Here is a 114,230-nt window from a genome sequence, read left to right on the forward strand (position 1 = left end):
TGATCTACAGCCCGCTGCTTCCCAACCCGTCGGAGGTTGCGGCATTGCTCGCCTCGAAGAAGAACGTCGTCACCCCGGTCGGCTGGTTCTACCCCGATAGTTCCGGCCGCGACCTGGACGCCGACGCCCGTCAGGCCGGGGTGACCTTGCACGGCACGGGAATTGACCCCGGAGGCATCACCGACCTGTATCCGCTGATCTTCTCGTCCATGACCTCCGCCGTCACCTACGTACGGGCCGAGGAGTACTCGGACATCCGCACCTATGGCGCACCGGACGTCATCCGGCACATCATGAAGTTTGGCGGCACTCCGGAGGAAGCCGTGAGCGGCCCGATGCCCAAACTGTTGGGCGGCGGATTCAAACAGTCTCTGCGGATGATCCTGGACGGCATGGGCTTCGCGGACGTTCAGATCCGGCCGGACCTCAAGGTCGCCGTCGCCACCGCGGACATCGAATCTCCGATCGGCACCATCCGGCCCGGATCGGTGGCCGGTCAACAGTTCTCCTGGGAAGCGTTCGTCGGCGACGAAGCCGTGGCGCGGATCGCCGTGAACTGGTTGATGGGTGAGGAGCACCTGGACCCCGCCTGGTCCTTCGGCCCGAGCGGTCCGCGCTACGAGGTCGAGGTGCGGGGCACGCCCTCGTCATCGTGCACCATTACCGGCTTTCATCCCCACAGCGTTCAGGCCGGACTGGTCGCCAACGAGGGCGTCGTCGCAACGGCCGCCCACTGCGTCAACTCTGTGCCCTATGTCTGCGAGGCCGAGCCGGGACTCAGGTCGTACCTGGACCTTCCACTCATCGCGGGCAGGGCACATCCTCGGCTCCACCGCTGACCGGCGGAGCCGAGACTAGCGCGAGCCCGCCTTCTCTCCCTCTTCGAAAATCGCGGAGGCGGGGCCGACAATCAGCGGATCGGGGGTACCCACGACGTCCACGTCCTTGTTGTCGTAGTCGAATTGCGAGAGCACATGGCGCATTGCCTCCAACCGGGCGCGCTTCTTGTCGTTGCTCTTGACCACCGTCCACGGTGCAAAGTCGGTGTCGGTGTAGAAGAACATGGCCTCTTTGGCTTCGGTATAGGCGTCCCACTTATCGAGAGACGCGAGGTCGGTGGGCGAGAGTTTCCAGTGCCGAACAGGATCGGTACGCCGGGCCGCGAACCGGGCCAGCTGCTCCTTGCGGCTCACCGAGAACCACAACTTGATCAGGTGCGTCCCCGAATTCACCAGCATGCGTTCGTATTCCGGAGCCTCACGCAAGAATTCGGCACATTGTGCTGGTGTGCAGTAGCCCATCACACGCTCCACACCCGCGCGGTTGTACCAGGAGCGGTCCATCAAGACGATCTCACCACCACTGGGTAGGTGGGCCGTGTATCGCTGGAAATACCACTGACTCTGTTCCACCGGTGTCGGCTTCTCCAGCGCCACCACGCGGGCACCACGGGGATTGAGATGTTCGGTGAATCTCTTGATGGATCCACCCTTACCGGCGGCGTCGCGGCCTTCGAAGATGATGCAGATCTTCTCGCCGTTCTCCTTGACCCACAGCTGCAGCTTGAGGAGCTCGATCTGCAGCTTGCGCTTGGCCTTGTCGTATTCCTTGCGGGTGAGTTTCTCGTCGTAGGGATAGCCCTGTTTCCAGGCGTCCTTGGCCTCTTTATTACGTTTGATCCCGCCGCGCAGACTCGCGAGTTCATCGAGTTCGGCGGCATAGTCCACCGTGACGGAAGCGTTGTGTTTCTTTTCCTCGCCCATATATGCAGCATCCCACGTGGGCACAAAGTCCCACGTGGGAAACCCATAGCCGACTAGGCGAGGCGTCCGGCCAGTCGGGGCGGCAGCAGCCGCATGACCGCCATCACCGGTTCCCACGGCCAACGCGGCACCGCCGCCCGTCCGGGCTCCTTCTCGATGGCATCCACCATTGCCGTCACACCGGTCAATGTGTCCACCATCATCGGGGTGGTCGGCGACTTGGCGCTCAGATCGGTCTGGATGTAGCCGGGCTCGATGGTGCTGACTTTGATTGGGCCGCGGGCGTATTCGGCGCGCAGCGACTCACCCAACGAGGAAAGTCCGGCCTTGCTGGCCGCATAGGCGGCCTTGGTGCCGGGCAGCCCCTTGGCCGCCGTCACCGAGGAGATGAGCACCAGGTGCCCGTAGCCCTGCTCTTTGAACAGCGCCAGTGCGGCCTCGATCTGCACCAGGGCACCGATGAGATTGGTTTCGATGGTCTGGATGTTGGCCCAGGATTTACCGCCGCCCAGATGCCAGCCCTTGGCGATACCGGCGTTCACGACCACGCGATCCAGGCCACCGAGCTCGTCGCGCAGCTCACCGAAGACCACCGGCACGGACTCGTGGTTGGTGACGTCCAGGGGTCGCACGGCGACCTTGATTCCGGGGTTGGCAGCCAGCAGCTCAACCTTGAGCTCTTCCAGCGCCTCGGTGCGCCGGGCACACAGCGCCAGGTCACGTCCCTTCGCGGCGAACTGACGGGCCATCTCGGCGCCCAGGCCGGAGCTCGCCCCGGTGATGAGGATCTTCTGTCGCGTCACGTGGTCACTTTATTTGAGGAGCCGCGAGAGCCGACGGTCGGCCAGCACCTTGCCGCCGGTCTGGCACGTCGGACAGTACTGGAACGATTTGTCGGCGAACGACACCTCCCGCACCACATCACCGCACACCGGGCAGGGCATCCCGGTGCGGGCATGCACCCGCAATCCGGATCGCTTCTCCCCCTTGAGAGTTGCCGCCTGCTGCCCCACGCTGCGCTCGACCGCGTCGGCGAGAACCGACTGCATGGCCTCGTATAGCGCGGCCCGCTGGCCCTCGGAAAGCGTCTTTCCGCTGGCGAAGGGAGACAGCTTGGCCACATGCAGAATCTCGTCGCTGTAGGCGTTGCCGATTCCGGCAATCACCCGTTGATCCGTGATCACGTTCTTGAGCCGGGCCGTGGTTCCGGACAAGATCTCAGATAGCCCGGCGGCCGTCAGCGATAGGGCATCGGGTCCCAGGGACGCGATCTGTGGCACGGACGCCGGGTCCGTCACCACCCACACGGCCAACCGTTTCTGGGTGCCTGCCTCGGTGAGATCGAATCCTGCAGCGTCGCCGGGCGTTCCGAGATGCACCCGCAGTGCGATGGGCCCCTTGCCCGGTTTGAGCGGTGCCGCGGCCAACTTGTCCGACCAGCGCAACCACCCGGCGCGCGAGAGATGCGCGATGAGATAAAGGTCCCCCGCTTGCAGGCCCAGGTACTTACCCCAGCGGGTCGCCCCCGTCACCGTCCGACCGTGCAGGGCGGTGATGGGCGGATCGAAAGTCTTGAGCACGGAAAACGCCGCGACATCGACTCTGCCGACGGCCGACCCCACGGCGTGGCGGCGCAGGTGATCGGCGAGCGCCTCGACTTCCGGTAGTTCGGGCATGGGCTCAGTCTGCCTCTACGCGCCGACACTCCGCAGCAGGTAGGTATCCATGATCCAGCCGTGCTCGGCACGCGCCGAGGCACGTACCTCAGCGATCCTGTCGCCCACCTCCCCCACGGTGCCCGACACCAGCAGTTCGTGTTCGGTGCCCAGATACGCGCCCCACCAAATCTGGGTCGACGGATCCAGCTGCCGGAACGCGCAATCGCCGTCGAGCATCACCACGACCGTCCCGGCCCGGGGCCACTCCGCCAACAGCCGCCGGCCCGTCGTGATGAGCACCGGCTCCCCGATACCGTTCAGCACGATCCGGTGCCGGGCGGTCAGCGCGGAGATCGCGGTGATACCCGGCAGCACGTCGTATTCGAACGCATGGGGATCCTCGGCGAGAATCGCATCCAGGATGCGCAGAGTGCTGTCGTACAGGGACGGGTCCCCCCACGCAAGGAAAGCGCCAGTGCCGCCGTCGGGCAGCTCGGAGGCAATTGCTTTGCCCCACAATGCCGCCCGTTCGGCATGCCACTGCTTCACCGCGCCGCGGTACTCGCCCTTCCCCCGCACCGGATCGGGTAGTTCGACAAAGCGGTAGTCGGGTTCGGTGATGTACCGCTCGCAGATGTGCCGGCGCAGCTCGACCAGATCGTCCTTCGTGTCGCCCTTATCGGCGACGAAGAACGCGTCGACCTCATTGAGCGCCGCGATGGCCTGCACGGTCAGGTACTCGGGATGGCCGGCACCGATACCGATGACGCGAATCCGTCGCATCGCGACTTACGAAGCAGCCGAATCGGAAGTCAGCACCGCGGAGATCTCCTCGGTGATCGCCGAGACGGTGAGCAGGTTGCCGATGAAGTCGCCCAATTGCTCGTCGGTCTGAGTCTCCACGACACCGGGAGTCACCAACAGCGAGGCAGCGATCCGGAAGCTCCATTCGGCGGCGGCCTTGACATTGATGGAGGCCAGCTGCGCCTCGGTGAGCAGTTGGCGGAAGTACGGCGTCAGCAAGATCGTCGTCTGGTCGATGAACGGGCGGGCCTTCACCGTCAGATACGGCAGCACCTGCTCGGGGTTCTCCTTCAGGCCCTTTTGCAGCAACGGGTGGTGACGGCCATGCTGCACGATGCGCACAATGGCGTCGATGAACCCGGTACGGGGGTTCTTGGCGGTCGCGAAGACGGGCTCCAGCATCTCCCCGAATCGGAGAAACTCGCGGTGGAACAGTGCCTCGATGATCGCCGCCTGGTCACCCACATGTTTGTAGACGGTGGGCCGGGACAGGCCGGCCTTCTTCGCGATCAGCGCATGCAACCGCGCCTCGTAGCCGTGCTCCAGCAAGCACTCTTCAGCGGCATCGAGGATGCGGCGGCGAATCTCGCCGTGGTCGCGGGTACGGCCGCGGTGGCTTGACCGGCTCACTTTCATCGGTGCCCACTTTCATTCGCCACGAAACTACGTGGCACTTCGCGTCTCACTTGACGCCTCAACCTGCAACGTTTACGTTTGACATCTTAACGGAAAGGACTGTCAACGGTGACGGCTACCCTGAACAACGGCCCCGCTCGCACCCCAAATCGGGAGGAATACTCCGACCGACTCCTCAAGGGCACGGTGCGACGCTCCTACCAGCCGATCGTGGACCTGGACTGGGACGCGCCGTTGGATCCGGACAAGTACTACCTACCGCCCAAGGTCGTCTCCCTGTACGGCACCGATGTGTGGAACAACATGTCGCGCGCCGAACAGATCGAACTGTCGCGGCACGAGATGGTCAACCTGCTCTCCACCGGCATCTGGTTCGAGAACATGCTCAACCAGGGCCTGTTGCGCGTGATGATGCACGCCAATCCCATCAGCAGCGAAACGCTGTACTCCCTCGCCGAAATCGGTGATGAGACACGGCACATGACAATGTTCGCCAAGGCCATCGAGAAGACCGGCCTGCCCGCGTATCGGATGCCGTGGCACCAACGCGCGTTGGCCAATCTGCTGCCGTTGGCGCTCAAGGGCCCGGTGCTGTGGGTGGCCGCGCTCATCGGCGAGGAAATCTTCGACGCGCTGCAGCGCGAGATCATGGATGACCCGGAACTACAGCCACTTGTGCAGCGGCTCATGCGGATTCATGTCACCGAAGAAGCCCGGCACATTCAGTTCGCACGTGACGGTATTCGGCAGCGACTGGACCGCACCCCCAGGCGCGTCAAGGTCATCCTGCGGCTCACCAACGGCCTGGGCGGACCCATCTTCCGGTACCTACTGACCAACAAGAAGATGTACGAAGCGGTCGGCCTTCCCGGCCGCGCGACCACGCGGCTGGCCCGCAACAATCCGGCCTTCCAGGAGGCCTCGCAGACCGGTTTCGCGCCGCTGTACAAATTCCTGGAAGACACCGGTCTCATGGGCCGACTGTCCCGCCGCATGTGGCGCAGAACAGGTTTCGTCGCGTGAGCGATCCCGGCAGGAACAACGCAGAAGACGACGACGTCTTCGACGGCACCGCCGTCATCACCGCGGGCGAGTTCTCCGTCGAGTCCCGGATACGTCTCATCGGTTTCTTCAACCCACTGGACGGCAAGTTCCACTGGCAGGGAACGATTTACGCCAAGCCAGAGGGCGGGGAGCTCAAGGGCGGCACCCAGGTCACCATTGCCGTGGGCGATACCAGCGCACAGGGACGCATCACCGAGCAGACTCCGTGGGGCCACTTTTCGGTCGCGGGCGTCGGTGCGCCGCCGTACCCGCTACCCGAGATCGAGCTCGACGTCGCTAACTGACTTGTCGGGGCGCAGACCACGCCAGCTGGAGTGCTTGAGAATTCCACCCGGTGTGCGGTCACCGTAGCGGACCTCGCCGACCAGAACCGGCTCGACAAACTGCACGTCCTTGGCCTCGACCGCGGATAACGGTGCATTAAAAGGTGACTCCTCGCGGTGCAGCGGTTCTAGTCGCTCCTTGAGCGAGGCGAGTTCCTTCTCGGTGAACCCGGTACCCACCCGGCCCGCGTAACGCAGCCCACTCTCGTCCGGTATCCCCATGAGCAGGGCGCCGATCCCACTGCTACGCCCACCCTGGCCCTTACGCCAGCCGCCGATGACAACCTCTTGACCGCTCCAGTTCTTTGCCTTGATCCAGGACTGCGTTCGGCCCGGAATGTATGGGGAATCCCTCCTCTTCGCGACCACCCCCTCCCAACCTTGATCGTGCGAATGGGCGAGAGCCGCGACCCCATCGCCGCTCAGCTGATCCGGGACGGTCATCGATTCGGTGCCGGATCCCAGTACCTCGAGTAAGCGGCGTCGGTCACGATACTTAGTGCGCAGCAATGATTTTCCGTCCAGGTACAACAGATCGAATGCCCAGAATCGGATATCGGCGCTCGGCGTTCTGTTCTGCAGCAGCGAAAAGCTGGGCACGCCCTGCGGATCCAGCACCACCACCTCGCCGTCGAGCACCACGCGGTGCTCGGCCAATTCGTGGGCAAGCCGCTGCAAGGCCGGGAATTCGGCGGTCACGTCGCGCCCGCTGCGCGCCAGCGCTCTCAGCTGTCCGCGGTCGCACTCCAGAATGAGCCGGTAGCCGTCCCACTTACCTTCGAATGCCCACGCATCGGCATCCAGGCCCGTCACCGAGCCGGTGGTCGGCAGCATCGGTGCGAGGCCGGCGGGCATCCGGCACTCGGCTACGGGAGACCGCTGATCCTTCATCCGGTGCGCCAGCCATTGCTTGCCATTGGTTCGAATCAGCGCGTATCGTCCCGTGATTCGTCCGCCATGCAGCGTAACGATGACCTCACCCTTGGCATCGTCGTCGTCACGCGGATCGATGAACTTCTCGGTGTCGTAGGTACCCGAGTCCCAGATGGTCACCTCCCCCGCCCCGTACTCACCCTTCGGGATGACGCCCTCGAAGCCCCCGTACTCCAGCGGGTGATCCTCGGTGTGCACCGCGAGGTGATTGACCGACGGTTCCATCGGCAGATTCTTGGGCACCGCCCAAGAGACCAGCACACCATCACGCTCCAACCGGAAGTCATAGTGCAGCGCGGTGGCGTGATGCTCCTGGATCACGAACGAATTATTTTGCCCGGCTTCCGGTTTGACGGCAGGCACGGGTTCCGGGGTACGTGCGGGATCGCGCATGCTGCGGTATGTGGACAACCTGTCCTCGATGATCGCCACGCCGTCGAGACCTGCCAGCAGATCGCCGTCACGCTCGGCCCGCGCCAGCACCTCGGTGTACCGCAGCTGACGCAGCCCGGGATCGTCAAGCTCCTCCCAGGTACGCGGCGCGGCAACGGTCGGCGTTTCACGGCCGCGTAGCGAGTATGGAGCTACGGTCGTCTTGGAACCGCTGTTCTGACTCCAGTCCACGAACACCTTGCCCGCGCGCAACTGTCGGGTCATCGTCGCGGTCACCAAGTCCGGCATCGCCTGCTCCAGCTGAACAGCGACCTTCTTCGCCACCGCCACCGCGCCGGATGAGCTGACCGGTTGCGCCAGCGGCACATACAGGTGCAGCCCCTTGCTCCCACTGGTCAAGGGAAACGTCGTCAGACCTATATCGGCGAGCACATCGCGCACGGCACGGGCGACCTGAGCCAATTGCGGCATGGTCACGCCCTCACCGGGATCCAGGTCGAAAACCAATCGAGTTGCCGGGCCGGGGTTTTCGCCCACGAATCGCCACTGCGGCACATGCACCTCGAGTGCCGCCTGCTGCGCGATCCATGCCAGCGCGACAGAGGTATCGATCAGCGGGTAGGTGACATAGCGGGACTTGTGTTCGATGCGTCGCCGCGGGAGCCAGTCCGGAGCCGACGAAGCCAGGTCCTTCTCGAAGAAGGACGGTTGGTCAACGCCATTGGGCCACCGCTTGCGGGTGACCGGCCGGCCCGCGACATGCGGCAACATGTACGGCGCGATTGCGGTGTAGTAGCCGAAGACGTCCGCTTTGGTAGTGGCCGAAGCGTTCCCCGTAGCCGGGTACAGCACCTTTTCCGCATTGGATAAGCGGACAACCGCAGTCGACCCCGGGCCGGATGTCGCCGACTCCGCGGCTCCGGTGGGCCATACTGGGGATATGCGTTCCATCTGGAAGGGCTCCCTCGCCTTCGGGCTGGTGAACGTCCCTGTCAAGGTATACAGCGCGACCGAGGACCACGACCTCAAGTTCCATCAGGTCCATAACAAGGACAACGGCCGGATCCGCTACAAACGCACCTGCGAGGAATGCGGCGAGGTCGTCGAATTCCGGGATATCAACAAGGCCTACGAGGCCGAGGACGGCCGCACGGTCGTCATCACCGACGAGGATCTGGCGAGTCTGCCCGCCGAGTCCAGCCGTGAGATCGAGGTATTGGAATTCATTCCCGCCGCCGAGCTCGACCCGCTGATGTACGACAAGAGCTACTACCTGGAGCCTGACAGCAAGTCCTCGAAATCGTATGTGCTGCTGGCACAAACACTCGCACAGACCGATCGGGTCGCGATCGTGCATTTCGCGTTGCGCAGCAAGACACGGCTCGCGGCACTGCGGGTCAAGGACTTTGGCTCCCGCCAGGTGATGATCATCCACACCCTGCTGTGGCCCGACGAGATTCGTGAACCCGACTTCCCGGTGCTGGATCAGGAAGTGAAGATCAAACCGGCGGAACTGTCGATGGCCGGACAAGTCGTGGAGTCGATGGCCGACGATTTCGATCCGAGCCGATACAACGACACCTATCAGTCGCAGCTGCTGGAGATGGTGGAGGCCAAGCTCGAAGGGGGCGAGGCGTTCACCAAGGAAGAGGCACCCACCGAGCTCGACGCCACCGATGTGTCTGATCTGCTGGCCAAACTCGAGGCCAGCGTCAAGAAACGCCAGGCGGAGAAGGCCAGCACCAACTAGTCATCGAACGCCGCCGCCTGCGGTAGGCCTCGCCTCGCCATAAAGTTTCGGGTACTCTAACTTTTCTATTCGGAGTACTTGAAATAGGAGGTCTGCGTGCTGGAGCGGCAGAAGCAGACGCGATCATCACGCGGGCTCTATCTCCTCGGGCCCGCCTTCGTCGCAGCCATCGCCTATGTCGACCCCGGAAACGTCGCCTCGAACGTCAGCGCCGGCGCCAAGTACGGCTTCCTGCTGGTGTGGGTCATCATCACCGCCAACGCGATGGCCGGACTCGTGCAGTACCTCTCGGCGAAATTGGGCCTCGTCACGGGGCAATCGCTACCAGAGGCGATCGGCGATCGGATGTCACGCCCGGCCCGGCTGGCATTTTGGCTACAGGCCGAATTGGTGGCTATTGCAACGGATCTGGCTGAAGTCGTCGGCGGCGCCATCGCACTGAACCTGCTGTTCAACTTGCCGCTGCTCCTCGGCGGTGTCATCACCGGAATCGTCTCGATGGTGCTGCTGACCGTGCAGGATCGCCGTGGCCAGCGCTCCTTCGAGTATGTGATCTCCGGCCTGCTGGCCATCATCGCGATCGGCTTCCTGGCCAGTGTCGTGGTGGAACCTCCGCCGCTGGCCGAGACCGTCGGCGGCCTCATCCCACGCTTCCAGGGCGCCGAGAGCCTGTTATTGGCGACGGCAATGCTGGGCGCGACCGTCATGCCGCACGCGGTATATCTGCACTCGGGCCTGGCCCTGGACCGGCACGGGCGACCCGAAGAGGGCGAACCACGCCGCAAGCTGCTGCGTATCACCCGCTGGGACGTGAGCCTGGCGATGGTGTTCGCCGGAGCCGTCAACATGGCAATGCTGCTGGTGGCCGCCACAAATCTGCGGGGGCGCGACGGCGTCGACACCATCGAGGGCGCACACGCCGCGGTCCGCGACAGCCTCGGGCCCACCGTGGCACTGTTGTTCGCGATCGGACTGCTGGCATCCGGACTCGCATCCTCGTCGGTTGGCGCCTATGCCGGCGCGATGATCATGCAGGGGCTGCTGCGCCGGTCCGTCCCGATCATCACGCGACGGCTGATCACACTGCTGCCCGCGCTGGCAATCCTCGCGGCCGGCATCGACCCCACCTGGGCACTCGTGATGTCGCAGGTGGTGCTCTCCTTCGGCATCCCGTTCGCCCTCGTACCGCTGATCCGATTGACCAGCGACCGTCAACTGATGGGTACTGACGTCAACCATCGGATAACGGCGTTGCTGGGCTGGATCATCGCCGCGCTGATTTCGGCACTGAACGTGGTTCTGATTGTCCTTACCCTTGCGAACTAAATTCACCTGGGAGTACGCTGTGAGTCATGAAACGAATCCTGCCCTCGGCCAGTCGATTTGGGCTGACGATTGGAGTCGTTGCTAGTGGCTTGTACATGGGCGGTATCGCCTCCGCAACCCCGGCAAAGGCCGATCCCGACATTTGCGGCTCGGTAGATACCTACCCCCGAGTTACCGTGTGCGCCGACTCCGGCTGGGACCGCGGCTGGCATGGCAACAACGGCTGGCGCGGTAAGGGCCACTGGAAGCACTGGGACTAATAACCCGGCGTTGCCGACTCTCACCGCCCGGATGAACTCCGAGGCGGCGGTACTCGGCGACTTTTGATCACCAGAGCAATTACTCAGCGCACCAGCATGTTCGAAGTGCCGCGCCTTTAGATGGGGCCACTACTGGAATGGCCGTCACCGCTGCGCGGCCCGAACCTCCGTGCGTAATCCTCGTGGATCCACGCGTCCTTCTGGCGCTTGAGCACATCCACCAGGCCGGGATCCAGATCATGTTGCACGAGCCGGTGACGCCGCCACACCTTGTTGAGGGCATGCGCCATGATCAGCACCCACACGTAGATGGGCACGGTCATTTCCATGTGCACATAGAGCGAGGCCGGCAGTAGCCAGAACGGCGCGAGGATGAACAGAGGCGGAATCGCGCAGCGCAAGATGTGCCGCCGCACAGCCCCCTTGCCCGCCAAATCCTTGGCGACCCAGTCCTTCATCGAATCAGGAAGACGCCGCCCGTAGCAGTAGGCGATGTACTGGAACGGATTCGGACGGTCGGCGGCCATAACTAGATTGTAGACTAATAATTAGTGCACTAACTAATAGCAAGGACAGTGAGAATGACCGCAGTCTCGCCCGAGGTGGACCCGTTGGCCCTGGAACGGCAGGTGTGCTTCGCGTTGGCCGTGACCAATCGCGCGGTACTGGCGGTGTACCGACCGCTGCTCGCACCCCTCGGGATCACCCACCCGCAGTATCTCGTGATGCTCGCACTCTGGGATCACGCCAAGAGCGGTAGCGAGGAATGCCGAGAAGCCTTGTCCGTCAAGCAAATAGCCGCGCTGCTGCAAACCGATTCGGCAACCATCTCGCCCATGCTCAAGCGACTCGAGATGCTGGGGCTCATCACTCGCCCACGCAGTACCGCCGACGAGCGCACCACGCATGTCACCCTGACCAAACAGGGCGCCGCACTGCGCCGAAAGGCGCTCAAGGTCCCCGCCGCGGTGGTGGAACGCCTGGGCGTGAGCCTCGCCGAACTCGAGAACCTCCACAAGGTGTTGACCAGGGTAAACAGCGCCGCACTGGCCGCCGGAGCACTGGACACGGAGTAACGGCCTACGCCGTTTGTGACGTCCGACACATATCCCTGTACACCGATCGGTCTACATGCTGCAATGCTTGTAGACCGATCGATATACCAAGGAGGTCATCATGTGGACAGACTCAGGCGTACTCATCGCGATAGTCCTCGTCACCGTGGCCATGCTCTGGACAGCCAGTGGTGAGAACTCGATGAACTATTACCAGCGCGATGCACAGAAGGGCTTGTGGCAGCGCTAATTAGCGCTTGATTTGCGGCCAAGGTAGGCGTCTGTTTGTCTGACGACATGACCAAGGAAGAAGCCGCCGAACTGATCACCGCGCGCCGCGTCGAGAAGAACCTGACGTGGCAGGAAATCGCGGAAGCGATTGATTCACCGCTGATTTGGACCATCGCCGCACTGTTGGGCCAGCATCCGGTGCCCGAGGCCAAAGCCGCAAAGGTGGCCGAGCTTCTCGATCTGGGGCCGCAAGTGACCAGCACACTGCGCGCGCAGCCGTACCGCGGCACACTCGACGGCGGCGCACCCTCCGACCCGACGATCTACCGGCTTTACGAGGCATTGAGCGTCTACGGGCCCGCGATCAAGGAAGCCATCCATGAGGAGTTCGGCGACGGCATCATGAGCGCGATCAACTTCAAGATCGACGTCACGCGCCGCCCGGACCCCGACGGCGACCGGGTGGTCCTGACCTTCGACGGGAAGTTTCTCGACTACCGCTGGTGATCGCTCACAGCAGCCCGCGGATGTTACGGCCTGTGATGGCACCCCATTTGGTGTCGAGCGCATTCATCAGCAGCTGCCAGTACGGCGCCCACAGCGTGCGCTGCGCCGTGGCCGGCGGCATCGTCTTGTAGGTGGCCGCCTGCTGCGTCCACCGCCACGCCAATCCCCTGGCCACGTCGTCGATGCACCAATAGATCAGCTCGTTCGGGTTGGTCGTGGTCTTCCATACGAAACCTGTTTTCGGGTCACGTGTGTGGTACCAGAACTGGGCTCCGTCGAGCACGTACTGCGGCGCCGTGTTGGAGTGCCGCTCGCCCTTGGCCAGCTCGGTCGGTACGGGTACCTCTGAGATCGCCACTTCTCCCGCGAGTCGGCTCAGCACCGCGATGCGCACATCGACCTGCTCACGGATCCACTCCGAGCTGCCCGGGCTCCCTGGCTCCGGTGCTGCCGCAGACACGACGGCGGGAGGCGCGGGCGCTGCAACTGCCGGCTGATCCACCGGCCCCGGGGCTGCTTGCTCGACAGCGGCCTGCCCCGCAACATCGACGATCGCCCCGCCCGCCCAGTCGACCTTGGCCGGGTTGAGCACTCCGTCCTCTTCGAGCGACAGATCGACGACATAGGCGACGTCGACGAGGACGTCACGGGCACCGGGCGCAAGGGACACCCCGGGGCGCCGGGGACCCAGCAGCGCGACATGCACCATGAAAAACTCACCGTCGTCGTCCCGATCGCAGTACTCACGTTCATATCGGGCGGCATCAGCGGCGTCGAATCGGTGTTTGACCGGAGGTTCCAACAGCACGCTGCAGAATTGCACCGGATGGTTGGCATCACCGTCCAACATGCCGAGTTCTGTTGCGGTAATGGGCAGTTCGGCAGCCAAGCTAGACGCCGCATCGTCCGCCGCAGCACGGATGGTGAACATGCGTGCGTCGGGCGGCCAATCGTCTGGCTCCGGCGCGGCCCCCTGGTGACCGGTGGAATCAACCGTCATGGTCTTAACCGTATGGCAATCGTGTACTTCGGGCGACGATGGTGCACCCAGACCTGTTATTTTTACCGACAGACCGTCCCCGCTGGGGGGAGCAATTCGGACGTCAAGGAGAACCACATCGTGAAGATCAATGTGCCTATCACCGCCGCGGTGGTGGCCGCCGCGGCAGCCGCGGGACTGGCCCTCATGCCCACCGCCGGCGCCGACACCACGCTCGGCCAGCAGGGTCGCCTGACCAATGGCGATGTCGTGCAGGCGTGGACCATCAGTGACCTCAAGGTCAGCGCGGACCAGTTGCCGTACCAGCCCAAGGGCACGCTGTGGGAAGCCACCGCCACCGACGAAGCGGTTCAGGGCAGCGTCATCCCGATCGTCGCCAACTTCAACGCCAAGGCCAAGGACGGCGAGACCTACCGCGTGCTGTACGGCGTGGCCACCGAGCAGGGCGTCAACCCGGGCACCCTCTCACAAGGTGAGAAGACCACCGGCAAGATCTACTTCGACGTGACCGGCGCCAACCCGGAGACGGTGACCTACACCTCCGGCGACGAGGACCTGCTCACCTGGAAGGCCGCTCCGCCCGCCGCCCCCGCGCAGCGTTCAGGTGGTTCCGGCCAGTCGCACGGCACCAACCCCGCGCCGGCCACCAGCACCGCACCCACCCCGACTCCGGCCGCCGTTCCCGCCGGCAGCCAGGGCACCCCGCTGCCCGCCGGCAGCCAGGGCACCCCGGTGGACGAGCAGCAGCCCGCGACGACCTCGACCCCGACGGTGGCACCGGTGACCGCGACCCCGACACCGGCCACCCCGGTACCGGGCGCCGAGGGTACGCCGCTGAACAACACCGCGGTGCCCGCTTCGCCTGCCCCCGCAACGCCGGCTCCCGCCTCCCCGGCTCCCGCATCGCCGGCGCCGGGAGTTCCCGCTGTCGAGGGTGCCGCCCCGCAGACCGTCACTCCGCCGGTGGCGGCTGTACCGGGCGTGCCCGCCGTGCCCGCATCCGACAGCACCCCGCACGGACAGCGCGCAGCAGGCAGCCAGGGAACTCCTGTTCCCACCGAGGGCTAGACAGTCGTTTTTCGGCAATGACCGCCGGCCGCCTCGTGCGGCCGGCGGTTTTTGTTATGAGTGCGACGACCACCAGGCGTACAGCTGGTCCAGAGTCGGACCACTGGCACCCGAGCGCGTCTCGCTGAGTAGAAGTCGGTCCTCGTCGGTCCACGCGACCACCGGGTGGCCCTGGTTGGAGCCACAGAACACCGTGCCGCTGACCTGATCGGGCGTGGCGTTGCGACGCCATGGTCCCGGCGACTGGATCCGGCCGGGGCACACCACCACCGCATTACGTTTCGTCAGGCGGCTCAATCCGGCGGCGAGCGCGGACTTGTCTTTGACCAGTGAGTAGCTCGCCTCTAGGGGCCCGTCCGGGTCTTCACTTCGTCCGCATTTTATTTGCGCGACTGCCTCATTGGCGGGTTCAACGGCCTTGCACGCGGCGGCCGTGTATCCCGTCGGGAGCATGGAAAGCAAGCGGGTCTCCGCATCGGCGTCCCTACTGGACACCGTGGTCGTCGGCGGGGCCGCTGTGGGCTCCGCGGGAGTGTCATCGCCGCCCCGGCTCGCAAAGACTGCGACAACGCCGCCGACAACCACCACCGCGGCAAGTACAGCACCGCCAATCATCAAGGGCCGCTTGCTTCTTTCGGGCTTGTCTTCCCACGATGAGAAGTCGACCGTGGGCGGCGACTTCACCGGCTGCGAGATCGGCGCGGCGCTCGCGGGCGCGGTATCGCCGAAAAGATCGTGGCTGGGCCACTGCATGTACGGCGCGGACGGCGGTGCCCCGTGGCTGCCCGCGTATGGATCGGGAGTTACCTGCTGCTCGAGGAACGGAGGCTGGCCGAAGTCCTGCTCCGACGGAGCGAACGGGCCAGGGTCGGACAACATGCCGGGAAGCGCGTTGAGAACTGGTAGCGGCGCGGTATCCGCGGCATCAGACGAGTCCTCGGACGCCGGCGAGCCCGCTCCGATATCCGGATCCATCCACTACCCCCAATGTCTAGTCGCATCTCCCCGACCATGGTCAATGCACAAGATTACTTGGCCTGGTCCCCCACCGGCCAAAAGCACGCATAGTGGACCCGCGTGCCGCTAATGGACCGCCGTGCTGGGCTCCGGGACCAGTGCCCGCGCGATGGGCAAGATGTACTGGCGAGCGTACTGCTCGGCGTCTTCCCTGGTGGCGAGCTCTCGCCGCGGGCTAGGCGCAAGGATCAGCGAATGTGTCAGGCGCACAAACACTTCGGCAACCCCGTACGAATCATCAACAAGATCACCGGCGCTGCGACTCACGTGACCCGCCAGGTACGTTGTCGCCATATCCAAGGCTGGGCCCGCTCCGGTCGTCATGATCGGTAGCACCGACTCTGGATCCGTCTCCACCGCGCGCTGCATCAGGGGATGGGTGTGCACGTACCAATAGATCCCGGTGAAGCCCGCCACGAGCTTGTCCTCGGGGCTGTCTAGCGCGGAGATTTCCCGGTCGATGGCAGAGAACATCGTCTGCGCCTCACGCATGAGGACCGCGAGGACAAGTTCCGTCTTGTTGGACCAGCGGCGATACACCGTCATATGCGACACACCCGCGCGCCGCGCGATCTCGTCGACCGTCGCGCGACGAATACCGAAGCTGAGCATGGTCTGCAGCGCCGCATCCAGGATGCGCTCGCCGGTCGGATCCGGATCTGCAGACACAGCTCAGTCTCTCACGCAGCGGTACTTCCCAACCCGATGTTGCAATGTTAGATTCAAACTCAGTTCCTAACATTGACGGAGGATGCAATGACGCATGTACTGCCGCTCGACGCCGAACACGACGGTGAATTGGATACAGATCCCCCGGAGGACGGCCTTGCCCTCCTACGCGTAGACGGGGCCCGCCCGCGCGTCATGGCCGAGTTCCGCAAGCACCTGGGCAGCCCCCTCGTCGGCGTCTTCGGCGGGGTGTTGTTCGACGAGGTGGCCTTGGTGCCGGTGGCCGCTTCCGTGGACCGGTCGGGGCGGTTTCGGGAGAACTTCACCGACCGCGGCATCCGAAGCGCGCTAAGCGCGATATCGGTCTTCGCCGGCGACCGAGAGCAACGAGCCGACACCGCGCGGTGGCTCAAAGAGCAACACCGCGCGGTGCGAGGTACCGGAGTCGGCGAGTATGAGGGAATTCGTTACAGCGCATTGGATCCCGAGCTCTGGATATGGATCGCCGCCAGCGCCGTCAACGCCACTATGGAGTCCTTTCCGCACTGCACGGGATACACCTTGACCCCGATCGAGAAGGAGGCCGCATATCAGTATCAGCGGTACCTGCTCAGGGACCTCGAATTGCCTAGCGCCAAAGGTAAATTCCCGCCAACATATTCCGCATTCGTCGACTACTACGACGACATGGTGGAAAACAGGTTGCAGTCCAATGGTTTTCTACGTGACCAGTTCGCCGGTTTGATGCGGCTGCCACTGCCCACACTGCTACTGCCCGCCGCGGTTCGCCCGGCCCTGTTGCCCCTTTGGCTGGCGATTCGCCCGATCGCCGGCCGGGTGATTCAGGTCTGCTCGGCCAAGGCGATGCACCCGGAGATACGCGAGATGATCGGGTTCGAGCTCAAGCCCCGGCACCAGCTGGAGTTCGCGTTGTATACGCGGCTACTGCAGTTGGTATGGCGCGTCGCGCCGGAACGACTACTCGTAGAACCCATGCTGTACAACAATATTCGCCTCGCCGAGGCCCGCTCGGGACTCGACGGGTCACGCACCGCGCAGCGCAGGTTCGACAAACTTGCCCGCTCGTTGACGCGACGCAACGAGCGCCTGGCCAACTTCTATCACGGCTATCGTCTCGACAGCTTTGCCGCTCCAGAGCGGCCCACCGGTACCTGCCCGTTTGGGTGATCGGGCACTACCTACCCGCTGCCCGGACGGCGGTCGCTGCGGGCGTGCTCAGCTCCGGCGTCAAGCCGGGCAATGGAATCCGTGGCGTCTGGGGCACACCAAGACGGCCTGCCAACCAGGGCAATGCGGCATCGAAGGCCTGTGCGGCGAACGGCCAGTCATGTCGCCCGGGCTGCGACGAGACCGCGCAGCGAATACCGTGTGCGCTGGCTAGCCCACAGAGCGAATTGGCCGCGACATCCTGCCCTTCGGGGTTCGCAAGACCGTCGTGCGGACTGTCGCTCACCGACCCGATCCCGGCGGCCGTCAGCAGCCGGTGCCCCCTACCGCCGGGGATGTCGAACCATCCGGCGACCGAGCCGTACTGCCCGTGGTGGCTGATCACCGTCGCCGGATCAAATCGCGACCACGCGTCGGCGTCACCACCGAACAAGGTGGCAATCGTGTGTGTGCGATCGCCGGTATTGGGGCTGGCATCTCCGGCGATGTCGACGAAGGCGCTGAAGGTCTCCGGATGCATGACCGTCAAGTCCAGGGCGCAGGTACCTCCCATCGACCAGCCCGCGACACCCCAGTGGCTCCGGTCATCGCTCACCCGGAAGTTGGACACCATGTAGGGCACAACATCTTTGACGAGATGATCGGCGGCATTCCCACGTTTACCGTTGACGCATTCGGTGTCATTATTGAAAGCCCCTGTGGCATCGGCGAATACCAGCACCGGCGCGAACCCATCGTGCTGTGCGGCGAAGTCATCGGCGGCCTGGGCGGCATGACCGGCCCACACCCAGTCCGCCGGGGTATTCAGTGCCGATCCGATCATCAACACGGCGGGAAGTCGCGGTGCGGGGTTGCGGCCAAACCATGCGGGCGGCAGATACACCAGTTCGGTCCGGTGCCGGAAACCGGACGCATCGGCCGGAATCGCCACCGGCGTAATGACACCCGCGGGCGGCTGCACACCGGCGATCTGCATGGCCAAGATGGTGCCGCGATCGACCTGCCCCGGTACCGGAGCCTGCGTGAGCCGCGCCCAGGCCGAATGCACCGTGGGCAGGTACCCAATCCACGCATTCATGGACAGTCCGGCACACACCACACACAGTGGCACCGCGACGACGTTCAACACTCGCCGCCACCACCGAGCGCTAGGCCAGTCCACCAACGTCAGCCCGGCGGCCAGCCCGATACCCGCGATCCACAGCCACAACCAGGGCGGTGCCGGATCGCCCGCGACGCCGAGCGAGTCCAGATACCAATACGCCGCGCATGTCAGTACCGCACCGAGGGCAAGTCCAGGAAGGATGAGAATCCGCCGGCGCGGCCCACACACCGCGTAGAACAGCACCGCTGCCGTGCCGAGCTGGACGATGATCGGCATCCAGCCGTGAATCAACGACAGCTGTCCAAAGTAATGACGCATCGGGTTCCTACAGGTCTGCGGGCCCGGCGGACTCGCCGCCGGCCGTGGTGAACGCGTCCAAGGCGCGTACCAGGCCACGACGTTCCCGTGCCGGCATCCGAGCAGCGATCCGGGCGATCTCGGCGCGGCGCTGCGCCATGACCTCCCGAACCACGCCCTCACCATGAGCGGTCAGTTCGGCAACCAATTCCCGGCGTGACCGCGGATGTGGATGACGATTGATCAAGCCCGCGCCCACCAATCGATCCACCATCCGCCCAGTGGTCGACGGTTGTACTCCCAGTAACTGCGCCAGCGTTGCCAAGTTGACGGGCCCCTCGTTGAACAAGATCACCAACGTGCGGAACTGAGGAAACGTGATGGTCTCGTCAACCTGGGCGATCGACCTCGCGGAGACCGCCAAGAGCAACCGCGAAGCCACCAGCAGTGAATCCGCGAGCGCATCAAGCGATTCGTCACGATCGACGTCGTCAACGGTCACACTGACTTCCCTTCCGAATCTACGGCGACCACAGCGGGCATTACCCTACCTCCTAGCAACTGTTGCATAGCGCTATGATTTGCGCGCGCCGCGCAGGTAGCGACCACGGCCTGCACAGTCACCGTGGAACGCAGGCGGAGTTACGTGCCGACGAAGAGAACCGTTAGCAACGGACCTTATGATCCATGACTATCTTCTTCGCAAATCGAAGGAATGCTCGCGCGAGCCGCTCGCCCTCCCCGTGCCGACCGAAGCGCTGGGTCGGCCCGCGCCCCGTGGACCGCGGCCGAAAATGGACCGAAATCCTCATGCCAGGTGCACCCCGTCGCGCAACGAACTCATTCGTACCGGATCCGCGATATCGACTGTTCCGATGTCGTTACGTAAAAGAAAATCCTTAATAACTCATGCGCCGTAACCTCTGAATGTATGCGAATTCGTGACGTAAATTCAGCGTACTACCAGCTTCTCTTCAGATCTCCTCAAGGTGATACAGATAGCCGCCTGAGAAACGCATTAAAATTGCGCCGATTAAAAGCATCTCCATTGCCCGGCACTAGATGGACTACCTAGACTTCGTTTTATGCCAACTTTCAACGTAAACGCAGTGGATTGGGACGAGTTGTACCGCGGTGAGGCTTCGTATGCCCCCGGGGACCCGGGCTGGAACATCGGGGAGATGCAGCCAGAATTTGCAGCTCTACAACGTCAAGGAAGGTTCGACGGGCCGATCCTTGATTCCGGCTGCGGCGTGGGGGTCACCGCATTGGCCCTGGCAAGTTTGGGCTATGAGGTGGTGGGTCTCGATCTATCCGCCAGCGCAATCGACAAAGCGAAAAAAACTGCGGAAAAACTCGAATTAGAGATTGAATTCGCGACGGCCGATCTCACCGCCGATACCGGATACTCCAACTATTTCAATACCGTCATCGACGGGCTTGTTTTTCACAGTCTGCCGCGAGAGTCGCGCGATGGTTATATTCGAACTGCGACACGTGCACTGGCACCGGGAGGAAAATTCTTTGCGCTCGTCTTCGCAACTGAAGCGTTTCCTCCGGAAATCGGTTTCGGACCGCGCGCCTTCACCGAAGAGGAACTCCGCGAGATCATCGGGGCACATCTCGTCGTCGACGAGGTGCGACGAGCGCGCGCCTGGGTCAATGTGCCACGCATCCTCCCCGACGGGTTCGAGTACCGCAATGTCACGATTGGTTCCGATGGTCGTGCCCAGTTACCCGCATGGCTCACGTCCGCGCATCGTGCACCGTAAGTCCAGAAGCAGCTCCATAACCAGAATGGCATAGTACAACTATTGCATAGTGCCACTGTTATAGATGCCGCGCCGGCCCATTACGGGGCAGACGGGCACCAATCACCGCATCGAGAGGGTGAGCTAGATCCACACTCACAGCACCGTTGACCACAGTCCCCGCCAGTAGTTTCCTGAATTTTTCCCAGCTTCGAGTGCTCGCGCATCGCGCTAGCTCACCCTCTCGATGCTCCGAGCTGGAAACTCGCAGTACCCGCTAAATCCCTTGCGGCATCGGCATTCACAGCTACCGCGCAGGGAATCACCCAGGAAACCCCATCATTCCGGTCATATCTTTAGGTAGTAAAACTTACTGAGAGAGGACCGTCGATGACGAAGCCACAATCAGTGCGCGGTCGAGTTATGTTGGCGGCCGTGGCCGCCGCTTGTGCCGGCACACTGGCATTTCCCGGAGTCGCCTCCGCGGCGACCAATAATCAAGAAACACAATCCATTTCCAGTGCAACTGCTGTCACTGCCCTAGGCAACGACAGGGTGCCGGTCTCTGACGGGTTCACTGCCGTACCCACCCGCTGGGGTCACGGCGGCTGGGGCGGCCATGGCGGCGGCTGGGGCGGTCGCGGTGGCGGCTGGGGCGGCCCCGGTTGGCGTGGACCGGGATGGCGTGACGGCGGCTGGGGCCCCTGTGGTGGCCCGGTCCGCGACCTGCTCCATCCGTGGCGTTGCCTATAGCGCACCAACGTTAGTAGCGGACACGCACTGCGCCTGATCAAGTCCCGAAGGCGCAGTGCTTCTCCGGGTCCGACACAGTACGGCGTGATCCGACATCCCCGGACGGCGTGCGGCGCAGGGGATGTCGGATCTGGCGCTAACATCGGGCGGTGAGCTGCACACTCTTCGTCGCAGCCGATTTCGGAGCACAGCCGACAACGCTGTCGAAGTAGCTCCGGCGGGGCTTCCTAGGCGACGCCCGTGCCATCAACGGATGAGATACCTGCGGAAAGGTGCCATATGTCGACGCCTACGATCGGTTCGTTGCGCCTGCCGAGCGTGCCCAGACTGGTTGGTTTGGGGATACTCGTGGTGGTAGTTACGTGCATGAGCGTTTCGTTGTATTGGTGGGAACGTGACCGGGGCGACCGCGCGACTGTTCTTGGAGAGACAAGCAATCCGGACCGCGTCAACATCTCCGTGCTGATCCAGAAGGTGGATCCGGCCACAGCACGGATCAGCGCGCAGCTGGAGGTGCGCGGCGAGGGGGCATTGGTGGACGAGCACCACAACCTGAAGGAAGACGCAACCTTAGTCAGCAACGCTGTCACGAACCCGACAGTTGTGGCCAAGGCGAACGAACGTCCGGAGTATGTGTCGGTCCAATTCGCCTTGCGCGACGGCATGTTCACCGACTATCCCTTTGACAGTTACACGTCGAACTTCGTCTTCCGTGTACACATCGGTGACGGCCCCACTCGGCGCGAGGTTCCCGTCCGGGTCGTGTTCAACAACATCGACGCCTTCTTCAAGGTAGCCCCGAAGCAAGAAGAATCGATTCAGGTTCATCATCAAAATGGCGAGACCAAGACCATCACCCCGCCCCAATCCGTGTTCGTCTCTACCGCCACGGTTGCGCGCTCGACGAGCACCCTCGTGTTCGCGGTCTTCATCATGGCGTTCATGTGGTGCCTGACTGTCGCGGCCCTCATCGCCGCCTGGTACGTCGGCAGCGGCAAGCTCGGGTTGTTCTGGTCCGGGCTTGGTTTCCTCGGTACATTGCTCTTCGCGCTCATCCCACTGCGCAATGCGGTGCCCGGCGATCCACCGATCGGCTCGCTGATCGATTTCGCGGCGTTTTTCATTGCCGAAGGCGTGGTGTCGATTTCGATGATCATCACCGTGCTCCACGGTTACCACATCGAGGTCTCCAAGAGGGCCGCGGCCGAGGAATCAATCGATTAGCCAGGCCTCACAGATCTATTCAGCACCTTTGATCATCGCAGTTCTCATCGCCCCTCCCCCGATCTCAGATGGGAAAGCATCGCACTCAGGCAGGAGGACTTGCCGCGCGGACGCTTAAGGCCAGCGACTGTTTCCGCCGCCCGGAGCCGAGAGGTTTGGAGCCGGAGCGGGCCGTGGCGCCGGAGCCGGCCGCGGCTCGGGAGCAGGCCGTGGTGCCGGCGCAGGTCGCGGTTCAGGTGCAGGTCGTGGCGCCGGAGCCGGCCGCGGTTCAGGAGCGGGCCGTGGTGCCGGTGCAGGTCGCGGTTCAGGTGCAGGTCGTGGTGCCGGAGCGGCCCGTTGTTGCGGAGCCTCGTGTACCGGCGGCGTCTGCTGAGCCGGCGCCTGCGGTGCCGGTGCCTCGCGCGCTCGAACCTGAGGTTCCGGAGCGGGCCGTTGTTGCGGAGCCTCGTGTACCGGCGGTGTCTGCTGAGCCGGCGCCTGCGGTGCCGGTGCCTCGCGCGCTGGAACTTGAGGAGGCTGAGCATCCTGCGCAGGTGGTGCCGCCACGGCACGCCCGGGCGGCGCATCCTGCCGAGCCGGAGGATCTACCACGGAATTAGGCGGAGCGACTGGCCGCGGTTTGTCCTCCGGCGCCAAGGAACCGGGTGGGATCACCTCCTTGCCCGGGGATGGGTTCAGGTTTACTCCCGGCCTGACGTTGCGCGGCACCAACCCCGACTTTTGTCCGGGTTTGTCGACCGTGGGCGCAGGCGCGACTTTGGGCACGGTGAAACTCGGTGACACCTTGGATGGAGGCTCAGCAGGTGCTGTTGCCACCAAAGCCGGTGGTGCAAAGTCGTTTTGGCGGTTCGTAAGCACAGCCGGTTGCTGCCCACGCGTCGGGGTCAGCGCCTTGATAGGAGTGGTGGTCTGGGCCGTCAGTTCCTTGGTGAAGTTCCGAGTGGACTTGCTGGCGAGGTCTTTCATCAGTGGCCCGGAGGTGCTCGCGGCCTTGTCGTTGGAGATGAACTGTGCCAGCGATGTTTTCGGATTCACTACCGGGGCGGAATTCCTCGCATTAACATCATTGATCACTGTGGTGTTGTTCACCGTGGTGGCCGAGGGCGCCCAGTCGCGGTTGCGCGGATTGTGCCAATCCCGGTTCATGTTCCAGTCTCGGTACTGGTCTGGGTTGACTCCGTGCGCCTGGTTCCACTGGGTGCGGTGGTACACCGGATCGTCGTTCTGGAACTTCCACTGGTAGTACTGCTCGTACCGATGATGGTCGTTGTACCAATCTTGATTGCGTGGGTCGCCCGGCCAGCCTCGGCGCTGACCCCATTCGTTGCGGCCGTCACGATCCCAGCCGTCGCGGTCGTAGCCAGCCCAATTGCGGCCGCCCCAGTTGTAGCCCCAATGGTCGTAACCCCAGCGGTCGTAACCCCACCGGTCATAGCCCCAGCGGTCATAGCCGAGGAAGTCGAAACCATAGATATTGAAGCCGCCGAGATCGAAGTTGTACCAGTTGCCGGGGTCGTAACCATAGAGCTGTCCCCAGGAGGAGTCGTAGTAACCGAGGTCTTCCAGGTTCGGCGTAAGCGGAGGGTCATACGGTTGTGGCCAGCCGGCTTCGGGGTCGACGGGAACGTCGGGCGGCGGCGGAACGACGTCGTCGGGCACCACGCCCGCAACACTTTCGGCATCACCGGAGTCGTCATATCCCCACGTGGGGGCCGATGCACTCGCCAGGGCGACGGGGTCGGGCGCCGGCGGCGTGTCGGGAAGGCCGGGCAGTGGCGGTAGTTGCTGGACCGAGTCCGGTGTGTATTGCAGAAGTTGTTGTGTCAGTTGCAGATAGAGGTTTTGCAAGCTGTCGCGTTGCGGCGAGTCCGATAGATAGTCCAGGTCCTGCTTCGCCTGGTTGAGCTGAGTGCGTGCGTCGGTCAGCTGATCCGCCGTCGGCTGCTGTCCAGTGTCGAGGACGTCCTGCGCCTGTTTCAGATCATTGACCACGGCGTCCAGGGCAACCTCTTGCGCATGCCCAGGAAACACCGACTTCTCGACGCCCCACAGGGTGCCGCCGGGCGAGGTCTCGTACGAGGCGCCCAGCAGACCCGCCACGAGCAGTCCGGCCAATCCACCGGCGATAGCGGCCTTGCGCCGCCGTTCACCGGGAAACACTCTGCGCCAACGCGATGGCGGCTTCCCCTGGTGCTGGCCCGGAAACCCGACCGGATGCATCATGTCGTTGCCAACAGGCGGGGAACTGAGAGTCGTCATGTCGACCTCCTCAACTATGACCGGCGTCGCGATGTCGACGCTCCCGACCGCTGCATTTGGGTATTGGGTGACTATCCGATGCGTCGCGCACGGCATGCCCGGTATCACTACTGAGCACAACTAAATATTAGATATTGTGTTGTGGCGCAGTCCATCATCCACATCGGATTCCCAGAAACCTGGCAGCACGCTTGAGGAGACGCACAGGAAGAGAGTCCGTATGTGCATATGCCTACGCGGTGGGCGCGGATAACACGCACAGAGCGACGACAATCTGCGCGTTTTCGCCGATGTATTGCGCTCCGCCGCAGACGGATGCTGGTTAGCATGAGCCAGATCGATTCGCACGTGAATGCGCCACTATTGGTGGACTGGAGCGAGTTGGGCGTGAGTGGGCTTTTGCCGACGGGCACGGTGACGCTGCTATTGGCCGACGTCGAGGGCTCGACGCGGCAGTGGGAAACGGATCCCGAAGCGATGGCGGTGGCGATCGCGCGTCTCAACCACATCGCCTCCGACCTCATTGCCGCCCACCACGGCGTCCGCCCCGTCGAACAGGGCGAGGGCGACAGTTTTGTCGCCGCGTTCGCCCGTGCGTCGGACGCGGTGGCCTGTGCCTTGCAGTTGCAGCTGGCACCCCTGCTGCCGATCAGGCTTCGGATCGGCGTACACACCGGCGAGGTGCAGCTGCGCGACGAGGGCAACTACGCGGGCCCGACCATCAACCGAACCGCGCGGCTGCGAGACCTGGGTCATGGTGGCCAAACCGTGCTGTCGGGAGCGACCGAAGACATCGTGGTCGACTGGCTGCCGACGAACGCCTGGCTGCTGGACCTGGGGACTCATCAGCTGCGTGATCTACCTCGTGCCGAACGGGTGGTGCAGCTGTGCCACCCGGATCTGTCCAATGATTTCCCACCGTTGCGCACATCTAATGTGATTGTCTCCCATAATCTTCCACCCCAGCTGACGAGTTTCGTCGGACGCGCAACCGAGTTGCGCGACGTGGAACAGCTACTGGCCGACAATCGGCTGGTGACCCTGACCGGTGCCGGCGGTGCTGGCAAAACCCGTCTGGCCATTGAGATCTCGGCTCGTATCGCACCGAAGTTCCGTGACGGGGTGTGGTATGTGGATCTGGCACCGGTCACGGACCCCGCACTGGTGGCGGTCACCACGGCCCGCGCGATGCGCCTACCTGATCAGCCCGGTCGTTCGACGATGGATACGCTGTTGGAGTTCGTTCGCGACCGCCGGCTGCTGGTCGTGCTCGACAACTGCGAGCATCTGCTCGACGCGAGCGCCGAGCTGATTGTGGCTGTACTCGCTGCGGCGCCCCAGCTGACACTGCTGGTCACCAGTCGCGAACCCATCGGTGTCACAGGCGAAGCGACGCGGCGGGTGCCCTCGCTCTCACTGACCGACGAGGCGATCGACTTGTTTGTCGACCGCGCCCGGCTGGCCCAAAACGGCTTTGCCTTGACCGATGACAACACCACGAGCGTGGCTGAGATCTGCCGCCGTCTAGACGGGATTCCGCTGGCGATCGAGCTGGCCGCCGCACGGGTGCGCGCGTTGTCACCGGCCGAGATCCTCGACGGGCTGCATGACCGTTTTCGGCTGTTGACCGGTGGTGCGCGCACCGCCGTACGCCGCCAGCAGACCTTGCGCGCCTCGGTGGATTGGTCGTACGGGTTGCTGAGCGAGCTGGAACGCGTCGTGTTCTACCGCCTGGCTCCCTTTTTGGGAGGGTTCGAGCTCACGGCCGCCTACGCCGTCAACGGCGGCGGCGAGATAGAGCGCTACCAGGTTCTCGACCTGCTCACCCTGCTCGTCGACAAGTCCCTCGTTGTCGCCGAAAATGCCACGGGGACAACACGATACCGACTGCCAGAGACAGTGCGGCAATACGCTCTGGAGAAGCTCGGTGAATCCGGAGAGGCGGAGACGGTGCGTTCGCGCCACCGGGACCACTACACCGCGGTGGCCACTCTGCTCGACGCGTTGGAGGGTAGCGATCACGAGGCCCGTCTCGCACAGTGCGACATCGAGATCGACAATCTGCGCGCGGCGTTCCGATGGGGCCTCGAGAAGGGAGATGCCGAGTTCGCATTGGGGCTCAGCTCGGCATTACAACCGTTATGGCAAGCGCGCGGTCGGGTGCGGGAGGGGCTCGCCTGGTTCGACGCGGCTCTCGGTGACGACAGCGCGCCGCACGCCGAAGTGACAGCAGCCGTGCAGGCACGAGCGCTGGCGGACAGCGCTTTTCTCGCCACCTGGTTGGGAGAGCCCGACACCTTGAATCGAGCTCGACGTGCCCTGACGATTGCGCGCGCTGTCGACGACCCCGCCTTGTTGGCCCGCGTACTCGCCGCCTGCGGCTACATCGCGGCCTACAAAGACGGCCCGGCCGAAACGTACTTCGCCGAGGCGATCGGTCCCGCCCGGACCTCCGGCGACCGGCGGACGCTGAGCCAAATCCTCGCCTCGATCGCGGCGGGAGCAGCAATGGCGGGAGATCCGAGCGCGGCACAGGCACCCGCCGAAGAGGGGCGGGACCTCGCCGATGCGATCGGCGACCGATTCACCTCGCGCCGATGCCGCACCATCCTCGGAATAGCACAGCTCAATCACGGTGATCTGGCCGAAGCCATCGCAGAGTTTCGCGGTGTCGCGGCCGAAGCCGAGGCAGCCCACGACGAGTTCGTGCGGGTGGACACCCTGGCGTTCCTTGGCATCGCATTCAGCTGGCGCGGTGACACCGATGCAGCCCGGACCTACGCGGACATGGCCGTCACGGCAAGTGCCGGGTTGGGTGGATTCAAACCCGGATACGCCTACGTTTCGTTGGCCACTGCGGCCCTGGCCGCCGGCGATACCGCAACAGCGCGGACCGCTACTGAGGCGGCCCACGAGCACCTGGGCGTCTCGCCCGTGAACGCGGCATTGGGGGGCACGACCGGTGCGCAGGCCGCACTGGCGGCCGGCGACCTGGCCGCAGCGCGCCGGCAGGCAGATGATGCGGTCGCGGCGGCGGCCGGCTTCCGGCTGATGCTGGCGCTGACCGCCCGCGCCCTGGTCGCGATCGCAGAGGGTGACCCCGAGCGGGCCGAGCGCGATGGGCACGACGCACTCGCGGCCGCCACCGCCGTCCATGCGTATCTCGGTGTGCCCGACATCTTGGAGTGTCTGGCCGTCCTAGCCACGGACGCCGGCAGCCTTCGCGAAGCGGCCCGGCTGTTCGGCGCGGCGGAAGGCATCCGCCAACACATGGGCACGGTGCGGTTCAAAGTGTGGGACGCAGACCACCGAGCCTGGGTGCGTGAGCTGCGTAACGCAATGGATGACAACGATTTTGAAACCTGCTGGGCCGAGGGAACGCAGCTGTCCGCCAAGGAGGCGATCGCGTACGCGCACCGTGGCCGCGGTCACCGCAAGCGGCCCTCCAGCGGCTGGGACTCGCTCACGCCCACCGAACACTCCGTCACTCGCCTGGTGAGCGAGGGAATGAGCAACAAGGACATCGCCGCGCGGCTCTTCGTCTCACCGCGCACCGTACAAACTCACCTCACCCACGTGTACACGAAGCTCGGCCTAAGCTCGCGAGTCCAACTCGTCCAGGAAGCGGCCCGCCATACTAGCCGTCGTTGAATTATCGGCATCTTGCACCGAAAATTGTTGCGCGGCAGCTGTTGTCGTCGCAGCACGGGCTGATTGATCGGCGTGGGCGCTGGCAAGGAACAGTACTACGCTGTATGCGGCGGCGCCGGCAAGAACGATCCAGATCAGGGGCATGGTGTTCAGGTTTTTCCAGAGACCTAGCGATAGGGCGATGGCGCACAATATGAGGATCGTGACCCCGCCGAAAAGCATCCAGGTGAATCCTGTGCGTTGCGCGGCGTTCCATGCTTCGACGCTTCGCAGGGCGTCGGCGGATCGGAAGCCGAAGGCGAAATTCGGTTGAAGACTGTTGGTTTGAGACTTGGCGTAGCCATACACGGTGGCACCGACCAAGATCAGGGCGACGGGGATAAGGAATCCGAATTGGAGCCATTTGGAGACCGGCAATGCCGGGATGCTTTCGTTAGATCTGGATGCTTGCTGATCATCGTTCGACATCGGTGAGGCTCCTGTTTAGGGGGTGGATAGGGCGGCCGAGGGCGGGGCATCGGCCGGCGCGGTAGACGCTGATTCCCGGCGGATCCAGGTGCTTTGTGAGCGCGGACGGTGCGCAGGCTGCGAGGAAGACTGGCCGGCGATCACGAGCGCTACGCCGATCATGACAGCGGAGAAGCTGAATAATCCGGTCGAAAAGAAAATGGCGATGTGCAGGAACGCGGTCATGTAGAGGGCCAGTTTTCTCCATAGCGGTCCCAGCAGCGTGAACAGGGCGATCAGTATTTCTAATAGGATCGTCCCCCAGGTTATGGAGAGGGTGCCGATGGGATTTTGAGACACCCAGAGCCAGAAGCCCTGCAGAATTCCTTGGGCGCCAAACATTTTGTCGCGGAATATGTAGTACATCGCGGTTCCGTCGGCCCACTCTTTGACGCCCATCTTGGCAATGGCGCTATCGAGGTAAATGTAAGCGAATTGCAGCCGCAGTGCCCACATGGCGACGTAGCACAGCGCCTTGTTTTCCAGTCGGATGTGGCCTCGATGACGCGACCACATCCATGTCCGGCCGTCCACCAGCAGGACGGGGAACAATATGATGACGGATATGAGGGCGATCGCATCGCCGCCGTCGGGCAACTCAAAGGAGTCCGCCATGGAGAATACCGCCCACAGATACGGAGCGGCGCAATAGCGTGGTCGGTATCCGATGGCGGCGACGATCAGAATCGCCACGATGACAATTCGTTTGAATTCGAGGTGGTTGTCGGGGCCCGAAATACAGAAGATGCTGATCGCACGTATTGCTTCGCAGCGAGGCCCGGTGGTCGCTCCGACCGGGTGAAAGAGCGCCGCCAAAGGCGCGAACAGCAACTCGGAAAGCAGCGCGATCGCGATGAGTGCGTGCCCGGCGGCGAACAGCCTGGTACGGAACTCGAATCGTGCGATCGTGAACAGAAGCCGGTGGTGGAATGTGGCCGCGGTCATCTATGTGGCCTTGCATTCTGCGGTGACATGGATCGTACGGGTTACGTGATACGTGGTGGGCACGAGATCTCGAAAGGACCATTTGACGGTCTTTTCCGTGGTGAATACCAGGTCGCCGCACATAGTAGGTATAGGGCTATTGTTTTTTCGCAACAATGGCGAGGTGTGTAGAACTTGCAGGATGCAGTCTTTTCCGCCGCTGTCACATGGGGTCCAACGGTCCGGGGTAATCGAATTGACGATGGTCGCGATCTCTGGCCCTTGTGCGCGCTGGCGGCGACTGAGCCCATACATGTTGGATTGTCTGGATTGTGGGGTGATGAGCAGTGATGTGGCGGTGTCGCCAGACACGCGGTACACGTCAAGCTGCTCAAGCTGTGCTGAGCGCGTGAAAAAACCGAAGTTCTGTGCGGCGACGCTCTGCAGGAGGTTGCGCATCGGTACGGTTCGTTCGCCATCGATCAGCACGTTCGGCGGCAGTGTCGCCAGCAGAAAGCACGTGAACAGAAACAGCAGAGTCGCCGAGTACAGATAGAATACCTTGAGGGTGCTGGCCGCTTTGTTGCGCCCAATCCTGTTGTGCGCCGCCTTTTCTTGTGGCTCAGTCATCGGCGCTAGTTCAGGCGTAGTTCGCGAGTGATTTTCGCGATCTGTTCATCGGCCGCCAGCTGTGACACCGAGCCCGGGTCGTCGTAGACGAACTCAACAGCGGGGACAAACGTTGTGAACGCGACGGCGGTCTGGATGAGAAGCGCCGCAACCCAGAGGGCGAAAACCGCGCCGGCGGCTTCGGCCGCGGCCACCGCCGCCTGCGCCCCCACCGACACTTGGAACGCGGCGAAACTGTAGTTCCAGACCGTAGGTTCGGTGTGATACCAGGCTTGGTCTGCGCCCGGATTGGCTGGCGGCGGGGATGGTTGCGTGCAGGCACCGGTTTGGGGCATCGGCCGCTGCTGGGTCGCGACTTGCCCGATTCGCTGGATGGCGGATTCCACCCGATACGGGTCACCGCTTTGGAAGTTGGTTGGGATCACCTGCGCGAAATCGCGGTCCTGCTCTTCCATGCACGACGTCAAATGCTCTGCGCCGTGCTGGATTTGCAGGATCTGAAGGTCTGTGAGGTGTCGACCCGGTACGGACAAGGCGGGATGCTCCTGGGGGATCTTGCCGGTACTGAAAACGGTGTACTCGACGACATCCAGGGCAGAGTATTTGCTGGCGGGTCGGCTGTTTTCGTCGTGGCCCTCGACTGCCACGTAGTGGCGGGCCACAAGAGCCAGCACAAGTGTGACGGCCAAAGCGAGGCTGACACTGAGTCTTTTGCTCATTGATTGTCCCGTTTCGTCGAATTGGCTGCCTGATTCGCTTTCACGGTCGCGTATCCCATTACGCAGAGAAAGGCAACTGCCCAAATGCCGTTTATCAGGAATGATGATTTCGAAAACACAAGGATCCTGACGATCATGGCCGCGACGGTGATGACAGCGAGCGGAACACACAGCAGGAAAACTTTGATGCCTGCCCTGTTTCCCTTATCCCAGGCCTCATCGCTACGCAGCGTGGCCTTGGTGCGGAAACCGACTGTGGTGTTGCGGGGAAGGCTATTGGTCTGAACCTTCCTCCACGCACTCAGTGATACTCCCGCAATCACTGTAGACGGCAAGCACGAGACAACAATATTGATGTAGTCCGCTGGATTCACGCCATCTCCCTTGTGCCGCTTGAGCTATCGATATTGGTCACTTTTCCCTCTACGTGTACTTGGTACAAACAGTGAACTTACGAACGGGATGTGGGAATCCGCCTACCGCGCAATACGACACGTCCACCACTCCGGTGATCACCGAAACCGGCTTGACTAGCCGGGGCTTACCGTCACAGGGCTGGCTCGTCGCATAATCTTTTGCGACCTCGATACACGAACCCGTTGACCAGTCGTAGTCCAAACACAGGGTGTTGTGCTGCCCGTTTTCGGTGTAGGAGTACTTCTCGTCGACATCGGCGACGCAATCACTGGGATAACTTGCTCGCTGCACGATCCGATAGGTGCTGCTGGACGTTCCGCAAGTTGCCGGGCTGACTACAGGACCCCCTAACTCTGAGGGCGATACGGCCACGCACTCGGGGCTCTGCGGATTTTGCACCCCCCGGGCGCCGCGCTCAAATTCGTTGCTGATGGTGTTGAACTGCGTATTCGAGGCGACCGCCGGCGCATCCGGCGAGGAGAGGATGTAGATCGCGGCAGCGATCGTCGCCACAAGGACCACCACAACACTTGCAATGATCGCGGCGACCATCGTGTTGGTGCGCAAACCGGTGCGCGCCAGCTCGGGGCCTGCCTGCACGGGAATAGGTCCCGTGATCTCGTCTCGATGCTTCATTTAGCACGCCGCGCTTTGGTTGGCCAGCATCTGCGCAGGCTGAGACGCAGTAGCGTCCTGCGGGGGCGACTGCACAGGTTGCGTGGGAGCGTGTGGGGCAGGGCTGGGCGGCGGGTTACTAACCGGCGGCTTACTGGCCGGACTCTGCTGCGGCTGCGGGGTCGGCTGCACAGGGTTCTGCTGCTGCGGCGGTTGCGGAGCTTGGTAGTCCGGGTTCGGCTTGCCAGGTCCCTGCGTGTACGGGGTGGCGGTTTGGTAATCGGGGGGCTGGGTGCCGTGCGCAGGCTGCTGTGCCTGCTGGGGCTGCTGTGCGCCTTGCTGGCCGGAAACCTGTTGCGGTGCTTGCGGATTGCCGCTGTTATAGATGGAGATTCCGTTGCTTTGGTCCAGCGGTGGCTGATTATTACCGCCCTGATAGTCCGGCATAGAACTGGGCATTTGAGGCGGCTGGAACTGTGAGCCGTTCATGCCGCCGTCCATACCGCCGGATCCGCCGGTGGGGCCTGGAGGACCAGTGGGATCTGCGGTGGCACCCGGAAGGAGACCGACAGAACCCATGAGGTCGAACTGCTCCCCCGAAACCACGTACGTGGCGATCAGCACCGCAACCGCTGCCACCCCCACCAAGCCTCGCCGCCAATAGACAGGCATGGCGTGGCGACGAAACTTCATCGGCGTCATGACTTAGGCCTTCCTTCTCACAAGGTCAGGTACGGCAGTAGCGGCTGTTGTTGGAGGGCAACCGCGATTGGTCCACGCCCGCCACCACGAGTTGGCATAACGGATCGGTGGGCAGATTCTCTTCGGGCCAGGCCGCGTGGCCGTTGGCCGCGCCCGGGTCGGCGTGGGCGCGCGAGGCGGTATCAATCATGATCGCCGAGGAATAACCAGCACAGCTAGCACGAGCGCCGTCCAGATCCTGCGGGGCTGGACGGAATCTACTGGGCTGTATGTGCTGGAGACTGCCTGATCCGTGAGACGGCGGCCGTTCATCATCCGTGCCATCTCCCCAAAAGCCCCCTGCCGTCGATCGGACCCAATCGCCACCGCCATCTTGCGGAGAAAACTTTCGATAATGAAACTGGGCTGTTCAACAGCACCATAAGTCTACTCAGCTAACTTGTCAATCGCTAACGCAGCAGGCTCTTCGTCGGCCGTCTCGGCATGGGCCGTGAGATCGATCGCCACCGTTTTTCGGACTTGCTGGGTCATTTGCCTAGCGGTCTTTCGGCTCGCCGTAGATAGTCTGGATGTCGTTGCCGTTCTCGGTGCGGATCCGGAATGTCGCAAAGGACTGGACCTTCACCGCTGCGGCAGAGCGGGCCGCCGACAAAGCTCGCGGCCGGCTGGAGCAGATCAGGCAAGCCAGGGCGGACTCGGCCAGCAGACCCTCAACAACCGGCGCATGATCGCCCACTGACATCCCGCCAATTCCTCGTCTTACTCAAGGTTCCCTCCCCTTCCGCACGTCGCACCCCACCACGCCGGGGCGCTAAGCTGTCCCCGCACGCCCGCACCCCCAAGTGGGACGTGTAGAACCACCAAGGACCACCTGAATCAGCCGATCGAAGACCTCTCCTTGGTTTTCATCCACGATTCCATTCGGTCCCCGCCCTCGTAGCTCAGGGGATAGAGCACGGCTCTCCTAAAGCCGGTGTCGCAGGTTCGAATCCTGCCGAGGGCACATTTAACGTGCATGCCGCCGGCAGCACTGTTTCCAAATCCGGAAGACTCCAAGCCTCTAGAACCCAGAAACACGCACCCGGTGATGTCCCATACTCAGCCCGTGTCCAGCAACCGACGACTCAGGCCACGACGTCGACGGACCCCGGACCAGGAGTATCGGTTCGTCACCGGCGCACTCGGCCCCCAAAATCTGCGGCATTTGAAGATCACCATCGGGTTGCTGTGCATGTCAATTCTCCCCCTGGGAACGATCGTCAACATGCATCCGCTAGGTCCGCAGGGCGCCGGACGCACAATCCACCAATCGCTCATCGCGGTCTCATTCCTCATAGGCGCGTGTTGGATGGTCCGGCCGTGGCCGAGCAGACGCTGGGCGATTCTCTTCGTCATCTGGGCAGACCTCTCATTCGCGGTCTCCGGCTGGTCGTATGCCGGCCCGATGATGCGGCTCGCCCCGGTCCTTTACATGAGCATGATCGGCGTGTTCGCCGCATTCCTGCTGGGCTGGCGCGTGCTGGCCGCGCACTGCATCTTCGCTTTGGCTGTGCTCAGCTCGATCACGCTGTGGAACGTGCACACCGGCGCGGCGACCTTCCTCGATCAATTCCTCTACAACGCACCGGTTTTCACCACTGTGGTGATGCTGCCGATCTTCATCCAGGCGGTGATCGAAGGAGGTAGACGCTCGATTCGAGCCGCCGTTTCTGCCGCCAACCGAGATCCGCTCACCGGTCTGCTGAACCGCAGGGGCGTGCAAGCCACCTTCGAATACCTGCTCAACAAGCGGGCGAATCCCACGACCGTTGTCGTGATGGTCGCCGATGTCGACAGATTCAAAGAACTCAATGACGCCTACGGCCATGAAGCCGGAGATAGGACGCTACAAGCCATCGCGGACAATCTGTTCGCCCACACCCACCGCGACGACATCGCCGCGCGCATCGGCGGTGACGAGTTCATGGTCGTCGCGTTCGTGGACAATCCCGACGATATCTCCGAGGTCAACGCACGGATTCGCAATGCGCCGCTGGACGCAAGCGCGCACGGCGTCGCACTCAGCGTGGGCATCGCCTGGTCATCCACCGACGCGGTGGATTTCGGCTTCGAATCCCTCACCCGGCAAGCCGATTTCAAGCTTTACGAAGTCAAACGCGCCCGTACACCACGCGGGTCCACGGCCTGATCTGAAACCGGCCGAACGTCAGTACGCGCCCTCGCTGCGTACCACCGCACCCACGGTCCGCGAAATGATGCGGATATCAAGCCCCATCGACCAGTTGTCGACGTAGGAGATGTCGTGCCGAATGGACTCGTCGACCGACAAATCGTTGCGTCCGCTGACCTGCCATTGGCCGGTGACACCCGGCTTCACCAGAAGACGCCGCCGCATGGTGTCGTCGTAGGCGTCTACCTCGCGCTGCACCTGAGGCCGCGGCCCGACGACACTCATGTCACCGAACAGCACGTTGAAGAATTGAGGCAGCTCGTCGAGGCTGTACTTCCGCAGGAACGCCCCCACCGGCGTGATCCGCGGGTCGTCCTTCGCCTTGAAGAAGACGGGCGTGCTCCCGGCCGAGTCGATCATTCCCGCGGTCTGAAGATCGGCGCCCGTGAACATGCTGCGGAACTTGATCATCCGAAATGGCACACCGTCCAACCCAATTCGTTCGGACACGTAGAACACCGGGCCCGTGCTGGTGAGTTTGATGGCTGCGGCAATCGCGATCATCACCGGCGCTACGGCCAGGATGGCAAGAGTGGCGAACACCATATCGAAGGCTTCTTTCGACATGGACCGCGCACGCCGGTATCCCGGGGCCAGCATCTCCAGCATGTGAACCCGCTCCAGGCCCCGATCCGCAGTGGCGACAACGTTCTCGTCCACGTGTCCCGGGGAGACGGCGAGCTCGATTCCCAGAGCTCCGAGATCGGAGGCGAGAACGGCAAGTTCCTTGCGTCCAAGGTCGTCAGTCATCGCGACGGCGACGATCTGCGCCGAGGTGCGCTGCGCCGCCTCGATCACGTTCCGGTCATCGCCGACGACGGGAACGTGATGATCCCCCACCTCGATCGCTGTTGCACCCAGCCGTGCGTCGATCGCCGGCGTGCATGCGCCGACAACCTCGAATCCGCTGTCCCTGTGACGACGGAACGCGGTGACCATCTCCCGGACGGCGTCGTGATCACCGGCCAACAGCACCGAGGTGCGAGCCTCCGAGCCCCATAGACGGCGTAGCACGTGCCGGGCAGCGATGATGCCGAGCAGTCCGAGCGGTATCTCGATGACGAGGTGCCGGATGTCGATCAGCTCGATGCGCGAAATCAGGTAGGTGAGTAGAACGATGGTGAAGAGCTGGAACGTGACGCCCACAACCGTCTGCCATTCCTGGAGCACCGCCCGTAACGCCTTGCCCGGCCCCACGGTGTGCAGCGACAACGCCGCAAACCACACGACGGCAATAATCAGGTCAGTCGCCATGTACCAACGACCGAGATCCTGGCGCCCGGACAGCAGATGATGCGCAAGCTGGTAGGACACCAGCGACGTGAGGCCGATGGCCACCAAATCAGCCGCAGGCGCCCACCGTCGATGCAAGTAGAAGAGCCCACCTGGGCGCTTTTCTACTCTCCGTTGAATTCCGTCGCTAACCACGCTCTTAATAACCATGAGTGCACTTCACCTGTTCGTTCATATCGGTGATTCGTATGGACGATTTCGGCAATAGAACCCGACCTATTTACGTGCTTACGTTTCCATAGGGATTCAAATATTGCCACGTGATGGGGATCACGTCCATTCGGGGAAACCATGAAAATTTCATTGGAGGTAAATAAGAATCATCTAATAAACATCGGTTCCCGCAGCGGTTTGCTAATAACCGAGCCAATCACGTATCGCTCACTGGCTAATAACATTAAGGTAACATTACCAGCTGAGCTTGATCGGTGGCAAACCATGATCCACCCACGGCGGTCATCCATAGCGTCGTTGCAGGTGGATCATGGTCGTCGTTGCGGGCAAAAGCTGTGTCAGCGGAAACCGGTTTGTTCATAGCCAGGACCACACCTGCTCCGGTTGCGGATGCCCGCTAGGTGCTGCACTCTGAGTACGGGTCGGCTTGCGGGCGGCATGATCTGGCGTGCATAAAACAGAATAACGCCCCGTATTTCGCCCCCTGAGTAGCATTGCGTTACTCGTAATATGGAATACGACCCAGCTTTGGCGCATATGAGTACACACCGGCCGACACCAAGCCCTCGGCCGCTCATCCAGGCGGGGTGGGTTGAACAATGAACAAACATCAGACGCGGGGCCAAGACCCCAGAGCAGACACCACAGCGCGGCGAACGGAGCCGCGACGGGGGTTGACGCTCAACGTCGGGACGGTGCACCACATGCCGCTATCAGCAAAAGACGTCAGCAACAGGGCGGGAGCCTGACATGGCACCCATCAGAGTGCATATGACAGGGGCAGAGTGGTTCTCTTCGCTGCCCGGAGGCCTGAACAGGTACTTCACTGATCTGTTCGCGGCGTTGCGGCACCAGGACGACATCGAACTATCGGCCGCGGCATTCGGGGTCCCGTCCGACGGGGGATGGTCCTGGGGCTCCCCCGGTGGATCCACCCGGTCGCGAGTCCTCACCGCATTCAACGACCGATCGGGCCTACAGCGACCCGCCATCCTCGACCGGCACTTCTGCCTGTACGGACCATCGGCCGCCGGCTGGCGCACCCGCAGCCGGTTGGTCGTGCACTTCCACGGACCGTGGGCGGCCGAGAGCAGATTCGCCGGAGCCGGAGCCCTGCGCTCACGCGCCAAGTACGTCGTCGAGCGTCTTCGGTACGCAGGGGCCGAGCGGATGATCGTGCTCTCGGATCGGTTCCGAGACGTCCTGATCGAGGACTACCGCATCTCAGCCGACCGCATCGAGGTCATCCCACCCGGCGTCGACCTGGACAGATTCGGCCTACTTCCGCGGTTGGACGCCCCCACCGGAAGACGAACGGTGCTGTGCGTACGCAGGCTCGAGCACCGCATGGGCATTCACCGTCTCATCGAGTCGTGGCCGTCGGTCGTTTCCGCGCATCCGGATGCCTGCCTGATGATCGTCGGCACCGGCACCGCCGAGAAAGACCTGAGGGCGCAGGTGTCGTCCGCCGGTTTGGACGACAGCATCCAGTTCACCGGGCGTGTCGACGACCTGACCCTCACCCAGCTCTACACACTCGCGGATTTCACCGTGGTGCCGTCGGTGGCTCTTGAAGGCTTCGGATTGATCGCACTCGAATCCCTGGCCACCGGCCGACCTGCCGTCGTCACCGACTGCGGAGGGCTCCCCGATGCGGTGCGCGGCCTGGACTCCTCCCTGATAGTGCCCGCCGACAATGCCGAAGCGCTTGCCGCACGACTCATCTCGGCGCTTGACGGCGCGCTCCCCGATCCGCGGCAATGCCGCCAACATGCCGAATCGTTCTCCTGGGCCGCGGCCGCGCAGCGTCACCACGCCGTGTACTCGGAGCTGAGCGCATGATCCAGGCGATGTTCGTTGCCCATACCGCGGCGCCCTCCGGTGCGGAGCTGGCGACCTTGCGACTGGTGTCCGCGCTGCGTACCGCGCCCACCGGCCTCGCGCTCGAACCGTCGGTGATCTACACCGAAGACGGTCCGATGGTGGGCGCCATGAAGTCCCAGGGCATACCAACGTCGGTGTTGGCCAACAGCTTCGATAGCAGGAGCGTCACCATCCGAAGCTCCGGATGGTTGCGCCGGCTGGTCGGCGCTCTCGCGCTGATTCGCGTCGGGTGGGCCCTCGGCGCCGCGGTACGCGAGCACGGAGCCGATGTACTCGTCGCGGGCAGCACAAAGGCGCTCATCATGTCCGCAGTCGCGGCACAACGAGCACGAATCCCCGTGATTTGGCATGTGCACGACCGGATATCGGCCGAATACTTCGGTGCCACACTGGCATTCCTTCTCCGTATGCTCGGAAAGTTCGTCGCCGACGGATACATCGCCAACAGCAGGTCCACCGAGAGCTCGCTTCGACCTGGCCGCCTACCGGGCGTGGTCGCCTACCCGGGACTCGATTTCCAACAGACCCCCGATACGCAGCACGCACCGCAGCGGCCCGCCACGGAGACCGTCATCGCCGTCGTCGGCAGGCTCACACAGTGGAAGGGACAGGATGTGTTCCTTCGCGCCCTGGCCAACACCAAGGTCCGGCCCCAGCGCACGTATCTGGTCGGTGGCACATTCTTCGGCGAGGAGCCGTTCCGAACCGAACTGGAAGACCTGGCGAGCGAGCTGCAGCTGCCCGTGACCTTCACCGGACATCTCGACGACCCCACGGACATCCTGTCCATCTCCGACATCCTCGTGCACTGCTCCGTGATCGCCGAACCCTTCGGCCAGGTCGTCGTGGAAGGGCTGCGTGCGGGCTGCGCCGTCATCGCGACCCGACCCGGCGGCCCCGCCGAGACCATCGAATCGGGTGTGCACGGGCTGCTGGTCGATGCCGGCGACACCGACCAACTGACCGCTGCCCTCGATCGTCTCATCGCAGACCGTGACCTTCGAATCCGCTTGGCACAAGCGGGACAGATACGGGCCCGCCGCTTCGATATCGCCGACTCGGCGCGGACCGTGGCGTCATTCCTTTCCGATGTCCTGGCCCGGCGCTCCACCACATCCCTGGCGGAGCGCAGTGTCTAAGGAACCTCGAAGTAGCACGACGCTGCCCCGGGCAATGCGATTGGCCAGAGATTTCGGGGCAGTCGTCTTCGGAAAGTACGGGCAGTACCTGGTCACCTTCGCGACGGTGCCACTGCTCGCGCGGGTGCTGGGCCCGGCGGGAATGGGGTTGTTGGCGGTCGGAATGGCCGCGTACTTCTTCGGCTCCATCGTCGTGGACCTGGGCATGACGCCATTTCTCGCCGCACGGGTGCCCGAGCTACGCAACACGCCTGCCGAATTTCAGCAGGTTCGCACCGACTACCTGACCTTGAGGTTGATGACTCTCGGAGCGCTCGGTGCCGCGTTCGGTGTCGGCTGGATCGCCGGGATGCCTCCGTACGTTCACATGATTCTGTTGGGGCTCTTCGCCGGTGGGCTTTGGGCCACCTCCGATGACTGGCTCCTGATCGGGCAGGGCCGGTTTGTCGCCTCGGCGGTATACCAGGGTTCGGGACGCATCACCTACCTGGTTCTGCTCATCGTGCTGCTCCCACACTCGCCCCACGCGTCCACGGCAATCCTGTGCCTGCTGGGCTCCTCGATCTTGACGGTGGCGGGAACCTGGTGGGACAGCCTGCGAACATTCGGGCCACTGTGTCGTCCGTACGCACCCGGCCAGATCCTGCGCACCAGCTGGCCGATTGTCACGTCCCGGCTCCTCACCACCGGGTACGGCCAAGGGGCGCCGGCCATCTACTCCGCCATGCTCGACGCCGTATCGCTGGGTCTTTTCTCCGCGAGCGATCGTCTGGTCAGAGCGATGCAGTCACTACTGGACATGATCGGATTGGTGCTGCTGCCCCGAATGGCGAAGCGCAGCGGACATGAGCACTTCTGGCGCAGCGGTTTTCAAGGATTGCGGGGCGCCGTCGCGGTGGCCGTCCTTGCCGCAGCGCTGTTGTGGCTGCTGGCCGCGCCCATTGTGCACATCATCTTCGGCAGCGAGTTCCTCGGAGCCGTCGGCCTCCTGCGTGCCGAACTTCTCATCCTGCCGGCGAGCACGATCAGCTCCTACATCAGTACCGCGCTCCTCCCCGTGCGCCAGGACACGCATGGCGTTCTCATCGCCTCGGTGGTGGGCACCACGGCATCGGTGGCAGGGTTGATCACCGCCTCGTGGACCCATTCGGTGTGGGCCCTGATCGGCGGAGTCATTGCGGCCGAATTCTGTGTGGCGCTGTGGTATTTGGCACGGGTACGGCACTTGTCCGGACGCGAGCAGGGTGAGGTGCCGGAGGCCGATACCGCGCACGAAGGAGTTCCGCGATGAAGATCCTTTTTGTGGGAGACGACTGGGTAGGCAGCAACGCACGGTCGATGGCCGACGGATTCCGGCAGGCCGGTCATGAGGTCGTCGTCGTCGACACCACCCGAGTCACCTTGCCCACCAGGTTGTCACCGGCGTGGTTGTACTCGAAGGGAATGCGCCGGCGCGCACCTTGGCTGCAGGACTCGGCGCATGACCAGATCGAACGCATCGCACGAGACTTTGCCCCCGACATGCTGTTTGGGTTCAAGTCGATCCACCTGAACCAGGCTCGCCTGCTCCAGGTGCCGGCAGCGGTCCGCGTGCACTACAGCCCGGATGATGTCGGGAACCCGTATAACACCACACCCGAGTACCTGGCCCACGAGAGCGGGTGGGATCTGGTGGTCACCACCAAACGCCACAATGTGCCCGAGCTGCTGAACCGCGGCGCACGCCGGGTGAAGTTCGTACTGAGCGCCTACGACCCGGCCTGGCATCGCCCGTGCGCCAAACGAGTTGCGCAGCAATACCTGGTGGGATTCATCGGAGCCCGACGTCCGGACCGATCGGCCTTGATCACCCGGTTGGGTAGCGAGCACGGCGAGAACCTGTTGGTGCGCGGTCCGGGCTGGCGGCGCATGCCCGCGCTACGGACCACCGGCGCCACGATCGGTGGCGCCGTATACGGCGACCACTTCGCCACCACCGTCGCATCGGTGACCGCGAACCTGGTCCTGCTCAACTCCGACAACCGGGATACCCACACCTGTCGGACCTTCGAAATACCCGCGTGCGGAGGGCTGTTCGTCGGTGAACGCACCGATGAACACGGTGAACTTCTCCATGAGGGGACCGAATGCCTGCTCTTCTCCGACGAGGCCGAGCTTCGCGAGATTCTGGATTGGTGTGCGTGCCATCCCGCACAGGCGGCCAAGATCGCCGAGGCGGGCCATACACGGGTGACACGGGAATCGCACCGATACGTCGACCGGGCCAGGGAGATCATCGATGAACTTCAGTGATGCGAAGGAGACACCGGTCGACGATATCGAGGCACCCACACCGGATCGCGCACCACGGCGACGCCGGCGAATCCTCCTGGCCTGTATCACCGTTACCGTGTTGCTGGCGGGTTTCATAACCGTCGGGTGGCGGGTGTACATGCATCCGCAGACCGACCCACTACGCCCGGCCGATGCCATCGTTGTGCTGGGCGGCACTCCCTACGAGCGTTTCGATGTCGGGTTGGACCTGGCCAAGCGCGGGTACGCACCGTATCTGTTGATCTCACAGTCGACCGGCGCGAACGACCGCAACATGGACAAGTACTGCAAGGGGCATTTCACGTTCACGGTCAGCTGCTTTATCCCGGACCCCTGGACCACCCAGGGTGAGGCGCAAGAAATACGCGCCAAGGCACAGGAACTCGGCTGGCACCACATCATCGTCATCACCTTCACACCGCATGTTTCGCGGTCCCGCTACATCGTCGGAAAATGCTTCGACGGGGAGCTCACCATGGTCGCCAGTCCCGCGCCTTCCGGCGTTGCCTTCTGGACGTGGATGTTCATCCGCCAGTCGGGCAGCTACGTGAAGGCCTTCCTGACCCCCGGATGCTGAGGAGCGCACATTGAACGCCTCGCGTATCGCGATTGTCCACGAACGCTTCACCGAGTTCGGTGGCTCCGAACTGGTGGTCGCCGAGTTCATGAAGACGTGGCCGGAGGCCAACGTCTACGCGCCCATCACCGAGCCACGTTGCCGCCAGCAGGTATTGCAGGCGGCGGGGCGGACCGAAGACGGACTGCACGAGCCCATCTCCGGGACCTGGCTGGACGAGGCATACGCCCTCACCGGGCGCAGATCGCATGCACCACTGCTACCCCTGGTACCCAGCGCCCTGCGGAAACTACCGCTCGGCAACGACGTTGATGCGGTGCTGATCAGTCATCACTCGTTCGCGACCCAGGCGGCGTTGGCCACCGAAGCTCCCGTCGTCGCATACGTACACAGCCCGGCCCGCTGGGCATGGGATCGCACCTTCCGCGACCACGAGATGGCAAGTCGAGCGGGCCGAATCGCCCTGTCCGCATTGGGAAAGATCGCGCGCCGCGGGGAACTGCGCGCGGCGCCGCACCTGTCGCACGTCATCGCCAACTCGCACGCCGTGGCCGAGAGGATTCGCGATTGGTGGGGTCTGCCGTCGACGGTGATCAGCCCACCCGTACGCATCGACCGCTTCTCCCCCGATCCCTCGATCCCGCGCGAGGACTTCTACCTGTGCGCGGGCAGGCTGGTCCCGTACAAGCGCGCGGACCTGGCGATCCGGGCCGCCCAACGGGCCAACTGCCGCCTGGTGGTGTTGGGAGAAGGACGATTCCGCGATCACCTCGAGGACATCGCGGGACCGGAGACCACGTTCCTGGGCGCCGCGTCCGACGAGGTGCTCCTCGATATGTACCGACGGTGTCGCGCCCTGCTGATGCCGGGCGTGGAGGACTTCGGGATTGTCCCCGTCGAGGCAATGGCTTGCGGGACACCGGTTCTGGCACTGGGCGAGGGCGGCGCCCTGGATACCGTAGATCCGGGAGTTACCGGCGAGCACATGCAGGCGGGCCCGGATGACGCCGTCGTGGAGCAGCTGGCCGCGCTGATGCGCGAGTTCAACCCGGCCGACTACGACACCAGCGCCATCCGGGCGCACGCATGCGAATTTTCGCCCGAGGCGTTCCGTTCTCGGATCGCCGATACCGTACTGGGAGCGGTGCGCACCTAGTCGCCGGCCGAGTGTTTTCCTCCGCTCGCACCGGACCCGGCGTGCGAGCCCGAGCCCTCCGAGCCACCACCGGATGCCTCGGCCGCACGGTGCTTACCGCCCGACTCGCTGGGTGTATTGATCTTGACCTTCACCTTGTTCGAGGCGCCGGCCGAGCCATCGTCGTGGTGTTTACCGGAGTCATTGTCCTGCTTGGTCTTGGCATCCTTGGCCGTATCGGTGGCCGCAGGCGATTTAACACCGTCGGTCTGCGTTGAGGTGACGGATTCGGCCGTGTTGGTGACAGTCGACGTGACAACACCGCCGGTGTTCTTGATGGTGTCGGTGACCTGCTTCTTGAGTGACTGGTTGGCCCTGTCGACCTTGTCCTGCAGCTTCTCCTTCACCACAGGCTTGGTTGGCTTGTCCTTCTCTTTGGCGTCGGTCTTGGGATCTTCCTTGACGACGTCCTTCACGGGACCGGCAGCGGGTTGAGTCGCGGGCTCGCCAGCCGGTGCCGTCACTGATTCCGCAGCCGCGGGTACCGATGCGGAAAGTGCTGCAGGCGTGGCCTTCTCGACGACCTTTTCCTTGTTCGTGACGAGGCTGGACGTGAGATCCGGCTTCGCGGCCTCAAGCTGCTTAACCTCGGGTGTCGCCGGGCTGCCCGAGTCCTTCGCCGCAGGCGCGGGAGACTCGATCTGTTTGGCTGCCGGTGCGGGTGCGTCCGCCGCTACCAAGGCATTCGGTGCCGGGGATGAGGCCGACGCGGGCGCGGCACCGACCAGGCCGCCAAGCTGCGTCATCACGTCCTTGTAGAACGTGGAGGCCTGCAAGGCATTCGACGCCGCCCCGTTGAACAGGTTTCCGTACTGCTGGGTGAGCAGGTCAGAAATCGGTGTCAGGGCGGGTGTGACCAGACCCTTGTACAATGGGGTAAGCGCCTTGGCCAGTTCCACTGTGGGGTCGGGGATCCCGAGTGCGGTGCTGATCAGGCCGGAGACGGTGATCAGCTGAGTGGGCACGATAGCGCCCGTCGGAATCAGGTTCGGCGGGATGATGCCGAGAGACGTGTTGGCTCCCGGCGCCGTTCCGATCTGGAAGGTCGGCATGAGACCTACGCCGAAGAGGGACGGCAACGTGAAGCCCGCACCCTCGGTCCCGAAGTTGAATCCACCCAGAGAATAGACGAGCGGCACCGGGAGTGCCCCGCTGAACGGGGTCTGCAACACCATCACGTTCTGTCCGTTGTTGACATTGAATCCGTTGGTACCGAGGTAGTTTCCAGTCGCCACATTGAGATTCGTCATGCCGAGACCCAGCCCTGGAATCGAGAAGTTCGACAGCGTGGTGCCTACCGGCGAATAGATACCGTTCTGCGTAGGAATCACCACATGCGCACTGAACTGACCGGCCTGACCAAGCCCCAGGGGCGCCGTGATGCCGTTGGCCCACATCGGGAGGGACAGCACGGTCTGCGGCACGTTCACGGCCCCGCCGTCGACGACCAGGGTGGGCGCCGTGGCCCACCATCCCGTCTCCATTCCCAACGGGAACGCATAGTTCCCCGCCCCCATCGGGACCCAGGTAGTGACGTTGGGCAAGGTGCCGTCGGGCAAGATCCGCACGGAATCAGGCAGGATGCCCAAGGGGTCCAGCGCGGCCGGGATCTTGATATTGAGCCCACTGGGTGTCTGCACAAACGTGTTGGTGATGGTTGTCAGACCACTGGTCTGCAGCAGCGGCCAGTTGTAGCCGGCCGTCAACTTGTCCTGTTCGGCGATCAGCCCGTCGACGATGTCACTCAAGGGCGGGAGCTTGTTGACGATGGGTCCGATGATCGGGTTGTTGAACACGCCGTCCAGCGCGTTGGCAAGACCATTGAGGAGGTTCGCGCCCGGAATGGTGGTGGGCAGCGGGAGGTTCACAAACCCCTGCCCGGGGATCTTGATCGCCGGAATGACCCCAGGCACCGCCGTCGGCAGCGGCGTGCTCGCGAGATTCCGTAGAACACCGGGAAGGTCGGCGATCGCGGTCAAATTCGAGTGAGTCAGGCTCGTCCCGAACGTCGGTAGCAGCCCCCCGGAGCCTTGGGCGATGGGATTCCAGACGCCACCGGCGGCGGCGCCGATCGCATTAGTTCCGGATAAGTAGTTATTGAGCGCGTCCTTATAGTCGGTGGCCGCGCCCTTGTAGTCCGGCGCCGCCGCAGCGGCCTGCGCGGTCGGGCCGACAAAAGCCAAGCTTGCGGTCGCGGCGACTGCCCCAGCTGCAGTCACAGTGCGTTGGACGACGACCTTTTTGGATGACTTTCGATGACGCTTGGACAAGACCGCAACCTCTCCTTTGAGGGAATCCAGAAACTTGAGCAGCACTGTAAACGTGTGACCCAGCTCATAGTCATCATTTGAAAATCGTGTCTACCTGCGATTTGTCTGGTAACACTGCGTGCCCAAACTTGCCTCGGTCGCTACATTCCGCCCGAGCGGCGGCCATACTCACGCAAAGTGGTTGATGAAAGTTTGCTACAAGCGTCAACAAGCGTTTACGTCGAGCAACCTGGCGGCCGAGGCAAACACCCGAACCGCCAGGACAGTGGGGTACTACAAGCCCAGTAGACGACCGTCAATTTACGTTCACAGATGAATCCATTTTGGCGTTTCGCATGCATCCAGGAACCGAATAGCCCATGATGGCCGAGACGTACTCGTAGATTGCTGGGATTTGTGTTCCAGGTCACACAGGGAGCTGTATTGATCGCCGTAGCCGCAACCCCTTCGAGCTGCGTCTGTGTGGGCCACCTGCGATGACGACACAAGACGAGCGCCGCGCCACCACTGATGGCGTCGCGGCGATCCAGAACTGGACGACTGGGTATATCAAACGCCACCCTCTTGAATCCCTCAAGACCGTGGGCGAGCAGTTCATGCTCGGGGTTCGCACCATCCAATGGTTCTTCGTCGATCTGTTCACCGGGCAGTTCCAGTGGCAGGAGTTCGTCAGGCAGGGCGCCTTCCAGGCCGGCACCGCCGTCATCCCCGTCATCCTGGTGACCCTGCCCATCGGTGTCACACTCTCCATCCAGTTCGCACTGCTCGCGGGCCAGGTCGGTGCGACCTCGCTGGCCGGCGCCGCCAGCGGCATCGCGATCATCCGGCAGGCCGCCTCCCTCGTGGCCGCCCTGCTGATGTCCGCCGCGGTGGGTTCGGCCATCACGGCCGACCTCGGCTCACGAACCATGCGTGAAGAGACCGACGCCATGGAGGTCATGGGTGTCTCGGTGATCCGGCGGCTCGTCGTCCCCCGCTTCGCCGCCGCCATCATGATCGGTATCGCACTCACCGGCGTCGTCTGCTTCGTCGGCTTCCTCGGCGCATACCTCTTCAATGTGTACTGGCAGAACGGTGCCCCCGGCAGCTTCGTCACTACCTTCTCCGCCTTCGCGACCCCCGGCGACATGATCCTGGCTCTCATCAAGGCCGTCATCTACGGCGCGATCGTGGCGGTGGTCGCCTGCCAGAAGGGCCTGTCCACCAAGGGCGGCCCGATCGGCGTCGCCAACTCGGTGAACGCGGCCGTCGTCGAATCGATCCTGCTGCTGATGACGGTGAACCTCGCCATCAGTCAGCTCTACATCATGATGTTCCCGCGGACGGGGCTGTGACATGACCGCATCAACTTATGTACCCCCGATTGCGCGACCGTTCGTCGGCATCTACAACAAGGCCCAGAAGCCGATCACCCGGCTGGGCCACACGGTCGCCTTCTTCTTCCGCGCCATCGCCGGCGTCCCCATCGTGTTCCGCCACTATTGGAAAGAATTCCTGCGGCACCTCTCCGATATCGCCTGGGGCAACGGCTCCCTGGTGGTCGGCGGCGGCACCGCCGGCGTCATGATCGTCCTCGGCATCATCGCCGGTGGATTGGTGGCCATCGAGGGCTACAACTTCTTGGACCTGCTGGGACTCGGCCCGGCCACCGGCATCATCTCCTCACTGGTGAACACCCGCGAGCTGGCCCCGATCATGGCCGCGATCGCGTTCGCCACCCAAGCCGGCTGCCGCTTCACCGCCCAGCTCGGCGCCATGCGCATCTCCGAAGAGATCGACGCCATGGAGTCCATCGCGATCCGTCCCATCCCCTACCTGGTGACCACACGACTGATGGCGGCCACCGTCGTCACCATTCCGCTCTACGTCGCCTGCCTGGCCGTCAGCTACCTTTCCTGCCAGATCATGGTGGGCATCATGAGCGGCGGATCCATCGGCTCGTACCTGCACTACTTCGGTATCGGCGTCAGCGGTATCGACATCTTCTACTCCGTCATCAAAGCCGTCATCTTCGTCTGGCTTGCCTCCACCATCCAGTGCTACTACGGCTTCTACGCCAGTGGCGGTCCCGAAGGTGTGGGCGTTGCTGCCGGGCACGCGATGCGCGCCGCCATCACCCTGGTCATCATCGTCAACATGCTGCTCACCATGGCGCTCTGGAGCGTCGACGCAGGAGCGAGGTTGGGCGGCTAAATGGCGGCGAATTCCTTTGAGACAGACGGCCGCGGACCATCCGAGAAACTTCTCTTGGGCACCGGCGTCATCATGATCGTGGTGGCCTCCCTGATCACCGGACTCATGTTGTTGAAGTCCACGGGGCGGCTCAACGACTTCATCCGGGTCGTTGCCGACCTCAACAACGTCGGCGACGGATTGCCGCAGAAATCCGACGTGAAGTACCACGGCGTTCTCGTCGGTGAGGTGGACGGCGTTACGCCCGCCTCCAACGGTCAGCCCAACTTCGTACACATCAACCTCAAGCCCCAGTACGCCAAATCCATTCCCGGCACCGCCACCGCACGCGTAGTCCCCAGCAACGTGTTCGCCGTCTCCTCGGTGCAGCTGGTGGATCGCGGCCCAGGCGCTCCCATTCGCGCGGGTGCGCATATCGCCGAGGACACCCAGCTGCCGACCGTGCTGTTCCAGACGACGGTGAGCAAGCTGCGTGATGTGCTCACCGCGACCGGCCGTGGCCGCGACGACCACTCCACCGGCATCCTGGCCGCCCTCGGCGCCGCGACCGACAACCGGCGCGTCAAGCTGCTCACCGGCGGTGCACAGCTGAACCGTCTGATCGCCCAGCTCAACGACATCGTGGTGACCGATACCGGTCCCTCCACGGTCAAGGCTCTGCTCGATGCCACCGAGGGCCTCAAGCAGACCGCCCCCGAGCTGATCGACTCGCTGCATCAGGCCGTCATACCGATGCAGACCTTCGTCGAGAAGCGCGAGCAGCTGACCAGCCTGATCAACGGCGGTCTCACCACGGTGGGCACCACCCGGCAGGCCTTCGACAACCACACCGATCAGCTGATCGGCATCACCACCGACATCACGCCCGTCATCGGCACCTTCGCGAACAACGCACCCAAGTTCCAGATGATCTTCCAGAAGCTGACGCAGATGAGCCAGAAATGGTTCGACGAGCCATGGAAGTCCGATGTCGACACCGGCAACATGCGCGTGAACTTGTCACTGACCCCCGGCTCCACCTACACGCGGGCGGACTGCCCCCGGTACGGCGACCTCAAGGGGCCCAGCTGCTTCACCGCGCCCGAACTCGTGGTGCGGCCCGATCTGCCGGAAACACTGCTGCCGCAGAACTACAAGGTGCCGCCGGACCTGCAGCCGCCGCGCGGAACCGTGGTGGGCCCCGACGGGAACCTGATCGCGGTCGGTCCCCCGTATGTCGTGCCGCCGGGTGGACCGAATCTGACGGACCCGAACCCACCGCTGCCGCCGTGGCAGCCAAATCCGTCACCGCGTGTTCCCGGCACCGCGGACCCCGACCTGCTGGAGCCGCCGCCATCCCCGCCACCACCGCTCCCTGCCGCACCCGTTGCGCCGGGTGCACGTGACGGCGGCGGTGCACCGATCGCACCGGCATCGTTCGGCGGGACGGTAGGCCCGGTCGGCAGCCTGACCGAACGCGCCCAACTCAGTGTCATCACCGATAAGCCGGCCAGCTCCTCCACGCAGCTGCTGCTCGGTCCGGTCGTGCGAGGCACCACGGTCTCGCTCGCGAAGGAAGGATCCCAATGAAGTTCCGTGGTCCGTTGATCGCGCTGACCGCCTTCATGGTGCTCGCGCTGGCGTTGACGTGGCTGGTGTACGCCACACTGCGCCGTGATGTCTCGGGCGGCACCACGTCCTACTCGGCGATTTTCACCGACGTCTACGGCTTGCGCGACGGCGACGACGTACGCATGGCCGGTGTGCGCGTTGGCCGCGTCGAGAAGATCGAGCTGGTCAACAACAACCAGGCCAAGGTGAACTTCGTCGTCCAGAACGACCAGAAGCTCTTCGGCAACACCCTCGCGTCGGTGACGTACCAAAACATCGTGGGCCAGCGGTATCTGGGCTTGTCACTGGGTAAGACGGGTGACACCAACGTGCTTCCCGCCGGATCGACGATTCCGCTGGAGCGCACCGATCCGTCCTTCGACGTGACAACGCTGCTCAACGGCTACGAGCCGCTGTTCAGCACGCTTTCTCCCGAGCAGGCCGACAACCTCACCAAGGGTGTCATTCAGTCCTTGCAGGGCGATCAAGCCTCGATCACCGCACTGGTCGACCAAACGTCAACGCTGACAAAGACTTTTGCGGGCCGCGACCAGGTCCTGGGTAACGTGATCACCAGCCTAAGCACCGTGACAGGCAACCTGGCCCAGCAGAACGAGAGTCTCGACAAGGCCATCACCAACACCCGGAAAGTGGTGTCGGACTTCGATTCTCGGCGACCAGAACTAGTCGAGTCGGTGGGCTCGCTGGCGCAGACGCTACGACGCGTATCGAAGATCACCGACGAGGTGTATCCGTCGCTTGACGAGCTCATCACTCGCCAACCCGGCTTCGCCAAGCACATGGTCGAGATCGAACCGAAGCTGGCATTCCTCGGCGGAAACCTGCCGCTGCTCCTCAAGAGCCTGGCCCGCATCACCGGCGATGGCGCCTACGGCAACGCCTACATCTGCGATCTGAACATCACCGGCTTCATGCCGGGCCTCAACGACGTGGTGCCGATCATCGTCAACGCGGCAACCCCGGGCAACGTCACCCAGCACACCCCACGATGCAGGAATCTGGCTGATGGCTGAGCAATCGAGATGGCAACGGATCAAGAACCGGCCGGTCGAGACCTACAACAAGACCTGGCTGGGGTTCATCGCTATTGCGGTGATCGGTGCCCTGGTGGGCGGAATGCTGCTGGTGAAGGCCATCGGTTTCGGCTACACCACGTACACCGCCGAATTCGCGCAGGCGGCGTCGCTGCGCGCCGGTCAGCCCATCACGGTGGCGGGTATTCCGATGGGGACCGTCAGCAGCATGAAGCTGGTCGGCGATCACGTCGAGGCCAAGCTGTCGGTCAGCGATGACGTGAAGCTGGGCAAGGACTCCAAGGCCGCTATCCGGGTGACCACCATCCTGGGTTCCCGGTACCTGGACCTGAGCCCAGAGGGCCCGGGATCGTTGCCCAACAAGACCATTGACCTGGCCCACACGGAGGTCCCCTACGACCTGCAGGCGACCCTCAAGGATGTGACGAACACCTTCGATCAGGTCGATTTCGACAAGGTCGCGCAGTCGTTGAGCATTCTGGGCAAGCAGCTCGACGGGCTGCCCGAGGTGGTTCCGCAGGCCATGCAGAACATTCAGACCCTGTCGCAGATCATCGCCGAGCGACGCGATCAGCTCGGCACGCTGCTGAAGAGCAGCGAGAAGGTGACCAACACGCTGCACCGCCAGCAACAGGGCATCGGAACCCTGATCAACCAGGGGCAGAGCCTAATCGGTGAGTTCGTGGTGCGCCGTGGCACATTCCACGCGATGATGCAGTCGCTGACCAACCTGGTCCAGCAGCTCAGCAAGATCGTCATCAAGGACCGGCCACAGCTTGACGAGATGCTCAAGACGCTGCATCAGCTCACCGACATGCTCGGTCAGCATGACGACCTGCTGCGCAACATCCTGCAGGTCGCTCCGGTAGCCCTGCGCGGCGTCACCAACGCCACCGGCACCGGCAACGCCATCGAGTTCAACGCGCCCAACGGCCTGGCCGTCGACTCCTGGATGTGCGCAATCAGCGGGCGTGCCAAGCAATTCGGCATGATCCAGTACTTCAAGGACTGCAAGTGATGAACAGCAAGGGCGCCGGAAAAGGCAAGGCAGTCGCCGTCATCGCGGCCATCGCGGTCGTGGCCGCGGCGATTGTGGGCGCGGGAGCGTACTACGTGAAATCGCAGTTGGACCACATCACGCTGACTGCCCAGTTCGACAACGCCTCTGGGCTTTACGAGTCGAATGTTGTTGCGGTACTGGGTATGCCGGTCGGCAAGATCACCAAGATCACGCCGCAATCGGGATATGTCGATGTCCAGTTCACGGTCGACAAGGACGTCAAGGTGCCGGTCGACGTACAGGCCGTCACGCTGTCCACCTCGATCCTGACCGACCGCCAGGTCGAGCTGACGCCCCCCTATCGCGGTGGGCCCACGCTGCAAGACGGCGACACCATCGGTCTGGACAAGACGAAGACACCGGTCGAGTTCGACCGCGTGCTGGGCATGCTCGACAAGTTGTCGGTATCGCTCAAGGGCGACGGCAACGGGCAGGGTCCCGTCGGCGACATCATCAACGCGGCCGCCGGAGTCGCGGACGGCAATGGCGACAAGATCAAGTCGGGGCTTGACGAGTTGTCAAAGGCGCTGCGACTCAGCTCAGAAGGCGGCGTCACCACCCGCGAGCAGATGACCACCATCATCAAGAACGTCAGCTCGCTGTTCGACGCCGCGGCCGCCAACGACGGGAAGCTGCGCGAGTTCTCCACGACCATCCACCAACTCAGCAGCGTCATCGACGACGAGGCGCTCGGCACGGGCAACACCGGGCGCAAGCTCAACGATCTGGTGCGGCAGGCCGGCGACATCCTGGACGCCAACCGCGATCACATCAAGGCCGCGATCCTCAACGGCAACACGGCGTTGAAGACCGTCGCGGACAATCAGCGTGAACTCTCCGAAACCATCGACATCGCGCCGCTGGCCGTGGAGAACCTCTACAACATCATCGATCAGGACAACGGGTCGCTACGTGCCCGGTTCCTCACCGACAAGCTGCTCTTCGAGAGTCAGACCGCCAAGGAGATCTGCAACATGATGGGCCTGCGCCAGCTGGGCTGCAGCACAGGCACATTGCAGGACTACGGTCCCGACTTCGGGCTGACCTATGTGCTCGACGGGCTCGCGGCGATGGGGCAAAAGTGATGGCTACACGTAAGCGAATGGCAGCACTGGGCATGGCGGCGCTGGTAACGGGCACCGCTTTGTCCGGGTGTTCAACCAACGGTCTGGGCGACCTACCGCTGCCTGCCCCGGGTGTCGGAACCGGCGGCTATCACCTGACGGCACTGTTCTCGAACATCCTGAACCTCCCGAATAATGCCAAGGTGAAGTTGGCCGGTGCCGATGTCGGGCAGGTCGACGACATGCGGGTGAGTAACTACACCGCCATCACCACGCTGCGCATTCTGGACGGAGTCCGTCTCCCCAAGGGCAGCACCGCCGAACTGCGTTCTGCGACACCGCTCGGCGACGTCTTCGTGTCGATTCGTCCCCCGGCGGGTGCGACGTCGGATTCGCCCATCCTCAGGGAGGGCGACACCATCGGCCTGGATTCGACGATGGCCGCGGCGACCGTGGAATCCGTGCTCAGCTCGGCGGCGATCGTCTCCAACGGAGGAGCGGTGCGCAACCTGACCAACGTCATCAACGGTTTCGGTAAGGCAACCGGCGATCAGGGCCAGGCATTCGGCGATCTGATCAAGGACTCCAATCGGCTACTGGGAACGTTGAATACGCGATCGGCGCAGATTTCGGATGCTCTCACGCAGACCTCGCGCCTGGCCGATCAGCTCGACACCAAGAACCAGGCGCTGACGGACATCGTGAAGGAGGCCGACCCGGCCACCGAGGCACTTGCCGCCAACACCGCGCAGCTTTCGCAGCTGGTTCTCCAGATCGGTGCCACCACCAAGCAGTTGCAGAAGTTCCCGTCGATAGCGGGCACCGACACCAGCGGGCACAGCCTCATCAAGGATGCGAACACGGTTGCCAAGGCGTGGAACGACGTCGCGCAGGATCCGACGGTCGATATCAACAACTTGAACCGGCAGATCACCACACTCGTCAAATCGACACCGAGCAACGCGATTTCGGTACGTGTCAGCATCGACCGGCTGGTGCTGGGTTCCATCCCGGATGCCGGGTTCAAGGGCGACGTCGGCTCGCACGGCCCCAAGCGCTACAACTGGGCCCAGCTGGTCGGCTCGTTCAAATACACGCTGTGGCGCCTGCAAGAACGTGTCGTGGGCAAGGGCGTGTATGGCGATGACGTCCCGATGCGGCCGAGCCCGACCGAACCCGGTGTGATCGAGCGCGTTCCCGGCCCGCCGCCTGGAGCGGTCACGCCTGCGCCATCCAACCCGGGTGCCCCCGTGCCACCGCCCCCCGGGCAGGCCGTCCCCGCGTCGGCCCCCGCTCCTGGTGCGATTCCCGCCCCGACATCGACACCTACCCCGGCACCGGCGCCCGCGCCGGGGCCCGCTCCCGGACCGGAGGTGATGGGCCAGTGATCAACGCCATCGCCAACGGCCTCGTCGGCAGCGTTCGCGCCGCGCATCGCAACAAGATGGTGCTCTCCGGCATCGCGCTGGCAACCGTGCTGCTGGTCGCGATCGGCTATCTGACGGTCGGCGCCTTGCGCGTCAGCCCGTTCTCCGGCACCTATCGCGTCAAGGTGCAGCTCCCGGAATCCGGTGGCCTGCTGCCCAATCAGGACGTCGCGCTGCGTGGCGTCAAGATCGGCACCGTGCAGTCGCTGGACATCACCCAGCAGGGCGTGGATGCGGTCGCCGAGATTCAGTCGAAGTACAAGATCCCGGTCTCGGCGAAGGTGCGCGTCACCGGCCTCTCGCCCGCCGGCGAGCAGTACATCAACTTCGAAGGCGTCTCGGATCAAGGCCCGTTCCTCAAGGACGGCGCCGTCATCTCTCAAGGTGTCCAGGTTCCCGTCACGCTGGCCAAGCTGTTGGCCGATGCGGACGGTCTGCTGGCGCAGGTGGACCCGAAGAAGCTCGAGCTCATCAAGAAGGAACTGAGCCTGAGCAAGGAGGGGCCGCGCAAGCTCACCGAGATCATCGACGGTGGCACGTTCCTGCTGAGCACCCTGGACTCGGTGCTACCGGAGACCACCAGCCTGCTCAAGACCAGCCGCGTGGTGCTGACCCTGGCCGCCGACAAGAACTCCGGCATCAAGGCCACCGCCAATGAGTTGGGCCGCACGCTACGGGCTGTCGAGAAGATGCAGAACGGCTATCGCACCCTCGTCGACCAGACGCCCAAGACATTCCATGCCGTGGACAATCTGTTCGCGGATAACTCGGACACCATGGTGACGCTGCTGGCGAGTCTGACGACCGCCTCCAAGCTGCTCTACCTGCGCGTTCCCGCCCTCAATGCGCTGTTCCCGAACTATCGGGCTTCAGTGTTCGACGCTCTGATGAGCATCATGCATGACGGCGGTATCTGGGCCACCGCGGATCTATACCCGCGCTACGTGTGCGACTACCCGACGCCACGGTTGCCGCTGTCGGCCGCTGACTACCCCGAGCCGTTCCTGTACGCCAACTACTGTGCGGACCAAGACCCGGCAGTTCTGATTCGCGGTGCCAAGAATGCGCCGCGACCAGCAGGGGACGACACCGCGGGGCCGCCCATGGGAGCCGATATGGGTAAGAAGGCAGATCCGACACCGAAGGGGCGGTTCCAGATACCGACCCCATATGGTGGACCGACATTGCCGATCGAACCCCCACACTGATGCCTGACCTGCGAATCAGATTCAAGGAGCTACTACCGTGGTCACCATGACCAAAGAAGACGTCGACTCCACGAACGACGCCGACACGGACACTGCCGACGAAAAAGAAGCCGTCGACTCTGCTGCGGAGACCGATTCGGAGGCTGCCGAGGACACCGAATCGAGCGCTGATGCCGATGCCGAGTCTGATTCGGAAGCGCCCGGCGATGGGGCCGAGAAGGACTCCGCCGAGCGGCCGTCGTGGATTCGCTACGCGGCCTTCGGCGCCATCGCCGCGGTCCTGGTCGGTGCGCTCGTGTTCTCGGGCATCTTCGGTTGGAAGGTCTGGCAACAGCATCAGATCGACGCGGCGGGCGAACAGGCGCTGTCTGTCGCCATCCCGTACACCGAGACCCTGACGAGCATCGACAGCAACGACATCGACGAGAGCTTCCGAAAGATTCTCAACGGGGCGACCGGTGATCTGAAGAAGGATTTCACTCCGGCCAGCGTGCAACTGCGCCAATTGCTGCTCGATAACAAGGCTTCCTCGCATGGCAAGGTGGTGAACTCGGCGATCCAGTTCAAGTCCACGGACAAGGTGGTGCTGCTGATGATGGTGGATCAGAGCATCACCAACACCCAGCGGCCCGATCCACGTGTCGACAAGAGCCGGATGAAGATCACCATGGAAAAGATCGATGGCCGTTGGCTAGCGAGCAAGCTGGAGTACCTGTAAACCGCCGGAAAGGTAATCATGCGGATTTCTAAGCTCTTCGCCAGTCGAGTAGCCCGAGGGGTTGCCGGGGCGGCCGTGGCTGCGTTGGCGATCAGCAGCGCACCTTCTGCGGCGGCGTCTGCGCAGTCCTTCTGTGGCGACCTCGGCGGCAATTTCGACGGGCTCTACTGCCACACGGTGATCTCCTCGCCGCGCAAGGCAGATCGCGATATCAAGGTCGCCATCCCCGGCGATCTGGTTGACAACGGGACTACAGGCCCGACCATCCGCGACTATCTGCGGAACCTGTACAACAACTGGAAAGCCAAGGGCGCTGACATGATTCAGGACAGCTATGGCGAAGAGAACTTCCAGGTGTTCCATCACGGCAGTGCGATGTCCGTGGTGTTCCACGAGGATTACCATGCCAACGGACCGCAGACCAACAATGCGTACCGAACCTTCACCTGGGACATGTCCAGCGGTAAGCGGCTGCAGCTGGTGGACATCTTGAAGCCCGGCCTAGGGCTGGATGCCATCACACCGCTGGCCGAGCCTTACCTACTGGAAGGCTTCGACCGTGCCGCCTGGGCGCACAGTCCCGGAACCTATCCGTTCGTCCCCGAGCGCTGGACACCTGACAAGGTGTACTCCGGCGGGTACAAGGCGTGGGCGCTCACGCCGGACGAGCTGGTCATCTACATGCCGGATTACCCCGTGGCACATGACTATCCGATCGACTACTCCCCCGGAGCACAGGTGTGGTCGATGGATGGCGGCACCGTGGAGGCGCATATCCCGATCGGCGCTGTCGCCTCGATCCTGCGTCCCGGATACGGCGGCTAGAAACGCAACGAAAAATGCCCGCCTACGAGCGTCAACGCTTGTAGGCGGGCATTTTCGTTTGGCTAATCCACGCGCTCCAGCACGGCGCTGGCCCCATGCCCTCCGGCCGCGCAGATCCCTAGCAGCGCAGTGCTTTTTCCGGTGAGCGCCAGCTCGTTGGCCATGGTGGTGACCATGCGGGCGCCGGTCGCACCGAAAGGGTGACCGATCGACACCGAACCGCCATGCACGTTGACCTTGTCGATATCGGGTGTGCCCACCGCCTCCGAGCGCCCGAGCCGGTCGGCCGCCCACTTCTTGGAGCCCAGCGCCTCCAGCACCGAAAGAGTCTGTGCGGCAAAGGCTTCATGAATGTCGATGAAGTCGACGTCCGCGAGCGACAGTCCGGCCTTCTCCAGCGCGCGGGGCATCGAGATCGCCGGCCCGATCAAAACCTCGTCGGCCGGATCGACGCTGACGTAGCTCCACGAGCGGAACGCGGCCAACGGCTTCAGGCCGAGTGCCCGCGCCTTCTCTTCACTCATCAGCAGCACGGCGGCGGCCCCGTCGGTAAGCGGGCTGGCGTTGCCCGCGGTGACGGTACCGTCGCGGTTGAAGACGGGAGCGAGCTTCGCAAGCTTCTCGACGCTGGTGTTCTCGCGGACCAGGCCGTCGCGCGTAACACCGTTGACCGGCACCACTTCCCGGTCGAAACGTCCCGACTTGATGGCCGCGGCCGCGCGATGGTGCGAACGGACGGCGAACTCGTCCTGCGCCTCGCGGGTGATGCCGTGAATCTTGGCCATCTTGTCGGCCGACTCCCCCATCACCTCACCGGTGGTGCGCTCTTCGATCTTGGGGCGGCGCGGCAGCAGTCCGGTGAACGGTGCCAGGCTCAGCGCGGCGTCGAGGTAATCCTTCGGCTTGGGCTTACCCAGGGCCAACGGGGCCGCGGCGTGAATGAGCTTCTGCGGCAGGTTGACCCCGGCATTGGAGGTGGAGTCGGAGCCACCGGCGATCATGACGTCGTACTCGCCGCGTTCGATTGCGGCGGCCGCCGTGGTGATGGCCTGCAGACCGGAGGCGCAGGCGCGGGTGACGGTGTGCCCCTCGACACCGTGGCCGAGCTTCAGGTCCAGCGCGATCTCACGCGCGACGTTCGGCGCACCCGCGGGCAGGATCACCCCGCCCCACACGATGGCCTCGATCTCGTTGGAGGAGATTTTGGTGTTGTCGAGTAGACCGCGCACCGCTTCATCGGCGAGCGCGATGGTGTCGATGCGGGTGAAGTCACCGAAGGCACGAACGAACGGGGTGCGCGCGCCCGCGACAATGACGGCGCGACGCTTGGCAGGTGCGGTCGCGGATGAGTCGCTTGCGCTGAGACCATTGGACATGGCGGCGAGCTTACTCGCGAGTCAGTTGTCCGTTTACGCGGGTACCAGATTCGTAAAGCGCCGCACCCGCGGCCAGCTCCAGTGCCGCGAACATCCCCGTGGGCCAGGGCCGCACCCGTCGTTCGAATCCGCCCGACAGCAACCGCGTCAACCCCATGCCGTAGCTCGCGTACCGAACGGACGCCCGCAGCCCGGCGGATCGCGCACTGTCCCCTCCTGCTCGCGCCAGGGCCAGGGCGAAGGCCAACGGGATACCGCCGTACACGGCGCGAATCTCGGTGCGGGATTCACTGGTCGGTGCGGTGCCGCCAAACATCTGCGGCACCAGGGCGGGTTTGACGAGGGCGAAGATTCCGATACCTGCATAAAACCCTGCTGCTGCTTTGCGCAGTGCTGCGTTGTGGCTCATGAAGGCGATGCTGCCAGCGTGGGGCGATCCTGACACTGCCAATCAGTGCCAGGACCCCCACGATCCATGCCAATTGCTCACCCGACGTTGGTGCAGACGACACCGGGGTTCTGACACACGGCTCCGGTCTGCCCCGGGGCGCTAACCCAACCTCCGGCGTCGTAATTCTCCGGATTGAGGTGCGCTCTGGGAGCGTTGTTGGCCGAGCCGCAGACAATCCAGGAGTTCTGGCACTGGGCGCCGACACCGCCGGGCAGATAGCCCCAGCCGCTGTTCCCGTCGTTACCGGGCTGATCCACCAGCGAGCCGCGCGAGGGCGCGTTGGCCGTCCCGGGGATCGGCGGCTGCGGACTAGGAGCGGCGGCCGATGCGACCGCGGCGCCCAACCAGATATGGGCTACCGCAATACATGCGGCGGGCGCACAGGAGATGAATCGTGCGAACGTGTTACTCATGACGAGCCTCTATTGATTTGTCGATATTGATTTATCGGTATGTGTTTGTGGTTATTCAGTTGTCGATATTCAGTTGTCCCGGGCCGGGCCACCGCCAGGGATCAGATCCCCAGCGGTGGCCCAGCGTGAGGTCTTACGTGCCTGGTCTTACGTACCTGCGCCCGGGCTGGCCGAACCGTCGGAGGTGTAGGACTTGGCACCCGTGCCGGCCAGCTGTCCTCCCTCGACGATCAGGTACTCATCGCGAATGGGCCGCCGCTCGAAGAAGTCTTCGAGGATTTCCCGGGTACCGGCCGCGTACCGTGCCTGCGCGGACAGCGTGGTGCCGGAAACGTGCGGAGTCATCGCCTCGTTGGGCATGGTGCGCCACGGGTGATCCGGCGCCGGCGGCTGCGGGTACCAGACATCACCGGCATAGCCGGCAAGCTGACCACTACGCAGGGCGTCGACCACCGCGTCGCGGACCATGATCTCGGCACGCGCGGTGTTCACGATGTACGAGCCGCGGCGCATGGAGTTGATCAGGTTCGCATCGAACAGGTGGTAGGTCTGCGGATGCAGCGGGGCGTGGATGTCGACGATGTCGACAGAGCTGACCAGCGAGTGCACATCGGGGTGATAGGTCAGACCCAGCTCCTGCTCCACCTCGGCGGGTAGCCTGCGGGTGTCAAAGTAGTGCAACCGCACGCCAAATGGCTTGAGCCGGCGCATCACTGCCTGCCCGATGCGACCGGCCGCGATGATGCCGACATCGAATCCCTCGAGGTCATAGGCGCGCTCGACGCTGTCGGCGATGTTCCAGCCACCGTCGACCACCCACTGATGTGCGGGCAGGTAGTTACGCACCAGGGCCAAAATCTGCATGACGGCATGCTCGGCGACACTGATGCTGTTGCAATAGGTCACCTCTGCGACGGTGATCCCGGCCTTGATGGCCGCATCCAGGTCAACATGGTCCGAACCGATACCGGCCGTCAAGGCCAGTTTCAGCTTGGGCGCCTTGGCAATTCGCTCCGCGCTGAGATACGCGGGCCAGAACGGCTGGGAGATAACGACATCAGCGTCCGGTAGTTCCTTCTCGAACACCGAGTCAGGTCCGTCCTTGTCGGACGTGACCACCAACTCATGGCCCTGCGCCTCCAGATAGCGGCGCAGTCCGAGTTCACCGGATACGCAGCCCAGCAGCTCACCGGGGGTGAAGTCGATGGCGGACGGTGTCGGCAGGGTCTGTCCGTCCGGGTAGTCACCGATCACAGGGATCGAATCCCGGGCGTAGACAGGCGGATAACCCGTCACCGGGTCGGGGTAGAGCACACACAAGATCTTTGCCATGACCACTCCTCTGCGGCGGTCGTTCTGGCCGCCAGTTCTGTTGATACAGATGACTTTTCAGCCATCCGACGCGCCTTGTCGACGCAATATCAGTGTCCGGCGCGAGGAGGTGGTGTGTCCAAGACCAAGTTCCGACCGCCCGATAGGTACGGCCGATCAGTGCTGGTCGAGCGGCACTACCGTCTGTGCCAGCGCACGGGCCAGCAGTGATGCGGGCTCACCCGCGGCGCGCACCAGGGCCACCGGCGAGCCGAGCGTCGGGGCCTGCAGCTCCACGGTTCGCGTACCGGCAGGCGGTGCGGTGGTGGCGAACCAGGTCCGCGCGACAATCGCCGCCCAGCGGCCCGTGCCGACGAGGGCCAGCAGCGTCGCCACCGAATCGGCCTCCAGACGCGGCGAGACCGTCAGCCCGTGCTCGGCAGCCGCCTCATCGATGCGGTCGCGGTCTCGCATACCCTTGTGCAGCAAGCACATCGGCAGGCTCAAGGCTTCCGACCAGTCGATGGGGTCCGGGGCATCACGCAACAATCCCTCCCCCGCGACCAGCACATAACGTTCCTCGTACAGGCAGGTCAGCTCCAGCCCATCGGTCTGCAACCCGTCGTCGTAGACCACGCCCGCGTCCAGCTCGAACCGGCGGATACGGTCCAGGATCTCCGCGGACCGCAGGCTGGACTCGATCCGCACGCGCACCAGCGGGTGCTCGGCGCAAAATGCGTCGGCCATCAGTGCGACTCGCGTGGCCGCACCGGGTACCACACCGAGCCGCAATTCACCGGTGAGACCGCTGCGTAGCGCGGTCACCTCGTGCTCCAATGCGTCTCGATCCGCGAGAATCCTTCTCGCCCAGAGAACCAGCCGGTCACCCTCCGGGGTCAGGCCCTCAAAGTTCGAGCCGCGCAGTACCAAGGGAACACCCAGCTCGTGTTCGAGCTTGCGGATCGCCTCCGACAGTGCGGGCTGCGAGACGTAGCACGCCGATGCCGCTCGCGCGAAGTGACGTTCCCGTGCCAGCGCCACGAAGTACTCCAGCTGTCGGAACTGCATAACTCGTTCTACCACTACCGATCGGCGTCGCCTATCGGCTCAGCGGCAATGTCTCTTGGACAGCCGCACCGCCAAGCCCACACACTGGGACGGATCATCACCAGCAGAGATTCGGAGAACACCCGTGGACGCATCCGCGAGGACGCGGGCGGGTGCCCGGCCGGACCGTCAGGACCACTGGCATGCGCTCCGCGTGGCGGCGGGTCTGGCGCTGCCCGGGGCGCTTCTGCTTGCCGTGGGCCGGCCCGATCTGCTGGTGTACATCGTCTTCGGCTCATTCACCGGCGTCTACGGCCGCGGTGAATCCGGCTGGCGCCGCAGCCGACACCAGATCCAGGCGGGCATCCTGCTCTGCACCGGAGTCGCCCTTGGAGTGATGCTTTCGTCACTGCACGCTCGTACCTGGATGTTGGTCGCCGTTGAGGTGGTATTCGCCACGGCCGGGTCGGTGGTTGCCGATGCGTTGCGCCTGCGGCCCGCCGGGCCGTTCTTCTTTCTCTTCGCAATCGGTGCCACCGCCACCGTTCCGGCGGGGCTGGTGACCCCGCAGAGTGCCATCGGGCTATGCGCGGGAACGGCATTGCTATCGGTGTTGATTGGTCTCATCGGATCGCCCAGCGAGGTACCGGCCGAACGGCGGCGCCGCCTCCCGCCCGATGCGGGCACACATGCGTTGCGATACGCGTTCGCGGTCTCGGCGGCCGGAGGGGCGGGGCTTCTCCTCGGCTTCGATCATGCCAACTGGGCGATGGCCGCCGCGGCGGTGCCACTGGGGGCCATCGACAGCGGACGGCCGTCGGATCGCGATATCGCGCGGGTGCTGGCGCGAGCCGGGCATCGGACCGCGGGCACCCTGGCGGGCTTGATGCTCACCGGAGTGCTTTTGGCACTAGGGCTTCCGTCGGTGGCCATCGGCACACTGGTGATAGCGCTACTGTTCCCCACCGAACTCTTCATGGCCCGCCACTACGCGCTGGCCGTCGGCTTCTTCACGCCGCTGGTCATGCTGATGACCGAATTGGCCGACCCCACAGACCCGTTCACGCTCATTCTGTACCGCGGCCTTGACACAGTAATCGGTGTCGCCGCCGGAGTGTCCGCCGCCGTGCTGGTGGGCAGACGGGGCACCACGAGGCGACTAGGCCGCCGTCAGATCCTTGGCCAGCCGGGTGGCGCCGACGGTCATGAACCCGCCGGTCAGCGCGACCAATCCGACGGCGCTGGCGCGGGGCAGGTCACCCCGCACCAGATGCGCGGTGCCGTGCACGGTGTCGGTGATATCCACCATCAGCGCAAGCCGCTGCCACCGGAAACGCTCGGAGGCGGGTGAGGTCAAGTAGCCGAGACCTAGAGCGACGGCACGGATGCCGAATATCCTTGTCATATAGGTCAGTTCGGGAGATGCGAGGACACGGCATGTCTTGGCGAGTAGGTTCGGCGCGGCCAGAGCGGCGACACCCGAGATGATCCGACCTATCGCCAGTCCACGTAGCGCACCAGTGAGTCCATCGTTGGCAGATTCTGGAGTCATATGCCCTATCGTGCCAACCTGTGGCCCAGGGAACCGGCCGCTACGTGCCAGATGTGCTCGGAATCAGGACAGCGCTGCCAGCGCTCGGCGCGCCGAGCTGATGGCATCACTCATCGAAGTAGTGCCCCTTCTCCAGGTCCGCGATGAGCCCGGGGTGCACCGGATGCCAGTCCAGGCGTTCTTGGGTGAGCGTGCTTGACGCCGGCAGATCCAAGGCGAAAAACCCACCCAGCCAACCGAAATGGTCAAACGCCTGCTCGACGGGCACAGATTCGACCGGCAACCCCAGATGGCGCCCGATGACTTCGGCAATATCGCGCACCGGGATGCCGCCCTCGGCGACGCCGTGCAACCGCGCACCCGCCGGGGCGTTTTCCAGGGCAAGGCGGAACAGCTGAGCGGCATCCAGGCGATGCACGGCGGGCCACCTGTTGGACCCATCGCCGGGATACGCCGAAACGCCTTTCGCGCGGGCGATTTCGATGAGACGTGGCACGAACCCGTGGTCCCCCTCCCCGTGCACCGAGGGCGCCAGTCGCACGGCAGAGACCCGCACGCCGCGGTCGGCAAGGACCAGCGCCTCCTCGGAAACTCGCGGGGATTCCGGCGCTGCGGCATCCTCCTCCGTCAGCGGACGGCCCAGCCCAAACCCCGCCAGGCCAGAGGTGACGACGAAGGGCCGCCCGGTCCCGGCCAGCACCTCGCCGATCGCTGCGATGGCACTCCTATCAATGTTGGCCGCCTCGACGTAGTTCTCGAAGTCATGCACGAAGGCCAGGTGCGCAACGCCGTCGGCCGCGGCGGCACCGGCCCGGAGGCTGTCGAGATCGCCGAGGGAACAGCGATGCACCTGCGCTCCGGCAGCAGCGAGTTTGACGGCAGACGAGTCGGTGCGGGCCAGACCGGTCACCTGATGCCCGAAGTCGATGAGTTCACGAACGACGGCCGAACCGACAAAGCCGCTGGCGCCGGTGACGAATACGCGCATGATGTACTCCTGAAAGTCTCGGTAGTGGATGCTCTTCAAGCCTGCGCACACCGCAACCTTGCGTCCAAGACCGATTACTCATTGAGCAATACCAATCAGGCATCACTGCATTTCATAGTGGTAGTTTTCAGTTTCGGTACTTCTGATAGGCATACCATCTGGGTATGGCAGACACCGCCCCGCTGGACCTGGATCTGCGTCTGGTCCGGTATTTCACCGCGGTGGCCGAGCACCGGCACTTCGGCCGGGCCGCCACCGAGCTGCGTGTCGCGCAGCCATCGTTGAGCCGCCAGGTCAGCAGGCTGGAACAACAGCTCGGTGTGCGGCTGCTCGATCGCACCCCACAAGGCACCAAACTGACCGAAGCCGGAGAGGTATTCCTCCCCAAGGCGAAGGCACTGCTTCGATCAGCGGATCAGGCCGCTGCGCATGCGCGGGCTGCCGCACAGCCCAGCCACCTCACCGTCGGATACTCGATGGGGCTCATCGTGACACCCGCCGTGCGGCAGATGCGCCAGAAGCATCCAGATGCCGAAGTCCGTGCGACACACCTGAAATGGGACGAAGCACGGGCTGCGCTGCTGGACCATCGAGTCGACGCCGTGGTGGCACGGCTACCGTTTCCCACCGATCAGTTGCACGTCACGATCTTGTACGACGAGCCACGGGTCGTACTTCTGCCATCAGATCATCCTCTGTCCCAACGTGACTCGCTAATCTTGGCCGATATCGCCAACGAACCGATGCCACGCATACGCGATGCCGACCCGTCATGGAGTGCCTACTGGCGCGTGGAACCGCGACCCGACGGCAGTCTCGCACCCGATGGACCCGTCATCGACGCCCTGGAGGACAAGTTCGAGGTTATTGCGTCGGGCCAGGCCATTTCCTTGTCGGCGGGCGCGCACGGCAACACGATTCGCCCCGATATCGTGGCCATCCCGCTTGACGGGGTGGAGCCGAGTCACGTAGTCCTGGCCACGCGTGCTGACGATCGAGGGCGCCTTGTCTCGGCGTTCCGCAAAATCGCGCAAGCCGTCCTGACCGGACCGGGCTAGAGGATCTCGTCGACCGCTTCGGTCGGGCGTGCCATCCGAGTGCCCTTGGCGGTCACCACAAATGGACGCTGAATCAAACGAGGGTGCGCGACCATTGCGTCGAGCAAGGCATCATCGGATGCGTCGGCGAGGCTCAAATCCTTGTACTCGGCCTCACCTGTGCGCACCGCCTGCCGCACCGTCAGGCCCGCGTCCTTGATCAGCTTTTTCAGCTGGGCCTTGGTAGGCACGTCATCGAGGTACTTCACCACGGTGACGTTGGCACCCGCTTCCTCGAGACGTGTCAGCGCCTGACGGGACTTTGTGCATCTGGGGTTGTGGTAAATCGTCGCGTCCACGAGTTCAACCTACAGGTAGGCACCGACTGCCATTCGGGCGCAGCGCGCGGCCCATAAATCCCTTCTGCCACAAGAGCTTCTGGAGCAACATCGCCCGGCTACTTGTCGGTGGGTGTCTATATGATTCGAACATGGGTTCGATTGAGGTGTTGGAGGCGGCGGTTGATTCCGTGTGCGCTGACACTTTGGATGGACTCTCGAACGCTGAGTTGCTGGCGGTGTTGGCGCGGGTGGAAGTGGTGCAACGGCGGCTCACCTCTGCGTCACTTACCGGCATTGCGCAGTTGGTGCGGCAGGCCTCTCCGGTGGAGTTGGGTGGGACGTCGCATGCGGATGTGTTGTCGCGGCGGTTGCATATCAGTAGGGGTGCGGCGCGGCGCCGGATCGCCGATGCGCAGCAGTTGGCGCCGCGGCGGGCGTTGACTGGTGAGGTGCTTGAACCTCAACTACCGCGCACCGCCGAGGCGTTGGGGCGCGGCGATATCGGTGAGGAACATGTCCGGATCGTTCGGCAGTTCTTTGACCGGTTGCCGGTGGTGGTCGATGCCCCGACCCGCCAAGCGGCCGAGGCGCAGCTGGCGGCGATGGCGTGCCAGTTTCGGCCCGAACAGTTGCGCACCGGCGCCGACCGGATGATGGCGCTGTTGAATCCGGACGGAGAGTTCTCGGATGTGGATCGGGCCCGGCGCCGCGGGGTGAGCATCGGACAACAAGGTTTTGACGGCATGTCACCCATCTCGGGTTTGTTGGATCCGGAGACCCGGGCCTATCTGGATGCGGTGTTTACGAAACTGGCCGCCCCCGGTATGTGTAACCCGGCCGATCAAACACCCCTGGTGGATGGTGAGCCGTCACCCGACGCTGTCGAGCACGACACCCGCAGCAGCGCGCAACGCAACCACGACGCGTTGCGGGCGTGCCTGCGATCCACATTGGCGTCCGGGGAATTGGGTTCACACCACGGCCTACCCGTGACGGTCATCGTGTCGACAACACTGTCTGATATCGAAAACGCCGCAGGGATCGCGATCACCGGCGCCGGCACCCGCCTGCCCATGCGGGATCTGATCCGCATGGCATCGCATGCTCACCACTACCTGAGCATCGTCGATGACGACGGGCGCCCCCTGTATTTGGGACGTGCCAAGCGGATCGCCTCACCGGATCAGCGGATCGTGTTGCACGCACAGGATCGTGGCTGCACCCACCCCGGATGTTCGGTGCCCGGATATCTCTGCGAGGTCCACCACCTCACCGAATGGGCCCAGGGCGGACCCACCGACATCGACAACCTCACCCTCGCCTGCGCACCACACCACCGCCTCCTAGGCCACGGCTGGACCACCCGAAAACGCAAAGACGGCACCACCGAATGGATACCCCCACCACAACTCGATATCGGAACTCTAGAGCTTCCGGGTCAGGCTGGGCATGATGACTTCGTTCACGAGCGTCCGGACGGTTTCGGCTGTCGGCGACCTCACTGGCAGTAACGAGCGGAACACGAGGTACCCGGGCAACAGATCCCAGAGTTCCTCGTTGACGGCAGCCGCATCGATCTCTCCTCGTTCGACAGCAGCGGAAAGCACGTCGTCAATCAACGACTTGCGCTGATCAACAAACTTCGTCCGAAATGCCTTGGTCAAGGCGGGACTTCGCTCGATCTCGTTCAGCAGACCGCGCATGATGGGCGTGTTGCGCCGCACATCTGCCAGCGCGTTGGTCCCGATTTGCATCAAGTCTTCACGGAGTGAGCCGGTGTTCGGTCGAACCAACTGCGCGCGCATTCCCTCGATGAACGCCGCCAACACCAGCTCCGCCTTCGACGGCCACCGCCGATAGATCGTGGCCTTGCTCGCCTTCGACTCGGCAGCGACTTCATCAACCGACAGGCGGTCGTATCCGTGCTCCTGCAGCAGACGCAAAGTGACCGCCAGCAGCTCGGCCTCACGCGGAGTCCACTGAGACGCCCGTTGCCCCTTGCCATCCTTAGTCAACCCCGTTGACACTGCACTACTCATCAGAGTACGGTACCGTACCGTTCTGCAGGAGTCGTACCGCGGACTATCGAGAGGGCGTGGGCGCAGGTGCAAGGCTGGTTCTGGAATCTCCTGAAACGGTGGTGGACGCTCGTCGTCGCCGCGGTCGTGGTGGCGGTGGTGGCGTTCGGGGTTACGCGGCTACACGGTGTCTTCGGTTCGAATATCGAGCTGTCCCGCCCCGGCAACGAGGCCATGGAGAACACCAACTACAACCCCAAACGCGTTCTCCTTGAAGTCTTTGGCACGAACGGGAGCACCGCAACCATCAACTTCCTCGACGAGATGGCGCAACCCCATCGCGTCGACAACGCCCCGCTGCCGTGGTCACACGAGCTGGTTACCAACGACCCCACACTCTTCGCCGATCTGCGCGCGCAAGGCACCGGTGACACAACCGGCTGCCGCATCACCGTCGACGGCATCGTCAAGGACGAAAGGACCGTCACCATCGTGAACGGCTACACCACCTGCCTGGACAAGTCCGCATGAGTGCCGATCACACCCAGGATTCGCGAGCGGCCACGATCATCCGCCGGCTCGCCATACCGATCGTCTTGTTATGGGTGGCGATCGCGGCGGTCACCAACGCCACCGTCCCCCAGCTTGAAGTGGTTGGTGAGGAAAGATCGGCGCCGCTCAACGCCGCCGACGCGCCCTCGACATTGGCAATGAGACATATCGGCAAGGTGTTCAACGAGTTCGACTCCGACAGCTCGGCGATGGTGGTGCTGGAAGGCGACAAACCCCTTGGCACCGAGGCCCATCAGTTCTACAACACCTTGGTGCAGCGGCTGAACGATGACCATGAACACGTGCAGCACGTCGCCGACTACTGGGGCGATCCGATCACGGCGGGCGGTTCACAAAGCAAGGACGGCAAGGCCGCATACGTGCAGGTCTATGTCGCCGGCAACCAGGGCGAGGCGCTATCCAACGAGTCCGTCGACGCCGTGCGCCGCATCATCGCCGATACACCTGCCCCCGACGGGATCAAGGCCTACGTATCCGGCGAGGCCCCCACCATCACCGATCAGTTCGAGGTAGGCAACGCGGGCGCCGCCCAGGTCACCATCATCACGTTCGCGGTGATCGCAATCATGCTGCTGATCGTCTATCGCTCAATCGGCACCACGTTATTGGTGCTGGTCGCGGTCATGGTGGAGCTCTCTGCCGCACGCGGAATCGTTGCGGCACTGGGCCATACGGGCTTGATAGGTCTGTCCACCTATGCGACGAATCTCTTGACCATGCTCGCCATCGCGGCAGGTACCGACTACGCGATATTTTTCGTCGGCCGCTATCAGGAGGCTCGTTCGGCCGGTGAGGATCGTCTGGCCGCCTACCAGACGATGTACAAGTCGACCGCTCACGTCATCATCGGCTCGGGTCTGACCGTCGCAGGCGCATTGTTCTGCCTATCGTTCACACGACTGCCCTACTTCCAAACCCTTGGTGTACCTGCTGCTCTCGGGGTGCTGGTGACCCTGGCCGCGGCGCTGACCCTGGCCCCCGCCGTACTGGTGATCGCCGGACGCTTCGGCCTGATGGAGCCCAAGCGCGCCATGCGCACCCGTGGATGGCGCCGGATTGGCACGGCGATTGTGCGCTGGCCCGGGCCGATTCTCGTCGTCTCGTGCATCGCTACGCTCGTCGGACTGCTCGCGTTACCGGGGTACAAGACCACCTACGATGGCCGCATCTACATGCCGAGCTCGGTTCCGTCCAACGTGGGATATGCCGCGGCCGAACGTCATTTCTCCGTCGCCCGGCTGAACCCCGAACTTCTCATGATCGAAACCGATTTCGACATGCGCAATCCCGCGGGCATGGTCCTGCTGGAACGCGTGGCCAAGTCCGTTCTCCACGCCCGCGGTGTCGCTCTGGTCCAATCGATCACCCGACCCCTCGGTACACCAATAACCCACTCTTCCATTCCCTTTCAAATAAGCGCGTCGAGCGCCAGCCAGTTGATGAACCTCTCTCAGCAGCAGAACCAGGCCCTGTATCTCACACAACAGGCCGACCAGATGACGCAGACCATCAGTGTGCTGAAACAGCAACTCGCACTGCAGAAACAAAGCGCCGCCATCACGCACGAACAAACCGAGGGGTTCCAGCAGACCGTGGCGGTAGCGCAGGACCTGCGAGACAAGATCGCCAATTTCGACGATCAGTTCCGGCCCATACGCAACTACTTCTACTGGGAACCGCACTGCTTCGACATCCCCTTCTGCGCGGCGCTGCGATCCGTCTTCGATGCCCTGGACGGTATCGACGAACTCGTCGACGCGCTCCAAACCGTCACCGGAAGCCTCAACAAGCTCGACGCGCTACAGCCCAAACTTGTGGACCTGATACCGCCACAGATCTCCATCCAGGAGAAGAACCGCGACCTGACCCTGTCCAACTACGCGATCAACAACGGCACCAATACCCAGAACGAAGAGTCCACGCGCACCGCAACGGAATTGGGCAAGGCCTTCGATGATGCCAAGAACGACGACTCCTTCTATCTCCCTCCGGAGGCGTTCGACAACCCCGCGTTCAAACGCGGCATGAAGCTATTCATGTCCCCGGACGGCAAGGCCGCGCGGATGATCATCACCCATCAGGGAGATCCCCAGACCTCCGAAGGAATCGCGCACATCGACGCGATCAAGGAAGCGGCCTTCGATGCCGTCAAGGCCACTCCGCTGGCCGACGCCAAGATCTACGTGGCCGGAACAGCCTCGGCATACAAGGACATTGCCGACGGGCAGAAATACGACCTGCTGATGGCCGCGCTGGCCTCACTGGGCCTGATCCTGCTCATCATGATGTTCCTGACGCGCAGCCTAGTCGCCGCGCTGGTGATCGTGGGGACGGTGGCACTGTCACTGGCAGCATCGTTCGGGATGTCAGTGGTGGTGTGGCAGTACATCTTCGGAATTCCGCTGTACTGGGTCATCTTCCCGCTGGCGGTGATCATCCTGCTGGCGGTCGGGGCTGACTACAACCTGCTATTGATCTCCCGATTCAAGGAAGAAACCAGCGCCGGACTGAAGACGGGCATCATCCGAGCCATCGCCGGCACCGGTGGGGTCGTCACCGCCGCCGGATTGGTCTTCGCGGTGACGATGTCGTCCTTCGTCTTCAGCGATCTGCGTGTTCTCGGCCAGATCGGTACCACCATCGGCCTGGGGCTGCTCTTCGACACCCTGGTGGTGCGATCGTTCCTCACACCGGCGATAGCCACCATGCTGGGCCGCTGGTTCTGGTGGCCCATCAACATCCGCACTCGCCCCATGCCGAAACCCTTTGGGCCGAAACCCTCCGGAACCGAAGATGCGACCGGACCGATCTCGGTGGGCGGGTAAGGATCAGCTGGGCTGGATCCACGGCTCCGTCGGCAGCGGGGTGCCAGTCTCCAAGAAGGACTTGAGGTTTGACAGTACCGCCGCCCATCCCCCGCTGGCCTGTGCGTACTCGGTGGGGCTCGCGAGATCGGCATGCGTGACCGTCAACCGCACGATGTCTTGGTACGGCTGAATCAGGAAAGTGACGGTGGAGGTGGGACCGTCGGCACCACCCGCCGGGTCGGCCCACGTGGTCACGAGTTTGCGTGGCGGATCCACCTCCACCACCGTGCCCACCACATCGGCGATGCCGGAGCCATCCACTCGCTGATGCTCCCAGCGTGAACCCTGTTGCCAGTCAGAAACATTCGCATGTCCCCAATACTGGCCACTGAGCTCGGGATCCGTGATGGCCTGCCAGACCTTCTCCGGAGTGCTGTTGATGTAGGTGGTGTAGACGAAAGTTGGTTGAGACATGTTTGACTCCTCAGCTCTCCGCTTGATCGCACTGAGCGCCCGCAGCCGCGGGCGCTCGAACTTGTCGATCCACCGTTCCTGAATCTCATGCAGCGGAACCGGATTGAGATAGTGCAGCTTCTCCCGGCCGCGCCGCACGGTGCTGATCAGGTTGGCAGATTCGAGTACACCTAGATGTTGAGTCACTGACTGTCGCGCCATTCCGACGCCGTCGCACAGCTGACTCAGGGTCTGACCGTTGTGTTCATGCAGCCGATCCAGCAGCACACGCCGAGTGGAATCGGCGAGAGCCTTGAAGACATCCTCGAGAGCAGGATCCGGATCGGATGGAGACACCCAATCATTATGCAGGCAATTACCTGCATAATGCAATGGACTCTTCAAACACCCTGCGCGCGAAAGACCATCAGACCTCGAGATTCACCTCTTGGACTACGCCTGGGAGATCCTCGATCCGTAGCGGGCTATCCGCGATCGACTGCAGTTACCTCGACCTCGATCTGCAGTTCCGGGAGTGCCAGTGAGTGAACCCGTACCATCGTCGCTGCAGGAAGAATCGTGGCGAATACCTCTTTAAACGCACGTGCTGCTCCCGACCATTCCGCTTCTGGGGCAAGAAATATTCGAGTCTGCACAACATCCTTGATCGACAATCTCACGGCGCTCAGTGCGTTGTCGACGCCTTCGAACACGGCGATGGCCTGAGCGTAAGTATCAGAGCCGCCAACTACTTCCCCCGAATCATCCAACGCGACCACGCCTGAAGCCCATGCATGGTCGCCGACACGTACCACCGGTGAATATCCCCGATCATCCTGCGCAGCCATCGGTCGTCCTTCCAGCCCAGGTATCCAGCTCACTCAGCGCGTCGTCGAGCGCGTTCAATCCGATATCCATCTCTTCTTTCGTAATCGTCAGTGCCGGACCAAGATGCATGCTGTTGGGCAAGAACGGAAACAGCAGCACACCTCGCGCCGCACACGCTTCGGTGAGAAACTCGGACGGCTTGAAGGTTTCACCATCAGCCGTAATGTCGTACCACCGATCAGAAGGTGTCCATTGACGATTCGACTCCGGGTTGACGAAATTGAGTATCCATCCGAGCCCACGCCCTTCAAATGAGTCGAAACTTGGGTGCTTGTCCATCATCTCGCTCAGCCTGGCACGTACGTACTCGCCGAGAGTGGCGGCACGGTCCACAAGGTTCTCTTCGATGATCGCCTCCAATGTCGCCGCGACAGCGGCGACCGACAGAGGGTGACCATGGAAACTGCCTGCAGCGGTCCAGACTCCAGTGTCGAAGAAATCTGAAATGGTGCGACTGACGATGCAGGCACCGACAGGCGCTGCAGAACTTGATAGACCCTTCCCGGCGACCACGATGTCCGGAGTAACGCCGTAGTGTTGGAAGGCCCACCACTTCCCGGTGCGCCCGACCCCCGCAACCACTTCGTCATCGATCCACAAGATCCCCAGGCGTTCGGTCATCTCCCGTATCTGACGGGGATATTGAGGTGGCACGATGTAAGCACCGGCACCGTTGTAAAGCTCGGTGATGAATGCCGCCACGTTGTGCACGCCAACAGACCTGATCGTGCGCTCGGTTTCCCGCACGCAAGCCAGCGTGCCATCGGAGTCGCCACATGTTCCGGGAGTCTGACCCAGCGGACAGGCCGCACAGAACGGCGCCGGCGCGATGGGCGCGTGCTGCACGGTGGCATTACGCACCTGTCCCGTAGGCAAGTCAAAGTAGTCGCCGCGGTTGATCGCCGACGTCGACACCGTCGCGGCACCTGCAGTCCAACCATGTTGCGCAAGCTGGCGAGTGACTACGACCTGCCGACCGGTATAGATCCGCGCGACCATGAGAGCTGCCTCCACAGCCTCACTGCCGCTGGCAACAAACCGCACCCTGCCTGCCCAGTCTGAGCCTTCCATCGTGTCCTCGATGAGTAGCTTGGCAGCCCGCCCCTTGTTCTCATGCGCAAAGAGCTCGACGCAGTAACCGAGACCGTCCACCGCCTTGTGCAGTGCCGCCCGCACTCGAGGATGGTTGTGCCCAACGCCCATCGACATGTATTGACCGTGCAGGTCAAGAAGTTTGGTGCCGTCATCCAAAGTCAGCCATACACCTTTCGCCGCGACCGCAGTACCGAGCGAGCCACCTCCTGGCCATCGGTGCGCATGCATGACATATCTGTTGTCCCAGTCGACAACCTGCGCAGCACGATCGACTTCGTCCTCCGACGCTGCCTCTGTGGGGATAGTCATGATGCCTCCTTGCTGTGACCTGTACGTCAATTATTGGACGTGCGCGACAAAATAGTCAACAGGGCCTAGATTTGATCTTGATCGAAAACGTCGAATAATCGACACACAAGTCAATTCACGATGGGTAGGGGCAACACAGTGAAACTCAGCCGGATCGCAATCCTCGGCGGCGGACCCGGCGGACTGTTCGCCGGTCGCTTGCTCAAAATCCGCCACCCACACGCGGAAGTAGACGTCTATGAACAGAATTCGCCCGACGAGACATTCGGCTTTGGGGTCGGGCTACCGGCAGGAGCACAGCGGAACCTAAGTACGGCAGACCCCGATACCGTTGAAACTATCGAGAAGGTCGGTAGGCGACATGACGCCGCTATGAGCACCGGCACCCATACCGTCAGGTTCGCTGACTTCAGCACCATCGCCATCGGGCGTTCAGAACTGCTACGCGTGCTGCGGGACCAGGCTGCAAAGGTCGGAGTTCGACTGCATTTTGGCGATCGCGTTCTAGCAGACAAGGTAGATGCCGACTTGATTGTCGCCGCCGACGGCGTCAGTAGCGCCACTCGCGAAAGATACGCATCAGAGTTCGGCGCGGACGTGAGAACCAGCAGCGGACTGTATCTCTGGTGCGGCACCGATTTCGCGCTCGAACACGCAGTGTTCGAGCCACGCACCACGAGCGCCGGAACCTTCGTCGTCCACGCGTACCCCTACGCGAACGACGCAAGCACGTTCCTAATCGAGACAGACGAAAATACCTGGCGTACAGCAGGCTTGGATTCCGTCAGCTCATTTGACGAACCACAAGACAGTGACGAGCGCTCTCTCACATACCTGCAGGAAGTGTTCAGCGAGGTCCTCGGCGGGCGGTCTCTAGTAGGAAATCGGACCCGCTGGCTAAGGTTTCGTACCGTCCGGTGTAAGACCTGGCACCACCAAAACGTAGTATTGCTGGGCGATGCTGCGCATACCGCGCACTACTCGATCGGATCCGGAACCAAACTTGCGATGGAGGATGCCATCGCGCTGGACCTCAGTCTCGCTCGCGCAACATCACTTCCGGAAGCGCTGAGGGACTACGTCGACAGCCGACGCCGACATGTCTCCGACCTTCAGGACGTCGCCCGCAGAAGCGAATTATGGTGGGAGACTTTTCCCGAGCGGATTGACATGCCAATAGAGCGACTAATGCTTGCCTACATGACCCGCGCCGGGAAAGTGTCCCTCGACCGCTTCCTCACGTCAACACCCGAGATTGCGCGGCGCGCATTGGCACAATATGCAGACACCGCCACCCACAACGTCTCGCACGCAGATACCTGTGACTGGGTACTCGGACGCCCGCTACATCATCGCGCGATGCATTCACCCACTAGACGGTTTGGGTGTGGTCCGCAGTTCACCGATGTAGACGCCTTCTTCAGCATTGATGCGCGCCAAGAACCCAATATCGGCACCGTTGCAGCGCTTGCACTTTCGGTGTCTTCCGGAGGACTGTGGGCCGACAACCGACGCGACTATATCCATCGCGCAGGCCTCGACAGCCGTGGAGCGGTGTGGCTCCACGGGTCCGACGAGCGCGCCGACGTGCTAGACCGACTTGAGATCGGAGACGATATCCGGCGCCAGACCACCAAGATGGTGGCGGTCAGCGCGCCGTCATCACTGCGCGCCGACTTGGTCGCCGCGCTTGCCAGCGGAAGAATCGACGTCGCCATTGAAACCAGCGAACGTGGTAACCACCCGCTCATTGCGCATAGGCTACGGCTATGACCACCGATCGCACGGGTTCCCGCGGACGCGGCCAAACTGGGGCGACGCGGAGTAATTCCCGTCGCGAACTAGTAGAGAATCAGATCCTCGATCACGCTACCGCTCTGTTCTCCGAGCGCGGATTCGCTGCGACCACATTGCAGGACATTGCGAAGGCTGCCGGGCTGACCAGGCCCGCGCTGTATCACTATGTGAGCAGCAAGGACGACCTACTTGCCAAGCTGGTCGACCAAAACACCGCCGGTATCGCCGACGAGCTGCACAAGATAAGTGCGGATTCGAACAGAAGCGCGACGGAACGCCTTCATGCCATGGTGCATGACAGTGCACTACGAATGGCGCGTGACCCCGCACGGTTTCGGCTACTGATTCGCTCAGAAGGTGAACTACCCCCTGAGATCTCGCGCTTCTACGACAAGGGCCGTCGGCGAGTACTGAGCGAATTCACCGCCGTAATCCAGGACGGGATCGGTGCCGGGGAATTCAGACCGGTCGATGCTCGCACTGCGGCTCTCGGAATCATTGGCATGACCAACTGGATCGCCTGGTGGTATGGCCCCGGAAACAAGCCCGACGATGAAGACACCGCAACTCAATTCGCGGATATGGCGGTACGCTCCCTGACCCTCAGGTCGAAGCGGAGCATCAAAGCTGATCGACCTGAAAATGCCATCGCGCTATTAAGGCAAGACCTGGATCTACTGGAGGGCCTGATAAAGGACCGGTGACCTCGAACAATCAATGCGCGGCAGCTGCGTCCATCAGCTGTTGCAGCATCTGAGGCCGGGGATCACCGTCAATCGCGACCTCAGTGTTCATCACAATGGCCGCCCCAACCCCACGCGCTGTGTCGATCTTGACGTACGAAGCAGTACCTACCTCACTGCCGGCATGTTGCCACTGCCCATCAGCATCCCCTCGCAGTCTGTGCCACGCGTACCCCTGAGAGATGAACGGCAGAGGAGCCTCCGACGACGCCATGATCTCTGGGGAGACCTGGTCCGCCAACGCCGCCGACGCCTGGGCGCGCGGAAGCACCTCAACACCATCCAACACGCCGTTACCCAGCCACACTCGGGCCCACCGCGCCAAGTCAAGCGAGTTGGACCGCAGACCGCCATCGGGTGTCAGACAGCTTGCATACGGCGAGTATTCGGCATGACCCGTGTAGTCATCGGCAATTCCCGCAGGTATCAGGTTGCGGTAATCGAGCCACATGCCCTTCTTCACCCCATTCTCAAACCAGGCATGTGGATATGCCCGCCGTCCGTCCGGGATTCGATCACGATCGAAATCAGAATTGACCATTCCTGCCGGCTGCAAAACATGCTCGCGGCAGTAATCGGCGAAAGGCTGGCCCGTCACTGCGTGTACGAGAAAACCCGCCAAATCAAACCCGATGTCAGAGTACATATGCACTTGTCCGGGCTTCGATTTCGTGAAGTTCTCTTCACGGCTGTACGTCCACCCACGCGGTACGGGCGTTAGAAAGTCATGCAGCCATCTACCTAGCTCACCCGAATCGGGCGCGGGGCCGGTGCGAGGAGCATATCCATAAGGACCCAGTTCCGGACCGGTGGTCAGCGGCGTCAGGTGAGCCAGCAAGTACCGGACGGTGATAGAGGTATCAGGGTAATAGGGGCTGCGTACACTCCTCGGGCCGTAAGCCTTGCTCTCCGCGAGAACATCGTTCACATCTGTATCGAGGCCGATGCGTCCCGCCGCCACCAATTGCAGCACGGCAGTTGCCGTAATCGTCTTACTTACTGAGCCAATGTTGATGGTGCTCAGCGCCGTCATCGGTTGCCCCGCCTTCGCCTCACCCCACGCGTCGACATACACCGTGCCCTCACGAGTGACGGCTGAAACACTGCACCCCAGGATATGTTTCGAATCAGTCAGCCTCATCAGGTCATTTTTGAGACCGGTCGGCAAAGGCGGCGCCTGACCATCCGCACCGTCCTCGCGCGTATCGCCCGAGGACGAGCACGCAGCCATAGTGCCCGCGGCCACCGCCAGCGCTGCTGCGGACACGCCAACGATGATCTGACGCCTATTTGGTTGTGTCACAAATCTCTCCAATACTTGCGTAGGCACGATGTCGGGCTGCCAAACTACGGTGCGACTATCGCGTAACTCATTTCGACTGCACCGGCGGATCATCGCCGGCCTTCAGCCTCAACATCCGTGGTCATGGCTGCCGAGATTCGTTCCCGTAGAGCCTTTTTATCAATCTTGCCTACATAAGTCTGCGGCAGCGCATCGACACACTCGACCCGCTCGGGCCACTTGAACTTCGCAACGCCGATTGAGTTGAAGTGCTCCTGCACGTCAACCAACGTCAACGCGGCATCCCCCGTAACGATGTAGGCACAGCTACGTTCACCGAGCCGCAGATCCGGCATCGCCACGACGGCCGCGCTGGAGATCGCCGGGTGTCGCAGCAGTAAAAGCTCCACTTCTTCGGCATTGATCTTCTCACCACCTCGATTGATTACGTCCTTGATTCGCCCCTCGATGGACAAATAGCGACGCCCATCGATCATGTCGACTTTCGCCAAATCCCCTGTCCGGTAAAAGCCATCATCAGTGAACGCCTGCTGATTACGATCCGCCGCATCAAAGTAGCCGGGAATCGTATAAGGACCACGACACGTCAGCTCACCAATCTGCCCGTCCGGAACCTCCTCACCGGAGGCCGGATCCACGATCCGCATCTCGTCCTCCTCAGCCAGGGGAAATCCCACATGATCACGACGAATTGATTCAGGAGTATCCGGAGCGGTTGCCGCACAGAGCCCTTCGGCCATACCGAACAACTGACCGACGCGCCCGCCCATCTGCTGTACCCTATCGAACACTGCGCCGGGGACCTTCGTCCCGGACAACACAACCGAGCTCAGGCAGCGCGCCATCTCCGCATACTCAGGATGCTCCGGCCATTGAAATGAGCTCGGGCCAAACAAGACATCGTCCACCTGTTCCGCGGCCATGAACTTCATAGCAGGGCCTGGCTCGAGTGGAGGCAGCACCAGGCGCGCCCCCACGGCATGAGCGCCGTGCAAGCCACACAAGACTCCCGCGTTATGCACAAGAGGCGCAAGGTATGCGACTCGCGTACGCTCGGTCCGGCCCAATCGCTGGGCATACCAAAGCGCGTTGTTCCAGTACTCGGCATGCAGACGTGGAATTACCTTCGGCACGCCCGTGGTGCCACCGGAGAGCTGAAACACGGCTACATCCGAAGGCAATAGCAGTGCCTGAACCACAGCGACCTTCATCCGGGCGGCAACCGGGTCATACCCTGATCCCAGTTCCTCGATGCGCTCCACCCCTCTCACCGCACGGGACCCGATAGTCAGGACAAGTCCCATCGAGGGATGGCCGGCGGACTGCTTCTTCGCGAACTCAACTAGATCGAACTTAGGCAAATCCGAGTCAACAAGATGCGCCGTTGCACCCACTTTCCTACTTATGTAGCCGATCTCATGTTCACGATGAGAGGCCAGCGTGGCTACTGGGATTGCACCCGCTTTGAGGAACCCGTACCACGCCAGCACCGCCGCCATCCGATTGGTTACCTGGAAAATCGCGGAGTCGTACGGCTTTATCCCCAAATCGATCAGAGCCGCTGCAATCTGGTCCGTACGGCGATCAAGCTCGCCATACGTCGTCGCGCCCTGTTGGTCAACCACTGCGACGTGCCGAGGAAATTCAAGCGCCACTTGATGAAACCGCTCAGCGGTCGGCAGCTCGCTCCAGGAGCCCGTTCTGACGTATCGCTCAATACTGGCCTGGGGGTATGGGACAACGCGACTGCCCCACGGCTTTGTCTGCACTCTGCGATTCTCCTCCACCGAGCCCGAAACTTTTGATTACATGCGCGTCCAGTATTCGACGTAGAAGTCAGATAGTCAAGCGAGTCGCCGGTTTCACCCAAACGCTTGACAGGCCATCGTATGCGTCTAATAATCAACGCCAACGTCAATTTAAGGAGCTCGAAGAAATGGCCTACCGAATCGGGCTAGTCGTACCAAGCTCAAATGTGACCGTAGAGAACGAGATTCCGGCCCTGCTCGGACGGCATGCGACGGGTGACTTCACTTTCCATGCAAGCCGGATGCGAATGCATACCGTGTCACCGGAGGAGCTCGCAGCAATGAACACACAGCGGGAACGTTGCGTGATGGAAGTTGCGGACGCCGATCCTGACGTTATTTTGTACGCCTGCCTGGTTGCGCTTATGGCCGCCGGAGCTGGTGAACATCGTCGCGTGGAACAGCTGATCGCGGAACAACTCGCAACTGGAGGTTCTGCCGCACTGATCCGATCGAGCGCGGGCGCACTTGTTGAAGCCCTTCATGCCCTGAGGTCCAAACGGATCGCAGTCGTTACCCCATACATGCGCCCGCTCGCCGAGCTGGTTGTGGAATACCTTCGTGCAGAAGGATTCGACGTAGTCGGTTGGTCCGCAATGGAAGTCGCCGATAACTGCGAGGTGGCCCACATACCCGGGGACCGAGTGCTGGCGGCAGCGCGGTCACTCGACCTGTCGTCAGCGGATTGCCTGGTGATTTCCGCCTGCGTCCAGATGCCGTCGCTTTCGATCATCGAGCAGGCCGAGGCTGAGTTCGCGCTCCCCGTGATATCCGCTGCCACCGCAGGAGCATTCAGCATTCTTCGCGGCCTAGCACTGCCACCGGTGATACCCGGTGCCGGACAACTGCTCGCCACTCAAGCCACCATCACACTGTCTGAGAGGACGTGACCATGCCAATCAACGGACATCTTGCCGACGGTGTCGATCATGTCGCCTACCCGACATTTGACCCGACAGGGACAGTTCAATTTTACCGCGACGTACTGGGTTTCCCTGTAGTGCATTCGATTTGCGCCGCAGGTTGGGGCCCAGAGAAACATCCCGACTTTCTACATTTCTTCTTCGACATCGGTCGGGGGGACCGTCTGGCGTTCTTCTACTACTTTGGACTTGAGCCATTTGAACGTGGCCCGCTTGGCGACGCGTACACCACTCACAACAATGACGTGCCACTCTTCTTCGTCCGGTCCCGTCATCTTGCCATCCACGTGGCAGGAGACGAAGAACTCACCGAGTACCAACGACGCCTAGATGCGAGTGCGTGGCCATGTGAGCTTCGTCTTCAACACGAAACGATCGAATCGATCTACACCCATGATCCGAACGGCTACCTCATCGAATTCACCCGAGCCCTGCGCCCGGTTACCCCCCAAGAAGACCTCGATGCCGGTCTAACCATCGAAGCGCTACTCGACGTCATCGCAGCAGGCAGACCTACGATGGCCGCGCTACTCGACCGCAAGGCTGAGCTCATCGTCAGACGTGCGCCACACTGGTCGCCTCGGCTAGAAAGTGTGACACCACAATGAGTGCGCTATTGGTCTTGGACGTCCCCGAAAACGACGCGATCGTGGAGACGGCGGCTTCAACCGGTCAGATCCAGACAAATCGCATTGGTCCGTACGTCGTGCTCGAGCTGACCGACGCCCTCACCATCGACCGCCGCGCTACGAAATGCCGCCATGCCGTCTGGTATTCGTGCGTCGCAGGCACACTCAACTCTCGTATTTCCCAGTGGGATTCCGACGCGTTGGTGGTGGTGCCACGATGACCACCACCCGAGGCCAGGTACTACGCCTGAAGCGGGATAGCCTGCTACCCGACAAAACACATACATCGGTACACCAGCTACGCACCGAAGATGGCCAGCAGATAACCGGACTGCTACACACCACGGACGGAGCCAATGACGTTATCTGTCTGGCTCATCCGAGACAGGATCTCACGCACCATCCGATCATCGGCGAACTGCTGGCAAGGGGCTATGCCGTCTGGACGCAGGGAACACGCTCCGTCAACAACGACATCACCCTGGTCCACGAACAAGCGCTGCTGGACATCGCGGCCGGCCAGGTGTTCCTCCGACTGGCCGGCTTCCCCCGAGTAATCACGCTCGGGCACTCCGGCGGGGGTTCGCTTTTTGCGTTCTATCACCACCAGGCCGCACTCAACCCCGAAGACCGGATCTCAAAGACGCCGGCCGGACGGCCCACACAGTTGGCCGTAGCCACTATGCCCGTGCCCGACGCAGCAATCTTCCTCGCTCCACACCGCGGCCAGGGAGCATTGCTAATGAAGACGATCGACCCTTCGGTGGCGGACGAAGCAGACCCCTTGTCCGTAATCCCCGAACTCGATCCATATCGTCCCGAGAACGGTTTTGCCGTTCCGCCGCAACCCTCCAAGTTCCGCGCAGAATTCGTCGAACGCTACCGACGGGCTCAACAAGATCGCATCGCGCACATCGACACGCAGGCGCACATGATCCTCACGGATCGAAACTCAGCAGGGGCTGAACAAGACCCTGTCGCAAGTCGCCGCCGCGCGATAGCACCTCGGCTCCTTGTCGTCTACCGCACGGACGCGGACCTAGCGTGCGTCGACCCAACGATCGACCCCAACGACCGCCCCTACGGATCATTGTTTGGTGTACGCCCAGACCTGACGAACTATGGACTGAACGGTTTCGCCCGAATTACTACGGCGGACGCATGGTTATCCACATGGTCCGGCCTAAGCACCAACGCCGACTTCGCCCGGTCGGCTCCGTATGTCCACGCACCGACTTTGTTTATCGAACTCACTGGCGACCAAGCGTGCACCCCGGTAGAGGCAAGCGCGATGTTTGCTGCACTCGGCGCCACAGACAAGACGCATATTCGGCTCCGCGGCACACACTTTGGCGCATCACTCACGCCTGGCGAGCCTTCCGGAGTGTCGTTGTCGGCTCAGCAGATCGCCAATTGGCTCGCCGAGAAACGGTTCTAGCCAATTCATTTCAGATCCAACCTATGCCACGATCATCTACGCAGAAACTTCCGCCATTCCACGTGCGCCACGAGAAAATTCCTTTAAATCAAAATATTTCGGCACTCAGATGATGTCAGTTTTCACAGCCCAACACCAAACAAACAGCCACCATTCATTGGTGGCCTGGCATCAGCACTCGCGAGACAAATCCCCTTCATTGAGCCGTAAATGAAAGGCACATCATGAAATTCAAACGAAGCGCGTTTATCACTCTTGCCGCTGTGCCTATACTTATTCTACACAATCCGCTAGCCCACTCGGAGCCCGTGTCCATGACAGCGCAATCCTATGAGAAAGTTTCAATTGACGGATGGCACTTCAAGATTCGAATCCACGACGAGGTCGTAAATTCGGTTCCCAACCTCGCTGCAGCTTCCAACTCGCGGGAAGCATTCGTCACAGCCACCGCGACTGCAACTGCAACGGGCGGCTCAAACCCCGTCGTCGACAGCCTGTTCATCCTCGGGTATCAGTTGGGGTGTCAATCTGACGTCTCGGCGGGACTCAACATTGGTGGAACTGTTGGTGGCGGAGGATCACTGGGTGGCGGCTTCGGCGGAGGCGGCGCGCCAACCTTTAGCCCTGGAATATCAGTAGGCGCTGCGGGTTTCGTGCAGACAGTCGTCCAGCCAGGTGTCATCGTCGATCTCCCGATGACCAACATGGCGATGAGCTCAGGCGGCATGGCCAATCTCAGCATAGACAATCTCCATGTCAAGGCCGACGCGTGCGGCGGCGATGTCACCATCCGCTCGTACGCATACCTGCGCGTCTCCACCGACGTGGGCCACACCTCGTTCGCCATCTACGGCGACCCCATCAAGATCTAGGTTCCCGAAGCGAGAGGATCGATGCACGCGATGAAGAAAGTCCTTAGGCGACTCGGCGCTGTCAGCTCAGCCGCTTTGGCGTTGACACCCATCGGGGACCTGACCGCGCGAGCCGAGCCGCCAGGCATACCATTTATCCCGGGCAGCCCGGCCATGCCTAGCCCTGGGGCATATTGGATGGGATACGGATTCCAAACCACCCTTCCCCCAGCGTCTTCCGATACCCGAGGGGTAAACATCGGTGGGGTATCTGCCGATCCTTCGCAGACGAGCACATCAATGCCTGGAACCAAACCCGGCCCCCAACTGGTCAACCAGGCCCAGATACTGTCCAACGCAAACATGCGCTACGGAATTCAAGGCGGAGTTGTCCCGCCAGCAGATATGAGCACCCTCGGAGCCACACCACACATGTTTATCGGCGGCGTGACCGCGCCTGGCGGGTTGGAGAGCCCCACTGGAAATCCGCCAGCAGGACCTGCGGCAGGAGCCGGAGGAGAAGTGATCGACCCAGCCCCGCCAGCGTATCCACAGCTCGAATCCCCAACCGGCGGGGAGCGGTCAGCACACGGCTAGAACGTGCCTGACAAATCTCGCGTAGGTGCGGTGGTGACGTTCTGCCGGAGAATCTCGTCCGCGAGAGCTTCCGTCGGCACCTGAGCTTGTCACGACCCTTCGTCATCGTCGCTCGCGCGCGCGTGCAGCACAGCGAGGCCGGTTGTCAGGATGGATTCAGGGTCTACGTCATGGCAATTGTGAAGGCGGGCATAGACGGGCGCGATTTCGGGGTCGATGGGCGTGGCGCGTTCGCTGTCCGCTACGAAGACGGTGACGGCACTGCCAATGACATAGTTCGACAACGCGTAGGCCACGCTGAGAGGGTCGGGCGTTCCGGCTTCTTCGAGCAGGACACATATGCGTTCGGATAGTCGAAGGTAGTTGGGTCCGCGGGGTGCCCTCATCGCGACGACCTGGCACGCCCACCGGTGACGCAAAAGGTGCCGGTAGTACGCGACCATCAGGTCCCGCAGTTCTGCGTCGACGACCGCGCTAGAGATGTCCGGATCGCCGCCAAGGGCATGGTCGAGCGCAAGGTCGAAGAGGTCGTCGACCGACTCCACTCGCGAGTACAGACTTGGCGGGGCGACACCGATACGTGCCGCGACAGCGCGCACGGTAAGGCCGCGGAGTCCACCTTCATCAAGCAGGTCGACGGCTGCTTGCGCGGCGGAGCTCACATCGACGGCACGGGTCCGACGGATGGGTTTGCGGTGCGACCAGTAACTCATTCCACCAGACTATCCGAACTATGTTAGTTTAGTGGCATGCTCGATTCTTCTCTGCTTCCGCTCCTCAACGACCGCGTGCGCCTGCGCCCGTTGCAACCGGCTGATGCCACCGCTTTTGCCGAGGGAACCGCGGATGCAGATGTGCAAGCATTCGGGCATCTCCCTGAATCCGACTACACCCCTGCCTCGGTCCGGATGATGATCGAGGAACACGCGGAGCCTGGGTTGGACCGTGGCGACTTGGCCATCCTCGCCATCGCAAATGCAGCCGCTGACGAGTTCGCCGGCAGCCTAGTGTTATTTGGTGTCACAGAGGACTCTGCCGAGGTCGGGTTCTGGCTCCATCCCGAGTGCCGTGGCTCCGGCTTTGCCACTGCGGCAATGGAACTGGCTGCCGAATTCGTCTCCCGCAGCGGCCTCGCCCGCCTCACCGCTCGCACCGCAATCGAGAACATCTCGTCCCAACAGGTCTTGACCCGAGCCGGATTCATCCACGTCGGGAACGCGGTGGACACCGCACCCTCGGGGCGCGAGCTCGAGGTGTGCTGCTACGCACGATATGCCCTCCCGCGAGTCGCCTTTGAGGACGGCGCGCACACACCATTCCAGCGAGTCGGTGAACAGGCGAAAGACCCGGGTTGTGTTTGGCCAGCAGGTGAACCCTTGGGTGCAGCGCCGTTCGGGTGACACGTCGATCAAGACGTCGAGCTCGAACATCGCACCACCGCAACGCTGGCCGAGGATTCGTCCAGTCAACCTACGCAACCAACTAAAGCCCACTCCGCGCCTCGACCAGAAGGAATTCAGTGACCGAACAGTCGCAGTTCGCCGCCCCGGCGAGCGCCACCAAACGGGGCGGCCCACTTATCGCACTGCTCGTGGGTGCCGCGTTCGTTGTCACGTTGAACGAGACCATCATGGGAGTTGCACTGCCGCAGTTGATGATCGACCTGGCAATCACGGCGAGTACGGCGCAGTGGCTGACCACCGGGTTTATGCTCACCATGGCGGTGGTTGTCCCTGTGACCGGATACCTGCTCGAGCGCTTCACGCTCCGCGCCGTGTTCTTCACTGCAATGGGCCTGTTTTCTGCTGGAACTCTGATCGCCGCAACGGCTTCCAGCTTCGGACTGCTAATGCCCGGCCGGATCGTCCAGGCTTGCGGGACCGCGATCATGATCCCGCTGCTCATGACGACGGTGCTCAACGTGGTCGCGCCCGCCCGCCGCGGCCGCATGATGGGCGTGATAACGATCGTGCTTTCGGTGGCACCAGCGGTCGGACCCACCCTGTCCGGTCTGATCCTCTCGGCCCTGGACTGGCGTTGGATGTTCCTACTCGTGCTGCCCATCGCGCTGGTAGCACTCGGGCTCGGGGCCATCTGGATTCAGAACGTGATCGAACCGCAGGCTGTCCGGTTCGATGCACTATCGGTGGTGTTGTCCGCGTCCGCCTTCGGTGGGTTGATATTCGGGCTCAGCAGCGTCGGGGAATCAGTGAACGGAAACGCCATCGTTCCCGTGTGGGTTCCGCTTTTTCTTGGTTCGGTGTCGCTCGTGGGATTCGTTCTGCGCCAACTGCAGCTCCAGCAGCACGACCGAGCGCTGCTCGACCTGCGGACCTTCCGTTCGCGCCCGTTCATCACCGCCCTCGTCCTCGTCTTCATCATGAACGCGGGTCTGTTTGGAACGCTCATCCTGTTGCCGCTCTACATTCAGAACGTCCTCGGGCTCAGCACGCTGCAGGCCGGTCTCACGCTGCTTCCGGGTGGCCTGTTCATGGGCCTGATTGCGCCCGGTGTCGGTTCGTTGTTTGACCGATTCGGCCCACGCCCCTTAGTGATCCCAGGCATGGTCGTCTCCGCCCTGGCGTTGGTGGTGATGACTTCCTTTGACGCCTCCACCCTGATCGATTGGGTTGTTGTCGCACATGTCCTGTTGTGCCTCGGGTTCGGGCTCGCATTCACGCCGTTACTCACCTCGGCCCTCGGTTCGTTGCCACAGGAGCTCTATCCCCACGGCAGCGCGATCGTCAGCACTGTGCAGCAATTGGCCGGCGCCGCCGGAACCTCGTTGTTCGTGACCGTCATGACGGTTCGCTCAGCCTCGGCGTCGGCCATCGGAGCCGATACTGTCGCGGCATCCGCTGACGGCATTCACACTGCATTCGTCTGCAGCGCCGTCATCGTCTTCGTTGCAGCCGTTCTGTCCGTGCTGATCCGCGCGCGACCCTCGACCCCGGATACCGAGCCTGCACTGGGTTGATTCCGAGTCAGCTGCCGATCGACCTCTACCCCATCCGTTCGCGAGATCCCTGAAAGCCTTATCCACCTATGAAAAATGGCCGGGCGCTGACTGCACCCGGCCATTTCCCAGAGAGTTACCTGCCTACTGCAACGGGCTCCCCGTGCGACGACTTCACCCTGCTGAAACGCACACCCTTATCGGCGACCTTCCCGTACTTGAGCACGGGCAGCTCACGGAAGTAGTTCTGGTACGAGCGCCATGGAGCCAGCGGCACCTGGTGCGGCACCGCACTCTCCGCGCGGGTGACATACCCGGAGACCAAGTCCTCCAAGAACGGCAGTCGCTCGCTGGTCGGGGGCTCGACCGGCCACACGACCGTCTGGCCCTCTTTGTCCATGTACTTGAGCAGGCGGCAGGCGTACTGCGACACCAGGTCCGCACGCAGGGTCCACGAGGCGTTGGTGTACCCGAAGGTGAAGATGAAGTTCGGCAGACCGGTCAGCATCAAACCCTTGTAGCTCACCGAATCCGCGGGGTTCACCTGCACACCGTCCACCACAGGCTTGAGCCCACCGGCCAGCTGAACATTCAAACCCGTTGCGGTCACGATGATATCGGCCTCGAGTTCCTCACCCGACTCCAGCAGGATGCCCTTGGGCGTGAACCGCGCGATGCGGTCGGTGGCTATGGAGGCAGTGCCCTTGCGTAGGGCGCGGAACAGATCCGAATCCGGCACCACGCACAACCGCTGATCCCACGGGTTGTACTTCGGGGTGAAGTGCTTGTCCAGGTCAAAATCGGGCAGCTGGCGCTTCAGCAGCGCGCGCAGGATCCCCTTCATGCGCTCCGGGTCGCGGCGGCTGGTCTGGTAGCTGATGAAGCTGACCATCTGGTTCTTCCACTTCACGATCGGGTACGCGATCGATGCGGGCAGCTTGCCCTGCAGCGCCACGGCAAGCGCGTCGGTAGAGGGCAGCGACACCACATAGGTGGGTGAACGCTGCAGCATGGTGACGTGCCCCGCGGTTCCGGCCATCGCGGGAACCAGCGTCATGGCTGTCGCCCCACTGCCGATCACAACGACCTTCTTGCCGGCGTAGTCCAGGTCCTCGGGCCAATGCTGTGGATGGATCACCTGGCCGGTGAAGTCCTCGACACCCTCGAACTCCGGCGTGAAGCCTTTGTCGTAGTTGTAGTAGCCGGTGCACGCGAGGAAGAACCGCGTGGTGAACTCGACGATCTCGCCCTCATGCTCTGCCCGAACCGTCCAGAGCCCCTGCTCGGAGGACCACTCGGCGCCGACGACCTTGTGACCGAACCGGATCTTCTTGTCCACGCCGAACTCGCGGGCAGTGTCGGTGACGTACTCGCGAATGGAGGTTCCGTCGGCGATGCCCTTGGTGCTCGTCCACGGACGGAAATTGAAGCCCAGGGTGAACATGTCAGAGTCGGAACGGATGCCCGGGTAACGGAACAGATCCCAGGTACCGCCGATACGCTCGCGCGCCTCCAGCACTACGAGGTCCTTGCCCGGCAGGTCGCGGGCGACATGGCAGGCCATGCCGATCCCCGAGATTCCGGCGCCCACGATGACAATGTCGACATGTTCGGTCATGAGAGCTAGGCTATCGACGCAGTGTCGAGAAAGTCAACAGTGTGTCGATAGATTTATAGAATGCGCAGGTAGACGTGACAAAGCCAGCAACGAGAGGCCGCAAAACCACGCGTCCCTCCGGGGACGAGCGGATACAGGCCATCCTGACCAACACCGAGGAACTGCTCGGGCAACGCCCACTGACGGATATCTCCGTCGATGATCTGGCGCGTGGAGCCGGCATCTCGCGCCCCACGTTCTACTTCTATTTCTCCTCCAAAGAGGCCGTACTACTGACGTTGGCCGAGCGGATCATCGAAGAGGCCGACGCCAACGTCGCCGGCATCAACCCCGCGGCCATGACAAGCCCGGCCGAGTACTGGCGTGCCGTGATCAAGGCCTACTTTGACGCCTTCGGCTCCCACCGGGCCCTCACCGTCGCGTTGTCCAGCATGCAAGGAACAAGCCCTGAACTGGATCAACGCTGGTCCGAGGTGACCGAGAACTGGGTCTCCAACACGACACTGGGCATCGAGGCCGAACGCACCCGCGGCGCCGCGCCGACGACGATTGCCGCGCGCGATATCGCCATCGCACTCAACCTCATCAACCAGGCGATGATGCGAGCCACCTTCACCGGGCAGCAGCCCGCGGTCGACGACCACAAGGTGGTCGATACGCTGCTCCACGTCTGGCTCAATGCGATTTACGGAGGGGTCTGTGCGAATTCGTAGTGCGGTGCTGCACGCGGCGCCGATCGAGCGGCCGTACCGCGACACTCAGCCGTTGAAAGTCGTTGAACTCGAACTCGACCCGCCGGGCCCCGGCGAGGTACTGGTCCGGATCGAGGCCGCGGGGCTGTGTCACTCGGATCTGTCGGTGGTCGATGGGAACCGGATTCGCCCGGTGCCCATGGCACTCGGCCACGAGGCGGCCGGTGTCATCGCCGCAGTGGGCCCCGGTGTTCGCGACGTCTCCCCCGGCGATCACGTGGTGCTGGTCTATGTGCCCAGCTGCGGCGCCTGCCGATACTGCTCCTCGGGTCGGCCCGCGCTGTGCCCGGACGCCGCGGCGGCGAACGGTCTCGGCGACCTGATCCGCGGCGGCACCCGCCTGCACGATCTGGACGGCACCGAGGTACGTCACCACCTGGGTGTCTCAGGTTTCGCCGATCATGCTGTGGTGGACCGTAATTCGGTAGTCGTCATCGACAAGAACGTTCCCCTGGACACGGCGGCTCTCTTTGGCTGCGCCATGCTGACCGGTTTCGGAGCCGTCACCCACACCGCCTCCGTGCGCCCGGGAGACTCGGTCGCGGTCTTCGGATTGGGTGGCGTCGGGCTGGCCGTCGTGATGTCGGCGGCCGCCGCCGGCGCGGGTGAGGTACTGGCCATCGACCCGGTGCCCGCCAAACGCGAACTTGCCCTTGAACTCGGCGCCACCAGCGCCTGCGCACCCGATGAGGCCCCCGGCGGTCACGACTGGGTGTTCGAGGTGGTCGGCTCGGCCGCCGTACTGGAGCAGGCGTACGCGCTCACCGGCCGCGGCGGTGGCACCGTCTCGGTGGGCCTGCCACACCCCGACGCACGAATCACCCTGCCCGCATTGAATATCGTCGCCGAGGGCCGCAGCATCCTGGGCTCGTACATGGGGTCGGCGCAGCCGCAGCAGGACATCCCGGCCATGCTGGCTTTGTGGCGCGTCGGACGGTTGCCGGTGGAAAAGCTGAAGTCCGGAGAGCTGCCCCTCGATGACATCAACATCGCACTGGACGCACTGGCCGACGGACTCGCGGTGCGTCAGGTGCTGCGCCCATGACCAAACCGGAGCTGCCCACCAAGGCCGACTTCCCGGTGCACCGTCGGCACCAAACCCGTTGGGCCGATAACGATGTCTACGGGCATGTCAACAATGTCGTCTACTACGCCTGGTTCGATACCGCCGTCAACGGCTGGCTGATGGAGGCCGCCGGATGCGATATTCGCGACCTGCCCGCCATCGGCGTCGTGGCCGAAACCTCATGCAAATACTTGGCAGAGGTGTCCTTTCCCGATGAGCTGTCCATCGGCCTGGCCCTGGAGCACCGAGGCCGCAGCAGTGTCATCTACAAACTCGCGGTGTTCACGGTCGTCGACGGCGTTGTCGAGGAGACCCCCCGCGCCCTGGGCCGGTTCGTCCATGTCTACGTGGACTCCGATGCCCGCACACCCGTCCCCATCCCCGAGCAAGTAGCGACAGCTCTCGAACAGTTGAGGTAACAACATGTCTGCAGTTCTCACGCGCGACGGCGCCATCGCCACTCTTACGCTCGGTACCGACGAGAACCGGTTCACCCTGCCCTTCATCGACGAGGTCAACGCGCGGATCGATGAGGTGCTGGCCGACGAAGAACCCACCGCTCTCATCGTGACCGGTAGCGGAAAGTTCTTCTCCAACGGGCTGGACGTCGACTATCTGGGCGCCAACCCCGACAAGCTCGGCTGGTACATCACCGAGGTTCAGAAGATCTTCGTGCGGCTGCTCACGCTGCCGGTGCCCACCGTGGCCGCCGTGAACGGACACGCCTACGGCGCCGGGGCCATGGTCGCCCTCAGCTGCGACTACCGGGTGATGCGTGCCGACCGCGGGTTCTTCTGCCTACCCGAGGTGAACGTCGGGCTGCCCTTCACGCCGGGCATGGCCGCTTTGTGTCAGGGCCGGATGACCCCGCAGGCCGCGTCGGCCACCATGCCGAGCGGTCAGCGCTACGGCGGCGACGACTGCGTCCGACTGCTGATCGTCGAGGCGGCGGTCCCCGAGGCCGAGGTGCTCAGTACCGCAAAGGGATTCGTTGAGCCTCTGGTAGGTAAGAACCGCGACACACTGGGCACCATCAAGAACGGCATGTACAGCTCGATCGTGCCGCTGCTACTTGCCGGATTGGGATGAGCCTCGTGGGCGAGTGCCCCCGAACTGGGGTCGCGACAACAGCGCCACGATGGCCAGCGCGACGGCGATAGCCGACGCGGAGATCGCAACCCAGAAGCCGTACCCGGTCACGATCGGTGGCTTGATGTTGGTGCGGTAGTACAGCAGTTCCAGCCCCATCAGCGCGAGCGCCAACACACCGGCGGCGACGGGCGCGATGCGGTGCAGGATGTGCTGCCCCACCATGCATCCGGCCACCACCAGCAGTGCGGAAACCAGCAAGATCATCTGTCCCGCACCGAATCCCGACGGTAGAACCACCGATCCGGTGGCGCCGCCGATCGCGTTGGCTCTGCCCCCACCGCTGGCCGAGGTTCGCAGCCACGGAAGCCAGACGCTGAACGCCATCACCAAGCCGGTGAACGCGATCAGCCATCCGACCCTTCTCATGGCAGCTGGCTCGGAACACACTTGGCCAGCATGGCCTTCAACGCGCGCCGCTCGTCGGCCGTCAGTTTCTCCATGACCTCGTTCTCGCCCGCGGTGACCGCCTCTGCCGCCTTATCCAGCTGGGCGCTACCGCGCCGGGTCAGACGGGCGGGCAGCGACCGACCGTGGTCCGCACTCTCCGGACGGCTGATGAGGCCCTCTTCCTCCAGCCGGTGTAGCACCGCGTTCATCGCCTGCCGGGTAACCATCGCTTGCCTGGCCAGCTCGGAGTTGGACATGCCGGGGTAGGTACGCAAGATCTGCATGCAGATGTACTCGGGCAGGCTGAGGCCGCTCGGCTCCAAGCGGGCCGCGACCTTGCCCCGAAGTGATGTCGCGGTACGGGTCAGCAAGTACCCCAAGCTCGCGGTGCCGTCGATTTCCATGTCAATGATGTTGACTTATGTCAGTGCCGCTTACAAGCAGGTCCCCGCGCCGTGTCGGGCGCGGGGACCTTTGTGCTTGCTGCCGGGGACTAATTCACGATGCCTTGTGCGAGTCGCTGTGCGAGGAACCGCTCGAGGAACCGCCGGACGAACTGCTGGAGGATCCGCTGGAGGAGCCGTTCGACGCACCGGAGTGCGAGTCGCTCGACGACGAACTCGAACCGGACTCCGGCTTCGCGTTGGACGGCGCAGCGCTTTCGGGCTTCTTCGCAGTTGAAGACTCGTTTTCAGACTTCTTCGGGGTAGCGGCCTTGGCGTCAGCCTTCTCGCTCTTGTCCGCCTTCGCCGAGTCATCGGCCTTCGGCGTGACCCCGCCACTGACCTCTCCGATCTTGGTGACCGGAGTGGGCAGCTTGACCTTCGGCAGATTCACCTTCGGCTCTGCGGGCTTGGCAGCATCCGCCGGCTTCGCGGCGTCGGCGGGCTTAGCCGCGTCAGCAGGAGTCGCAGCCTTCGCCGGCTCGGCCGGGGTCGCGGCTTCGGCCGGAGTCGCCGGCTTGGCAGCTTCTGCCGGGGTCGCGGACTTGGCCGGATCGGCCGGAGTCGCCACCTTGACCGGATCGGCCGAGGTTGCGGGCTTGGCGGGATCCGCCGGAGCCGTCACCTTGACCGGCCCTGCCGGAGTGGCCGCCTCGACAGACTTGGCGGGATCCGCCGGAGTCGCCACCTTGACCTGCTCCGCGGGGGTCGCAGACTTCGCCGTGTCCTCGACGGTGCCGGTCTTCGCGGCGTCCTTGGTGACCTCAGTCTTCGCGGCGTCGGCCTGAAGCGTCACGGCGTTGGCGGTCAGCTTCGACGTTGGCGAGATCAACGATGCCGACGGCGTAACCAGGGATGAGAGACCCGGAATGGTCGGGATGGTCGGCGCGGTCTGCGACGTGATGCCCTGCAGATACGACAACACCGCGGCCGGCACACCGGGCAGCTGACCGATGGCCGTCACGAAGTTGTTAATGGCCGTCTGATTGGCAGCGGCGTTCAACTGACCTGTCGCGTACCAGAAGGGAACGTTGAACGGAAGCGTCAACGCCCCACCCAACACCGTGAAAACCGGCTGAATCGCCGTGAACAAACTCGGCGCCGGAGTCGCAGCTGCAGGAGTGGCCAACGCAGCCGTCTTGACCGTCGGCGTAGTGGCCGCCGCGGACGTCAACCCCGGAATCGACGGGATCGTCGGCAGCGTCTGCGACGGAATACCTGCCAGATACGACAACACCGCGGCCGGCACACCGGGCAGCTGACCGATAGCCGTCACGAAGTTGTTAATGGCCGTCTGATTGGCAGCGGCGTTCAACTGACCTGTGACAAACCAGAACGGAATGTTGAACGGAAGCGTCAACGCCCCACCCAACACCGTGAAAACCGGCTGAATCGCCGTGAACAAACTCGGCGCCGGAGTCGCAGCTGCAGGAGTGGCCAACGCAGCCGTCTTGACCGTCGGCGTAGTGGCCGCCGCGGACGTCAACCCCGGAATCGACGGGATCGTCGGCAGCGTCTGCGACGGAATACCTGCCAGATAGGACAGCACCGCGGCCGGCACACCGGGCAGCTGACCGATAGCCGTCACGAAGTTGTTAATGGCCGTCTGATTGGCAGCGGCGTTCAACTGGCCCGTGATGAACCAGAACGGAATGTTGAACGGAAGCGTCAACGCCCCACCCAACACCGTGAAAACCGGCTGAATCGCCGTGAACAAACTCGGCGCCGGAGTCGCAGCGGCGGCCAACGGCGTTGCGGCCGGACCTTGTACGCCCGGCAACGTGGCCAGTGAGCCAACGCTGCTGGCTGGAGCCAGCGTGCCGTCGTTCGACGTCAGGACATAGGCCTGGGTCGAAACGGTCTTGTGTTGCTCCGGACTGGCGATCGGAGCTTGGATCGTAGGAACAGAAGCCGTCGCGGCTATGCAGACACTGCAAACCGTCGCGGCAACCGTGGCACGAAGACGAACGCGCACGTGAACCACCCCTTCTGGGCAAAGAATGTGGACAGGCTGGAAGGAACCTGGAGAACTCGGAATAAACGTAGGGCACACTGCACCATGCCGCCGACCACGGATTCGATAGTTTTCCTAGCCGTAAATCAAATATCGCCCAGGGTCCACCAAGGATTGCCCTGCGATTCTCCGAATCAACTGGGGGTTGGGTATATCAACCCGATATGGCTGTCGGACCCCGGTGCGAGCATCTGTTCATGACCGGGACAGCCAGCATCCTGCACGCGGATCTGGACTCGTTCTACGCCTCCGTCGAGCAACGCGATGAACCGGCGCTGCGCGGCCGCCCGGTGATCGTTGGAGGCGGCGTCGTACTGGCCGCCAGCTACGAAGCTAAGCATCTCGGGGTGCGTACCGCCATGGGGGGTAGGCAGGCACTGCGGCTATGCCCACACGCCGTCGTGGTGCCACCGCGTTTCGACGCCTACAGCGCCGCGAGCAAGTCGGTGTTCGAAGTCTTCCGGGACACGACGCCCCTGGTCGAACCGTTGTCCATCGACGAAGCATTCCTGGACGTCTCCGGTCTGCAACGAATTTCGGGAACTCCGCGCGATATCGCGGCAACATTGCGCATCGAGGTACGGCGTCGCACCGGGCTACCGATCACCGTCGGTGTCGCCCGCACCAAGTTCCTGGCCAAGGTGGCAAGCCGCCAGGGCAAGCCCGACGGACTGCTGGTGGTGGAGCCGCACGAGGAGCTGTCGTTCCTGCGCCCACTGCCGGTGCAGGCGCTGTGGGGTGTCGGCACCGTCACCGCCCAGAAACTGCGGGTGTACGGAATCCGTACCGTCGCAGACGTCGCCGATCTCGGTGAGTCCACCCTGGCGTCGATGGTGGGCCGCGCCATGGGCCACCAATTACATTGCCTTGCACATAATGTGGATCCACGCCAGGTTCAGGGGGGACGGCGACGGCGTTCCATCGGCGCCCAGTGCGCTCTCGGCCGTCACCGCCGCACTCCCGGTGAGATCGACGCCATCGCAACACAACTCATCGAACGTATTGCCCGCCGCATGCGTGACACGGGCCGTAGCTGCCGAACGGTGGTTCTCCGGCTGCGGTTTCACGACTACACCCGCGCCACACGCTCACGTACCGTGCCTCGGCCCACAACGTCCACCGAACGACTCCTGGCGGTGGCCCGGCAGCTTGTCGAGGAGGCCGCTCCGCTCATCAACGAACAGGGCATCACCCTCATCGGGTTCTCCGTATCCAATTTTGACCCTTGCGGCGCAGCGCAATTGGAACTGCCGTTTGCGGGTTCGGAACAGCATGCGCGGGTACTCGACAGCACGCTGGACGAGCTACGCGACAGGTTCGGCACCCGATCGGTCACCCGCGCCGCCCTCTTGCACGGGGGCGGGCACGAGGAGTGGGGCATCCCGACCTTCGAGGATCTGTAGCGAAGACGGGATGCCCCAGCCGGAATCAGGAGACAGAGCACAGCCAGAAAGTGCCGCCGGTGGTGTCTTGCACCAGCGCCATCCGGCCATATGGGGTGTCCTGCGCGGGGGTCAGCACCACCCCGCCAAGCTCGGTGACCTTGGCGACGCTGGCATCGGTGTCGTTGGTACCGAAGTACACGGCCCAATGCGCGGGCACAGCCTCGGGGAGCGCCCACTGTCCGACCGTCGCGTCGTTGACGCCCGCGATCGGCTCACCGTCATGCTGAGCGCACGCATACCGAAAATCGGCGGAATCACCTTCTACCTTGGTGTTCCACCCGAGCACCTTGGTGTAGAAGTCGACGGCCTTGTCGTATTCACGGGTGTTCAGTTCATGCCATACCGGCGCACCGGCCTCCCCGACACGTTGGAAACCCTTGTGGGCCAATGGTTGCCATAGTCCTACTACCGCGCCCGAGGGATCCCCGAAAAGTCCCATGTATCCGAGCTGCGGAACTTCCATCGGGGGTAGGCAGTTGGTGCCACCGTTGTCCACTGCCTTTTGCAGGGTGACGTTGATGTCGGCGGTGGCGAAGTAGGTCGTCCATGCGTCGGGGGCATTCCATTCAGGGTTGTTGGCGATCATTCCCGCGACGGCCTTACCGTCCTTGTGCGCGTTGACATATCCGCCGTACTCGGGGCCGGCCTCCTGCAGGGTCCAGCCGAACAGCGCGCCGTAGAACGCCTTCGACTTCTCAAGGTCCGATGAGGCGAGGTCGATCCACGCCGGAGCTCCGAGTGGGGTTTCTTCACGAGTGGACATGAGGTCTCCTTGAAACTGGAAGGGGCATTCATAGGTACCGACCGCCGACGACGTGAAAACTCATCGCGCGCGGTTTGGCCACCTCTCCGCGACCGGAAGGAAGCCAGTTCGCTACGGTCTCTGGCGTGATCGTGCTGCTGCCACCCTCGGAGACCAAACGCGAAGGCGGGAATGGCGCACCCCTGCGCCTGGACGAGCTGGCAACGCCATCGCTGAACCCGGTACGCGAAGCACTTGTCGACGAGCTCATCGCCCTCGCGGCCGACCCTGGCGCGTGCAGGAAGGCGCTGGGCATCTCGGTATCCCAGGACGCCGAGATCCAGCGCAACGCCGAACTGCGTGTGTCCCCCACTATGCCTGCCTTGCAGCGGTACACGGGTGTGCTGTACGACGCCCTGGATGTGACATCGCTGCGGGGCGCCTCCGCGACCCGTGCGCGCGAGCGCCTCGCCGTGGGCTCCGCGCTGTTCGGGCTGTTGCGCGCCGACGACCCGGTTCCCGCCTATCGGCTGTCGGCGTCATCCAAGCTGCCCGGAAAGCCGACACTGGCCGCGCGCTGGAGGCCGGTCCTGGAACCTGCGCTAGCTGAGCTGGCGGCCGACGAACTGGTGGTCGACCTGCGATCGGGTTCCTATGCTGGATTGGGGCGGTTACCCCACGCGGTCACCGTGGACTGCCTCACCGAGCATCCCGACGGTCGTCGCACGGTGATCACCCATTTCAACAAGGCGCACAAGGGAAAACTGGCACGTATTCTCGCCGGGAGCCGGGCCGAACCCAACGATGCCGCGGCGGTGGCCACGGTGGCCCGTCGCGCGGGACTTCATATCGAGCGCGACGGCGACACCCTGACCATCATCGTCAGTCCTGAGAGCCTCAGTCCTTAGAGCCTGAGTGAGACTTTCCTTCGGAGCTGTGCGACTTCCCTTCGGAGGAATGCGAACTCCCCTCCGATGAGGATGCGCCCTTGTCGGTCGACGACTTCTCCGTCGATGGCTTGTCCGCCGGTTTATCGGTCTTGGTGCCCACGGAAGACTTCAGTCCTTCATGCACCTTGGTGTCCGTGGATGTCGCGGGGGCCTTGCTGTCCGTCTCGGCTCCCTTGGACCCCTCGGTCTTCTTGGTGCCTCCGGTGGTACCGGTCTCACCAGGCGTCGACTTCAGGCTGTCCCGGGTGACCTTGACCGGCCCCGCGGATTCGGGCTTAGCCGGTTGCGGTTTCGTCTCCGGTTTGGCATCGGCGGGTTTCGCAGGCTCAGGTTTTGTGGCCTCGACGGCCTTCGCCGGATCAACCTTGGGCTCGGCGACCTTGGGCTCGACAGCCTTCGCCGGATCCACCTTCTGATCAACCTTGGCCTCGACGGCCTTGGTCGGATCTACCTTCGGCTCCACAACTTTCGTCGGATCCGCCTTCGGCGCTTCGGCGGGCACCTCGGCGGGCTTGGTCTCATGCTCGGTCTTGGGCGTCTCGGCAGTCTTATCCGAAGGCGTATCGGAGGGCTTATCAGAAGCCTTGTCCGTGTTCTTGCCCTCGTGCTCGTTGCGCTCGATCTTCGAGGTCTTCGCATCCGCTTCCGGCTTGGCGGCCGCAGACTTCTCGGATGCGGAATCCACCTTGGTGGCAGCCTTATCGGCCTGCTGCGACGCGGAGTCCTCCGGCGTGGTCTTGGTGTCGGGCGCGGGTACCGACGGCTTCGGCACCTGTCCCAGCAGACTCGACAAGTCATTGATCGCGGCGACGATCACCGACGGCACACCCTCGGTCTTACCGATGATCGCCTGCACCGGCACCGTGATCGGCAGGGCAAGAACGTGCAGTACCGCGAACGCCAACTGCGCGAAGTAAGACGGCGTACCGAACGCCGGCCGCGGTCCTGGGAAGTTGGTCGGCAGGGGATCCGGCTCGGGCGTGGTCGGCGGGTCGGTGTCCGTTGCCGCCGATTTCTGCAGCGGCGAAGAACCCTCCGCGGAAGCCGCCGCGGCCTTCTCCTGCAGCTGCGATGCCGCGGGTTGCTGCGGCGACAGGCCTGGTATCTGCCCCAACAGGCCCGACAGATCGTTGATGGCCGCGGCAATCACCGTCGGCACACCCTCGGCGCTGCCGAGGAAGAACTGCACAGGCACCGTGATCGGCAATGCCACAACGTGGAACACCGCAAAGGCCAACTGCGCGAAGTAGGACGGAGTGCCGAATGTCGGACGCGGCCCCGGGAAATTGGTAGGTGGCGCCGGATCGTCGGCCGCGGGCGGGTTTGTGGGCTGGTCTACCGGCGGATCCACGGGCTGATCCACCGGAGGATCGGCAGCAGCGGCGACAGGATTGATCTCCGGAGACACGCTGGCCCGCGCGAGATTTGGTGTCGCGAGCAGCTTGGCGACGGTGCCAATGAGGTCACTGCTGGTCGCTACCCCACTATCCGCCGAATTCGATTGCGGTGCAGCATCATTCTGCGGCGCGGCCGCAGCCAGCAAATCAGAGAACGCCGTCAGAGAGACCGCCCGGTTCGTCACGGAACGTGTTGTTACCGTGGGTGTTACGGGAAGGGTCGACCGAGCGGATCGCAGGTCCACGCCTGCGCCTACGCAAAGACTGCACACCGCGGCAACCGCGGTAGCTCGAATACCGACGTGCATCAACAACACTCCCCACGGCCAACCAGACCGACTCCGACAAGAGCAAACTACTACCTCCCCTGCCCGGGCTCAACACGAAAGCCGCGCGGCGGGCTCAGCCGTCGGCGCCGGTCCGCACCGGCCGATCTGCCAGCGCCAGCACCTCGTCATCGGTGAACAACCGCGACCGGATCAGAAACCGCACTCCCTCGGGCGCCTCCAGCGAAAAGCCAGACCCACGACCAGGCACCACATCTATGGTGAGATGTGTATGTGACCAGTACTCGAACTGGTCGGCGCTCATCCAGAACGGAGTGTCCCCGCTAACTTCGCCAAGCAGCACATCGGCTGCGCCCACCCGGAACTCCCCGCGCGGGTAACACATTGGCGCGCTGCCATCACAGCAGCCGCCGGACTGGTGGAACATCACAGGACCGTGTTTACCCACCAGCGAAGCCAACAACTCCGCGGCCGCCGGGGTGAGTTCCACGCGATTGATCAGGGTCTGGCCTTGTTCGGGCGAATCCGCATCAGAAGAACCCTGCGGCATCGGGTGAGTAGCTCACCAAGAGGTTCTTGGTCTGTTGGTAGTGATCGAGCATCATCTTGTGGTTTTCACGCCCGATGCCGGACTTCTTGTATCCGCCGAACGCCGCGTGCGCCGGGTACTGGTGGTAGCAGTTGGTCCATACCCGCCCCGCCTTGATACCCCGGCCAAGCCGATAGGCGTTGGTCATATCGCGCGACCACACCCCGGCACCAAGGCCGTACAGGGTGTCGTTGGCGATCTTCAATGCCTCGTCCAACGAGTCGAACTTCGCCACGGACAACACCGGCCCGAAGATCTCCTCCTGGAAGATTCGCATGTTGTTGGTGCCCGCGAACACCGTCGGCTGAATGTAGGCACCGTTGGGATACTCGGCGACCTTCCGGGCGTCCCCGCCGGTGAGCACCTGCGCACCCTCTTGCCGCCCAATATCGATGTAGGACAGGATCTTTTCGTACTGGTCGTTACTCGCCTGCGCACCGATCATGGTGTCCTCGTCGAGCGGGTCGCCGCCCACGATCGCCTCCACACGCGTGATCGCGCGGGCGATGAACTCGTCGTAGATGGACGAGTGCACCAGCGCACGCGAGGGACAGGTGCACACCTCGCCCTGATTGAGCGCGAACATGGTGAAACCCTCAAGTGCCTTGTCCAGGAAGGCGTCGTCGGCGGCCATCACGTCGGGCATGAAGATGTTGGGGCTCTTACCGCCGAGTTCCAAGGTGACGGGAATGATGTTCTCGGTCGCGTACTGCATGATGAGGCGTCCGGTGGTGGTCTCACCGGTGAACGCGATCTTGGCGATCCGCGGGCTGGAGGCCAGCGGCTTACCCGCCTCCACACCAAAACCGTTGACCACATTGATGATTCCCGGCGGGAGCAGATCGGCGATCAGTTCCATCAGCACCAGGATCGAGGCGGGGGTCTGCTCCGCGGGCTTGAGCACCACACAGTTGCCCGCCGCCAGCGCCGGCGCCAGCTTCCAGACGGCCATCAGCAGCGGGAAGTTCCACGGGATGATCTGTCCCACAACGCCGAGCGGTTCGTGGAAGTGGTAGGCGACGGTGTCGTGGTCGATCTCGGAGATCGATCCTTCCTGGGCGCGGAGCACCCCGGCGAAATAACGGAAGTGATCGATTGCCAGCGGGATATCCGCGTTGAGGCTTTCCCTGATCGGCTTACCGTTATCCCAGGTTTCGGAGACCGCAAGCCGCTCGATGTTCTGCTCGATCCGGTCGGCAATCCTCAGCAGGGTGTTCGACCGTTCGGCCGGTGAGGTATTGCCCCATGCCTCGGCCGCGGCGTGGGCGGCATCCAGGGCCTTCTCGATGTCCGGAGCGGTGCCGCGAGCGACCTGTGTGAACACCTTGCCGTCGATCGGTGAGACGTTGTCGAAGTACTGCCCCTCCGCTGGGGCCACCCATTCCCCGCCGATGAAGTTCTCGTACCGGGGCGCGAAAGTGACTGCACTGCCCTCAGTTCCGGGTGCCGCGTGCTTCGTCATTACCTGCTCCTGTCGATCATCGATGTGAGCTCTGTGACGTACGTTACACCCAGGTCAGAAGCGGGAACACCGGCCATCAGCCTCGCGGCCAAAGCACCAGTTGGGTGCACCGGAACAGCGCTACAGTGCGCCCGTCATCGGACGTCACCGTCGCATCCCACAGCTGCGTGGAACGTCCGCGATGGACCGCGACCGCGGTTCCGGTGAGCGTGCCCTCGCGCGCGGCGCCCAGGAAGTTCGTCTTCAGCTCGACGGTGGTGAATCCGGTCGCCCCCTCCGGCAAGGAAGCCAAGCACCCGTAGCCGCACAACGTGTCCGCGAGCCCCACGATGGCGGCGGCGTGCACGAACCCGTTCGGGGCGAAGAGTTCCGGACGGATCGGGAGCTGGGCGGTCACCGTGCTGTCCGCGTACGACACGGACTCGATCCCCAGAAATCCGGGAAATTGGTCCGTGGGAAGGCGTTCGCTCGTCATCGGGTTCCTGTCCGTTTGTGTGCCGGCAACGTGAGTTCATGATGCGCGAATCCACATACCTTTAGCATGGGTAAGTCATGCCAGCCGAAAGCCAGAAGCAGTCACCTGAGCCCACGACAGTCGATCAGGAAGCTGCGAGCTCCATGATCAGCCTGCAGCGCCGCAATCTCGTCTTTGTCGCCGTGGTGCTGGGAATGTTGCTCGCCGCACTGGACAGCACCATTGTCGCCACCGCCCTACCGACCGTCGTCGCCGACCTCGGCGATGCCGGACACCAGTCCTGGGTGGTCACCAGTTACCTACTGGCCTCCACGGTGGCCACCGCGGTGATGGGCAAGTTCGGTGACCTCTTCGGACGACGGACCGTCTTCATGACCTGCATCGTGATCTTCGCGGCCGGATCGCTGCTCTGCGGTATGGCCGGATCGATGGCGATGTTGGTCGGTGCGCGCGCGATCCAGGGCCTCGGTTCCGGCGGGCTCATGGTGACGGCGACGGCCCTCATCGGCGAGATCATCCCCATGCGCGAACGCGGCCGCTATCAGGGCATGCTGGGTGCGGTCTTCGGAGTGACCACCGTGATCGGCCCGCTGCTGGGCGGACTGTTCACCGACCATCTGGGCTGGCGCTGGGCCTTCTACATCAACCTGCCCATCTCGGTCGTGGTGATCGCGGTGGCGGCCGGCGCCATCCCGGCACTGGCCAAGGCCGCACGCCCCGTCATCGACTACTGGGGCATCGTCCTCATCGGGCTGGGCGCCTCGGCACTCACGCTGGCGACCAGCTGGGGCGGCACCACCTATCCGTGGTCCTCACCGATGATCACCGGACTGTTCGTCGGCTCGATCGCCGCCATCGTCCTGTTCGTCTGGGTGGAATCCCGAGCGTCCGAACCGATTCTGCCGCCGCGACTGTTCCGCGACCCGGTCTTCACGATCTGCTGCGTGCTGAGCTTCGTCGTCGGCTTCGCCATGCTCGGGGTGATGACCTATCTGCCGACGTTCATGCAGTTCGTCAACGGCGTCTCGGCCACCGTCTCGGGTATGCGCACGCTGCCCATGGTGGCGGGCATGCTCATCACGTCCACCGCCACCGGCACCCTGGTGGGACGCACGGGCAAGTACAAGCGCTACCCGGTGGCCGGCACCGCCATCATGGCCATCGCGCTGGTCTTGCTGTCCAGGATGGACGCCTCGACGCCATTCATCCTGCAGTCGCTGTACCTGCTCATCCTGGGCGTGGGCATCGGCGCCTCGATGCAGGTGCTCACGCTCATCGTGCAGAACACGGCCCGGTTCGACGATCTGGGAGTCGCGACATCCGGGGTGACGTTCTTCCGCACCATCGGCAGCTCCTTCGGTGCGGCCATATTCGGCTCGTTGTTCTCGAACTTCCTGGCGCGCGAACTGAGCCCGGTGAACGCCTCACCCGAGGCCACTCAATCGCCGCAGGCACTGCATGCACTGCCACACGAGGCAGCAGTGCCCGTCATTCACGCCTATGCCGATTCGTTGGACATGGTATTCCTTTGTGCCGCACCGGTTGCCGTAGTCGGGTTCGTACTCGCGCTGTTCCTCAAGGAGGTTCCCCTCCGCGGGACGGACTCGTCACTGGCCACCGACCTCGGCGAGGGCTTCGGCATGCCCAACAACATCTCCCCGGACAAGCTGCTGGAAATCGCGATCAGCAACGCCATGCGCGGATTCCCGCACGTGGGCCTGCGCAAGCTGCGTGAGCAGGCAGGTGTCGCCATGCCCATCGCCCCGCTGTGGGCCCTGGTGCAAGCCAACCGTTTTCTCCGAGCCACGGGTTCGGCCGAGGTGTCCCGAATCGCACAGTGGTACCGCATACCAGCAGAGGTCATCGACCCTGCCTTCAATCAACTCGTCGAAAACGGCCACGCGTTGCGCACCGACGACCACATCTGGCTCACCGACACGGGCCGGGAGGAAGTCGACAAGATCAGCGAGGCGATCAACCAGTATTTGATCGAACGACTTTCCCGTACACCAGATTTCGAAGACCGCGCAGATCGGGAGCAGATTCAGTCAGCGCTGGAACGTATTTCGCGCCGGATTGTGACCGACACCGACTGGCGCGAGAACCCTATTGCTGCGCTACCCGCGGCTCCAGGGGCAGCAGCAGCGCGGTGATCAGCGCCTCGACCCCCGGGCGCGGATTGAAGTCCGGCGCCGGGTTGGCGAGCTGCTGGTAGATGATGCCGGTGAGGTAGTCCTGGAAAATCTCCGCATGTAGCTCGGGAGTTTTCGGGTTCACCTTGCGCATCAGCTGCAGTGTGCGGGGAATCTGCGCATCCCTGCCCCGCTGCAACGGCTCCCGCAATTCGGGGTGGCTCCAGCCTTCCATGAGAAGTGCCATGTACGCCCGCACGCGGGTGCTCATCACCCCGACGGCACCGTTGGCATAGGCCGCGCCGATGCCGACAAGGTCGGCGATCGTGGTCGGGTTGACCTCGGTGACAAGTGCCCGCCAAAAGGCCCGGCGGAGCTTCTCGATTTCAACAATGACCCCCAGCAGCAGGGCATCACGCGTACGGAAATGATTCGAGGTGGTCCCGCTCGGTACGTTAGCGGCCGCATCTACCGAGCGATAGGTGAGACCGCCAACACCCATGGTGCCCGCCACTTCAATGGCGGCAGCGACTACCTCTGCCCGCCTGCCCCTTGGTTGCTCCTCCACCACTGCGAGGGTAGTACGCCATAACGGCGATATGTGCGCTGACCCTAGGATCGAAGTCATGCGTTTCTCGATATGGGCACAAACCAACCAGTCCTGGGCAGATCTGCTCGATATCGCCCAATACGCCGACAACGGGACCTGGCGCGCCTTCTACGCCGCCGACCACTTCATGTCGCATGACGACACCCCCGAGCAGCGCACCGATTTCCACGAGGCCACCGCGCTCTTCGCGGCGCTCGCCGCGGCCACCTCACGAATCCGGCTGGCCCCCTTGGTGCTGTCGATGACCTTCCGGCATCCGGCGGTGCTTGCCAACTGGGCAGCCACTGTCGACCACGTGAGTCAGGGGCGCTTCACGCTCGGGCTGGGCGCGGGCTGGCAGGAAAACGAGCACCGGCGCTACGGGCTCGAACTCGGCAAGCCCGGACCGCGAGTCGACCGATTTGCCGAAGGGCTGCAGGTGATTACCGGGCTACTCAACGAACACGTCAGCACGGTGGACGGCGAGCACTACCAGCTGACAGAGGGCATTTGCGAACCCAAGCCGCTGCAGCAGCCGCTACCCATCCTGATCGGCGCGACTCAGCCGCGGATGCTCGGCCTGACCGCCCGGTATGCGCAGGAATGGAATCAGTGGTCCGCGCCCGGCACCTTCCGCGAAGTCGCCGCCCGTCTGGACGCCGCCGCGGAGGAGATCGGCCGCGATCCGGCGACCATTTGGCGTTCCACCCAGGCCCGCATCATCGTCACCGATGGCCCGCAGTCCGAGGCCCGCGCCGCGGAAACCGCTGCGGCATCACCGATTCCGGTGTTGTACGGCACCGCGGAACGTATCGCGGAGCAAATCGCACCGTGGGCGCAGGACGGCGTCGATGAGGTGATCCTGCCGGACCACCTGCTCGGCAACGGATCAGCGCGCCGCGACGCCTATGACGCCCTGGCGCAGGCACTCACGCCGCTCGCGGACTGATTCGTGCGCTGAGCGGCCTAGTTGCCCCAGCCGCGCTGGCCGTCCCAGCCGCCACAGACGCCGTTGTAGCAGCCGTGACCCCAGCCGCCCTGGCCTGGATTCCAGCCACCGCACACGCCGTTGTAGCAACCGCCGCCGCCACCCGCGTCACCGCCGCCCGAGCCGCCGGGATCGGCAAGAACGACCTGGTTGGACGTGGTTGTCGGCACCCCGGTGGTCATCACGGTGGCAGGCGAGGCAGCGATAATAGCCGCGCCAGCACCGGCAGCGAACACCGTTCCGATGATCTTCCGTGTGATTGACATATATCCATATTGCTCCTTATTCGGGAGCCTGCCAACCACCGACACGAACTCGATGCTCAGCCAATCACAAACCGTCGCTTACATTTTCGCAGGTAGACCGCGAAAAATGACAGCTATGACACAGAAGCAAAAACTTGAACGAATTTCGACAGTGAGGCATCGATATCACTGCGCAGTGCGGCGGCCACCACCGCGCCGATCGGACCGAACATCGCGGGCCCACCCAGGTGCAGGCTGAAGTCCACGACCGAACCAGCCCCCTTGGGGGTGATCGTCACCCTGAGCTTGACCTTGACACCGCCCCTGCCCTGCCCATCCAAGAAGAGGCCGGTGGGCGGGTCGTACTTCTGCAGCGTCCATTTGACCCGGTTGTACATGCCCTTCACGCACACGATCGAGTCGATCACCGTGCCCTTTTCCAGGGTCTCGGGCAACGCGCTGCGCCATGCCGTGTGAACGCTCAGCCATTCATCGAAACGCCGCAGATCCGAGGCGTGCTTCCAGGCCTCCTCGGGAGGGAGGGGCACATCGATGGAGGAATTCAGTTTGGCTGCCACGTGGGCAAACGATACCGGAGCGATACGAACGGAGAGCTAGCAGTTACTGGGCGCCGGGAGCCCGGCAAACCGGTCGGCAATCCATTGCACCCCGAGCCGCTCCCCCTCGGGGTCCACATGCCCCTTACCCGGCGACACCACCTCTTGAACCGTGTCCCCCAACGCGCAGGCCCGTCGCACCGCCGCATGGATCCACCGTGCGTCGATGAGCCTGTCGGCTCCACCTGCGTACACGAACATCGGTCCGGAGGCCGGGCCCAGTGGCAGCGCGATCCGCTTCAACGCGGCCGCGAAAATGATGGCGTCTTCCGGGGTGGTGCCATGAAAATCCTTGGCGCGCAACCTACCTATCGCCGCGGCTCGCGCGGGGTCCAGCCCGTTGTGACATCCCAGCAGCAGTGCCTTGTCATGGGGATTGTCCTGGAAGGAACCGTGCAGAAAATTCTCCGGTTTCAGCTCCGGGACGGTGACCGACAACCCCGTCAGCAGGGTGGGCATCATCGAGAGCTGGCTCCAGTCATATCGACCATCACCGACGTGCGTCGCCATATCAGTGAGATCGGCAGCCGGTGACAGATTGGCCGCCCCGACGAACTCCAGTTCGGAGGCGTAATCACCCGCGAGCTCGGCGGCGGCCCAGGTTGCCTGACCGCCCTGGGAGGCGCCGATGGCCGCCCACTTCGTGGAGGCCCCGGGAATCAGCGATACCGCGGCACGCGCCGCGTCGATGACGTTGAACCCCTCCGACCTCGGTTCCAGATATGGATGTGGGCCCGGCACACCCAGCCCCTCATAGTCCGTGATGGCCACCACCCAGCCGCGCTTGGTGAGGTTGCGCACCAACCAGATGTAGCCCCGCAGATCGGGCGCGCGGGAAACCGCACATGCGTCGTCCAGGCCCGTGGTGCCGTGACCCACCGAGACGATGGGCCAACCCGTCTGCGGTGGTTCACCTTTCGGCGAGAAGACGACACCGGTCACCTCGGTGGGCGTACCGGTGGCACCCGAGGTCGACATGTAGCGGATGAGATGACCATCGGCGATGGCATCTAGATCCGGGGCCAGCGACAGCGGCGCATCGGATAGCACTTCACCCGGCGGTGGCGAAGGAGGCTGCGGTGCAACACCTTCCGCCTCAACCCGCGCACACCCCGCCGTGACCAACACCAGCGCCGCCAGCAGCGACGCCAGTCGGCTACTGAGCGTCGCCGTCCTTAGGGGATTCGGAGCCTTCGGCCGGGTTGATCTTGTCGACCGCACCCTTGGCGGCGTCCTGAACCTTGTCGACCACCGCGGAGTACTTACCGCCGGTCTTGGAGTCGATCGCGTCGCCAACCTTGTCAACGGCCTGGTTGACCTTGTCTTTGTTGCCCGCCAACAGGCTCTTGAGCTTGTCGATGAGGCCCTTGAAATCAGCCATGAGCTTGTTCTCCTTCGTGTGGGACGGCGCAACTGTAGTACGAGATGGCGGCGTATGTTGGGTCGAGTGACGGACCCAGTGAAAATCACGCTGACCGGCGCCCCGGAGACGATGCTGGCCACCTTGTACGGCCGGGCGCAGGACGCCAAATCCCCCAATTCGGTTCTTCATGACCACTACGCAGCCAAGGCCGTTGCCCGCATCGACTACGACTTCTCCAAAACCAAGATCAAAGGCACCCAGGCGATCGGTGTGGCATTACGTGCCCGCCAACTCGACGACTGGACCTCGGATTTTCTCGCCGCTCATCGCGAGGCGACGGTGCTGCACCTGGCCTGCGGACTGGACACCCGCGTCTTCCGGATCAACCCACCCGACACGGTGCGCTGGATCGATGTCGACTACCCCGATGTGATCGCGCTGCGGCGCGCGCTGCTCCCCGATCGCGATGGCGACTATCGGATGATCGGAAGCTCGGTCACCGACGACGCATGGCTGGAAACCATCCCGGCCGATCGTCCCACGCTGGCGGTGTTCGAGGGCTTGACGATGTACCTGACCGAGGCCGAGGGACAGTCCCTGATCCGGCGCATCACCGGCCGGTTCCCCAGCGGGCAATTGGCCTTCGACTGCTATGGCAGCATCGGGATCAAGCTGCAGAAGCTGGTGCCGGCGGTACGCAACGCGGGGGCCACCTTGCATTGGGGTATCGACGACCCCGGGCAGATCGAGACTCTGCACCCCGGCCTGCGCTGCATCAACGACCTGCGGAGCACCGATGTGGCAGGCGAGGAGCACCTGCCGCTGTCGGGCCGCATCCAGATGAGGGCCATCTCCCACATCCCCGCCCTGCGCGATATCGGCAGGATCATGCGGTTCAGCTTCTAGAAATCAGTCGTCTTCGGTGGCCCAGAAGTGGCGGGGCCGACCAGACCACTTGCCCTGCAGCCACCACAACGCCTCGATCACCGCGGCCGCCGCGATACCGATGCCCAGTGCGGGACCGGTGACCGCCAGATTGCTGGGGTCGAGCATGAAGGCCTTCCGCGCCAACGGAATCGCGAAGATCACCGCATAGCCCAGACCCGAGAGCGCCACCAACACCACCCGCCACCACTGGTACGGACGGGCCACCACCGCGAGCACCCACACCGCCGCCACCAGCTCGGTGAGCAGCGCTGCGGTGGAGGCCTGCGTGCTGTTGCCGGTGACGTGCAGGATGTGGCGTGCCAACAGGTACGACAGGAAGGTCGCGATGCCCACCGTGAGACCCGACGGGATCGCCGACAACATCACGCGGCGCACGAATCCTGTCTGCGCACGTTCGTTGTTCGGCGCCAACGACAGGATGAACGCCGGGATGCCGATGGTGAACCACGCCGCGATGGTGACGTGGATCGGCTGGAACGGGAACGGCACCGCACCGTAGTGGAAGATCTTCGAGCCCAGCCCCGCGAGCCCCACCGTCAGCGCCAGCAGTACCGAGTACACCGTCTTGGTGAGGAACAGGTTGGAGACCCGTTCGATGTTTCCGATGACGCGCCGCCCCTCGGCGACGACGTAGGGCAGTGTGGCGAACTTGTTGTCCAACAACACAATCTGAGCCACTGCGCGCGAAGCCGAGCTGCCCGCACCCATCGCCACGCCGATATCGGCGTCCTTGAGCGCCAGCACATCGTTGACGCCATCACCGGTCATCGCGACGGTATGGCCATGCGATTGCAGAGCCTTGACCATCGCCCGCTTTTGGTCGGGACGCACCCGGCCAAAGGTGGTCGCATCGGCCAGCGTGTCGGCCAGCTTGTCGGTATCGGTGGGCAGGGTGCGCGCGTCCACGGCGGCGCCGGAGAGCCCCAGTGTCTGGGCCACCGCACTCACCGACACCGCATTGTCACCCGAGATCACCTTGATCGAGACATGCTGGGAAGCAAAGTAATCCAACGTCTCGCGGGCATCGGGGCGAATCTTCTGCTCCAGCACCACCAACGCGCGCGGCGTCACCGCTCCGGGCGCGTGGGGGTCGTCAACCGGTAGCTCCGCCGCGGCCAACAGCAGTACCCGCAGACCCCGGGACCCGATCTCCTCGGCGGTGGTGGCGATGGGGTCGGCGGGGTCCAGAAGCACATCGGGCGCTCCGATCACCCAGTTGCCGTGTTCCCCGTACGAGGCGCCGCTCCACTTCTTGGCCGACGAAAACGGCGCGATCGCAGTCGTTTTCCAACCTGGTGGGGTGTCATACGCCTCCGCGATGGCGGCAATGCTCGCATTGGGGCGCGGGTCATCGGCCGCGAGCTGAGCCAGCACCGCCAGTGCGTCCTCGTCGTCACCGCCGCCGGCGATGCGCACATCCGAGAGCCGCATCCCGTTCTCGGTGAGGGTCCCGGTCTTGTCGGCACACACCGTGTCGACCCGGGCCAGCCCCTCGATCGCGGGCAGCTCCTGCACCAGGCATTGGCGCCGCCCGAGCCGAATCACACCGACCGCAAAGGCGATTGACGTCATCAGCACCAAGCCCTCGGGCACCATCGGGACCAGGGCGCCCACCATGCGCAGCACCGACTCCTGCCAGCTCTCGTCGGTGGTGAACAGCTGGGTGTAGATGATCAGCGCGCCCGCGGGCAGCAGCAGGTACGTGATGAACTGCAGGATCCTGTTGATGCCGTTGCGCAGCTCCGAGTGCACCAGGGTGAACTTGGAGGCCTCCTCGGCGAGCTTGGCCGCATAGGCCTCCCGCCCCACCTTGGTGGCGCGGTACGCACCACTTCCGGCCACCACGAAGCTGCCCGAAAGCACCTGGGAACCAATGGTCTTGTCGATGGCGTCGGCCTCACCGGTGAGCAGTGACTCATCGATCTCGAGTGCGGCCTCCTCGATGACCTCGCCGTCCACCACAATCTGGTCGCCCGGCCCGAGCTCGATGATGTCGTCGAGAACCACATCGTTGGGGGCCAGGGCCGTCGCCACACCATCGCGCCGCACCAGGGGCCGGGTCTGACCGACAATCGCGAGCTTGTCGAGTGTCCGTTTGGCGCGCAGTTCCTGAATGATGCCGACGGCACTGTTGGCGACGATCAACAGACCAAACGCGCCGTTGATGATCGAACCGGTCGACAGCACGATGATGAGCAGCACCCCAAGAATCGCGTTGATTCGGGTGAACACGTTGGCCCGCACGATGTCCGATACGCTGCGTGCCGCGCGGGACGGGACGTCGTTGGTCTTCCCCTGCGCTACGCGCTCAGCGACCTCGGCGGCTGTCAGGCCCTCGGATGTCACTTCCTCCATCGTTGCCACCCCTGCACAGTAGCGACCGGTGACCGCCGGCCATGGTCACCGAGTGGCAACACCGCACAATTATTTGACCCGATGGTCACGTCCCGTTCCCTTCGAACGCGGGTAATGTCAGTTGGTATGACATCGCATGAACTCCCGGATTGGGACGCCACCTATCAAGGCAAAGGCGAGCTCTTCCAGGGCGAACCGCCCTGGAACATCGGCGAGCCCCAGCCCGAACTCGCCGCGCTGATCGACGCCGACAAGTTCCATGGCACGGTCCTCGACGTCGGCTGCGGGCATGCCGAAACCTCGCTGCGGCTGGCGGCGCTGGGGCACACCACCGTCGGGCTCGACCTGTCCCCCACCGCCATCGAGGCCGCCCGCGCCGCGGCAGCCGAGCGCGGACTGACCAACGCCAGCTTCGAGGTCGCCGATATCACCGACTTCTCCGGCTACGACGGGCGCTTCAACACCATCGTCGACAGCACGTTGTTCCACTCGATCCCCGTCGAGGCCCGCGAGGCCTATCTGCAGTCGATCTCACGCGCGGCCGCCCCGGATGCGTCCTACTACGTGTTGGTCTTCGCGGTCGGCGCCTTCCCCCCGGGCATCGGCCCCAACGCCGTCACCGAAGACGAGTTGCGCGCGGCGGTCGAACCCTACTGGGTGATCGACGACCTGAGCCCCGCGTTCATCCACTCCAACATCCCTGAGGTGATACCGGGCGCCAACTTCGAGATGCCGGCGTTCCACAAGGACGAGAAGGGCCGCAACAAGCAGCCCGCGTTCCTGCTCCAAGCACACAAGCCTTAGGTAAGACGCCACCAGCCGTCGGGGGCGGCGGGCTGCCGAACATCGGTCCGCTGCCCGGGCTTGGGCACCATCACCGTCACACCCTGCTCGTCGGCGGCGCTGAGGGCCCGCTCGATCGGTTCGGCCCACGGGTGCAGGGCCAGATTGAATGTCGCCCAATGGATGGGCAGCAGCGGAGCCGATTTATCCGACGCCAGACTGTTCAAGTCCGTGTGCGACTGGACGGCTTCCTCGGGATTCATGTGGATGTCGGGCCATTGGGTGTTGTACGCCCCGACCGGCAACAAGGTCAGATCAAAAGGCCCATAGGTGTCGCCAATAACCTTGAACGCCTTGGTATATCCGGTGTCGCCACCGAAGAAAACCTTGTGCTGGGGCCCGGCGATCACCCAGGACGCCCACAGTGTGGTGTTGCGGGTCAGCGATCTGCCCGAAAAGTGACGGGCCTGGGTGCAGGTGAGGGTCAGCTTTCCGAGCTGATGGCTTTGGTCCCAGTCAAGCTCGATAACCCGCGCCGGTGACACACCCCAACCGCGCAGGTGCGCGCCGACACCCAGCGGCACCACAAACACCGCGTTCTGGCTCCGGGTCAAGGCGATGATCGAATCCATGTCCAGGTGGTCGTAGTGGTCGTGACTGATGACCACCGCATCCAGCGCAGGCAGCGTCGACAACTCCACCGGCACCGGATGCTGGCGGTGCGGGCCCACCACCCGTGAGGGCGAGCATCTGTCGCTCCAGACCGGATCGGTGAGCACGCGGTACCCGTCGACCTCGACGAGCACGCTGGAATGCCCAAACCAGGTGACCGCCAAATCAGCTGGCGGACCGGCAAGTTCGGGAACCTCCAGCGGAACTTCGCCCTGTGGGCCACCCGCCGACTGGCGGGTGAGCAATCCGCGCAGCAGTGAGGTCGGGTCCGCGTCGGGAACGAATTGCCGCGCCGGTTCGGCGTTATGGAACGTGCCGCCCCGGTATTGCGGAGATCCCTCGGCGACCTCGGCGATGCGCTCCTTGCTGGCACCCAGCGTCTGCGGGACGTCACGCAGGACGCGCCCGATCCACGTCGACGCGATCGCCGCGCCGGCACCAACCCAGAGCGCCCGCATGCTCAGGCTCCCTGGAAGTTCGGGGGACGCTTCTGGATTCGCGCGACCTGAGCCTCGATGATGTCTTGGCTGCTCCACGCCTTGTCGAACAGCACCTTATGCTCGGGCAGCTGATCCTCGAACGCACCGTCGTCATTGAGCACGCGCTTGGCATGCTTGAGGGCCAACGGCGCGAACCCGGCCAGTTCGGCAGCCCAGGCCTGCGCGTCGGCGAGTTCTCCGATGCGGTTGGCCATGCCGGTTTGGAAGGCGGCCTGCGCGTCGAGCGGCTCGGCAGCCAGCAGCATGCCACGTGCGCGCCCGTACCCGACCAATGAGGAAAGCCGGCGAATGCTCCAGTTGTCCAGGGCAATACCGTATTTGGCGACCGGAAATTGGAAGCGTGCGGTCTCGGAGACCACGCGCAAGTCGGCGACCATCGCCAACATGACGCCCGCGCCGATCGCGGGACCGTTGACGGCGGCGATCACCGGGATGTCGGCGGCGTCGATGCTCTTGATCGAGTGCTGCCAGGCATCTGCGAACTTGTCGGGGTCAGGAGCACCGCTGGACAGGTCGGCACCGGCGCAGAACGAACTGCCCTGCCCGGTGACGACGATGGCGCGTGCGGTTTCCGCGGCCTTCCTGACCGCCTCGGCAAAGGCGAGCGCAAGCTCATAGGTCACCGCGTTGCGCCGTTCCGGGCGCTGCAGCTCAATGGTGGTGACGGGACCGTCGCTAGTTACACCGATCATGGCGACCACCCTAATATGGCGCCCATGACTACCGTCGCCGTGATTGGTGGCGGGCAGGCCGGGATCGCGGCGGGATACTTCCTACGGCGGCGCGGTCTGGAGCCGCTGAGCCCGCGGCACCCCGCCGATACACCCGGCCACGGATTCGTCATCCTGGATCATTCCCCCAGCCCGGGCGGGGCGTGGCAGTTCCGCTGGCCCACGTTGACCCTCGACAACACCAACCGCATCTATCAGCTGCCCGGGCTGCCCTTCGACGAGACGGGCACCATCAAGGCCGCAACCGCCATGCCCCGGTACTTCGGCGAGTACGAGCAGCGCTATGCCCTCGATGTGCGCCGGCCCGTGCACGTACAGGCGGTGCGGCCCGCGACGGGCGGGTTCTCCCTCCACACCTCCGCGGGCGAGTTCACGGTCGACGGACTGATCAACGCGACGGGCACCTGGG

The 114,230-nt window shown here is 63.4% G+C and carries 110 protein-coding genes, 1 tRNA gene and 2 pseudogenes (2 of these 113 cut by a window edge); 58 read left to right on the forward strand and 55 right to left on the reverse strand.

The annotated features are described in order from the left end of the window. Positions 1–839, forward strand: partial view of an NAD(P)H-dependent amine dehydrogenase family protein gene (locus tag BKG76_RS04985; protein WP_070936466.1) — the 3' portion only. 214 nt of this gene lie to the left of the window's left edge; the window shows 839 of its 1,053 coding nt (coding positions 215–1,053); its start codon lies off the left edge, out of view; its stop codon occupies positions 837–839. A gap of 15 nt (positions 840–854) precedes the next feature. On the opposite strand, the gene ppk2 is transcribed toward BKG76_RS04985, so the two are convergent. From ppk2 to BKG76_RS05010, 5 genes are read right to left on the reverse strand one after another with little or no spacing between them, the layout of a single operon-like run. Further along, on the reverse strand, positions 855–1,763 hold the full coding sequence (ppk2, locus tag BKG76_RS04990; RefSeq protein WP_070936467.1) for a polyphosphate kinase 2: 909 nt from the start codon (positions 1,761–1,763) through the stop codon (positions 855–857). A gap of 53 nt (positions 1,764–1,816) precedes the next feature. Next, entirely contained in the window at positions 1,817–2,566 is a 750-nt protein-coding gene (locus tag BKG76_RS04995) for an SDR family oxidoreductase (protein ID WP_070936468.1), read from the reverse strand. Between the two features lie 9 nt (positions 2,567–2,575). Further along, on the reverse strand, positions 2,576–3,439 hold the full coding sequence (locus BKG76_RS05000; protein WP_070936469.1) for an Fpg/Nei family DNA glycosylase: 864 nt from the start codon (positions 3,437–3,439) through the stop codon (positions 2,576–2,578). 15 nt (positions 3,440–3,454) lie between these two features. Then, on the reverse strand, positions 3,455–4,204 hold the full coding sequence (cobF, locus tag BKG76_RS05005) for a precorrin-6A synthase (deacetylating) (RefSeq protein ID WP_070936470.1): 750 nt from the start codon (positions 4,202–4,204) through the stop codon (positions 3,455–3,457). A gap of 6 nt (positions 4,205–4,210) precedes the next feature. Beyond that, positions 4,211–4,861, reverse strand: a complete 651-nt coding sequence (locus BKG76_RS05010; protein ID WP_070936471.1) for a TetR/AcrR family transcriptional regulator — start codon at positions 4,859–4,861, stop codon at positions 4,211–4,213. A 108-nt stretch (positions 4,862–4,969) separates the two neighbouring features. Here BKG76_RS05010 and BKG76_RS05015 point away from each other — a divergent pair, with 108 nt between their 5' ends. Together BKG76_RS05015 and BKG76_RS05020 are read left to right on the forward strand one after the other, a co-directional pair. Then, a complete protein-coding gene (locus tag BKG76_RS05015) occupies positions 4,970–5,884 on the forward strand; it encodes an AurF N-oxygenase family protein (RefSeq protein WP_070936472.1) in 915 nt (304 codons plus the stop codon). Further along, positions 5,881–6,210 carry a DUF4873 domain-containing protein gene (locus tag BKG76_RS05020; protein ID WP_070936473.1) on the forward strand — a complete coding sequence of 110 codons (330 nt, stop codon included), beginning with the start codon at positions 5,881–5,883 and terminating at the stop codon, positions 6,208–6,210. The genes BKG76_RS05015 and BKG76_RS05020 overlap by 4 nt, the downstream gene beginning before the upstream one ends. Here the strand turns inward: BKG76_RS05020 and BKG76_RS05025 are convergent. Then, complete coding sequence (locus tag BKG76_RS05025) at positions 6,178–8,526, reverse strand: ATP-dependent DNA ligase (RefSeq protein ID WP_070936474.1); 2,349 nt, start codon at positions 8,524–8,526, stop codon at positions 6,178–6,180. The genes BKG76_RS05020 and BKG76_RS05025 overlap by 33 nt on opposite strands. Here BKG76_RS05025 and ku point away from each other — a divergent pair. From ku to BKG76_RS25000, 3 genes are all read left to right on the forward strand, one after another. Beyond that, on the forward strand, positions 8,516–9,325 hold the full coding sequence (gene ku, locus BKG76_RS05030; RefSeq protein ID WP_070936882.1) for a non-homologous end joining protein Ku: 810 nt from the start codon (positions 8,516–8,518) through the stop codon (positions 9,323–9,325). The two genes, BKG76_RS05025 and ku, sit on opposite strands and share 11 nt — an antisense overlap. Positions 9,326–9,421: 96 nt before the next feature. Beyond that, positions 9,422–10,651, forward strand: coding sequence for an Nramp family divalent metal transporter (locus BKG76_RS05035; protein ID WP_070936475.1), 1,230 nt, complete (start codon positions 9,422–9,424; stop codon positions 10,649–10,651). Positions 10,652–10,677: 26 nt separating this feature from the next. Further along, complete coding sequence (locus BKG76_RS25000) at positions 10,678–10,911, forward strand: hypothetical protein (protein ID WP_131815788.1); 234 nt, start codon at positions 10,678–10,680, stop codon at positions 10,909–10,911. Positions 10,912–11,027: 116 nt separating this feature from the next. On the opposite strand, the gene BKG76_RS05040 is transcribed toward BKG76_RS25000, so the two are convergent. Beyond that, positions 11,028–11,438 carry a DUF5313 domain-containing protein gene (locus BKG76_RS05040; RefSeq protein ID WP_070936476.1) on the reverse strand — a complete coding sequence of 137 codons (411 nt, stop codon included), beginning with the start codon at positions 11,436–11,438 and terminating at the stop codon, positions 11,028–11,030. Positions 11,439–11,492: 54 nt separating this feature from the next. Here BKG76_RS05040 and BKG76_RS05045 point away from each other — a divergent pair, with 54 nt between their 5' ends. The 3 genes from BKG76_RS05045 to cynS all read left to right on the forward strand — a co-directional run bounded on the left by BKG76_RS05045 (position 11,493) and on the right by cynS (position 12,704). Then, positions 11,493–11,987 carry a MarR family winged helix-turn-helix transcriptional regulator gene (locus BKG76_RS05045; RefSeq protein ID WP_070936477.1) on the forward strand — a complete coding sequence of 165 codons (495 nt, stop codon included), beginning with the start codon at positions 11,493–11,495 and terminating at the stop codon, positions 11,985–11,987. Positions 11,988–12,087: 100 nt separating this feature from the next. Continuing rightward, positions 12,088–12,216, forward strand: coding sequence for a hypothetical protein (locus tag BKG76_RS25400; protein ID WP_269085930.1), 129 nt, complete (start codon positions 12,088–12,090; stop codon positions 12,214–12,216). A gap of 47 nt (positions 12,217–12,263) precedes the next feature. Beyond that, positions 12,264–12,704 carry a cyanase gene (gene cynS, locus BKG76_RS05050; protein ID WP_070936478.1) on the forward strand — a complete coding sequence of 147 codons (441 nt, stop codon included), beginning with the start codon at positions 12,264–12,266 and terminating at the stop codon, positions 12,702–12,704. 4 nt (positions 12,705–12,708) lie between these two features. Here cynS and BKG76_RS05055 read toward each other — a convergent pair whose 3' ends face one another. Next, positions 12,709–13,704 carry an immunity 63 family protein gene (locus BKG76_RS05055; RefSeq protein ID WP_070936479.1) on the reverse strand — a complete coding sequence of 332 codons (996 nt, stop codon included), beginning with the start codon at positions 13,702–13,704 and terminating at the stop codon, positions 12,709–12,711. A gap of 120 nt (positions 13,705–13,824) precedes the next feature. Between BKG76_RS05055 and BKG76_RS05060 the strand changes: the two genes are divergently transcribed. Beyond that, positions 13,825–14,772, forward strand: coding sequence for an MPT63 family protein (locus tag BKG76_RS05060; RefSeq protein WP_070936883.1), 948 nt, complete (start codon positions 13,825–13,827; stop codon positions 14,770–14,772). A gap of 54 nt (positions 14,773–14,826) precedes the next feature. On the opposite strand, the gene BKG76_RS05065 is transcribed toward BKG76_RS05060, so the two are convergent. Further along, positions 14,827–15,747, reverse strand: a complete 921-nt coding sequence (locus BKG76_RS05065) for a hypothetical protein (protein ID WP_070936480.1) — start codon at positions 15,745–15,747, stop codon at positions 14,827–14,829. A 108-nt stretch (positions 15,748–15,855) separates the two neighbouring features. Further along, positions 15,856–16,458, reverse strand: coding sequence for a TetR/AcrR family transcriptional regulator (locus BKG76_RS05070; protein WP_070936481.1), 603 nt, complete (start codon positions 16,456–16,458; stop codon positions 15,856–15,858). An 87-nt stretch (positions 16,459–16,545) separates the two neighbouring features. On the opposite strand from BKG76_RS05070, the gene BKG76_RS05075 reads away from it, so the two are divergent. Next, on the forward strand, positions 16,546–17,646 hold the full coding sequence (locus BKG76_RS05075; protein WP_070936482.1) for an oxygenase MpaB family protein: 1,101 nt from the start codon (positions 16,546–16,548) through the stop codon (positions 17,644–17,646). A 7-nt stretch (positions 17,647–17,653) separates the two neighbouring features. Here BKG76_RS05075 and BKG76_RS05080 read toward each other — a convergent pair whose 3' ends face one another. Both BKG76_RS05080 and BKG76_RS05085 read right to left on the reverse strand, forming a co-directional pair. After that, on the reverse strand, positions 17,654–19,069 hold the full coding sequence (locus tag BKG76_RS05080; RefSeq protein ID WP_070936483.1) for an alpha/beta hydrolase: 1,416 nt from the start codon (positions 19,067–19,069) through the stop codon (positions 17,654–17,656). A 7-nt stretch (positions 19,070–19,076) separates the two neighbouring features. Continuing rightward, positions 19,077–19,550 carry a MarR family winged helix-turn-helix transcriptional regulator gene (locus tag BKG76_RS05085; RefSeq protein ID WP_070936484.1) on the reverse strand — a complete coding sequence of 158 codons (474 nt, stop codon included), beginning with the start codon at positions 19,548–19,550 and terminating at the stop codon, positions 19,077–19,079. A gap of 583 nt (positions 19,551–20,133) precedes the next feature. On the opposite strand from BKG76_RS05085, the gene BKG76_RS05090 reads away from it, so the two are divergent. The 3 genes from BKG76_RS05090 to BKG76_RS05095 all read left to right on the forward strand — a co-directional run bounded on the left by BKG76_RS05090 (position 20,134) and on the right by BKG76_RS05095 (position 22,776). Then, complete coding sequence (locus BKG76_RS05090; RefSeq protein ID WP_070936485.1) at positions 20,134–20,820, forward strand: class I SAM-dependent methyltransferase; 687 nt, start codon at positions 20,134–20,136, stop codon at positions 20,818–20,820. Between the two features lie 369 nt (positions 20,821–21,189). Next, complete coding sequence (locus tag BKG76_RS24755; protein WP_131815789.1) at positions 21,190–21,552, forward strand: hypothetical protein; 363 nt, start codon at positions 21,190–21,192, stop codon at positions 21,550–21,552. A 366-nt stretch (positions 21,553–21,918) separates the two neighbouring features. Further along, positions 21,919–22,776, forward strand: coding sequence for a DUF4436 family protein (locus tag BKG76_RS05095; protein ID WP_070936486.1), 858 nt, complete (start codon positions 21,919–21,921; stop codon positions 22,774–22,776). A gap of 114 nt (positions 22,777–22,890) precedes the next feature. On the opposite strand, the gene BKG76_RS05100 is transcribed toward BKG76_RS05095, so the two are convergent. After that, positions 22,891–25,035 (reverse strand): hypothetical protein, encoded by a 2,145-nt coding sequence (locus BKG76_RS05100; RefSeq protein ID WP_131815790.1) that lies wholly within the window; start codon positions 25,033–25,035, stop codon positions 22,891–22,893. Between the two features lie 315 nt (positions 25,036–25,350). Between BKG76_RS05100 and BKG76_RS05105 the strand changes: the two genes are divergently transcribed. Further along, positions 25,351–28,686: a helix-turn-helix transcriptional regulator gene (locus tag BKG76_RS05105; protein WP_070936487.1), complete on the forward strand. Its 3,336-nt coding sequence runs from the start codon at positions 25,351–25,353 to the stop codon at positions 28,684–28,686. Here BKG76_RS05105 and BKG76_RS05110 read toward each other — a convergent pair. The 9 genes and pseudogenes from BKG76_RS05110 to BKG76_RS25580 form a co-directional block, all read right to left on the reverse strand. Further along, complete coding sequence (locus BKG76_RS05110; RefSeq protein WP_070936488.1) at positions 28,630–29,154, reverse strand: SdpI family protein; 525 nt, start codon at positions 29,152–29,154, stop codon at positions 28,630–28,632. The two genes, BKG76_RS05105 and BKG76_RS05110, sit on opposite strands and share 57 nt — an antisense overlap. A gap of 15 nt (positions 29,155–29,169) precedes the next feature. Further along, positions 29,170–30,138, reverse strand: a complete 969-nt coding sequence (locus BKG76_RS05115) for a sporulation-delaying protein SdpB family protein (RefSeq protein ID WP_070936489.1) — start codon at positions 30,136–30,138, stop codon at positions 29,170–29,172. Then, complete coding sequence (locus BKG76_RS05120) at positions 30,139–30,747, reverse strand: SdpA family antimicrobial peptide system protein (RefSeq protein ID WP_070936490.1); 609 nt, start codon at positions 30,745–30,747, stop codon at positions 30,139–30,141. 5 nt (positions 30,748–30,752) lie between these two features. After that, positions 30,753–31,466 carry a hypothetical protein gene (locus BKG76_RS05125; RefSeq protein ID WP_070936491.1) on the reverse strand — a complete coding sequence of 238 codons (714 nt, stop codon included), beginning with the start codon at positions 31,464–31,466 and terminating at the stop codon, positions 30,753–30,755. Further along, on the reverse strand, positions 31,463–31,840 hold the full coding sequence (locus BKG76_RS05130; protein ID WP_083337912.1) for an SdpI family protein: 378 nt from the start codon (positions 31,838–31,840) through the stop codon (positions 31,463–31,465). Before BKG76_RS05130 ends, BKG76_RS05125 begins: the two co-directional genes overlap by 4 nt. Positions 31,841–31,889: 49 nt before the next feature. Then, the gene (locus tag BKG76_RS24240; protein WP_131815791.1) at positions 31,890–32,483 is read right to left on the reverse strand and encodes an LppU/SCO3897 family protein; all 594 of its coding nucleotides are present in this window, start codon (positions 32,481–32,483) and stop codon (positions 31,890–31,892) included. Between the two features lie 159 nt (positions 32,484–32,642). Further along, positions 32,643–33,191: pseudogene (locus BKG76_RS05140) on the reverse strand (hypothetical protein); the annotation flags it as partial. 34 nt (positions 33,192–33,225) lie between these two features. Further along, positions 33,226–33,390 (reverse strand): hypothetical protein, encoded by a 165-nt coding sequence (locus BKG76_RS25095; RefSeq protein ID WP_165611481.1) that lies wholly within the window; start codon positions 33,388–33,390, stop codon positions 33,226–33,228. Between the two features lie 345 nt (positions 33,391–33,735). Then, positions 33,736–33,825, reverse strand: a pseudogene (locus BKG76_RS25580) (MspA family porin); the annotation flags it as partial. A 305-nt stretch (positions 33,826–34,130) separates the two neighbouring features. Between BKG76_RS25580 and BKG76_RS05150 the strand changes: the two are divergent. Then, positions 34,131–34,203, forward strand: a tRNA-Arg gene (locus BKG76_RS05150). 102 nt (positions 34,204–34,305) lie between these two features. Continuing rightward, on the forward strand, positions 34,306–35,388 hold the full coding sequence (locus BKG76_RS05155) for a GGDEF domain-containing protein (RefSeq protein ID WP_070936494.1): 1,083 nt from the start codon (positions 34,306–34,308) through the stop codon (positions 35,386–35,388). Positions 35,389–35,406: 18 nt separating this feature from the next. Here the strand turns inward: BKG76_RS05155 and BKG76_RS05160 are convergent, their stop codons facing one another. Beyond that, complete coding sequence (locus BKG76_RS05160) at positions 35,407–36,873, reverse strand: sugar transferase (RefSeq protein ID WP_070936495.1); 1,467 nt, start codon at positions 36,871–36,873, stop codon at positions 35,407–35,409. A 795-nt stretch (positions 36,874–37,668) separates the two neighbouring features. Here BKG76_RS05160 and BKG76_RS05165 point away from each other — a divergent pair. The 6 genes from BKG76_RS05165 to BKG76_RS05190 are packed head-to-tail and all read left to right on the forward strand — an operon-like array spanning position 37,669 to position 43,966. Continuing rightward, positions 37,669–38,739 carry a glycosyltransferase family 4 protein gene (locus BKG76_RS05165; RefSeq protein ID WP_070936496.1) on the forward strand — a complete coding sequence of 357 codons (1,071 nt, stop codon included), beginning with the start codon at positions 37,669–37,671 and terminating at the stop codon, positions 38,737–38,739. Further along, on the forward strand, positions 38,736–39,920 hold the full coding sequence (locus tag BKG76_RS05170; protein ID WP_070936497.1) for a glycosyltransferase family 4 protein: 1,185 nt from the start codon (positions 38,736–38,738) through the stop codon (positions 39,918–39,920). The genes BKG76_RS05165 and BKG76_RS05170 overlap by 4 nt, the downstream gene beginning before the upstream one ends. Beyond that, the gene (locus BKG76_RS05175) at positions 39,913–41,211 is read left to right on the forward strand and encodes a lipopolysaccharide biosynthesis protein (protein WP_070936498.1); all 1,299 of its coding nucleotides are present in this window, start codon (positions 39,913–39,915) and stop codon (positions 41,209–41,211) included. The genes BKG76_RS05170 and BKG76_RS05175 overlap by 8 nt, the downstream gene beginning before the upstream one ends. Continuing rightward, on the forward strand, positions 41,208–42,212 hold the full coding sequence (locus BKG76_RS05180; RefSeq protein WP_070936499.1) for a CgeB family protein: 1,005 nt from the start codon (positions 41,208–41,210) through the stop codon (positions 42,210–42,212). The genes BKG76_RS05175 and BKG76_RS05180 overlap by 4 nt, the downstream gene beginning before the upstream one ends. Next, on the forward strand, positions 42,199–42,810 hold the full coding sequence (locus BKG76_RS05185; RefSeq protein ID WP_070936500.1) for a YdcF family protein: 612 nt from the start codon (positions 42,199–42,201) through the stop codon (positions 42,808–42,810). The genes BKG76_RS05180 and BKG76_RS05185 overlap by 14 nt, the downstream gene beginning before the upstream one ends. 10 nt (positions 42,811–42,820) lie before the next feature. After that, complete coding sequence (locus tag BKG76_RS05190; RefSeq protein ID WP_070936501.1) at positions 42,821–43,966, forward strand: glycosyltransferase; 1,146 nt, start codon at positions 42,821–42,823, stop codon at positions 43,964–43,966. Here BKG76_RS05190 and BKG76_RS05195 read toward each other — a convergent pair. Then, positions 43,963–46,320 carry a hypothetical protein gene (locus tag BKG76_RS05195; RefSeq protein WP_070936502.1) on the reverse strand — a complete coding sequence of 786 codons (2,358 nt, stop codon included), beginning with the start codon at positions 46,318–46,320 and terminating at the stop codon, positions 43,963–43,965. The two genes, BKG76_RS05190 and BKG76_RS05195, sit on opposite strands and share 4 nt — an antisense overlap. A gap of 431 nt (positions 46,321–46,751) precedes the next feature. Here BKG76_RS05195 and BKG76_RS05200 point away from each other — a divergent pair, with 431 nt between their 5' ends. The 10 genes from BKG76_RS05200 to BKG76_RS05245 are packed head-to-tail and all read left to right on the forward strand — an operon-like array spanning position 46,752 to position 57,415. After that, complete coding sequence (locus tag BKG76_RS05200; protein WP_070936503.1) at positions 46,752–47,609, forward strand: MlaE family ABC transporter permease; 858 nt, start codon at positions 46,752–46,754, stop codon at positions 47,607–47,609. A gap of 1 nt (position 47,610) precedes the next feature. Then, positions 47,611–48,468, forward strand: a complete 858-nt coding sequence (locus tag BKG76_RS05205; RefSeq protein ID WP_070936504.1) for an MlaE family ABC transporter permease — start codon at positions 47,611–47,613, stop codon at positions 48,466–48,468. Then, positions 48,469–50,037, forward strand: coding sequence for an MlaD family protein (locus BKG76_RS05210; RefSeq protein ID WP_070936505.1), 1,569 nt, complete (start codon positions 48,469–48,471; stop codon positions 50,035–50,037). Beyond that, the gene (locus BKG76_RS05215) at positions 50,034–51,092 is read left to right on the forward strand and encodes an MlaD family protein (RefSeq protein ID WP_070936506.1); all 1,059 of its coding nucleotides are present in this window, start codon (positions 50,034–50,036) and stop codon (positions 51,090–51,092) included. The genes BKG76_RS05210 and BKG76_RS05215 overlap by 4 nt, the downstream gene beginning before the upstream one ends. Further along, the gene (locus BKG76_RS05220) at positions 51,085–52,131 is read left to right on the forward strand and encodes an MCE family protein (protein ID WP_070936507.1); all 1,047 of its coding nucleotides are present in this window, start codon (positions 51,085–51,087) and stop codon (positions 52,129–52,131) included. Before BKG76_RS05215 ends, BKG76_RS05220 begins: the two co-directional genes overlap by 8 nt. Next, the gene (locus tag BKG76_RS05225) at positions 52,131–53,258 is read left to right on the forward strand and encodes an MCE family protein (RefSeq protein ID WP_070936508.1); all 1,128 of its coding nucleotides are present in this window, start codon (positions 52,131–52,133) and stop codon (positions 53,256–53,258) included. Before BKG76_RS05220 ends, BKG76_RS05225 begins: the two co-directional genes overlap by 1 nt. Next, on the forward strand, positions 53,258–54,625 hold the full coding sequence (locus BKG76_RS05230; RefSeq protein ID WP_070936509.1) for an MlaD family protein: 1,368 nt from the start codon (positions 53,258–53,260) through the stop codon (positions 54,623–54,625). The genes BKG76_RS05225 and BKG76_RS05230 overlap by 1 nt, the downstream gene beginning before the upstream one ends. After that, the gene (locus BKG76_RS05235; RefSeq protein ID WP_070936510.1) at positions 54,622–55,872 is read left to right on the forward strand and encodes an MlaD family protein; all 1,251 of its coding nucleotides are present in this window, start codon (positions 54,622–54,624) and stop codon (positions 55,870–55,872) included. The genes BKG76_RS05230 and BKG76_RS05235 overlap by 4 nt, the downstream gene beginning before the upstream one ends. A 37-nt stretch (positions 55,873–55,909) precedes the next feature. Continuing rightward, on the forward strand, positions 55,910–56,590 hold the full coding sequence (locus BKG76_RS05240; RefSeq protein ID WP_070936511.1) for a tetratricopeptide repeat protein: 681 nt from the start codon (positions 55,910–55,912) through the stop codon (positions 56,588–56,590). 18 nt (positions 56,591–56,608) lie between these two features. Continuing rightward, a complete protein-coding gene (locus tag BKG76_RS05245) occupies positions 56,609–57,415 on the forward strand; it encodes a DUF3298 domain-containing protein (protein WP_070936512.1) in 807 nt (268 codons plus the stop codon). 62 nt (positions 57,416–57,477) lie between these two features. Here the strand turns inward: BKG76_RS05245 and BKG76_RS05250 are convergent, their stop codons facing one another. The 5 genes from BKG76_RS05250 to BKG76_RS05270 all read right to left on the reverse strand — a co-directional run bounded on the left by BKG76_RS05250 (position 57,478) and on the right by BKG76_RS05270 (position 62,034). Continuing rightward, positions 57,478–58,791: an acetyl-CoA C-acyltransferase gene (locus tag BKG76_RS05250; RefSeq protein WP_070936513.1), complete on the reverse strand. Its 1,314-nt coding sequence runs from the start codon at positions 58,789–58,791 to the stop codon at positions 57,478–57,480. A 10-nt stretch (positions 58,792–58,801) separates the two neighbouring features. Further along, on the reverse strand, positions 58,802–59,200 hold the full coding sequence (locus BKG76_RS05255) for a DUF4345 family protein (RefSeq protein WP_070936514.1): 399 nt from the start codon (positions 59,198–59,200) through the stop codon (positions 58,802–58,804). 77 nt (positions 59,201–59,277) lie between these two features. Next, positions 59,278–59,655: a hypothetical protein gene (locus BKG76_RS05260; RefSeq protein WP_070936515.1), complete on the reverse strand. Its 378-nt coding sequence runs from the start codon at positions 59,653–59,655 to the stop codon at positions 59,278–59,280. 147 nt (positions 59,656–59,802) lie between these two features. After that, positions 59,803–60,987 (reverse strand): NAD-dependent formate dehydrogenase, encoded by a 1,185-nt coding sequence (locus BKG76_RS05265; protein ID WP_070936887.1) that lies wholly within the window; start codon positions 60,985–60,987, stop codon positions 59,803–59,805. Between the two features lie 156 nt (positions 60,988–61,143). Continuing rightward, positions 61,144–62,034, reverse strand: coding sequence for a LysR family transcriptional regulator (locus tag BKG76_RS05270; protein ID WP_070936516.1), 891 nt, complete (start codon positions 62,032–62,034; stop codon positions 61,144–61,146). Between the two features lie 124 nt (positions 62,035–62,158). On the opposite strand from BKG76_RS05270, the gene BKG76_RS05275 reads away from it, so the two are divergent. Then, positions 62,159–63,364: an FUSC family protein gene (locus tag BKG76_RS05275; protein ID WP_070936517.1), complete on the forward strand. Its 1,206-nt coding sequence runs from the start codon at positions 62,159–62,161 to the stop codon at positions 63,362–63,364. Between the two features lie 307 nt (positions 63,365–63,671). Here the strand turns inward: BKG76_RS05275 and BKG76_RS05280 are convergent, their stop codons facing one another. After that, entirely contained in the window at positions 63,672–64,553 is an 882-nt protein-coding gene (locus BKG76_RS05280; protein ID WP_070936888.1) for an SDR family oxidoreductase, read from the reverse strand. A 164-nt stretch (positions 64,554–64,717) separates the two neighbouring features. Between BKG76_RS05280 and BKG76_RS05285 the strand changes: the two genes are divergently transcribed. Next, positions 64,718–65,611: a LysR family transcriptional regulator gene (locus BKG76_RS05285; RefSeq protein WP_070936518.1), complete on the forward strand. Its 894-nt coding sequence runs from the start codon at positions 64,718–64,720 to the stop codon at positions 65,609–65,611. Here the strand turns inward: BKG76_RS05285 and arsC are convergent. After that, a complete protein-coding gene (arsC, locus tag BKG76_RS05290; protein WP_070936519.1) occupies positions 65,608–65,949 on the reverse strand; it encodes an arsenate reductase (glutaredoxin) in 342 nt (113 codons plus the stop codon). The genes BKG76_RS05285 and arsC overlap by 4 nt on opposite strands. Before the next feature lie 131 nt (positions 65,950–66,080). Between arsC and BKG76_RS05295 the strand changes: the two genes are divergently transcribed. Beyond that, positions 66,081–67,442, forward strand: coding sequence for an HNH endonuclease signature motif containing protein (locus BKG76_RS05295; RefSeq protein ID WP_070936520.1), 1,362 nt, complete (start codon positions 66,081–66,083; stop codon positions 67,440–67,442). Here the strand turns inward: BKG76_RS05295 and BKG76_RS05300 are convergent. Further along, entirely contained in the window at positions 67,356–67,970 is a 615-nt protein-coding gene (locus tag BKG76_RS05300) for a TetR/AcrR family transcriptional regulator (protein WP_070936521.1), read from the reverse strand. The two genes, BKG76_RS05295 and BKG76_RS05300, sit on opposite strands and share 87 nt — an antisense overlap. Before the next feature lie 66 nt (positions 67,971–68,036). Between BKG76_RS05300 and BKG76_RS05305 the strand changes: the two genes are divergently transcribed. Together BKG76_RS05305 and BKG76_RS05310 are read left to right on the forward strand one after the other, a co-directional pair. Beyond that, positions 68,037–68,480: an MmpS family transport accessory protein gene (locus BKG76_RS05305; RefSeq protein WP_070936522.1), complete on the forward strand. Its 444-nt coding sequence runs from the start codon at positions 68,037–68,039 to the stop codon at positions 68,478–68,480. Then, complete coding sequence (locus BKG76_RS05310; protein WP_070936523.1) at positions 68,477–71,347, forward strand: MMPL/RND family transporter; 2,871 nt, start codon at positions 68,477–68,479, stop codon at positions 71,345–71,347. The genes BKG76_RS05305 and BKG76_RS05310 overlap by 4 nt, the downstream gene beginning before the upstream one ends. Before the next feature lie 3 nt (positions 71,348–71,350). Here BKG76_RS05310 and BKG76_RS05315 read toward each other — a convergent pair whose 3' ends face one another. From BKG76_RS05315 to BKG76_RS05325, 3 genes are all read right to left on the reverse strand, one after another. Continuing rightward, positions 71,351–72,139: an ArsR/SmtB family transcription factor gene (locus BKG76_RS05315; protein WP_070936524.1), complete on the reverse strand. Its 789-nt coding sequence runs from the start codon at positions 72,137–72,139 to the stop codon at positions 71,351–71,353. 128 nt (positions 72,140–72,267) lie between these two features. Beyond that, the gene (locus BKG76_RS05320) at positions 72,268–72,630 is read right to left on the reverse strand and encodes a Rid family hydrolase (protein ID WP_070936525.1); all 363 of its coding nucleotides are present in this window, start codon (positions 72,628–72,630) and stop codon (positions 72,268–72,270) included. Beyond that, a complete protein-coding gene (locus BKG76_RS05325; RefSeq protein WP_070936526.1) occupies positions 72,614–74,074 on the reverse strand; it encodes a class-III pyridoxal-phosphate-dependent aminotransferase in 1,461 nt (486 codons plus the stop codon). Before BKG76_RS05325 ends, BKG76_RS05320 begins: the two co-directional genes overlap by 17 nt. A gap of 138 nt (positions 74,075–74,212) precedes the next feature. On the opposite strand from BKG76_RS05325, the gene BKG76_RS05330 reads away from it, so the two are divergent. Together BKG76_RS05330 and BKG76_RS05335 are read left to right on the forward strand one after the other, a co-directional pair. Next, complete coding sequence (locus BKG76_RS05330) at positions 74,213–75,847, forward strand: FAD-dependent monooxygenase (protein ID WP_070936889.1); 1,635 nt, start codon at positions 74,213–74,215, stop codon at positions 75,845–75,847. Continuing rightward, positions 75,844–76,575, forward strand: coding sequence for a TetR/AcrR family transcriptional regulator (locus BKG76_RS05335; RefSeq protein WP_070936527.1), 732 nt, complete (start codon positions 75,844–75,846; stop codon positions 76,573–76,575). The genes BKG76_RS05330 and BKG76_RS05335 overlap by 4 nt, the downstream gene beginning before the upstream one ends. Positions 76,576–76,585: 10 nt before the next feature. Here the strand turns inward: BKG76_RS05335 and BKG76_RS05340 are convergent, their stop codons facing one another. Beyond that, complete coding sequence (locus tag BKG76_RS05340) at positions 76,586–77,782, reverse strand: serine hydrolase domain-containing protein (protein WP_165611482.1); 1,197 nt, start codon at positions 77,780–77,782, stop codon at positions 76,586–76,588. A gap of 224 nt (positions 77,783–78,006) precedes the next feature. Further along, complete coding sequence (locus BKG76_RS05345; protein WP_236737525.1) at positions 78,007–79,572, reverse strand: AMP-binding protein; 1,566 nt, start codon at positions 79,570–79,572, stop codon at positions 78,007–78,009. A gap of 281 nt (positions 79,573–79,853) precedes the next feature. On the opposite strand from BKG76_RS05345, the gene BKG76_RS05350 reads away from it, so the two are divergent. From BKG76_RS05350 to BKG76_RS05370, 5 genes are all read left to right on the forward strand, one after another. After that, a complete protein-coding gene (locus BKG76_RS05350) occupies positions 79,854–80,615 on the forward strand; it encodes a maleate cis-trans isomerase family protein (RefSeq protein ID WP_070936530.1) in 762 nt (253 codons plus the stop codon). 2 nt (positions 80,616–80,617) lie between these two features. Then, positions 80,618–81,256 carry a VOC family protein gene (locus tag BKG76_RS05355; RefSeq protein WP_070936531.1) on the forward strand — a complete coding sequence of 213 codons (639 nt, stop codon included), beginning with the start codon at positions 80,618–80,620 and terminating at the stop codon, positions 81,254–81,256. Beyond that, positions 81,253–81,498 carry a hypothetical protein gene (locus tag BKG76_RS05360; protein WP_070936532.1) on the forward strand — a complete coding sequence of 82 codons (246 nt, stop codon included), beginning with the start codon at positions 81,253–81,255 and terminating at the stop codon, positions 81,496–81,498. The genes BKG76_RS05355 and BKG76_RS05360 overlap by 4 nt, the downstream gene beginning before the upstream one ends. Next, complete coding sequence (locus tag BKG76_RS05365) at positions 81,495–82,715, forward strand: alpha/beta hydrolase (RefSeq protein ID WP_070936533.1); 1,221 nt, start codon at positions 81,495–81,497, stop codon at positions 82,713–82,715. Before BKG76_RS05360 ends, BKG76_RS05365 begins: the two co-directional genes overlap by 4 nt. A 314-nt stretch (positions 82,716–83,029) precedes the next feature. Next, on the forward strand, positions 83,030–83,587 hold the full coding sequence (locus BKG76_RS05370; RefSeq protein WP_083337915.1) for an MspA family porin: 558 nt from the start codon (positions 83,030–83,032) through the stop codon (positions 83,585–83,587). 665 nt (positions 83,588–84,252) lie between these two features. On the opposite strand, the gene BKG76_RS05375 is transcribed toward BKG76_RS05370, so the two are convergent. After that, complete coding sequence (locus BKG76_RS05375) at positions 84,253–84,876, reverse strand: TetR/AcrR family transcriptional regulator (RefSeq protein WP_083337916.1); 624 nt, start codon at positions 84,874–84,876, stop codon at positions 84,253–84,255. Positions 84,877–84,912: 36 nt separating this feature from the next. Between BKG76_RS05375 and BKG76_RS05380 the strand changes: the two genes are divergently transcribed. Together BKG76_RS05380 and BKG76_RS05385 are read left to right on the forward strand one after the other, a co-directional pair. Beyond that, entirely contained in the window at positions 84,913–85,563 is a 651-nt protein-coding gene (locus BKG76_RS05380; protein WP_070936534.1) for a GNAT family N-acetyltransferase, read from the forward strand. Between the two features lie 119 nt (positions 85,564–85,682). Further along, the gene (locus BKG76_RS05385; RefSeq protein ID WP_070936535.1) at positions 85,683–87,140 is read left to right on the forward strand and encodes an MDR family MFS transporter; all 1,458 of its coding nucleotides are present in this window, start codon (positions 85,683–85,685) and stop codon (positions 87,138–87,140) included. 115 nt (positions 87,141–87,255) lie between these two features. Here the strand turns inward: BKG76_RS05385 and BKG76_RS05390 are convergent, their stop codons facing one another. Continuing rightward, positions 87,256–88,737 carry a flavin-containing monooxygenase gene (locus BKG76_RS05390; RefSeq protein WP_070936536.1) on the reverse strand — a complete coding sequence of 494 codons (1,482 nt, stop codon included), beginning with the start codon at positions 88,735–88,737 and terminating at the stop codon, positions 87,256–87,258. Between the two features lie 74 nt (positions 88,738–88,811). Here BKG76_RS05390 and BKG76_RS05395 point away from each other — a divergent pair, with 74 nt between their 5' ends. From BKG76_RS05395 to BKG76_RS05410, 4 genes are read left to right on the forward strand one after another with little or no spacing between them, the layout of a single operon-like run. Beyond that, on the forward strand, positions 88,812–89,450 hold the full coding sequence (locus BKG76_RS05395) for a TetR/AcrR family transcriptional regulator (protein ID WP_070936537.1): 639 nt from the start codon (positions 88,812–88,814) through the stop codon (positions 89,448–89,450). Continuing rightward, positions 89,437–90,534 carry an alcohol dehydrogenase catalytic domain-containing protein gene (locus tag BKG76_RS05400; RefSeq protein ID WP_070936538.1) on the forward strand — a complete coding sequence of 366 codons (1,098 nt, stop codon included), beginning with the start codon at positions 89,437–89,439 and terminating at the stop codon, positions 90,532–90,534. Before BKG76_RS05395 ends, BKG76_RS05400 begins: the two co-directional genes overlap by 14 nt. Next, positions 90,531–90,974, forward strand: a complete 444-nt coding sequence (locus tag BKG76_RS05405; protein ID WP_070936539.1) for an acyl-CoA thioesterase — start codon at positions 90,531–90,533, stop codon at positions 90,972–90,974. Before BKG76_RS05400 ends, BKG76_RS05405 begins: the two co-directional genes overlap by 4 nt. A 4-nt stretch (positions 90,975–90,978) precedes the next feature. Continuing rightward, entirely contained in the window at positions 90,979–91,644 is a 666-nt protein-coding gene (locus BKG76_RS05410; protein ID WP_070936540.1) for an enoyl-CoA hydratase/isomerase family protein, read from the forward strand. Here BKG76_RS05410 and BKG76_RS05415 read toward each other — a convergent pair. The 3 genes from BKG76_RS05415 to BKG76_RS05425 form a co-directional block, all read right to left on the reverse strand. Next, complete coding sequence (locus BKG76_RS05415) at positions 91,624–92,073, reverse strand: hypothetical protein (RefSeq protein ID WP_070936541.1); 450 nt, start codon at positions 92,071–92,073, stop codon at positions 91,624–91,626. The two genes, BKG76_RS05410 and BKG76_RS05415, sit on opposite strands and share 21 nt — an antisense overlap. After that, on the reverse strand, positions 92,070–92,498 hold the full coding sequence (locus BKG76_RS05420) for a MarR family winged helix-turn-helix transcriptional regulator (protein WP_070936542.1): 429 nt from the start codon (positions 92,496–92,498) through the stop codon (positions 92,070–92,072). The genes BKG76_RS05415 and BKG76_RS05420 overlap by 4 nt, the downstream gene beginning before the upstream one ends. 94 nt (positions 92,499–92,592) lie before the next feature. Beyond that, positions 92,593–94,512, reverse strand: coding sequence for a hypothetical protein (locus tag BKG76_RS05425; protein ID WP_407937636.1), 1,920 nt, complete (start codon positions 94,510–94,512; stop codon positions 92,593–92,595). Positions 94,513–94,748: 236 nt separating this feature from the next. On the opposite strand from BKG76_RS05425, the gene dinB reads away from it, so the two are divergent. Then, on the forward strand, positions 94,749–95,954 hold the full coding sequence (gene dinB / locus BKG76_RS05430; RefSeq protein WP_070936893.1) for a DNA polymerase IV: 1,206 nt from the start codon (positions 94,749–94,751) through the stop codon (positions 95,952–95,954). Positions 95,955–95,979: 25 nt separating this feature from the next. On the opposite strand, the gene BKG76_RS05435 is transcribed toward dinB, so the two are convergent. Beyond that, a complete protein-coding gene (locus BKG76_RS05435; protein ID WP_070936543.1) occupies positions 95,980–96,759 on the reverse strand; it encodes a VOC family protein in 780 nt (259 codons plus the stop codon). A 125-nt stretch (positions 96,760–96,884) separates the two neighbouring features. On the opposite strand from BKG76_RS05435, the gene yaaA reads away from it, so the two are divergent. Further along, positions 96,885–97,646, forward strand: coding sequence for a peroxide stress protein YaaA (gene yaaA / locus BKG76_RS05440; RefSeq protein WP_070936544.1), 762 nt, complete (start codon positions 96,885–96,887; stop codon positions 97,644–97,646). Here the strand turns inward: yaaA and BKG76_RS05445 are convergent. The 4 genes from BKG76_RS05445 to BKG76_RS05460 all read right to left on the reverse strand — a co-directional run bounded on the left by BKG76_RS05445 (position 97,636) and on the right by BKG76_RS05460 (position 101,898). Next, positions 97,636–99,393, reverse strand: a complete 1,758-nt coding sequence (locus BKG76_RS05445) for a hypothetical protein (protein ID WP_070936894.1) — start codon at positions 99,391–99,393, stop codon at positions 97,636–97,638. The two genes, yaaA and BKG76_RS05445, sit on opposite strands and share 11 nt — an antisense overlap. Before the next feature lie 94 nt (positions 99,394–99,487). Beyond that, the gene (locus BKG76_RS05450) at positions 99,488–99,922 is read right to left on the reverse strand and encodes a DUF779 domain-containing protein (RefSeq protein ID WP_070936545.1); all 435 of its coding nucleotides are present in this window, start codon (positions 99,920–99,922) and stop codon (positions 99,488–99,490) included. After that, positions 99,903–101,423, reverse strand: a complete 1,521-nt coding sequence (gene adh, locus BKG76_RS05455; RefSeq protein ID WP_070936546.1) for an aldehyde dehydrogenase — start codon at positions 101,421–101,423, stop codon at positions 99,903–99,905. Before adh ends, BKG76_RS05450 begins: the two co-directional genes overlap by 20 nt. Before the next feature lie 76 nt (positions 101,424–101,499). After that, positions 101,500–101,898: a PaaI family thioesterase gene (locus BKG76_RS05460; protein ID WP_070936547.1), complete on the reverse strand. Its 399-nt coding sequence runs from the start codon at positions 101,896–101,898 to the stop codon at positions 101,500–101,502. A 143-nt stretch (positions 101,899–102,041) separates the two neighbouring features. Here BKG76_RS05460 and BKG76_RS05465 point away from each other — a divergent pair, with 143 nt between their 5' ends. Continuing rightward, positions 102,042–104,051, forward strand: coding sequence for an MDR family MFS transporter (locus BKG76_RS05465; protein WP_070936548.1), 2,010 nt, complete (start codon positions 102,042–102,044; stop codon positions 104,049–104,051). Here BKG76_RS05465 and BKG76_RS05470 read toward each other — a convergent pair. Beyond that, on the reverse strand, positions 104,005–104,532 hold the full coding sequence (locus tag BKG76_RS05470; protein ID WP_070936895.1) for a TetR/AcrR family transcriptional regulator: 528 nt from the start codon (positions 104,530–104,532) through the stop codon (positions 104,005–104,007). The two genes, BKG76_RS05465 and BKG76_RS05470, sit on opposite strands and share 47 nt — an antisense overlap. A 124-nt stretch (positions 104,533–104,656) precedes the next feature. Here BKG76_RS05470 and BKG76_RS05475 point away from each other — a divergent pair, with 124 nt between their 5' ends. Beyond that, positions 104,657–105,568: an LLM class flavin-dependent oxidoreductase gene (locus tag BKG76_RS05475; RefSeq protein ID WP_070936549.1), complete on the forward strand. Its 912-nt coding sequence runs from the start codon at positions 104,657–104,659 to the stop codon at positions 105,566–105,568. 17 nt (positions 105,569–105,585) lie between these two features. Here the strand turns inward: BKG76_RS05475 and BKG76_RS05480 are convergent, their stop codons facing one another. The 4 genes from BKG76_RS05480 to BKG76_RS05495 form a co-directional block, all read right to left on the reverse strand. Then, positions 105,586–105,873 carry a hypothetical protein gene (locus BKG76_RS05480; protein WP_070936550.1) on the reverse strand — a complete coding sequence of 96 codons (288 nt, stop codon included), beginning with the start codon at positions 105,871–105,873 and terminating at the stop codon, positions 105,586–105,588. Between the two features lie 113 nt (positions 105,874–105,986). After that, on the reverse strand, positions 105,987–106,430 hold the full coding sequence (locus BKG76_RS05485) for a type II toxin-antitoxin system Rv0910 family toxin (RefSeq protein WP_070936551.1): 444 nt from the start codon (positions 106,428–106,430) through the stop codon (positions 105,987–105,989). A 36-nt stretch (positions 106,431–106,466) separates the two neighbouring features. Further along, on the reverse strand, positions 106,467–107,600 hold the full coding sequence (locus BKG76_RS05490) for a lipase family protein (RefSeq protein WP_083337946.1): 1,134 nt from the start codon (positions 107,598–107,600) through the stop codon (positions 106,467–106,469). A gap of 25 nt (positions 107,601–107,625) precedes the next feature. Next, a complete protein-coding gene (locus BKG76_RS05495) occupies positions 107,626–107,850 on the reverse strand; it encodes an antitoxin (RefSeq protein WP_070936552.1) in 225 nt (74 codons plus the stop codon). A gap of 54 nt (positions 107,851–107,904) precedes the next feature. Here BKG76_RS05495 and BKG76_RS05500 point away from each other — a divergent pair, with 54 nt between their 5' ends. Continuing rightward, entirely contained in the window at positions 107,905–108,738 is an 834-nt protein-coding gene (locus BKG76_RS05500) for a class I SAM-dependent methyltransferase (protein WP_070936553.1), read from the forward strand. A gap of 3 nt (positions 108,739–108,741) precedes the next feature. Here the strand turns inward: BKG76_RS05500 and BKG76_RS05505 are convergent, their stop codons facing one another. Continuing rightward, complete coding sequence (locus BKG76_RS05505; protein WP_070936554.1) at positions 108,742–111,135, reverse strand: cation-translocating P-type ATPase; 2,394 nt, start codon at positions 111,133–111,135, stop codon at positions 108,742–108,744. A 126-nt stretch (positions 111,136–111,261) separates the two neighbouring features. On the opposite strand from BKG76_RS05505, the gene BKG76_RS05510 reads away from it, so the two are divergent. Further along, entirely contained in the window at positions 111,262–111,939 is a 678-nt protein-coding gene (locus BKG76_RS05510; protein WP_070936555.1) for a class I SAM-dependent methyltransferase, read from the forward strand. Here the strand turns inward: BKG76_RS05510 and BKG76_RS05515 are convergent. Beyond that, positions 111,936–113,048 carry an MBL fold metallo-hydrolase gene (locus BKG76_RS05515; RefSeq protein WP_070936556.1) on the reverse strand — a complete coding sequence of 371 codons (1,113 nt, stop codon included), beginning with the start codon at positions 113,046–113,048 and terminating at the stop codon, positions 111,936–111,938. The genes BKG76_RS05510 and BKG76_RS05515 overlap by 4 nt on opposite strands. Positions 113,049–113,050: 2 nt before the next feature. Further along, on the reverse strand, positions 113,051–113,782 hold the full coding sequence (locus BKG76_RS05520; protein WP_070936897.1) for an enoyl-CoA hydratase: 732 nt from the start codon (positions 113,780–113,782) through the stop codon (positions 113,051–113,053). 15 nt (positions 113,783–113,797) lie between these two features. Between BKG76_RS05520 and BKG76_RS05525 the strand changes: the two genes are divergently transcribed. Further along, positions 113,798–114,230 carry the start of an NAD(P)-binding domain-containing protein gene (locus tag BKG76_RS05525; RefSeq protein ID WP_070936557.1) on the forward strand. Its footprint extends 665 nt past the window's final position, so 433 of the gene's 1,098 nt are visible here — the first part of the coding sequence; it begins with the start codon at positions 113,798–113,800; its stop codon lies off the right edge, out of view.

The organism is Mycobacteroides franklinii, assembly GCF_001853795.1.
Taxonomy (GTDB): Bacteria; Actinomycetota; Actinomycetes; order Mycobacteriales; family Mycobacteriaceae; genus Mycobacterium; species Mycobacterium franklinii.

Coding starts and splice junctions, on each gene's coding strand:
- ppk2 (WP_070936467.1), bottom strand. CDS start 1,763: ATGGGCGAGGAAAAGAAACACAACGCTTCCGTCACGGTGGACTATGCC.
- BKG76_RS05000 (WP_070936469.1), bottom strand. CDS start 3,439: ATGCCCGAACTACCGGAAGTCGAGGCGCTCGCCGATCACCTGCGCCGC.
- cobF (WP_070936470.1), bottom strand. CDS start 4,204: ATGCGACGGATTCGCGTCATCGGTATCGGTGCCGGCCATCCCGAGTAC.
- BKG76_RS05010 (WP_070936471.1), bottom strand. CDS start 4,861: ATGAAAGTGAGCCGGTCAAGCCACCGCGGCCGTACCCGCGACCACGGC.
- ku (WP_070936882.1), top strand. CDS start 8,516: ATGCGTTCCATCTGGAAGGGCTCCCTCGCCTTCGGGCTGGTGAACGTC.
- BKG76_RS05025 (WP_070936474.1), bottom strand. CDS start 8,526: ATGGAACGCATATCCCCAGTATGGCCCACCGGAGCCGCGGAGTCGGCG.
- BKG76_RS25000 (WP_131815788.1), top strand. CDS start 10,678: ATGAAACGAATCCTGCCCTCGGCCAGTCGATTTGGGCTGACGATTGGA.
- BKG76_RS05040 (WP_070936476.1), bottom strand. CDS start 11,438: ATGGCCGCCGACCGTCCGAATCCGTTCCAGTACATCGCCTACTGCTAC.
- BKG76_RS05045 (WP_070936477.1), top strand. CDS start 11,493: ATGACCGCAGTCTCGCCCGAGGTGGACCCGTTGGCCCTGGAACGGCAG.
- BKG76_RS25400 (WP_269085930.1), top strand. CDS start 12,088: ATGTGGACAGACTCAGGCGTACTCATCGCGATAGTCCTCGTCACCGTG.
- cynS (WP_070936478.1), top strand. CDS start 12,264: ATGACCAAGGAAGAAGCCGCCGAACTGATCACCGCGCGCCGCGTCGAG.
- BKG76_RS05055 (WP_070936479.1), bottom strand. CDS start 13,704: ATGACGGTTGATTCCACCGGTCACCAGGGGGCCGCGCCGGAGCCAGAC.
- BKG76_RS05065 (WP_070936480.1), bottom strand. CDS start 15,747: ATGGATCCGGATATCGGAGCGGGCTCGCCGGCGTCCGAGGACTCGTCT.
- BKG76_RS05075 (WP_070936482.1), top strand. CDS start 16,546: ATGACGCATGTACTGCCGCTCGACGCCGAACACGACGGTGAATTGGAT.
- BKG76_RS05080 (WP_070936483.1), bottom strand. CDS start 19,069: ATGCGTCATTACTTTGGACAGCTGTCGTTGATTCACGGCTGGATGCCG.
- BKG76_RS05090 (WP_070936485.1), top strand. CDS start 20,134: ATGCCAACTTTCAACGTAAACGCAGTGGATTGGGACGAGTTGTACCGC.
- BKG76_RS24755 (WP_131815789.1), top strand. CDS start 21,190: ATGACGAAGCCACAATCAGTGCGCGGTCGAGTTATGTTGGCGGCCGTG.
- BKG76_RS05095 (WP_070936486.1), top strand. CDS start 21,919: ATGAGCGTTTCGTTGTATTGGTGGGAACGTGACCGGGGCGACCGCGCG.
- BKG76_RS05100 (WP_131815790.1), bottom strand. CDS start 25,035: ATGACGACTCTCAGTTCCCCGCCTGTTGGCAACGACATGATGCATCCG.
- BKG76_RS05105 (WP_070936487.1), top strand. CDS start 25,351: ATGCTGGTTAGCATGAGCCAGATCGATTCGCACGTGAATGCGCCACTA.
- BKG76_RS05110 (WP_070936488.1), bottom strand. CDS start 29,154: ATGTCGAACGATGATCAGCAAGCATCCAGATCTAACGAAAGCATCCCG.
- BKG76_RS05115 (WP_070936489.1), bottom strand. CDS start 30,138: ATGACCGCGGCCACATTCCACCACCGGCTTCTGTTCACGATCGCACGA.
- BKG76_RS05120 (WP_070936490.1), bottom strand. CDS start 30,747: ATGACTGAGCCACAAGAAAAGGCGGCGCACAACAGGATTGGGCGCAAC.
- BKG76_RS05125 (WP_070936491.1), bottom strand. CDS start 31,466: ATGAGCAAAAGACTCAGTGTCAGCCTCGCTTTGGCCGTCACACTTGTG.
- BKG76_RS25095 (WP_165611481.1), bottom strand. CDS start 33,390: ATGATTGATACCGCCTCGCGCGCCCACGCCGACCCGGGCGCGGCCAAC.
- BKG76_RS05160 (WP_070936495.1), bottom strand. CDS start 36,873: ATGGTTATTAAGAGCGTGGTTAGCGACGGAATTCAACGGAGAGTAGAA.
- BKG76_RS05165 (WP_070936496.1), top strand. CDS start 37,669: ATGACAGGGGCAGAGTGGTTCTCTTCGCTGCCCGGAGGCCTGAACAGG.
- BKG76_RS05170 (WP_070936497.1), top strand. CDS start 38,736: ATGATCCAGGCGATGTTCGTTGCCCATACCGCGGCGCCCTCCGGTGCG.
- BKG76_RS05180 (WP_070936499.1), top strand. CDS start 41,208: ATGAAGATCCTTTTTGTGGGAGACGACTGGGTAGGCAGCAACGCACGG.
- BKG76_RS05185 (WP_070936500.1), top strand. CDS start 42,199: ATGAACTTCAGTGATGCGAAGGAGACACCGGTCGACGATATCGAGGCA.
- BKG76_RS05200 (WP_070936503.1), top strand. CDS start 46,752: ATGACGACACAAGACGAGCGCCGCGCCACCACTGATGGCGTCGCGGCG.
- BKG76_RS05205 (WP_070936504.1), top strand. CDS start 47,611: ATGACCGCATCAACTTATGTACCCCCGATTGCGCGACCGTTCGTCGGC.
- BKG76_RS05210 (WP_070936505.1), top strand. CDS start 48,469: ATGGCGGCGAATTCCTTTGAGACAGACGGCCGCGGACCATCCGAGAAA.
- BKG76_RS05215 (WP_070936506.1), top strand. CDS start 50,034: ATGAAGTTCCGTGGTCCGTTGATCGCGCTGACCGCCTTCATGGTGCTC.
- BKG76_RS05220 (WP_070936507.1), top strand. CDS start 51,085: ATGGCTGAGCAATCGAGATGGCAACGGATCAAGAACCGGCCGGTCGAG.
- BKG76_RS05225 (WP_070936508.1), top strand. CDS start 52,131: ATGAACAGCAAGGGCGCCGGAAAAGGCAAGGCAGTCGCCGTCATCGCG.
- BKG76_RS05230 (WP_070936509.1), top strand. CDS start 53,258: ATGGCTACACGTAAGCGAATGGCAGCACTGGGCATGGCGGCGCTGGTA.
- BKG76_RS05245 (WP_070936512.1), top strand. CDS start 56,609: ATGCGGATTTCTAAGCTCTTCGCCAGTCGAGTAGCCCGAGGGGTTGCC.
- BKG76_RS05250 (WP_070936513.1), bottom strand. CDS start 58,791: ATGTCCAATGGTCTCAGCGCAAGCGACTCATCCGCGACCGCACCTGCC.
- BKG76_RS05255 (WP_070936514.1), bottom strand. CDS start 59,200: ATGAGCCACAACGCAGCACTGCGCAAAGCAGCAGCAGGGTTTTATGCA.
- BKG76_RS05260 (WP_070936515.1), bottom strand. CDS start 59,655: ATGAGTAACACGTTCGCACGATTCATCTCCTGTGCGCCCGCCGCATGT.
- BKG76_RS05265 (WP_070936887.1), bottom strand. CDS start 60,987: ATGGCAAAGATCTTGTGTGTGCTCTACCCCGACCCGGTGACGGGTTAT.
- BKG76_RS05270 (WP_070936516.1), bottom strand. CDS start 62,034: ATGCAGTTCCGACAGCTGGAGTACTTCGTGGCGCTGGCACGGGAACGT.
- BKG76_RS05280 (WP_070936888.1), bottom strand. CDS start 64,553: ATGCGCGTATTCGTCACCGGCGCCAGCGGCTTTGTCGGTTCGGCCGTC.
- BKG76_RS05285 (WP_070936518.1), top strand. CDS start 64,718: ATGGCAGACACCGCCCCGCTGGACCTGGATCTGCGTCTGGTCCGGTAT.
- BKG76_RS05295 (WP_070936520.1), top strand. CDS start 66,081: ATGGGTTCGATTGAGGTGTTGGAGGCGGCGGTTGATTCCGTGTGCGCT.
- BKG76_RS05300 (WP_070936521.1), bottom strand. CDS start 67,970: ATGAGTAGTGCAGTGTCAACGGGGTTGACTAAGGATGGCAAGGGGCAA.
- BKG76_RS05310 (WP_070936523.1), top strand. CDS start 68,477: ATGAGTGCCGATCACACCCAGGATTCGCGAGCGGCCACGATCATCCGC.
- BKG76_RS05320 (WP_070936525.1), bottom strand. CDS start 72,630: ATGGCTGCGCAGGATGATCGGGGATATTCACCGGTGGTACGTGTCGGC.
- BKG76_RS05325 (WP_070936526.1), bottom strand. CDS start 74,074: ATGACTATCCCCACAGAGGCAGCGTCGGAGGACGAAGTCGATCGTGCT.
- BKG76_RS05335 (WP_070936527.1), top strand. CDS start 75,844: ATGACCACCGATCGCACGGGTTCCCGCGGACGCGGCCAAACTGGGGCG.
- BKG76_RS05350 (WP_070936530.1), top strand. CDS start 79,854: ATGGCCTACCGAATCGGGCTAGTCGTACCAAGCTCAAATGTGACCGTA.
- BKG76_RS05355 (WP_070936531.1), top strand. CDS start 80,618: ATGCCAATCAACGGACATCTTGCCGACGGTGTCGATCATGTCGCCTAC.
- BKG76_RS05360 (WP_070936532.1), top strand. CDS start 81,253: ATGAGTGCGCTATTGGTCTTGGACGTCCCCGAAAACGACGCGATCGTG.
- BKG76_RS05365 (WP_070936533.1), top strand. CDS start 81,495: ATGACCACCACCCGAGGCCAGGTACTACGCCTGAAGCGGGATAGCCTG.
- BKG76_RS05370 (WP_083337915.1), top strand. CDS start 83,030: ATGACAGCGCAATCCTATGAGAAAGTTTCAATTGACGGATGGCACTTC.
- BKG76_RS05375 (WP_083337916.1), bottom strand. CDS start 84,876: ATGAGTTACTGGTCGCACCGCAAACCCATCCGTCGGACCCGTGCCGTC.
- BKG76_RS05380 (WP_070936534.1), top strand. CDS start 84,913: ATGCTCGATTCTTCTCTGCTTCCGCTCCTCAACGACCGCGTGCGCCTG.
- BKG76_RS05390 (WP_070936536.1), bottom strand. CDS start 88,737: ATGACCGAACATGTCGACATTGTCATCGTGGGCGCCGGAATCTCGGGG.
- BKG76_RS05405 (WP_070936539.1), top strand. CDS start 90,531: ATGACCAAACCGGAGCTGCCCACCAAGGCCGACTTCCCGGTGCACCGT.
- BKG76_RS05410 (WP_070936540.1), top strand. CDS start 90,979: ATGTCTGCAGTTCTCACGCGCGACGGCGCCATCGCCACTCTTACGCTC.
- BKG76_RS05415 (WP_070936541.1), bottom strand. CDS start 92,073: ATGAGAAGGGTCGGATGGCTGATCGCGTTCACCGGCTTGGTGATGGCG.
- BKG76_RS05420 (WP_070936542.1), bottom strand. CDS start 92,498: ATGGAAATCGACGGCACCGCGAGCTTGGGGTACTTGCTGACCCGTACC.
- dinB (WP_070936893.1), top strand. CDS start 94,749: ATGACCGGGACAGCCAGCATCCTGCACGCGGATCTGGACTCGTTCTAC.
- BKG76_RS05435 (WP_070936543.1), bottom strand. CDS start 96,759: ATGTCCACTCGTGAAGAAACCCCACTCGGAGCTCCGGCGTGGATCGAC.
- BKG76_RS05445 (WP_070936894.1), bottom strand. CDS start 99,393: ATGCACGTCGGTATTCGAGCTACCGCGGTTGCCGCGGTGTGCAGTCTT.
- BKG76_RS05450 (WP_070936545.1), bottom strand. CDS start 99,922: ATGCCGCAGGGTTCTTCTGATGCGGATTCGCCCGAACAAGGCCAGACC.
- adh (WP_070936546.1), bottom strand. CDS start 101,423: ATGACGAAGCACGCGGCACCCGGAACTGAGGGCAGTGCAGTCACTTTC.
- BKG76_RS05460 (WP_070936547.1), bottom strand. CDS start 101,898: ATGACGAGCGAACGCCTTCCCACGGACCAATTTCCCGGATTTCTGGGG.
- BKG76_RS05465 (WP_070936548.1), top strand. CDS start 102,042: ATGATCAGCCTGCAGCGCCGCAATCTCGTCTTTGTCGCCGTGGTGCTG.
- BKG76_RS05470 (WP_070936895.1), bottom strand. CDS start 104,532: ATGGGTGTTGGCGGTCTCACCTATCGCTCGGTAGATGCGGCCGCTAAC.
- BKG76_RS05475 (WP_070936549.1), top strand. CDS start 104,657: ATGCGTTTCTCGATATGGGCACAAACCAACCAGTCCTGGGCAGATCTG.
- BKG76_RS05480 (WP_070936550.1), bottom strand. CDS start 105,873: ATGTCAATCACACGGAAGATCATCGGAACGGTGTTCGCTGCCGGTGCT.
- BKG76_RS05495 (WP_070936552.1), bottom strand. CDS start 107,850: ATGGCTGATTTCAAGGGCCTCATCGACAAGCTCAAGAGCCTGTTGGCG.
- BKG76_RS05500 (WP_070936553.1), top strand. CDS start 107,905: ATGTTGGGTCGAGTGACGGACCCAGTGAAAATCACGCTGACCGGCGCC.
- BKG76_RS05505 (WP_070936554.1), bottom strand. CDS start 111,135: ATGGAGGAAGTGACATCCGAGGGCCTGACAGCCGCCGAGGTCGCTGAG.
- BKG76_RS05510 (WP_070936555.1), top strand. CDS start 111,262: ATGACATCGCATGAACTCCCGGATTGGGACGCCACCTATCAAGGCAAA.
- BKG76_RS05515 (WP_070936556.1), bottom strand. CDS start 113,048: ATGCGGGCGCTCTGGGTTGGTGCCGGCGCGGCGATCGCGTCGACGTGG.
- BKG76_RS05520 (WP_070936897.1), bottom strand. CDS start 113,782: ATGATCGGTGTAACTAGCGACGGTCCCGTCACCACCATTGAGCTGCAG.